The organism is Mesorhizobium sp. CA10, assembly GCF_020165285.1.
GTDB lineage: Bacteria > Pseudomonadota > Alphaproteobacteria > Rhizobiales > Rhizobiaceae > Mesorhizobium.
Window position 1 is genome coordinate 54,680 of record NZ_JAIUHV010000013.1, and the last position, 96,061, is coordinate 150,740.

Annotated in this window: 98 protein-coding genes and 1 tRNA gene (1 of these 99 only partly in view); 49 read left to right on the forward strand and 50 right to left on the reverse strand. The window is 64.6% G+C overall.

Translation table 11 applies throughout. The annotated features are described in order from the left end of the window. Positions 1–781, reverse strand: the 5' portion of a protein-coding gene (locus LB535_RS23960; protein WP_224633962.1) for an SMP-30/gluconolactonase/LRE family protein. It extends 140 nt beyond the left edge of the window; the window shows 781 of its 921 coding nt (coding positions 1–781); the start codon lies at positions 779–781; the stop codon falls past the left edge of the window. 273 nt (positions 782–1,054) lie between these two features. Here LB535_RS23960 and LB535_RS23965 point away from each other — a divergent pair, with 273 nt between their 5' ends. After that, positions 1,055–1,219 (forward strand): hypothetical protein, encoded by a 165-nt coding sequence (locus LB535_RS23965; protein WP_224633963.1) that lies wholly within the window; start codon positions 1,055–1,057, stop codon positions 1,217–1,219. A 157-nt stretch (positions 1,220–1,376) separates the two neighbouring features. Here the strand turns inward: LB535_RS23965 and LB535_RS23970 are convergent, their stop codons facing one another. The 4 genes from LB535_RS23970 to ccmA form a co-directional block, all read right to left on the reverse strand. Next, positions 1,377–1,946 carry a DsbE family thiol:disulfide interchange protein gene (locus tag LB535_RS23970; RefSeq protein WP_224633964.1) on the reverse strand — a complete coding sequence of 190 codons (570 nt, stop codon included), beginning with the start codon at positions 1,944–1,946 and terminating at the stop codon, positions 1,377–1,379. Continuing rightward, on the reverse strand, positions 1,943–2,110 hold the full coding sequence (gene ccmD, locus LB535_RS23975) for a heme exporter protein CcmD (protein ID WP_140700683.1): 168 nt from the start codon (positions 2,108–2,110) through the stop codon (positions 1,943–1,945). The genes LB535_RS23970 and ccmD overlap by 4 nt, the downstream gene beginning before the upstream one ends. A gap of 117 nt (positions 2,111–2,227) precedes the next feature. Continuing rightward, entirely contained in the window at positions 2,228–2,893 is a 666-nt protein-coding gene (ccmB, locus tag LB535_RS23980; protein ID WP_224532110.1) for a heme exporter protein CcmB, read from the reverse strand. A 193-nt stretch (positions 2,894–3,086) separates the two neighbouring features. Then, positions 3,087–3,689, reverse strand: a complete 603-nt coding sequence (ccmA, locus tag LB535_RS23985; RefSeq protein WP_224633965.1) for a heme ABC exporter ATP-binding protein CcmA — start codon at positions 3,687–3,689, stop codon at positions 3,087–3,089. 283 nt (positions 3,690–3,972) lie between these two features. Here ccmA and acnA point away from each other — a divergent pair, with 283 nt between their 5' ends. From acnA to LB535_RS24000, 3 genes are all read left to right on the forward strand, one after another. Continuing rightward, positions 3,973–6,663: an aconitate hydratase AcnA gene (acnA, locus tag LB535_RS23990; RefSeq protein ID WP_224633966.1), complete on the forward strand. Its 2,691-nt coding sequence runs from the start codon at positions 3,973–3,975 to the stop codon at positions 6,661–6,663. A gap of 458 nt (positions 6,664–7,121) precedes the next feature. Next, positions 7,122–7,910: a DUF1223 domain-containing protein gene (locus LB535_RS23995; RefSeq protein ID WP_224633967.1), complete on the forward strand. Its 789-nt coding sequence runs from the start codon at positions 7,122–7,124 to the stop codon at positions 7,908–7,910. A gap of 809 nt (positions 7,911–8,719) precedes the next feature. After that, on the forward strand, positions 8,720–9,106 hold the full coding sequence (locus tag LB535_RS24000) for a DUF2794 domain-containing protein (RefSeq protein WP_224633968.1): 387 nt from the start codon (positions 8,720–8,722) through the stop codon (positions 9,104–9,106). A gap of 143 nt (positions 9,107–9,249) precedes the next feature. On the opposite strand, the gene LB535_RS24005 is transcribed toward LB535_RS24000, so the two are convergent. The 4 genes from LB535_RS24005 to LB535_RS24020 form a co-directional block, all read right to left on the reverse strand. Further along, positions 9,250–9,840, reverse strand: a complete 591-nt coding sequence (locus LB535_RS24005; protein ID WP_224633969.1) for a GNAT family N-acetyltransferase — start codon at positions 9,838–9,840, stop codon at positions 9,250–9,252. 118 nt (positions 9,841–9,958) lie between these two features. Beyond that, the gene (locus LB535_RS24010) at positions 9,959–10,699 is read right to left on the reverse strand and encodes a Bax inhibitor-1/YccA family protein (protein ID WP_224633970.1); all 741 of its coding nucleotides are present in this window, start codon (positions 10,697–10,699) and stop codon (positions 9,959–9,961) included. A gap of 248 nt (positions 10,700–10,947) precedes the next feature. Next, the gene (locus LB535_RS24015; RefSeq protein ID WP_224633971.1) at positions 10,948–13,503 is read right to left on the reverse strand and encodes an ABC transporter permease; all 2,556 of its coding nucleotides are present in this window, start codon (positions 13,501–13,503) and stop codon (positions 10,948–10,950) included. A gap of 4 nt (positions 13,504–13,507) precedes the next feature. Further along, positions 13,508–14,203, reverse strand: a complete 696-nt coding sequence (locus tag LB535_RS24020; RefSeq protein ID WP_224633972.1) for an ABC transporter ATP-binding protein — start codon at positions 14,201–14,203, stop codon at positions 13,508–13,510. A gap of 81 nt (positions 14,204–14,284) precedes the next feature. Between LB535_RS24020 and LB535_RS24025 the strand changes: the two genes are divergently transcribed. Then, positions 14,285–14,929: an arylesterase gene (locus LB535_RS24025; protein ID WP_224633973.1), complete on the forward strand. Its 645-nt coding sequence runs from the start codon at positions 14,285–14,287 to the stop codon at positions 14,927–14,929. Positions 14,930–15,047: 118 nt separating this feature from the next. Continuing rightward, positions 15,048–15,641, forward strand: a complete 594-nt coding sequence (thpR, locus tag LB535_RS24030) for an RNA 2',3'-cyclic phosphodiesterase (protein WP_095769997.1) — start codon at positions 15,048–15,050, stop codon at positions 15,639–15,641. Here the strand turns inward: thpR and LB535_RS24035 are convergent. Beyond that, positions 15,548–16,063, reverse strand: coding sequence for a low molecular weight protein-tyrosine-phosphatase (locus LB535_RS24035; protein WP_224633974.1), 516 nt, complete (start codon positions 16,061–16,063; stop codon positions 15,548–15,550). The two genes, thpR and LB535_RS24035, sit on opposite strands and share 94 nt — an antisense overlap. A 49-nt stretch (positions 16,064–16,112) precedes the next feature. Between LB535_RS24035 and LB535_RS24040 the strand changes: the two genes are divergently transcribed. From LB535_RS24040 to LB535_RS24050, 3 genes are all read left to right on the forward strand, one after another. Continuing rightward, positions 16,113–16,406 carry a 4a-hydroxytetrahydrobiopterin dehydratase gene (locus LB535_RS24040; RefSeq protein WP_095769998.1) on the forward strand — a complete coding sequence of 98 codons (294 nt, stop codon included), beginning with the start codon at positions 16,113–16,115 and terminating at the stop codon, positions 16,404–16,406. Positions 16,407–17,016: 610 nt separating this feature from the next. Continuing rightward, positions 17,017–17,379 (forward strand): YkvA family protein, encoded by a 363-nt coding sequence (locus LB535_RS24045; RefSeq protein WP_224608587.1) that lies wholly within the window; start codon positions 17,017–17,019, stop codon positions 17,377–17,379. Between the two features lie 257 nt (positions 17,380–17,636). Beyond that, positions 17,637–18,140, forward strand: coding sequence for an invasion associated locus B family protein (locus LB535_RS24050; protein WP_095769999.1), 504 nt, complete (start codon positions 17,637–17,639; stop codon positions 18,138–18,140). A 66-nt stretch (positions 18,141–18,206) separates the two neighbouring features. On the opposite strand, the gene LB535_RS24055 is transcribed toward LB535_RS24050, so the two are convergent. Together LB535_RS24055 and LB535_RS24060 are read right to left on the reverse strand one after the other, a co-directional pair. Beyond that, a complete protein-coding gene (locus LB535_RS24055) occupies positions 18,207–19,556 on the reverse strand; it encodes a chloride channel protein (protein ID WP_224633975.1) in 1,350 nt (449 codons plus the stop codon). Between the two features lie 180 nt (positions 19,557–19,736). Continuing rightward, positions 19,737–20,036 carry a hypothetical protein gene (locus tag LB535_RS24060; RefSeq protein ID WP_140546497.1) on the reverse strand — a complete coding sequence of 100 codons (300 nt, stop codon included), beginning with the start codon at positions 20,034–20,036 and terminating at the stop codon, positions 19,737–19,739. A 365-nt stretch (positions 20,037–20,401) separates the two neighbouring features. Between LB535_RS24060 and rlmN the strand changes: the two genes are divergently transcribed. Genes rlmN through LB535_RS24075 form a run of 3 tightly spaced genes read left to right on the forward strand, consistent with a single transcriptional unit; the run spans position 20,402 to position 22,850 of the window. Continuing rightward, positions 20,402–21,634, forward strand: coding sequence for a 23S rRNA (adenine(2503)-C(2))-methyltransferase RlmN (gene rlmN / locus LB535_RS24065; RefSeq protein WP_224633976.1), 1,233 nt, complete (start codon positions 20,402–20,404; stop codon positions 21,632–21,634). Next, a complete protein-coding gene (locus tag LB535_RS24070) occupies positions 21,631–22,098 on the forward strand; it encodes a hypothetical protein (protein ID WP_224630607.1) in 468 nt (155 codons plus the stop codon). The genes rlmN and LB535_RS24070 overlap by 4 nt, the downstream gene beginning before the upstream one ends. A 47-nt stretch (positions 22,099–22,145) precedes the next feature. Next, the gene (locus LB535_RS24075; RefSeq protein ID WP_140845980.1) at positions 22,146–22,850 is read left to right on the forward strand and encodes a GNAT family N-acetyltransferase; all 705 of its coding nucleotides are present in this window, start codon (positions 22,146–22,148) and stop codon (positions 22,848–22,850) included. Here the strand turns inward: LB535_RS24075 and LB535_RS24080 are convergent. Next, positions 22,847–23,485: an outer membrane protein gene (locus LB535_RS24080; RefSeq protein ID WP_318012342.1), complete on the reverse strand. Its 639-nt coding sequence runs from the start codon at positions 23,483–23,485 to the stop codon at positions 22,847–22,849. The genes LB535_RS24075 and LB535_RS24080 overlap by 4 nt on opposite strands. Before the next feature lie 133 nt (positions 23,486–23,618). Then, positions 23,619–24,260: a LysE family translocator gene (locus tag LB535_RS24085; protein ID WP_224532687.1), complete on the reverse strand. Its 642-nt coding sequence runs from the start codon at positions 24,258–24,260 to the stop codon at positions 23,619–23,621. Positions 24,261–24,421: 161 nt separating this feature from the next. Between LB535_RS24085 and LB535_RS24090 the strand changes: the two genes are divergently transcribed. After that, positions 24,422–25,642, forward strand: a complete 1,221-nt coding sequence (locus LB535_RS24090) for an argininosuccinate synthase (protein ID WP_224633978.1) — start codon at positions 24,422–24,424, stop codon at positions 25,640–25,642. A gap of 163 nt (positions 25,643–25,805) precedes the next feature. On the opposite strand, the gene LB535_RS24095 is transcribed toward LB535_RS24090, so the two are convergent. Both LB535_RS24095 and LB535_RS24100 read right to left on the reverse strand, forming a co-directional pair. Beyond that, positions 25,806–26,093: a GIY-YIG nuclease family protein gene (locus LB535_RS24095; RefSeq protein ID WP_224633979.1), complete on the reverse strand. Its 288-nt coding sequence runs from the start codon at positions 26,091–26,093 to the stop codon at positions 25,806–25,808. 259 nt (positions 26,094–26,352) lie between these two features. Next, positions 26,353–27,156 carry a lytic transglycosylase domain-containing protein gene (locus LB535_RS24100; protein WP_224549599.1) on the reverse strand — a complete coding sequence of 268 codons (804 nt, stop codon included), beginning with the start codon at positions 27,154–27,156 and terminating at the stop codon, positions 26,353–26,355. Between the two features lie 363 nt (positions 27,157–27,519). Here LB535_RS24100 and LB535_RS24105 point away from each other — a divergent pair, with 363 nt between their 5' ends. The 5 genes from LB535_RS24105 to rpsP all read left to right on the forward strand — a co-directional run bounded on the left by LB535_RS24105 (position 27,520) and on the right by rpsP (position 32,267). Continuing rightward, positions 27,520–28,125 carry a DUF1236 domain-containing protein gene (locus tag LB535_RS24105; protein ID WP_224633980.1) on the forward strand — a complete coding sequence of 202 codons (606 nt, stop codon included), beginning with the start codon at positions 27,520–27,522 and terminating at the stop codon, positions 28,123–28,125. 484 nt (positions 28,126–28,609) lie between these two features. Then, complete coding sequence (locus LB535_RS24110) at positions 28,610–29,560, forward strand: CPBP family intramembrane glutamic endopeptidase (protein WP_224633981.1); 951 nt, start codon at positions 28,610–28,612, stop codon at positions 29,558–29,560. A 340-nt stretch (positions 29,561–29,900) separates the two neighbouring features. Then, complete coding sequence (gene ffh, locus LB535_RS24115; protein ID WP_140634947.1) at positions 29,901–31,481, forward strand: signal recognition particle protein; 1,581 nt, start codon at positions 29,901–29,903, stop codon at positions 31,479–31,481. A gap of 7 nt (positions 31,482–31,488) precedes the next feature. Continuing rightward, entirely contained in the window at positions 31,489–31,815 is a 327-nt protein-coding gene (locus LB535_RS24120) for a chorismate mutase (RefSeq protein WP_095770012.1), read from the forward strand. 50 nt (positions 31,816–31,865) lie between these two features. After that, positions 31,866–32,267: a 30S ribosomal protein S16 gene (gene rpsP, locus LB535_RS24125; protein WP_095770013.1), complete on the forward strand. Its 402-nt coding sequence runs from the start codon at positions 31,866–31,868 to the stop codon at positions 32,265–32,267. Positions 32,268–32,343: 76 nt separating this feature from the next. Here rpsP and LB535_RS24130 read toward each other — a convergent pair whose 3' ends face one another. From LB535_RS24130 to LB535_RS24140, 3 genes are all read right to left on the reverse strand, one after another. Then, entirely contained in the window at positions 32,344–32,607 is a 264-nt protein-coding gene (locus LB535_RS24130; protein WP_095770014.1) for a YMGG-like glycine zipper-containing protein, read from the reverse strand. 147 nt (positions 32,608–32,754) lie between these two features. Continuing rightward, on the reverse strand, positions 32,755–33,282 hold the full coding sequence (locus LB535_RS24135; protein ID WP_224633982.1) for an SRPBCC family protein: 528 nt from the start codon (positions 33,280–33,282) through the stop codon (positions 32,755–32,757). Positions 33,283–33,295: 13 nt separating this feature from the next. Beyond that, a complete protein-coding gene (locus tag LB535_RS24140; RefSeq protein ID WP_224633983.1) occupies positions 33,296–33,706 on the reverse strand; it encodes a DoxX family protein in 411 nt (136 codons plus the stop codon). A 137-nt stretch (positions 33,707–33,843) separates the two neighbouring features. On the opposite strand from LB535_RS24140, the gene LB535_RS24145 reads away from it, so the two are divergent. Next, positions 33,844–34,263 carry an ACT domain-containing protein gene (locus LB535_RS24145; RefSeq protein WP_224633984.1) on the forward strand — a complete coding sequence of 140 codons (420 nt, stop codon included), beginning with the start codon at positions 33,844–33,846 and terminating at the stop codon, positions 34,261–34,263. On the opposite strand, the gene LB535_RS24150 is transcribed toward LB535_RS24145, so the two are convergent. The 3 genes from LB535_RS24150 to LB535_RS24160 form a co-directional block, all read right to left on the reverse strand. Next, entirely contained in the window at positions 34,253–34,708 is a 456-nt protein-coding gene (locus LB535_RS24150) for a GNAT family N-acetyltransferase (protein WP_224633985.1), read from the reverse strand. The genes LB535_RS24145 and LB535_RS24150 overlap by 11 nt on opposite strands. A 495-nt stretch (positions 34,709–35,203) precedes the next feature. Next, positions 35,204–36,238 (reverse strand): aspartate-semialdehyde dehydrogenase, encoded by a 1,035-nt coding sequence (locus LB535_RS24155; RefSeq protein ID WP_095770019.1) that lies wholly within the window; start codon positions 36,236–36,238, stop codon positions 35,204–35,206. 108 nt (positions 36,239–36,346) lie between these two features. Next, positions 36,347–36,670, reverse strand: a complete 324-nt coding sequence (locus tag LB535_RS24160) for a hypothetical protein (RefSeq protein ID WP_224633986.1) — start codon at positions 36,668–36,670, stop codon at positions 36,347–36,349. Positions 36,671–36,825: 155 nt separating this feature from the next. On the opposite strand from LB535_RS24160, the gene LB535_RS24165 reads away from it, so the two are divergent. After that, a complete protein-coding gene (locus LB535_RS24165) occupies positions 36,826–38,712 on the forward strand; it encodes a DEAD/DEAH box helicase (RefSeq protein WP_224633987.1) in 1,887 nt (628 codons plus the stop codon). 343 nt (positions 38,713–39,055) lie between these two features. Here LB535_RS24165 and leuB read toward each other — a convergent pair whose 3' ends face one another. The 5 genes from leuB to leuD form a co-directional block, all read right to left on the reverse strand. Further along, positions 39,056–40,159 (reverse strand): 3-isopropylmalate dehydrogenase, encoded by a 1,104-nt coding sequence (gene leuB / locus LB535_RS24170; RefSeq protein ID WP_224633988.1) that lies wholly within the window; start codon positions 40,157–40,159, stop codon positions 39,056–39,058. A gap of 291 nt (positions 40,160–40,450) precedes the next feature. Next, positions 40,451–40,801, reverse strand: coding sequence for a VOC family protein (locus LB535_RS24175; protein WP_224633989.1), 351 nt, complete (start codon positions 40,799–40,801; stop codon positions 40,451–40,453). Positions 40,802–40,811: 10 nt separating this feature from the next. Beyond that, the gene (locus tag LB535_RS24180; protein ID WP_224532802.1) at positions 40,812–41,195 is read right to left on the reverse strand and encodes a RidA family protein; all 384 of its coding nucleotides are present in this window, start codon (positions 41,193–41,195) and stop codon (positions 40,812–40,814) included. Positions 41,196–41,525: 330 nt separating this feature from the next. Next, positions 41,526–42,464: a hypothetical protein gene (locus tag LB535_RS24185; RefSeq protein ID WP_224633990.1), complete on the reverse strand. Its 939-nt coding sequence runs from the start codon at positions 42,462–42,464 to the stop codon at positions 41,526–41,528. A 217-nt stretch (positions 42,465–42,681) separates the two neighbouring features. Continuing rightward, positions 42,682–43,287: a 3-isopropylmalate dehydratase small subunit gene (gene leuD, locus LB535_RS24190; protein ID WP_224633991.1), complete on the reverse strand. Its 606-nt coding sequence runs from the start codon at positions 43,285–43,287 to the stop codon at positions 42,682–42,684. 188 nt (positions 43,288–43,475) lie between these two features. Here leuD and LB535_RS24195 point away from each other — a divergent pair, with 188 nt between their 5' ends. The 4 genes from LB535_RS24195 (at position 43,476) to LB535_RS24210 (ending at position 45,536) form a co-directional block, all read left to right on the forward strand. Further along, positions 43,476–43,901 (forward strand): GNAT family N-acetyltransferase, encoded by a 426-nt coding sequence (locus LB535_RS24195; protein WP_224532491.1) that lies wholly within the window; start codon positions 43,476–43,478, stop codon positions 43,899–43,901. Between the two features lie 334 nt (positions 43,902–44,235). Further along, a complete protein-coding gene (locus LB535_RS24200; RefSeq protein ID WP_224633992.1) occupies positions 44,236–44,556 on the forward strand; it encodes an ArsR/SmtB family transcription factor in 321 nt (106 codons plus the stop codon). Then, entirely contained in the window at positions 44,553–45,002 is a 450-nt protein-coding gene (locus LB535_RS24205) for an SRPBCC family protein (RefSeq protein ID WP_140845959.1), read from the forward strand. Before LB535_RS24200 ends, LB535_RS24205 begins: the two co-directional genes overlap by 4 nt. 45 nt (positions 45,003–45,047) lie before the next feature. After that, the gene (locus LB535_RS24210) at positions 45,048–45,536 is read left to right on the forward strand and encodes an SRPBCC domain-containing protein (protein WP_224633993.1); all 489 of its coding nucleotides are present in this window, start codon (positions 45,048–45,050) and stop codon (positions 45,534–45,536) included. 157 nt (positions 45,537–45,693) lie between these two features. On the opposite strand, the gene LB535_RS24215 is transcribed toward LB535_RS24210, so the two are convergent. Genes LB535_RS24215 through LB535_RS24225 form a run of 3 tightly spaced genes read right to left on the reverse strand, consistent with a single transcriptional unit; the run spans position 45,694 to position 49,173 of the window. After that, the gene (locus tag LB535_RS24215) at positions 45,694–46,860 is read right to left on the reverse strand and encodes an NAD(P)/FAD-dependent oxidoreductase (RefSeq protein WP_224633994.1); all 1,167 of its coding nucleotides are present in this window, start codon (positions 46,858–46,860) and stop codon (positions 45,694–45,696) included. 52 nt (positions 46,861–46,912) lie between these two features. Next, positions 46,913–48,415: an ATP-binding protein gene (locus LB535_RS24220; protein ID WP_411969608.1), complete on the reverse strand. Its 1,503-nt coding sequence runs from the start codon at positions 48,413–48,415 to the stop codon at positions 46,913–46,915. A 59-nt stretch (positions 48,416–48,474) separates the two neighbouring features. Continuing rightward, on the reverse strand, positions 48,475–49,173 hold the full coding sequence (locus LB535_RS24225) for a response regulator transcription factor (protein WP_224611314.1): 699 nt from the start codon (positions 49,171–49,173) through the stop codon (positions 48,475–48,477). Between the two features lie 573 nt (positions 49,174–49,746). On the opposite strand from LB535_RS24225, the gene LB535_RS24230 reads away from it, so the two are divergent. Beyond that, positions 49,747–50,628: an HpcH/HpaI aldolase/citrate lyase family protein gene (locus LB535_RS24230; protein WP_224633996.1), complete on the forward strand. Its 882-nt coding sequence runs from the start codon at positions 49,747–49,749 to the stop codon at positions 50,626–50,628. 29 nt (positions 50,629–50,657) lie between these two features. Next, positions 50,658–50,864: a DUF1737 domain-containing protein gene (locus LB535_RS24235; RefSeq protein WP_140845953.1), complete on the forward strand. Its 207-nt coding sequence runs from the start codon at positions 50,658–50,660 to the stop codon at positions 50,862–50,864. A 247-nt stretch (positions 50,865–51,111) separates the two neighbouring features. Here the strand turns inward: LB535_RS24235 and LB535_RS24240 are convergent, their stop codons facing one another. Beyond that, positions 51,112–51,549: a metallopeptidase family protein gene (locus LB535_RS24240; protein ID WP_095769832.1), complete on the reverse strand. Its 438-nt coding sequence runs from the start codon at positions 51,547–51,549 to the stop codon at positions 51,112–51,114. 184 nt (positions 51,550–51,733) lie between these two features. On the opposite strand from LB535_RS24240, the gene LB535_RS24245 reads away from it, so the two are divergent. From LB535_RS24245 to LB535_RS24255, 3 genes are read left to right on the forward strand one after another with little or no spacing between them, the layout of a single operon-like run. Beyond that, positions 51,734–52,804: an ImuA family protein gene (locus LB535_RS24245; RefSeq protein WP_224634031.1), complete on the forward strand. Its 1,071-nt coding sequence runs from the start codon at positions 51,734–51,736 to the stop codon at positions 52,802–52,804. Then, positions 52,746–54,236 carry a DUF6504 family protein gene (locus tag LB535_RS24250; protein WP_224633997.1) on the forward strand — a complete coding sequence of 497 codons (1,491 nt, stop codon included), beginning with the start codon at positions 52,746–52,748 and terminating at the stop codon, positions 54,234–54,236. The genes LB535_RS24245 and LB535_RS24250 overlap by 59 nt, the downstream gene beginning before the upstream one ends. Continuing rightward, positions 54,233–57,565: an error-prone DNA polymerase gene (locus LB535_RS24255; RefSeq protein WP_224633998.1), complete on the forward strand. Its 3,333-nt coding sequence runs from the start codon at positions 54,233–54,235 to the stop codon at positions 57,563–57,565. Before LB535_RS24250 ends, LB535_RS24255 begins: the two co-directional genes overlap by 4 nt. A 270-nt stretch (positions 57,566–57,835) precedes the next feature. Here the strand turns inward: LB535_RS24255 and LB535_RS24260 are convergent, their stop codons facing one another. The 4 genes from LB535_RS24260 to LB535_RS24275 all read right to left on the reverse strand — a co-directional run bounded on the left by LB535_RS24260 (position 57,836) and on the right by LB535_RS24275 (position 60,672). Then, positions 57,836–58,081: a Trm112 family protein gene (locus LB535_RS24260; RefSeq protein ID WP_224633999.1), complete on the reverse strand. Its 246-nt coding sequence runs from the start codon at positions 58,079–58,081 to the stop codon at positions 57,836–57,838. 23 nt (positions 58,082–58,104) lie between these two features. After that, positions 58,105–58,776, reverse strand: a complete 672-nt coding sequence (locus LB535_RS24265; RefSeq protein ID WP_095769837.1) for an LON peptidase substrate-binding domain-containing protein — start codon at positions 58,774–58,776, stop codon at positions 58,105–58,107. A 271-nt stretch (positions 58,777–59,047) separates the two neighbouring features. After that, complete coding sequence (trxA, locus tag LB535_RS24270) at positions 59,048–60,040, reverse strand: thioredoxin (RefSeq protein WP_224634000.1); 993 nt, start codon at positions 60,038–60,040, stop codon at positions 59,048–59,050. Positions 60,041–60,177: 137 nt separating this feature from the next. Then, a complete protein-coding gene (locus tag LB535_RS24275) occupies positions 60,178–60,672 on the reverse strand; it encodes a prolyl-tRNA synthetase associated domain-containing protein (protein ID WP_224532505.1) in 495 nt (164 codons plus the stop codon). Positions 60,673–60,935: 263 nt separating this feature from the next. On the opposite strand from LB535_RS24275, the gene LB535_RS24280 reads away from it, so the two are divergent. The 4 genes from LB535_RS24280 to LB535_RS24295 all read left to right on the forward strand — a co-directional run bounded on the left by LB535_RS24280 (position 60,936) and on the right by LB535_RS24295 (position 62,560). After that, a tRNA-Gly gene (locus LB535_RS24280) sits at positions 60,936–61,010 on the forward strand. Positions 61,011–61,520: 510 nt separating this feature from the next. Continuing rightward, complete coding sequence (locus LB535_RS24285; protein ID WP_224634001.1) at positions 61,521–61,718, forward strand: hypothetical protein; 198 nt, start codon at positions 61,521–61,523, stop codon at positions 61,716–61,718. 24 nt (positions 61,719–61,742) lie between these two features. Continuing rightward, entirely contained in the window at positions 61,743–61,940 is a 198-nt protein-coding gene (locus LB535_RS24290) for a hypothetical protein (protein ID WP_224634002.1), read from the forward strand. A gap of 236 nt (positions 61,941–62,176) precedes the next feature. After that, positions 62,177–62,560, forward strand: a complete 384-nt coding sequence (locus LB535_RS24295) for a hypothetical protein (RefSeq protein WP_224634003.1) — start codon at positions 62,177–62,179, stop codon at positions 62,558–62,560. Between the two features lie 184 nt (positions 62,561–62,744). On the opposite strand, the gene LB535_RS24300 is transcribed toward LB535_RS24295, so the two are convergent. Further along, positions 62,745–63,185 carry an Lrp/AsnC family transcriptional regulator gene (locus LB535_RS24300; protein ID WP_095769871.1) on the reverse strand — a complete coding sequence of 147 codons (441 nt, stop codon included), beginning with the start codon at positions 63,183–63,185 and terminating at the stop codon, positions 62,745–62,747. A 127-nt stretch (positions 63,186–63,312) separates the two neighbouring features. On the opposite strand from LB535_RS24300, the gene rocF reads away from it, so the two are divergent. Beyond that, the gene (gene rocF, locus LB535_RS24305) at positions 63,313–64,245 is read left to right on the forward strand and encodes an arginase (RefSeq protein WP_224634004.1); all 933 of its coding nucleotides are present in this window, start codon (positions 63,313–63,315) and stop codon (positions 64,243–64,245) included. Between the two features lie 2 nt (positions 64,246–64,247). Next, the gene (locus tag LB535_RS24310; protein ID WP_224634005.1) at positions 64,248–65,306 is read left to right on the forward strand and encodes an ornithine cyclodeaminase; all 1,059 of its coding nucleotides are present in this window, start codon (positions 64,248–64,250) and stop codon (positions 65,304–65,306) included. 350 nt (positions 65,307–65,656) lie between these two features. On the opposite strand, the gene LB535_RS24315 is transcribed toward LB535_RS24310, so the two are convergent. The 5 genes from LB535_RS24315 to LB535_RS24335 form a co-directional block, all read right to left on the reverse strand. Continuing rightward, complete coding sequence (locus LB535_RS24315) at positions 65,657–66,655, reverse strand: LacI family DNA-binding transcriptional regulator (protein WP_224634006.1); 999 nt, start codon at positions 66,653–66,655, stop codon at positions 65,657–65,659. A gap of 12 nt (positions 66,656–66,667) precedes the next feature. After that, a complete protein-coding gene (locus LB535_RS24320) occupies positions 66,668–67,684 on the reverse strand; it encodes an ABC transporter permease (protein ID WP_224634007.1) in 1,017 nt (338 codons plus the stop codon). Next, positions 67,681–69,180 carry a sugar ABC transporter ATP-binding protein gene (locus LB535_RS24325; RefSeq protein WP_224634008.1) on the reverse strand — a complete coding sequence of 500 codons (1,500 nt, stop codon included), beginning with the start codon at positions 69,178–69,180 and terminating at the stop codon, positions 67,681–67,683. The genes LB535_RS24320 and LB535_RS24325 overlap by 4 nt, the downstream gene beginning before the upstream one ends. A 137-nt stretch (positions 69,181–69,317) precedes the next feature. After that, positions 69,318–70,283, reverse strand: coding sequence for a sugar ABC transporter substrate-binding protein (locus LB535_RS24330; RefSeq protein ID WP_224634009.1), 966 nt, complete (start codon positions 70,281–70,283; stop codon positions 69,318–69,320). Positions 70,284–70,489: 206 nt separating this feature from the next. Next, positions 70,490–71,509: an LLM class flavin-dependent oxidoreductase gene (locus tag LB535_RS24335; RefSeq protein ID WP_224634010.1), complete on the reverse strand. Its 1,020-nt coding sequence runs from the start codon at positions 71,507–71,509 to the stop codon at positions 70,490–70,492. Positions 71,510–71,769: 260 nt separating this feature from the next. On the opposite strand from LB535_RS24335, the gene LB535_RS24340 reads away from it, so the two are divergent. Further along, a complete protein-coding gene (locus LB535_RS24340) occupies positions 71,770–72,519 on the forward strand; it encodes a COG4280 domain-containing protein (RefSeq protein WP_224634011.1) in 750 nt (249 codons plus the stop codon). Further along, positions 72,516–72,725 carry a hypothetical protein gene (locus tag LB535_RS24345; RefSeq protein WP_224634012.1) on the forward strand — a complete coding sequence of 70 codons (210 nt, stop codon included), beginning with the start codon at positions 72,516–72,518 and terminating at the stop codon, positions 72,723–72,725. The genes LB535_RS24340 and LB535_RS24345 overlap by 4 nt, the downstream gene beginning before the upstream one ends. Positions 72,726–72,980: 255 nt before the next feature. Here LB535_RS24345 and LB535_RS24350 read toward each other — a convergent pair whose 3' ends face one another. After that, positions 72,981–73,607, reverse strand: coding sequence for a methyltransferase family protein (locus tag LB535_RS24350; protein WP_224634013.1), 627 nt, complete (start codon positions 73,605–73,607; stop codon positions 72,981–72,983). A 203-nt stretch (positions 73,608–73,810) separates the two neighbouring features. Here LB535_RS24350 and LB535_RS24355 point away from each other — a divergent pair, with 203 nt between their 5' ends. The 5 genes from LB535_RS24355 (at position 73,811) to LB535_RS24375 (ending at position 77,821) form a co-directional block, all read left to right on the forward strand. After that, positions 73,811–74,590: a hypothetical protein gene (locus LB535_RS24355; RefSeq protein WP_224634014.1), complete on the forward strand. Its 780-nt coding sequence runs from the start codon at positions 73,811–73,813 to the stop codon at positions 74,588–74,590. Between the two features lie 122 nt (positions 74,591–74,712). After that, positions 74,713–75,072 (forward strand): ArsR/SmtB family transcription factor, encoded by a 360-nt coding sequence (locus tag LB535_RS24360; protein ID WP_224634015.1) that lies wholly within the window; start codon positions 74,713–74,715, stop codon positions 75,070–75,072. Further along, positions 75,056–75,559, forward strand: a complete 504-nt coding sequence (locus LB535_RS24365; RefSeq protein WP_224634016.1) for an SRPBCC domain-containing protein — start codon at positions 75,056–75,058, stop codon at positions 75,557–75,559. The genes LB535_RS24360 and LB535_RS24365 overlap by 17 nt, the downstream gene beginning before the upstream one ends. A 150-nt stretch (positions 75,560–75,709) precedes the next feature. Continuing rightward, complete coding sequence (locus LB535_RS24370; protein WP_140683150.1) at positions 75,710–76,387, forward strand: winged helix-turn-helix domain-containing protein; 678 nt, start codon at positions 75,710–75,712, stop codon at positions 76,385–76,387. A gap of 45 nt (positions 76,388–76,432) precedes the next feature. Next, entirely contained in the window at positions 76,433–77,821 is a 1,389-nt protein-coding gene (locus tag LB535_RS24375) for a sensor histidine kinase (RefSeq protein ID WP_224634017.1), read from the forward strand. Between the two features lie 214 nt (positions 77,822–78,035). On the opposite strand, the gene LB535_RS24380 is transcribed toward LB535_RS24375, so the two are convergent. Then, entirely contained in the window at positions 78,036–78,905 is an 870-nt protein-coding gene (locus tag LB535_RS24380; protein ID WP_224634018.1) for a helix-turn-helix domain-containing protein, read from the reverse strand. A 106-nt stretch (positions 78,906–79,011) separates the two neighbouring features. Here LB535_RS24380 and LB535_RS24385 point away from each other — a divergent pair, with 106 nt between their 5' ends. From LB535_RS24385 to LB535_RS24405, 5 genes are all read left to right on the forward strand, one after another. Beyond that, positions 79,012–80,280, forward strand: a complete 1,269-nt coding sequence (locus LB535_RS24385; RefSeq protein ID WP_224532413.1) for an ABC transporter substrate-binding protein — start codon at positions 79,012–79,014, stop codon at positions 80,278–80,280. Positions 80,281–80,541: 261 nt separating this feature from the next. Beyond that, positions 80,542–81,402 carry a carbohydrate ABC transporter permease gene (locus tag LB535_RS24390; protein ID WP_095769856.1) on the forward strand — a complete coding sequence of 287 codons (861 nt, stop codon included), beginning with the start codon at positions 80,542–80,544 and terminating at the stop codon, positions 81,400–81,402. Beyond that, a complete protein-coding gene (locus LB535_RS24395; RefSeq protein ID WP_224634019.1) occupies positions 81,399–82,235 on the forward strand; it encodes a carbohydrate ABC transporter permease in 837 nt (278 codons plus the stop codon). The genes LB535_RS24390 and LB535_RS24395 overlap by 4 nt, the downstream gene beginning before the upstream one ends. 66 nt (positions 82,236–82,301) lie before the next feature. Continuing rightward, positions 82,302–83,387, forward strand: coding sequence for an ABC transporter ATP-binding protein (locus LB535_RS24400; RefSeq protein ID WP_224634020.1), 1,086 nt, complete (start codon positions 82,302–82,304; stop codon positions 83,385–83,387). A gap of 57 nt (positions 83,388–83,444) precedes the next feature. Beyond that, a complete protein-coding gene (locus tag LB535_RS24405; protein ID WP_224634021.1) occupies positions 83,445–85,475 on the forward strand; it encodes an aldo/keto reductase in 2,031 nt (676 codons plus the stop codon). A gap of 219 nt (positions 85,476–85,694) precedes the next feature. Here LB535_RS24405 and LB535_RS24410 read toward each other — a convergent pair whose 3' ends face one another. Then, positions 85,695–86,123 (reverse strand): Lrp/AsnC family transcriptional regulator, encoded by a 429-nt coding sequence (locus LB535_RS24410; RefSeq protein ID WP_224634022.1) that lies wholly within the window; start codon positions 86,121–86,123, stop codon positions 85,695–85,697. Positions 86,124–86,251: 128 nt separating this feature from the next. Between LB535_RS24410 and LB535_RS24415 the strand changes: the two genes are divergently transcribed. After that, complete coding sequence (locus LB535_RS24415; RefSeq protein ID WP_224634023.1) at positions 86,252–87,355, forward strand: saccharopine dehydrogenase family protein; 1,104 nt, start codon at positions 86,252–86,254, stop codon at positions 87,353–87,355. Positions 87,356–87,513: 158 nt separating this feature from the next. Here the strand turns inward: LB535_RS24415 and lpdA are convergent, their stop codons facing one another. The 4 genes from lpdA to LB535_RS24435 form a co-directional block, all read right to left on the reverse strand. Beyond that, the gene (lpdA, locus tag LB535_RS24420) at positions 87,514–88,911 is read right to left on the reverse strand and encodes a dihydrolipoyl dehydrogenase (RefSeq protein ID WP_224634024.1); all 1,398 of its coding nucleotides are present in this window, start codon (positions 88,909–88,911) and stop codon (positions 87,514–87,516) included. A gap of 235 nt (positions 88,912–89,146) precedes the next feature. Continuing rightward, the gene (locus LB535_RS24425) at positions 89,147–90,523 is read right to left on the reverse strand and encodes a dihydrolipoamide acetyltransferase family protein (protein WP_224634025.1); all 1,377 of its coding nucleotides are present in this window, start codon (positions 90,521–90,523) and stop codon (positions 89,147–89,149) included. Between the two features lie 17 nt (positions 90,524–90,540). Continuing rightward, complete coding sequence (locus LB535_RS24430; protein WP_140845359.1) at positions 90,541–91,554, reverse strand: alpha-ketoacid dehydrogenase subunit beta; 1,014 nt, start codon at positions 91,552–91,554, stop codon at positions 90,541–90,543. Between the two features lie 2 nt (positions 91,555–91,556). Continuing rightward, positions 91,557–92,789: a 3-methyl-2-oxobutanoate dehydrogenase (2-methylpropanoyl-transferring) subunit alpha gene (locus LB535_RS24435; RefSeq protein WP_224634026.1), complete on the reverse strand. Its 1,233-nt coding sequence runs from the start codon at positions 92,787–92,789 to the stop codon at positions 91,557–91,559. A gap of 467 nt (positions 92,790–93,256) precedes the next feature. Here LB535_RS24435 and holA point away from each other — a divergent pair, with 467 nt between their 5' ends. Beyond that, a complete protein-coding gene (gene holA, locus LB535_RS24440) occupies positions 93,257–94,300 on the forward strand; it encodes a DNA polymerase III subunit delta (RefSeq protein WP_224634027.1) in 1,044 nt (347 codons plus the stop codon). A gap of 14 nt (positions 94,301–94,314) precedes the next feature. Here holA and LB535_RS24445 read toward each other — a convergent pair whose 3' ends face one another. Both LB535_RS24445 and LB535_RS24450 read right to left on the reverse strand, forming a co-directional pair. Beyond that, entirely contained in the window at positions 94,315–95,100 is a 786-nt protein-coding gene (locus LB535_RS24445) for a DUF2182 domain-containing protein (RefSeq protein ID WP_224634028.1), read from the reverse strand. Between the two features lie 31 nt (positions 95,101–95,131). Continuing rightward, positions 95,132–95,758, reverse strand: a complete 627-nt coding sequence (locus LB535_RS24450; RefSeq protein ID WP_224634029.1) for a DUF1326 domain-containing protein — start codon at positions 95,756–95,758, stop codon at positions 95,132–95,134. Positions 95,759–96,061: the final 303 nt, after the last annotated feature.

Here is a 96,061-nt window from a genome sequence, read left to right on the forward strand (position 1 = left end):
TGCCGTCCGGGTCGTAGCAATGGATGCCGTCGGCAGCACTTGTCCAGATGCGGCCGTCCGCATCGAGCCGGAAGCCGTCGAACAGGCCGGCGGTGCAGTCGGCGAACACCTTGCCGCCGGAAACCTTCTTGCCGTGCTTGCCGACATTGAAGACGCGCATATGCGCCGGATTCTTCTCGCCATGCGTGCGGCCGGTGTCGACGACATAGAGCAGGCTTTCGTCGAGCGAGAAGGCGAGCCCGTTCGGCCGCACCATGTCGGTGATGGCCGCCTCGACATCGCCGGTCTCGGGATCGACGCGATAGACATTGCAGGCGCCGATCTCGCTTTCGGCCTTGTCGCCCTCATAGTCGGTGTCGATGCCGTAGCTCGGATCGGTGAACCAGATCGAGCCGTCGGAGCGCACCACCACGTCGTTGGGCGAGTTCAGCCGCTTGCCCTTCCATTTGTCGGCTATGGTGGTGACCGAGCCGTCGAATTCCGTCCGGCTGACGCGGCGGCCGGAATGCTCGCAGGTTACCAGCCGGCCCTGCCGGTCGACCGTGTTGCCGTTGGAATTGCCGGACGGCTGGCGGAACACGCTGACGCTCCCGTCGGTCTCGTCATAGCGCAGCATGCGGTTGTTTGGAATATCCGACCAGACGACATAGCGGCCGGCGGCGAACCAGGCCGGTCCTTCTGCCCAGCGGCATCCGGTGAACAGCTTCTCCACCTGCGCGCTGCCGTTGAACAGGCGCGCAAAGCGCGGATCGAGAATTTCATAATAGTCTGCGGCCGCCATGCTTTTCCTCCCGGCATTCACGTGACGGGCGATCAAGCCAGCCCGAAGGCGATCTGGCAAGGCGGCAGTCTGCAATTTGTATGACAAAACGGATGAGAACTGCGTGAAGCGGACGGTCTCGTATGCCACGCCGGACGCATGGCCCGTTAGCTTGCGGTTAACCGGCTATGCGCTGGCTGCAATGGTGCATTGCAACATCTTTCTTTTGCAATGCATCATTCCTATGTCATGCTGGCAATCGTCAGGGAGGAATAACGAAGAAGGAACCCTGTCATGTTCGACAATCTTGTCTCCCGCGCCCGCGCCACCATGGCCAAGCGCCGCCACTACAACCGCCTTGTCGCCGAAATCGAGAACCTGTCCAGCCGCGATCTCGCCGATCTGCGCACCGACCGTTCCGAGATGCTCTACCAGATCCACAAGCAGATCTACGGCTGATCCTTTTCGACCCCGGCACGACTTTGCGGCGCGTTGAGATTCAGGTCAGGCCGAGTCGAAAGTGGTGGCTGCCGAGAACCGGAGCGGAGCGTACTTTCAGTACGTGAGCACCGGAAGCGCAGGAAGCCGGCACTTGCAGGCCGGCCTCACCTGAATATCAACGTGCCGACAGCGCTTTCTCGATCTGCGGCAACAGCAACGCTCTCACGGAGTCGGGCGTCAGTGGCCCGACATGCTTGTAGGCGATCTTGCCGTCCTTGCCGATAACGAAGGTTTCCGGCACGCCGTAGACGCCCCAGTCGATCGCCGCGCGCCCGGCCGGATCGGCGCCGATCGCCTGATACGGATTGCCGAGCTCGCCAAGGAAGCGGCGGGCGTTTTCCGGCTGGTCCTTGTAGTTCAGCGCGGCGAGCGTGAAGCGCTTGTCCAGCGACAGGCCGAGCAGCACCGGATGCTCCTCGCGGCACGGCGCGCACCAGGACGCGAACACGTTGACCAGCGTCACCTTGCCGGTAAAGTCTTTTGACGCGAGCCCCGGCAGGCTCGTCCCTTCGAGCGGCGGCAAGTCGGTCTGTGGCGCCGGCAGGCCGATCAGCGCCGAGGGGATTTCCGAGGTGTCGCGGCCCGAGAGCAGTTGCGACAGGAACAGCCCCGCCAACCCCAGGAACACCAAGAGCGGCAGAAGCACGAACAGGCGGCGGCGCGGCGCTTCGGTTTCGAGGCTCATGGCTTGACGGCCTTGTCGGAACGACGCCGCACCCCGGCCGCTTCAAGTGCCGCAAGCTCACGCCTGCGCGCCCGCTGGTCGAGCAGGATCCAGCCGATCAGTCCGGCCAGCACAACGGCGGTGATGGCATAGGCGGCAGTGACGAACAGGGCGTGCGCGCTCATAGCGACCGCTCCCTGCTCGTAGCCATGTCAACCGTTCCGATCATGTCTTTCCATAACCCCGCGTCGGCCGGTCCGCAATTTGCCGCGGTGCCGCAGTGAGGCAACGTCTTCGTCGCCTCAATCCGTCCCGTGCCGCAACGCCAGCGCTGCCGCCAGTGGACCGAGCACCGCAAGAAACAGCGTCAGCGCGGCAAGAATGAGGAAAGGCTGCAGGAACGGCGCCGGATCGGCCACCGCGCCATAGCTTGCCGAAACGCCGAAGATCAGCACCGGAATGGTCAAAGGCAGCACCAGCACCGAAATAAGCAATCCGCCGCGCGGCAGCGCCACCGCCACCGCGGCGCCCGCCGCGCCGATGAAGGTGATGGCCGGCGTACCGACGAGAAGCGTGAGCGCCGTGGCGCCGATGCCCAGCGGCGCCATATTCATGAACAGGCCGAGCAGAGGTGCCGCGACCACCAGCGGCAGCACGCTGCCCGTCCAGTGCGCCAGGCATTTCGTCAGCACCGTCAGCGCCAGCATGTGGCGGTCGTTGTTCAGCACCAGGAGATCCAGCGAGCCGTCCTCGCGATCGGCCTGGAACAGCCGGTCGAGCCCGAGCAGGCAGGCAAGCAGCGCAGCGATCCACAGTATGGCCGGGCCGATGCGCGACAGGAGGTTGAGATCGGGACCGACGCCGAACGGGATGGTGACGATCACGGCGAGGAAAAAAATCACGCCGATCAGCGCCCCGCCGCCGACGCGGATGGAAAGGCGCATGTCGCGGAGGAAGAGGGCTAGCATGATTTGAGATGCCCGCGCCCAGGCCCCCCTCTCTGGCCTGCCGGCCATCTCCCCCTCAAGGGGGGAGATTGGATGTCGCCTCGGCTTTCGCCAATCTCCAGCGTAGCAAGGCAAATGGGGCGCCTGAGCTGCTGATCTCCCCCCTTGAGGGGGAGATGCCCGGGAGGGCAGAGGGGGGTGCCTCGCGCCGACATCAATCGCCCATCCTCAACACCTTCGCCCCTTCCAACTCCAATGGCAGATGCGTTGCCGCCACCACGATCCCTCCATCCGCCAGATGCCCCCGCATCAGCCCCGCGAACCTTTCCTCCGAGGCCTTGTCCAACCCCGCCGTGGGCTCATCGAGCAGCCAGACCGGCCGACGGCTCACCAAAAGCTTGGCGATCGACACCCGTCGCCTCTGGCCCGTCGACAGATAGCCAAAGGGCAGATGTCCGAGATCGCCGAGCGCCACCGTCTCCAGCGCCTTTTCGACGTCCAGCCCCGGCTCGCCCTGGAAGGCGCGCCAGAAGCCGAGATTCTCCTCGATGCTGAGCGCCGTCTTCATTGCGTTGAGATGGCCGAGATAATGCGAAGCCAAGGCGACCGTCGGGAAAGCCTCGCCGCCGCCCTCGACAAGCACCTTGCCTTCGGCCGCCGGCAGCAGCCCGGCGACGATTCTCAGCAGCGTCGATTTGCCCGCGCCGTTCGGCCCGGTGACGATGAGCGCCTCGCCCTTTTCCAGCGCGAAGCTGATGTTGGAGAAAACCGTCTCGCCGCCGCGCTCGCCGCCCAGATTTTCGGCGATCAGCCGCATTCTTGCCCGTCCCGAAAGCACCGTTTCGCGGCGCTCGCCGCCTCACGCAAATTCGTCTTTCGACTGTCTAGAACTATTCCGGGAAATTCTCTATATGCGGTTCATCCGTGCCAGCGGTCGGCGCGGGATCAGAATTAGCGCCGAACCAGCGCACGCGCCGCCTTGAACGGCTCGGGTTGCTTGGGAGCGGACAGCGGAAATGGCCGTACCCGCACCTTTGCGCGTGATTGCATGCCAACGGCGTCCGTTCCCTTTCAGGCTGAACAGACAAGGACGGATCGCCGTGACGAAATCCCTCGACAGTTTCAATTGCCGCCGCACCCTGACCGCAGGTGGCGCGGACTACGTTTATTTCGACCTCGTTGAGGCCGAGAAGAACGGCCTCACCGGCATCGCCCGGCTGCCCTATTCGATGAAGGTGCTGCTGGAGAACCTGCTGCGCAACGAGGATGGCCGCTCGGTCACGAGGGAATCGATCCAGGCGGTCGCCGCCTGGCTGACCGACAAGGGCACCGCCGGCGTCGAGATCGCCTATCGCCCGGCCCGCGTGCTGATGCAGGATTTCACCGGCGTTCCGGCGGTCGTCGACCTCGCCGCCATGCGCGACGGGATCAAGGCGCTCGGCGGCGACCCGGAAAAGATCAATCCGCTGGTGCCGGTCGATCTCGTCATCGACCACTCCGTCATCGTCGACGAGTTCGGCACGCCGATGGCCTTCGCCCGCAATGTCGAGCTCGAATATGAGCGCAACGAAGAGCGCTACAAGTTCCTCAAATGGGGCCAGCAGGCCTTCCGCAACTTCCGCGTCGTGCCGCCCGGCACCGGCATCTGTCACCAGGTCAACCTTGAATATCTCGGACAAGTGGTGTGGACCAATTCGGAGAACGGCGAAACCGTCGCCTATCCCGACACCTGCGTCGGCACCGATTCGCACACCACCATGATCAACGGCCTCGGCGTTTTGGGCTGGGGCGTCGGCGGCATCGAGGCCGAGGCCGCGATGCTCGGCCAGCCGGTGTCCATGCTTTTGCCCGAGGTCATCGGCTTCCGCCTCACCGGCAGGCTCAAGGAAGGCGTCACCGCCACCGACCTGGTGCTCACCGTCACCCAGATGCTGCGCAAGAAGGGTGTCGTCGGCAAGTTCGTCGAGTTCTTCGGCCCCGGCCTCTCCAACATGACGCTGGCAGACCGGGCCACCATCGGCAACATGGCGCCGGAATATGGCGCCACCTGCGGCTTCTTCCCGGTGGACTCCGAAACCATTCGCTACCTGACCATGTCCGGCCGCGAGGAAAACCGCATCGCGCTGGTCGAGGCCTATTCGAAAGCGCAAGGCATGTGGCGCGACGCCGGCTCGGCCGACCCGGTGTTCACCGATCTGCTCGAGCTCGACCTCGGCGATGTGGTGCCGTCGATGGCCGGCCCGAAGCGTCCCGAGGGCCGCGTCGCCCTGCAGGACATCCCTGCCGGCTTCGCCAAAGCGATGGAGACCGAATACAAGAAGGCCGCCGAGATTTCGAAGCGCTACGCCGTCGAGGGCACCGATCACGATCTCGGCCATGGCGACGTAGTCATCGCCGCCATCACATCCTGCACCAACACCTCTAACCCGAGCGTGCTGATCGGCGCCGGCCTCTTGGCCCGCAACGCCAACCGGCGCGGCCTGAAGCAGAAGCCGTGGGTGAAAACCTCGCTCGCCCCGGGCAGCCAGGTGGTGGCGGAATATCTCGAAAAGTCCGGCCTGCAGAAGGAGCTCGACCAGATCGGCTTCAATCTGGTCGGCTTCGGCTGCACCACCTGCATCGGCAATTCCGGCCCGCTGCCGGCGCCGATCTCGAAGACCATCAACGACAAGGGCCTGATCGCCGCCGCGGTCTTGTCCGGCAACCGCAACTTCGAAGGCCGCGTCTCGCCGGACGTGCAGGCGAACTACCTCGCCTCGCCGCCGCTGGTCGTGGCGCATGCGCTGGCCGGCACGGTGACCAGGGATCTGACGACCGAGCCGCTCGGCGAGGGCAGCGACGGCAGGCCGGTCTATCTCAAGGACATCTGGCCGACATCGTCCGAGATCCAGGAGTTCATCGAGAAGAACGTCACCCGCGAGCTGTTCGCCCGCAAATATGCCGACGTCTTCAAGGGCGACGCCTATTGGCAGAAGGTCAAGGTACCGGAAGGCCAGACTTACGCCTGGGACGACCACTCGACCTATGTGCAGAACCCGCCCTATTTCGCCGGCATGGGCCGCGCCTTCGGCAAGATCGGCGACATCAAGGGCGCGCGGGTGCTCGGTCTCTTCGGTGACAAGATCACCACCGACCACATCTCGCCGGCCGGTTCGATCAAGGCCGCTTCGCCGGCCGGCAAGTATCTCACCGAGCATGGCGTCGGCGTCGCCGACTTCAACCAGTACGGCACGCGGCGCGGCAATCATGAGGTGATGATGCGCGGCACCTTCGCCAACATCCGCATCCGCAACCACATGCTGGGCGAGAACGGCCGCGAAGGCGGCTACACGATCCACTATCCTTCGAAGGAGGAGATGTCGATCTACGACGCCGCCATGAAATACAAGCAGGAAGGCGTGCCGCTGGTGATCTTCGCCGGCGTCGAATACGGCAACGGCTCCTCGCGCGACTGGGCGGCCAAGGGAACGAATCTCCTTGGTGTCCGCGCCGTCATCGCCCAGTCCTTCGAGCGCATCCACCGCTCCAATCTGGTCGGCATGGGCGTTATCCCCTTTGTCTTCGAGGACGGCACCTCATGGGCCTCGCTCAATTTGAAGGGCGACGAGCTGGTCGAGATCGACGGCCTGGACACGATCAAACCGCGCCAGAAGATGGTCGCCAAGGTGACCTTCGGCGACGGCACGGTGAAGAACGTGCCGATCGTCTGCCGCATCGATACGCTGGACGAGCTCGACTACTTCAAGAATGGCGGCATCTTGCAGTACGTGCTGCGGGATCTCGCTGCTTAACAGCAGCAAGGGAGTAGGGCTTAGGCAGTGGGCAGTAGGGAAACAGGACACCTACTGCCTACTGCCTACTGCCTACTGCCTACTGCCTACTGCCTACAGCCTACTGCCTACTGCCTACTGCCTACTGCCTTCGCCTTCCCAACCTCGCCGTCGCCGCCAGCAGTCCCGCGGCAATGAAAGTCAGGTTGGTCGAAGCATTGGCCGGCTCCGCCCAAAGTCCAGGTCCCGTCCGCTCGCAATAGAGATCGACTGGGGTCTGGAGAGTTTGCCCCCTGGCGAGGACGCTGCTCCCGAATCGAACCGCGCCGTGAAATGCAATTACCCCGCCTATTGCGCCCTTACCTGCTGCCGCAACATCAAAAATTTCACCGCAACGTGACTTCCCGTTGACTGGCGCTTCTGCCACATATTTTGGCAATCAGAACAAGGCCGGCGTCACCGGCGGGAATTGGAAAGTCATGGCAATTCAAGGACGATTGCGGCTTGCGGCACTGGCGCTGGCCCTCACCGCGTTGGGCGGCGCGGCCCTTGCAGCCGAGCCCGCCAAGACCGTGACCAGCAAGCCTCAGACCGACAAGCCCTTGGGCGTGATCGAATTGTTCACCAGCCAGGGCTGCAGTTCCTGTCCGCCGGCCGACGAGTTCTTTGCTGAGCTCGCCGGCAAGGACGACATCATCGCGCTCGCCTACCACGTCAATTACTGGGACTATCTCGGCTGGCAGGACACGCTGAGCACCAAGGAAAACACCGAGCGCCAATATGACTATATGCGCGCCTTCGGCAGCCGCTCGGTCTACACGCCGCAAGCCGTCATCAACGGCCGCAGCCACGTCAACGGCGCCAGCCGCAAGGATGTCGACGGCGCCTTGGCCCGAATGGACCGGACCGGCGAGGGTATGCGGGTCGGCATCAAGGTGAGCCGCACCAGCGACCGCGTCATGATCGACGCGGGCGACGCCGGCAATGGCCCGAGCGACGCCCATGTTGTGATCGTCTATTTCGATCCGCCGCAGACGGTGAAGATCGGCCAGGGCGAGAACAGCGGCCGCAGCCTGACCTACTGGAACGCCGTTTCCGACATCCAGACCGCCGGCATGTGGCACGGCAAGGCGCAGCGTTACGAACTGCCGATGACCGAGATCGCCAAGAAGGGCGGCTGCGCGGTGCTGCTGCAGTCGGTCGGCAAGGACGGCATGCCGGGGCCGATCCTCGGCGCCGCCTTCATCCGCAAGCCGGACCGGCTTTAGCTCCCGTTCTAGCAATTGGCTTTTCGTCCGCTAGCGCGGACCGCTTCTCACCACAAGGCAGGCAATCTCTGGGAGTTCGGATAGCCGGGATGCCTTGATCGGCGTGATTGATCGGCTGAAGGCTTGATTGCCAGGTGGTTCCCCCAATCCGTCGCTGCTTCGCAGCGCCACCTTTCCCCCCTTCGGAGGGAAAGGAAGGGAGCCTTGCGGACGAGCGTCGACGGCAAAAAGCTTGGCGCCTTTCCTCTCCCCCGTCGATCGGGGGAGAGGTGGCTCGGCGAAGCCGAGACGGAGTGGGGGGTCGACCAGCGCTATATTGGATTAGGCAATGCATGCGCCAAGCTGCAATGCACACTATCGCCAAAGACCAGCCCGCTTGGAAATGTGTGCATGCGGTAGACAAGGAGAGCTGGAAAATAAAAAACCGGCGTCAGCTTGCTTCTGACGCCGGTCATTCAGGTTTTGGGATCGTCGCACCTGATTTTTCCAAGGAAAAACCGAGGTTGGTTCGATCCGACGCTGACCCGTGGGCGGGGGGCTTGGGGTTTACGAGCCGGTGCCGGACCGAACCGTCTCAGGCAACGACCGTAAATTCGTCGGACATTGGGGCATGAGCGCGGATTATTTGTGGCGAGAATGTGGCGGAGCATCACCAATTCCAACATGTGTTTCGCAAACGTGACTGGACGTTTGGGAAACCGCGCGACCCGCGCGTGTTCGGACGGCCCCGCATTTCCATCGTGCCCTTGCAATTCCCTTATGAAAGCGCGAACCTTGGCCGGCGCATGATTCAATCGAAGGATCGAGGCATGACCGATCACAGCGGCGGGACGGAGGATGGGGAAGCATCCGGAATATTGATCCCGTTGCACGAGGCGCGCAACGCACGCCTCGACCAGCCGGTGCGATTCGACCGGCGCGAGCTCGACCAGATCCTGAGGCTTTACGGACGTATGGTTGCGGCCAATGAATGGCGCGACTACGCGATCGACCATCTCACTGATCGCGCTGTCTTTTCCGTCTTCCGCCGGGCCAGCGAAGTGCCGCTGTTCCAGATCGTCAAGGACCCCAGGCTGGCGCGCCGGCAAGGCGCTTTCGCCGTCATCGCCGCCGGCGGCCGCATCCTCAAGCGCGGCCAGGAGCTCAGCCGCGTGCTTGGTGTCTTCGATGCCAAGCTGAAGCTCGTCGAGGCGTGAGAAGAGGAATCGAAGAACTGAAGAATTGAGGAACTGAGGAAAAAGGCCGCGTCTCCAGCGGACCTTGAGCGCCTCTTCTTCAGTTCTTCAGTTCTTCAGTTCTTCAGTTCTTCAGTTCTTCAGTTCTTCAGTTCCTCAGTTCTTCAGTTCCTCAGTTCCTCTATTTCCCTTGAGCTCCGGAACCTTCGCTCCGGCAGCGAATCCGGATCCGGCGGCAATTCCGCGCCGCCATTCAGCGAAAGCTGCATGAACACCGTGTCCAGCCAGCGTCCGTGCTTGTAGCCGGAGCCCTCGAGGCGCCCGGAATGGCGGAAGCCGAGTTTCTCGTGCAGCCGCACCGAGGCGCTGTCTGCGTGGCCGTCGCCGATCACCGCAATGATCTGGCGGAAGCCCGCCGCGCGCGCTGCCTCGATCAGCGCCCGCATTAGCAGCAAGCCCACGCCCTGCCCCTTGGCCTCCGGCGCGACATAGACCGAATCCTCGATGACGAATCGGTAGGCGGGGCGCGGCCGGAACGGCCCGGCATAGGCATAGCCGAGCACGACACCGTCCTTCTCCGCCACGAGATAAGGAAAGCCGCCCGCCGCTAGGGCGTCGAATCGGTTGCCCATTTCCGCGCGGCTCGGCGGTTCCAGCTCGTAGCTTGCCGTGCCGTGCGCGACCGCATCGGCATAGATTTCGGTGATTCGGTCGAGGTCGGCCGCCGTAGCGGCCCTGATCGCAGTATTGCTCATAATTTGTGCAGCTATCTTTCCTGCCTCGATAACAGCAGATGACTGCATTAAAAGGAAGGGCGGCCGTTGGGCCGCCCTTCGCAAAATCTATGGTCCACTGAGACCGGGGTAACCGCCCTTAGCGGCGGTCGCCCATGAACTGCAGCAGGAACATGAACAGGTTGATGAAGTCGAGATAGAGGCGCAGCGCGCCCATGATCGCCTTGCGGCCGGCGACGTCGGCGACGTCACCTTCGAAATACATCTCCTTGATCTTCTGCGTGTCGTAGGCGGTCAGGCCGGCGAACACCAGCACGCCGATCGCCGAGATGGCGAAAGCGAGCGCCGACGACTGCAGGAAGATGTTGATCAGCATCGCAATCAGCAGGCCGATCACGCCCATGATCAGGAACGAGCCGAACGCCGCCAGGTCGCGCCTGGTCGTGTAGCCGTAGAGCGACAGGCCGCCAAAGGCCGCGGCCGTGGCGAAGAAGGTCTGGGTGATGCTGGTGCCGGTGTAGACGAGAAAGATCGTCGACAGCGACAGGCCGACAAGGCCGGCATAGACCCAGAACGTGGCCTGAGCCGCGCCCACGCTCATCGACTGGATGCGGAACGACAGGAACATCACGGCGGCGAGCGGCGCCAGGATGACGACCCAGCGGAACGCGCTTGCATAGATCAGCTGGCCGAAAGCGGTCAGCTGGCCGTCGCCGGTGATGGCGAGCTGGAAGGCGCCCCAGGCGGCAAGGCCGGTAATGAGCAGGCCAAGCCCCATGAGGTTGTAGACTTTGATCATGTAGGCGCGCAGGCCCTGATCGATATCGACGCGCACGCCGGGGGCGGCGGACGTCTGGTAGTTGCGAATGGGATCAGCCATTGGAAATCCTCTGTTGCTTCTGCCCCGTCCGGTGACAGGTCATTCGAGACCAGGCGCCGCTGGCGGGGCTCCAGCATGCCTGCGCAAAATATGAGCGTTCTCGACGTCAAGAACAAGACGGTAACGAGGCGCAACGCTTCGTGAGAAAGCAAAAGGCCGGTTTTCGGGTCTTCCGGGCGTCTTTCTTACAAAAATTTAACCGGGCTTACACAGGTTTAAACGGGCGGGCGGCTCTCGGCCCCCCGCCGTCAGAGGTTGCGCAGCACCGGCGCCGCCTTGTGGCCGAGCACCCGCCATGTGCCGGCAAGGCCGATGCCGACGGTGACCGCCAGCGAAACCAGGATCGTCGCCACCGCGACCTGTGGCATAAAATGCGACGGCAGCGTCATGATATGCGCGACCACGAACCAGGCGGCGATGCCGCCGGCGGCAAGCGCGAACAGCGCGGTCGCAAGGCCGATCAGCACATATTCCAGCGAGAAGGCGGTAATCAGCGTTCGTCGCGTCGCGCCGAGCGTCTTCAGCACCACAGCGTCGTGGATGCGCGCCCGGTTGCCGGCGGCCAAAGCGCCGGAGAGCACCAGCACCGAGGCAATCAGCGCCACGCCGGCGGCGGCGCGGATCGCGGCGCCCAATTGCGCGACCAGCCGGTTGACGATGTCGAGCGCGTCCTTGACGCGCACAGTCGTCACAGCCGGAAAGGCGCGGGTGACGGCGTTGAGCAGCCTTGCGTCGTCAGCCGTAGTGGCTTGCTTGTCGGTCAGTGTCGCCAGCCAGCCATGCGGCGCCCCGGCGAAGGTGTTGGGCGAAAACACCATGACGAAGTTGATGCCCATCGTCTCCCACTCGACCTGGCGGAAATTGGCGATCCTCGCGGTGACGTTGCGTCCAAGCACATTGACGGTGACGGTGTCGCCGAGCTTCAGCCCGATCGCCTTGCCCTCCTCGGCCGAGAACGACACCAGCGGCTCGCCGGAATAGTCCTGCGGCCACCACGCGCCTTCGGTCAGCGTCGCGTTTTCCGGCTGCTTGGCGTCATAGGTCAGGCCGCGGTCGCCGCGCAGCACCCAGGCGCCGTCGGCCGGGATCTTCACCTTGTCGACGTCGACGCCGTTGAGCGCCATGATGCGGCCGCGCAGCATCGGCACCTTGACCAGCGTCCCCCGCGGCGACTCCTTGCCGACAAGGCCGGCGAAGGCGTCGACATCGCTGCTCTGGATGTCAACGAAGAAGAAGTTCGGCGCCCGCTCCGGCAGGCTGCCGGAGATCTGCCGCCTGAGATTCCCATCGATCAGCGCCAGGGTGACGAGAAGCGTCAGCCCGAGGCCGAGCGACAGCACCACCGAGGGCGTCAGCGCGCCGGGACGGTGGATGTTGCCGAGCGCCAGCCTAAGCGACACGAAACGGACGCGCGGACTTTTCCTAGCCGCCCACTGCACCAGCGCCGCCACCAGCCGCAGCACCAGGAAGGCAAAGACCGTGGCGCCGACGAAGATCGAGGCGATGCGGTAGTCGTTGGCCGAAAGGATCGCCAACGCCGCCAGCGCCAGCACGATCGCGAGCGCCGCGCCCGTATAGGGCAGGCGCGGCAGGCCCCGGCTTTCAAAGCCCATTTCGCGGAACAGCGCGGTTGCCGGCACGTCGCGGGCGCGGCCGAGCGGCAAAAGCGCGAAAGCCAGCGTCACCAGCAGGCCGAACAGCGCGGCAAGAGCAAGCGCGCCGGGATAGAAGCCGCCTTGCGCCGGCACCGGGATGACCGACTGCAGAAGCGCGCCCGCCACGAACGGCATCGCGGCGCCGACGATAAGCCCGAGCACGATGCCAAGGCCTGCAATCAACAGGATCTGCACCAGATAGACGGTGAAGACGAAGCCGCCCGAGGCGCCGAGGCTCTTGAAGGTGGCGATGACGCCGCGCTTGCCGTCGAGATAGGCGCGCACGGCGTTCGCCACGCCGACGCCGCCGACCACCAGCGCCGTCAGCCCGACCAGCGTCAGGAATTGCGAGAAGCGCTCGATATTGGCGGAGAGCGCGGGGGCGGCGTTGCTGCGCGTGCGGATCGACCAGCCGGCTTGCGGGAAATCCTTCGCGGCTTGAGCCTGGATATCCTTGATCCGCGCCTCGGACGTGCCGTCGGGCAGGCGCACCTTATAGGCGTTCTCGACCAGGCTGCCCGGCTGCACCAGGCCGGATGCGGCGAGGCCCTGGCGCGAAATCATCAGCCGCGGCGCGAAACCGAAACCGTCCGACACCGCATCCGGCTCGCTGACCAGCCTCGCCCGCAGTTCGAAAATGGCGCCACCGAGCTTCAGCCTGTCGCCGATGTGAAGATTGAGCCGGTCGAACAACAGGTCGGGCGCGGCGGCGCCGAACACGCCGGACCGTTCGCCGAACAATTGGTCCGTCGGCAGCGCCGGATCGGTTTCCAGAGCGCCGAAGAGCGGATAGGCGTCGTCGACGGCCTTTGCCTCGACCAGCGCCTGGTCCGAGCCGTCCTCCAGCCGCGCCATCGAGCGCATGCCGGAATTGAGCGAGACAGTGCCGAGGCCCTTGATGAAGCCGAGCTCCGCATCGGAAGCGCTGCGCTGGTTGACCTGGAAGCGCAAATCGCCGCCAAGCAGCGTCTGGCCCTGATTGGCGACGCCGGCCGAGATCGCCTGCGCCACCGAATTGACGCCGCCGATCGCCGCGACGCCCAGCGCGATGCAGCCGAGGAAGATCATGAAGCCGGACAGTCCGCCGCGCATCTCGCGCAGCGAGAAGCGGATGGCAAGCCTCAGGGTTCGAAGCCGGGCGGCCGCCATGCCTCTATGCCGTCACTTTGAGCAAAGGCGCATCCTCGATCCGCCCCGAACGCATCGAGACCTGGCGCGCACAACGCCCGGCCAGCGCCGGATCATGCGTCACCAGCACCAGCGTCATGCCGCGCTCCGCCGCCTTGGCGAACAGGAGATCGGCGATCTGCTTTCCCGTCACCTGGTCGAGGTTGCCGGTCGGCTCGTCGGCGATGAGGATGCGCGGCGACGGCGCCAGCGCCCGCGCGATCGCCACGCGCTGCTGCTCGCCGCCGGAAAGCTCTCCCGGATAATGCGTCACGCGGTCGCTCAGGCCGACCGCCGCGAGCTCCCGCGCGGCCACCCCGAACGGATCGGCATGGCCGGCGAGCTCCAGCGGCACGGCGACATTTTCCAGCGCCGTCATGTTGGGGATCAGATGGAAGGACTGGAACACGATGCCGATGTTTCGCCCCCGAAACGAAGCAATCTGATCCTCGCTTTTGTCATTGATCAGCTCGCCGGCGATCCGGACTGTGCCCGAATCGACTCTTTCCAGCCCGGCAAGGACCATCAGCAGCGTGGACTTGCCGGAGCCCGACGGACCGACAATGCCGGTGGCTTCGCCGGCCGCCACGTCGAGGCTCACATCTTTCAGCACATGGACGGAGGACGCGCCCTCGCCGAGCGTCAGCGATATGTCCCTCAGCGCGATGACGGCTTCTGTCACAATGAAAGCGCCCTATATGTGAAAAAGGAGACGACCGCTGTCTCCTCCCTTGGATTGTTCCGGTCATATGGGGCTCGCCGCATGGCTTTCAAACACCGTTTTGCCGCAGCCCTCATCCTTTTCCTCGGCCTTTGCGCCGCCATCTCGCCGGCGCGCGCCGCAACCTTCACCATAGTCGGCTTCGGCGACAGCCTGATGGCTGGCTACAGCCTTGGACCGGGCCAGGGTTTCACCGACAGGCTGCAAGCGGCTCTGAAGGCGAAGGGCCTCGATGTCGCCGTCGCCAATGCCGGCGTGTCGGGCGACACATCGAGCGGCGGGCTGGCGCGGCTCGACTGGTCGGTGCCGGACGGCACAAGGCTGGTGATCCTCGAGCTTGGTGCCAACGACATGCTGCGCGGCCTTTCGCCCAAGATCGCCGAGAAGAACCTCGACGCGATGCTGGGCAAGCTGAAGCAACGCAACATTCCGGTGCTTCTGGCCGGCATGCGCGCCGCGCCCAATCTCGGCGCCGACTACCAGAAGGGCTTCGATGCCATCTATCCGCGGCTTGCCGAAAGATACCGCGTTCCGCTCTATCCGTTCTTCCTCGACGGCGTCGCCGGCCACCCCGAGCTGCAGCTGGGAGACGGCCTGCATCCCAATCCCCGGGGTGTCGACGTCATGGTCGAGCGCATCCTGCCCGTGGTCGAGAAGGCGATCGCCGACAATGGAGGGCCATCATGAGTCCGTAATGCCACGCTTTCCGCTGGGGAAACTTTGTGGACAACAAACCGCTTGCCCCGCGCCAATATCGATGATTCGCTAGGAACGAGAGTTTCGATTCGAGGACAGGAGGCTTCACATGCCACGTCTTTTCACCGCCCTCGAAATTCCGCGTGATGCTGCTCTCTCTTTGTCCCTGCTCCGGGGCGGGCTGCCCGGAGCGCGCTGGATCGACGTCGAAAACTACCACCTGACGCTGCGTTTCATCGGTGATGTCGAGGGCCATGTCGCCGACGAAATCGCCAACGCCCTCGACAGGGTCGACCGCCCCTCTTTCCAGATGACGCTCTCTGGGGTCGGCGCCTTCGGCGGCAAGAAGCCGCATGCGGTGTGGGCCGGCGTGTCGGCCTCGCCCGACCTGACGGCGCTGCAGGGCGAGATCGACCGCATCTGCCAGCGGCTCGGTCTGCCGGCCGACCCACGCAAGTTTTCGCCGCATGTGACGCTGGCGCGCCTGCGCAATGGGAGCCCGCTCGATGTCGCGCAATATCTTTCGGCGCGCGGCAATTTCGCGGCATTGCCCTTCCGCGTCGGCCGCTTCGTCCTGATGTCGTCGCGCGATTCGGTCGGCGGCGGCCCCTACATCGTCGAAGAGGCGTGGCCGCTGGTCGGCGAAGCGCTGGCCCCGAGCCGCTTCGCCAGCGCATCCGACGCCTCGCGGATCATGCGGTAGACCGAGGCGAAGGCCTCGGCGCCGTCGTAATAGGGGTCGGGAACGTCCACGGTCTTTCCCGTAGCAAAATCCAGATAAAGATGGATGCGGTCGTGCGCGGCCTGCGGCGCCAGCGCCTTGAGGTCGCGCACATTTGCATTGTCCATGCCGAGCATCAGGTCGAAACGCGAAAAATCCTCCTGCAGCACCTTGCGCGCCCGCTGCCCTGAAATGTCGACGCCGTGCCTTGCCGCCACCGCGATCGAGCGCCGGTCCGGCTCCTGGCCGGCATGCCAGCCGCCCGTCCCGGCCGAATCGATCACCAGACCCTGGTCTTTGCCTTGCTCGGTCAGGACGGCGCGGAACACGCCCTCGGCCAGCGGCGAGCGGCAGATGTTGCCAAGGCAGACGAACAGAATGGATTTTATGGGCTTTGCGCTCATCGATCCGGCGCTATGGTTGGATCATCTGCGAATAGCACAGGGACCGGACATGAACAGGGAAAAACTCAACAAGGAAGCGATCGTCGCCGCGCTTGCGGAACTTGACGGCTGGTCGCTCGCCGCCGACGGCGCCTCCATCAAGCGCAGCTTCGTCTTCAAGAATTTCTCCGAGGCCTTCGCCTTCATGACGCGCGTGGCGCTGGCGGCCGAAAAGATGGACCATCACCCGGACTGGTCGAATGTCTACAAGACCGTCGACGTGACGCTGAACACGCATGACGCAGGCGGCGTCACGGCGCTCGATATCGAGCTCGCCAAGCGGATGAACGTATATTTCGGCTGAGAGCGAGCGGACTTCGTCATTCCAGGGCGGAGCAAGGAGCGAAGCGACGCGCGCAGACCCTGGAATCCATTCCGTGACCTACGAGCGTCGCGGCGGTGCAGATCGTGGCGAACGTTCGCGATTGGCCAAAGCCTCTCAACCTCGTCATCCACGGGCGTAGCGACGCGAAGCGGCGCGCAGACCCGAGATCCATTCCGTGATCCTGGCCATTCCGTGATCTTGGCCGAGGAATGCAGCGAAGCAGGATTCTGCACCGTAGCAGCCTGGCTTCGTCATTCCAGGGCGGAGCAAGGAGCGAAGCGACATTCCGTGACCTTTGCCGAGAATTGCAGCGGAGCAGAATTCTGCACCGTGAGCGGCGCTCGTATGTCACGGAATGGATCCTCGGGTCTGCGCGCGTCGCTTCGCTCCTTGCTCCGCCCGTGGATGACGATCGGAGGGATGCCTTGGCCAACCACCACACTGAGGCGATTGCCACGCTGGTTATTGTTGCGAGTTCGATTTTCAGGTCGGCGCGCCTCCTAAACTCTTGTAGCCGCCTTCCGCTTTCACCACATTTTGCCGCGGCGAGCCGCCCGCAACGATGCACGCGGCCGCCAAGGAGCGATTGATGGCGCAAGGTACCGGTTTCGATTTCTTCGGCTTCGGCGACAAGCTCGCCGGCGAGGGCGAGGTGCGCGAAAAATTTTGGCGCACCGCCAAGAAGGCGGCGCGGCAGATTCCGTTCATGGACGAGGTTGTCGCCGCCTATTATTGCGCCATGGACAGGGACACGCCGTTGCGCGCCAAGGCCACCCTGCTCGGCGCGCTCGGCTATTTCGTCCTGCCGTTCGATTTCATTCCCGATTTCGTCGTCGGCCTCGGCTTCACCGACGACCTTGCCGTGCTGACCGCGGCGATCACCGCCGTCAGCGCGCATATCACGCCTGCCCACAGGCAGGCCGCCAAAGACGCACTGGCGGACAAGAGCTGATCCCGGCTCGCTTCAGGCCCGCAAATCGGCGCGGACGAAAAGACAAACTCTTGCCGTTTTCGTGGCATCCAACTCCGCGCCGGGACGTCGCGCCGGCATCAATCCACAGTGGCGGCGCGGATGGTGGCGGTTTCCTGGGGTGGGTTCCTTTTCTTCAAGGACAATTCACCGTTTGGTAACCCTGATTAAATCAAAATGAAGCGACGGCAGGACGCCACGCGGCCCGCCTCCGCACCATTTGGAATACGGGAAGAACGATGCGCGGATTGATTGCTATAGTTTCCAGCCTGGTCCTGGCGGCCTCGGCGGCGCCGGCGTTGGCGCAGCAGGCGACCAAGATCGGCCAGCACAATGCCTGGGGCACCTACAGCTATCAGTCGGCCGCCGGCAAGGTCTGCTATGTGCTGACCGTGCCCACCGACAAGCAGCCGCCGTCGCTCGACCATGGCGACATGTTCTTCTTCGTCAGCCAGCGTCCCGGACAGCAGGTCTCCTACGAGCCGCAGTTCATCGCGGGCTACAACTTCCAGGAAGGCTCGAAGGCCACCGTCACCATCGACAAGAAGAGCTTCTCGATGTTCACCCGCGGCAAGTCGGCCTGGGTCGAGAACGCGGCGGAAGAGCCGGTGCTGATCGCCGCCATGAAGACCGGCTCCGACATGAAGGTGCAGGCTAAGTCCGGCCGCGGCAATCCCACCTCCTACGTCTTCTCGCTGAAAGGCATCTCGGCCGCGCTGGCCTCGATCGCCAAGTGCAAATAGGCGGGAACCGCATTCGAACCTGACGCAAGGCCGGACATCATGCCCGGCCTTTGTTTGGAATGGCGCTCAGCCCTGCGCCGGCTCTGGCTGCGCCCTGCGCCGCCGGATCGCCTCGGCGATGAAGACGCGCGACAGCGCGTGGTAGAGAGGTTCGTTGGAGATCAGCCTCGCCGTGCCGTAGCCCAGCATCGACGCGCACATCAGCGCGATCACATTGTCGTGGTTGCCGGTCATCTCGAGAATGATGACGAAGGCCGTCATCGGCGCCTGCACGACGCCGGCGAAATAGCCGGCCATGCCGAGCAGCGCCGCCGTGCCGGTGGCTGTGCCGAAGACCAGGCCGAGCGTGCTGCCCAGCCCCGCGCCCACCGCCAGCGACGGCGCGAAGAGGCCGCCGGGAATGCCCGACACCATCGACAAGAGGCCGGCTGCGAACTTCTCGACGAAGAAGAAGGCCGGCAGCGGCGTGCCTTCGATCGCGCCGCGCGCCTGCACATAACCGGTGCCGAAGGTCGATCCTCCGGAGGCGATGCCGATCGCGGCGACGGCCAGGCCGCAGACAGCCGCCACGACCAGCGTGCGCGGCAGCGGCTGCAGCGCGTTCCAGCGCCGGATGCGGCGCATGACTTTCAGCGCCGAGAGCGAGAACAGCGCGCCGACACCGCCGCCAATGATGCCGCAGGCGAGCACCAGCGGCCAGTCCGTGGCGAAGGCGACCGTCTCCCTGGCGACGCCGAAATAGGTGTAGTTGCCGAGCAGCCCGAGCGAGGCGAGGCCGGCCAGGATCACCGCCGTCAGCACCAGCCCGTTGGTGCGCGCCTCGTAGGCCCGGCCCATTTCCTCGATGGCGAAGACGATGCCGGCAAGCGGCGTGTTGAAGGCGGCGGCGATGCCGGCGGCGGAGCCCGCCAGGATCAGGCCGCGCGCCTGCGCCATGCCGCCCCAGCGCGCCGCCTGCAGCATCAGCGAAGCGCCGACCTGCACTGTCGGGCCTTCGCGCCCGATCGAGGCGCCGCAGGCGAGGCCGACGATGGTCAGCGCGATCTTGCCCACCACCAGCCTCAGCGACAGGATCCGGCTGCGGTCTTCCTCGTCGCGCAGATGCCGCGCCGCGATCGCCTGCGGAATGCCGCTGCCTTGCGAGCCCGGAAAGAAGGAATGCGCGAGCCAGGCGCAAAGGACGAAACCGAGCGGCGTCACGACGAGCGGCAGATAAAAGCGCCAGCCGCCGTCATTGCCCGTCACGGCATGGAACCGAGCCTGCGCGCGGTCGGCGAGCAGGGCGAACAGGACGCTGATCAGGCCGATCGATATGGCGCCGGCCCAGAAGACGAGACGCGGCTGCCAGACGCGCCGCGACATCCACATGGCGTGGGAACGCCGCAGCATGCGGTATTTTCGGGATATGCCGGCCATGACCGTCCTCGTGATGGTTACCCGCCCTAGCACACTCGCCGGGTCGATCAACCCGGGAGGGCGAGCCCGACGCTATGTCAGTCAGGTCTAGGACCGGTGCTCAAGGGGACGTTTAGCGGATGGCGGATAACCCGCCGGCGCACCGGCCGGCGGGGAGGTCGGCAGGCAGGACCGGCGAGGTCACATCGCCATTTTTTCACATTCGGCCTGGGCCTTCTTGGTCGACGTGTCGACCATGTAGGCTTTGCCCTTGGCGTCGGTGATCATCATCATGCAATGCTTGATCGGCTTGGCCATCTTCATCATCTCGGCGCTCATCTTGGCGTCCGGCATCATGGTGCCCATGTGGCCGTCCGGCATGATAGCGGTGACCTGGCCGCCCTTCATCATCGTCATGGCGCCCATCGTGTCCTCGGCAAGGGCCTGCGAGGCGCAAAGACCGGCGAGGCCGGCAATGAGTGCGAACTTGATCGAGTGCATTTGAACAACTCCCATTGTTGAGGGGCATGGTCGCCCCTTTCAGGTTCGCGGATGCGTTTCGATTGGTTACGCCAACACGAATATGTGATCTGTTTTCAAGGGCCATCGCCAGTCGCGGCCTTCTCCCCCTGTGGGAGAAGGTGGATCGGCGCGCAGCGCCGAGACGGATGAGGGGTGTTCCAGTGAACACCAACGCCTCACTCCGCTGGAGCACCCCTCATCCGACCGAGCTTCGCTCGGCCACCTTCTCCCGCAAGGGGGAAGGAAAGCGGGGCGCATGACTCCGGCGCCGAGCTGTGCTATGCGCCGCGCTTCCTGGCGGCCGATGCTGAAATCGGCCGCAAATCGCTTATATTGGCGCCACCATGACCATTTCGCCTGATCTTACCGCCGAAGGCGCACGTGATGCCTTGCGCCGCGCAGCACCGGCCGAGAAGCCGTCGCTGATCGGCCTGACCCGTGCCGAGCTCGGCGAGGCGCTTGTCGGCGCCGGCATCGTGCCCGAGCGCCAAGCAAAAATGCGCGCCCAGCAGCTCTGGCACTGGATGTATGTGCGCGGCGTTTCCGACTTCGCGCATATGTTCAACATCTCCAAGGACCTGCGCGCCGAGCTCGACAAGCATTTCACCGTCGCCCGGCCCGAGATCGTCGAGGAGCAGATCTCTGCCGACGGCACGCGCAAATGGCTGTTCCGCTTTCCGCCGCGCGGCGCCGGCCGGCCCGTTGAGATCGAGACCGTCTACATTCCCGAGGAAGGCCGCGGCACGCTCTGCATCTCCTCCCAGGTCGGCTGCACCCTGACCTGCTCCTTCTGCCACACCGGCACGCAGAAGCTGGTGCGCAACCTCACAGCCGAGGAGATCCTTGCCCAGCTGCTCACCGCGCGCGACCGCCTCGGCGACTTCCCCGACCGCGACACGCCGGACGGCGCCATCGTGCCGGCCGAGGGCCGCAAGGTATCCAACATCGTCATGATGGGCATGGGCGAGCCGCTCTATAATTTCGAGGCGGTGAAGAAGGCGCTGCTGATCGCCTCCGACGGCGACGGGCTTTCCTTGTCAAAAAGACGCATCACGCTTTCGACCTCCGGCGTGGTGCCGGAAATCTTCCGCACCGGCGAGGAGATCGGCGTGATGCTGGCGATCTCGCTGCACGCCACCAATGACGACCTGCGCGACCTGCTGGTGCCGATCAACAAGAAGTTTCCGCTGAAGGAGCTGATTGCCGCCTGCAAGGCCTATCCCGGCCTCTCCAATGCCAAGCGCATCACCTTCGAATATGTGATGCTGAAGGACGTCAACGATTCCCTCGACGACGCCAAGGCGCTGGTCAAGCTGCTCAAGGGCATTCCGGCCAAGATCAACCTGATCCCGTTCAACCCGTGGCCGGGCACCAACTACCAGTGCTCGGACTGGGAAACGATCGAAAAGTTTGCCGACTATATAAACAATGCCGGCTATGCTTCGCCGATCCGCACCCCGCGCGGCCGCGATATCCTCGCCGCCTGCGGCCAGCTGAAGTCGGAGTCCGAGCGCATGCGCAAGGTCGACCGGCTGGCGCTCGAAGCCATGATGATCGCAGGGCACGGCGAGGCGTGAGGCGCATCATCGCCTATCTCGTCCGCTTCGCCGTCATTCTGGTCGGCTATATCGTCGGCTCGCTGGCGGCGAGCGCCTTTCTCAATATCCTGGTCCTCGCGCATCTGGGCTACACCCCGGCCGATCCGGAGCCGGCGGCGACCGCCTCGCTCTATTTCTCGGTGCCTTTCGTGGCGCTGTTCGTCGCCTATTTCGCCTTCATGCCTGCGGCGGTCGTCATTTTGACCGCCGAAGTGCTCGGCCGGCGCGACTGGCTGTTCTACGCGCTGGGCGGCGCCGTCATCGCACTCGTTTTCCTCGGCTTCGTGCATAATGTGGGCGACGCCAATTTCGATGTCACCGAAACCAATGCCCGGCTGGCCGTGATCGGCGCCGGCATGGCCGGCGGCATCTTCTATTGGCTCTCCGCCGGCCGCTGGGCCGGAAGCTGGCGGCGCGAGGCGCTGCTCGACCTGGAGCGGTAGGCTGCACCCGGATCAACTGAGCCAAACTCCGGCTTGACCCCGGTTCGATGCTCCCGCATCACTGGACCATGCCGAAGATGCCGCAACCGGGCGCCAAGCCCCTCGTCACGCCCCTTGCAGCACAGGGATTGAGACCCGTCTTTGTCGACCGCTGGAGCGACAAGATCCGAATCCGCACGCTCAGGCCGGCGGATGTGACACCCGAGATCGCAGCTTGGCTAGCCGATCCCGCCGTCATGGAAGGATTGAACGCGCCGCAAAAAGCGATGGGCCTCGATGCCTTCCGGGCCTATGTCGCCAGCTTCGATAATCTGAAGCGCAATCTCATGACGATCCTCGGTCTGCCAGACGGCCAGCCGCTCGGCCTGGCCGTCATGGAGGTCGATCTCCGGCACCGGCTCGGCTCGTTGCACTTGATTATCGGCGATCCGGAGAACCGGGGTAGGAATGTTGCCTTTGAGGCATCTGCCGTTCTGCTCAGGCATTTCTTTCGCGAGCGAAAGCTCGAGAAGGTGACCTTTCAGCCGCTGGCGCGTAACGCCGCGGCTATCGCCGTGTGCGAACGTTTCGGATTGCGGCTGGAAGGCACGTTGCGGGCTCATCGCATAGATGGCCGGACCGGCAAGCGCCTCGACCAGATGCTCTACGCGCTGACATTGGAAGAATATGACGAACGCGTTCGCGCCTTGGAGGCGGCCGGCATGGTTCGACCCTTCGCCGGCCCTGGTCTCCCGACCCAAAAACTGCCCTAAAAACGGTACGCTACCCCGAATTTTACTGTATCGAGGGACGGTCGGAAGCGCGCGCCAGCCGTGCCGCCCGGCCCAGGTTCGATCTTGTCGAATGCGTAGTGGAGGTATTCCCCTTTCAAGGACCAGTTCGGCGCGAGTGCATACTCCGCGCCCAAGCCGATCACGCCGCCCACCTTCACGCCTGAAAAATCCGCAGTCGACCCGACCGGCGCAAAAATGGAACGGTCATAGGAAGTTGCCTGGAAATGCCCGGCAGCCACGCCGCCGGTGACATAGGCAAGGAGTTGGTCGGTCGGCGTGTAACCGGCTCTCAGCCTCGCCGTCGCGACCCAGTCGACGTCGTAAGTATAGGCTTCGCCCTTGCCGAGAAGGTCTAGGTGGCCGAATTTTGTGTCGTGCATGCCGACGAAATCGAAATCGCCGGCGACGCCGTAAACGAAGTTCCCGCTCTGCCAATCGTGCCCGGCATAGATGCCGCCGAGATAACCATCCTTTTGATGGCTGCCGTCGAAGTTTGTCGTGTCGGCATCGAAATCGACGGAGGAGTGGGCATAGCCGCCCTCCACGCCGACATAAGATCCCGACCAGTTATAGGTCGCCTCCTGCGCGCTGGCCTCGCAGACCAGCCCGATCACGGCAACGGATGCCAAGAGTAAGCTCTTCATTAGTCCCCCAATATGCCCTAGCGAATCTTCTAGGTGGGCAGAATCCTGGGGGCAAGAGCAGCAATGCAACAGCGCCGGCGAATTTTACGCGATGGCTAACGCCCTACTTCGCCTGCGCCGTCAGGATCTTGAGCGCGAAGGCCGAGAACACGCCGCCGAACAGATAGTCGACAACGCGCGTCACCCGCGGGCTTGCCTTCATCGCCGCCGAAAATTTCTCCGCCGCCAGCACCATCGGCGCCGTCACCGGGATCGACAGCACGATGAACATCACGCCGAGGAAGAACAGCTTTCCGGACGCGTTCGGATCGTGCGCGGAGACGAATTGCGGCAGGAAGGTCATGAAGAACAGGATGATCTTGGGGTTGAGCAGGTTGACCCCGAGCCCGGCCGCCCAGCTGCGGAACAGCGAAACCTGCGGTCCCGTCCTCTTCTCCGGCGAAAAGGCCGAGCCTTTCGTCACCGCTTGAAAAGCCAGGAACACCAGATAGCCGGCGCCAAAAATCTTCAAGACGAAGAAGGCCATCGGCGAGGCGACGATCAGCGCCGAGATGCCGACGACCACCAGCGTGGTGTGGATCAGCGTGCCGCAGAGCGCGCCGGCCATGGAGGCAAAGCCGGTGGCGCGGCCCTGGCTCAGCGTGCGCGAGACGAACAGCGTCATGTCCGGCCCAGGCGTGATCGCCAGGATGACGGTGGCGATGGCGAACTGGATGAGCGTCGAAGTGTCGGGAATGAAGGACATGGAAGGCCCGGTGTCGTGATGGTTTGCGAGTTTATAACGCGGCTGCCCCAGTCGCGCCAGCCGCGGCGATGGGGTTCTCCTGCTCACCTTCGTCTCTTGCGCCGCCCGGAAAGGCCGTGATACCTCGCCCGCGAAGCTATTTTCCCGCGGAACCGCCAAAAATGTCCAAGACCAAGAACGTCAAGAAAGTCGTGCTCGCCTATTCCGGCGGCCTCGACACCTCCATCATCCTGAAATGGCTGCAGACCGAGCTCGGCGCCGAAGTCGTCACCTTCACCGCCGATCTCGGCCAGGGTGGTGAGCTCGAGCCGGCGCGCCGCAAGGCCGAGATGATGGGCATCAAGGACATCCGCATCGTCGACGTGCGCGAGGAATTCGTCGCCGACTTCGTCTTCCCGATGTTCCGCGCCAACGCCGTCTATGAAGGCACCTACCTGCTCGGCACCTCGATCGCCCGGCCGCTGATCTCCAAGCATCTGGTCGAGATCGCCAAGGAAACCGGCGCCGACGCCATTGCCCATGGCGCCACCGGCAAGGGCAACGACCAGGTCCGCTTCGAGCTTTCGGCCTATGCTCTGAACCCCGACATCAAGGTCATCGCGCCGTGGCGCGACTGGTCGTTCAAGTCGCGCACCGACCTTCTCAACTTCGCCGAGCAGCATCAAATCCCGGTGCCGAAGGACAAGCGCGGCGACGCGCCCTTCTCGGTCGACGCCAACCTCCTGCACTCCTCCTCCGAAGGCAAGGTGCTGGAGGATCCGTGGAGCGAGCCGCCGGAATTCGTCCATCAGCGCACCGTCTCGCCGATGGATGCGCCCGATGTCGTCACCGAGATCGAGATCGAGTTCCTCAAGGGCGATCCTATCTCGCTCAACGGCAAGAAACTGTCACCGGCCACCATGCTGGCGGCGCTCAACGACCTCGGCCGCGACAACGGCATCGGCCGGCTCGATCTGGTCGAGAACCGTTTTGTGGGCATGAAGTCGCGCGGCGTCTACGAGACGCCCGGCGGCACCATCCTGATCGCCGCCCACCGCGCGATCGAATCGATCACGCTCGACCGCGGCGCCGCGCACCTCAAGGACGAGTTCATGCCGCGCTACGCCGAGCTCATCTATAACGGCTTCTGGTTCTCGCCCGAGCGCGTGATGCTGCAGGCGATGATCGACAAGAGCCAGGAAGACGTCGAAGGCACGGTGCGGCTGAAGCTCTACAAGGGCAATGTCATCGTCATCGGCCGCAAGTCGAAGAAAACGCTCTACTCGGATGCGCTGGTCACCTTTGAGGACGACCGCGGCGCCTACGACCAGAAGGACGCCGAAGGGTTCATCCGGTTGAACGGATTGCGGCTCCGGACACTGGCGGCAAGGAACCGTCGCTGAAATTGCGGATCTCCGCTACGGGTGAGATGTCCTGTGGGGCAGAGGGGGTGCTGTCCCGCCGACCTGTCCTTCGTCATTCTAGGGCGGAGCAAGGAGCGAAGCGACGCGCGCAGACCCTAGAATCCATGCCGTGACGGTCGAGAGCCGCCACGGTGCAGAACGCTCACCAGCCAATTCCGCGAAACAGCTCGAACCATTCCGGATTGGTCTTCTCGATCAGTTCAATCTTCCATCGCCGTGGCCAGCGTTTCAGTGACGTCTCACGCTGGATGGCATCAGCGATGTCGAAATATTCCTCGTACCAGACGAGACGCTGCACACCGCAACGGCTGGCGAAGCTGGAACCTTGGCCATTCTTGTGCTCGGGCATCCGGCGAGCAAGGTCATTGGTGACACCGATATAGATCGTGCCCCCTTTTTGGCTAGCAGTCATGTAGACATAGCCGGTCATCTGGCGATCCTAGCTGGCGCAGCCATCGGCGCCTATTCTGGACCGCAGCATTCTACGGCCAATGCCATGGCATGGATTCTAGGGTCTGCGCGCGTCGCTCCGCTCCTTGCTCCGCCCTAGAATGACGAAGCACAGGTCGCTCCGCGAGGCCCCAAGGCGCCCCTAGGGAAGTGATCCCCACTTTCCCGGCTTTCGCCAATCTCCACAAACAAAAAAGCCCGGCGCTTGGCCGAGCTTTTCCGTGGAATGACGACCTCGATCAATCCGCGTCGATCGCCTCGGCGATACGGGCGATGGCCTGCTGGTAGACGCTGGCCGAGTTCCAGCCCGCGATCGCGCCCATATTGGCCTCGTAGCTCGCGCCGGCCTGCCAGCCATGCGCCTTGAGATAGTTGGCGGTGGAAGCCAGCGCCGTGTTGCGGTCGCGCAGGTTGCCGCTGCCGACGCCATATTTCAGCACGTTTCCGGGCAGGAACTGGGTGTGGCCGATCTCGCCATGCATGGCGCCGACCGAGGAGGCGCTCAGCGCGCCGCGATCGACCAGCTTCAGCGCCGCGATGGCGTGCGGGGTGAAATAGTCCGGGCGGCGGCAGTCATAGGCGAGCGTCAGGATGGCCGACACCGTGTTCTGGTTGCCCATCGAGGCGCCGAAGCCGGTTTCCATGCCCCAGATGGCGAGCAGCACGCCCGGCGGCACGCCATAGGTCCGCTCGATATCGGCGAACATCGCCGCGTTGGCCTTCTTCAGCGCGCGGCCTCTCGAGATGATCGCGGACGCCCCGCGGCGTTTCATGAAAGCCTCCACCGAGCCGCTGAAAGCCTTGTGGATGGCGCGATCGGCCGAAATCGTCCTTGTCGCGTAGGTCGCCCCCTCCAGCGCCGAAAGCCCCCTTTGGCCGACGCCGTTGGCCTTGGCCTCGGCGGCAAAGTCCTGCTTCCAGGCCTCGAATCCGGCGCCGTTCTTGCCGCAGCTGGCCGCGGCTTCGGCGCCTGTCGCCAGCCCCAGCATCGCCACCACCGCTGCGGCGGCCGCGAAAATTCTTCTTTTGGCAAAAAATGCCATGTCCTTCTCCTGGTTGCCTTGAATCACGTCCCGGCTGCGAATTTGCCAGCGAAACGCCCGGTTGTCACCGTCCTCGCGGCGGGACGTGACACCCGACACTGGCGAAAGAAGGGCAATAGCCTGCGATCGGCCATCAGGTGTGGCGGGCCTGCCTCATGAAAGACGTTGATGTCGCGATCGTTGGCGCCGGTCCGGCGGGACGTGCCGCGCTAAAAGCGCCTTGCGCCCGCTCACGCCCTTTTGACCGCAACCCAGAGAAATCATGGAACAATTCGTGAGCGGCCGAAAGGCGCTTTAGCCGGAACGCATAAGCCTTGGTTTCGTTTCCGACCGCGAGGGAGCGTGGAAAAACGGAGTGAAACCATGAAACGCGTACTGTTTCCGGCGCTTGCCGGCGCGCTGTTCGCCATGTCGGGCGCGGCCTTGGCCGACACCGCCGTCTCGGCGGTGGCCGATCTCAATGTGCGCGCCGGCCCCGGCCCGCAATATCCCGTGATTGGCGTGCTGGCCGCCGGCCAGTCGGCAACGCTCACCGGCTGTATCGCGAACAGCAAATGGTGCACGATCGCCGAAGCGGGCGGCAATGGCTGGGTCTATTCCGACTATGTGACGGGCGATTTCGGCGGCAGCCGCGTCGTGCTGACACGCCGGCCGGCCAATGCCGGCATCGCCGTCGTGTCGCCGCCGACCGATAACATCTACACCACGGACAGCTACACCGGCGCCATCGTTCCCGGCGACGATGCCATCGAGTCGATCGGCAGACCGCCGGCCGAGGTCGGCACCTATGTCACCACGCACCGGGTCGATCCGGTCTATCTCGAGGGCGAGGTGGTGACCGGAGCCACGCTGCCCGACACGGTCGAGCTGCGCGAGATCCCCGATTACCGGTATCGCTATGTCTATGTGAACAACCAGCCGGCGCTGGTCGACCCCGGCACGCGGCGCATCGTCTATGTGATGCGCTGATCGGGCTTGATCGTCGTCAGACGAGCGGCCGCCGGCGATGGCGGCCGTTTCTTTCCGTGCTGACGGCTCAGGCTTGCCTGCGTTCAATGCACACGTTTGGGATTGGCCGAAGCGTCCGAACTTCGTCATCCACGGGCGGAGCGGAAGCGAAGCGGACGCGTAGACCCGAGGATCCATTCCGTGACCCCGGCCGAAGAGCGCAGCGGGGCAGAATTCTGCACTGTGGCAACGCTCGGAAGTAACGGAATGGATCCTCGGGTCTGCGCCGCGTCGCTTCGCTCCTTGCTCCGCCCGTGGATGACGACGAGATGGGCGTTCCAGCTAATCTCCTACCTTCGTGATCGCGCGTTAGTGTTCCGTGGTACGAATTCGATGTTCGTGCCCTCAACGCGATCCAGTCGGTCCCGGCTCAAAGCAAGGTAATCGCGCGGTAACCACCGACCTCCTACACAATACAGCCGAAAGCCTTCGGCAGGGGAGCCGCGTGACGATCGAAAATGCCGCCTTCGAGCGCTATCGCCGCTCGCCGAACGAAAAGACCAATTTGCTGCGGCTCTTCTTCGGCACGGCAATCGTTATTGCCTTCTGGATGGCGGCGACGGCCGTCGTGCTGTTTGCCGGCACCTATGTCTACATCGTCTGGCGCCTGCCCGGCCCCTCGACCGGGCAGTACATGCAGGACTTCCTGGCATCGCCCGTCGGCATCCTCAGCGCGCTGAGCTCCTTTGCCGGCATCTGGATCGGCCTGTGGGTGGCGATGCGATTGGTGCATGGCGAGCCGCTGTCGGCTCTCTTTGGCGTTACCCGCCGCATCGCTGGCGGCGATTTTCTCAAGGGCCTGGTCGCGGTGCTGATCACCTCGCTGTTCTCCGAGGTGCTGCTCTATTGGCTGCAGCCGGAGATCGCGCGCGGACCGATCTCCCTGTCGTCCTGGCTGCTCTTCCTGGCGCCGATCGCGCTGCTCGCCTTCCTGCAGACCTCGTCGGAGGAAATGCTGTTTCGCGGCTATCTGCTGCGCGCCCTCGCTCATCGCTTCAGGAGCCCTCTGGTCTGGGCGGCGCTGCCGGGCCTGCTGTTCACGTCGCTGCACTGGAATACGGCCTCGACGCTGGCCATCAATGCCAGTGTCTTCATCTCGATCGGCACATTCGCCCTGCTGCTCACGCTCCTGGTCTATGTCACCGGCAATCTCGGCGCCGGCTTCGGCGCCCATCTCGGCAACAACCTGACCGGCTTCCTGCTGATCTCGCACCAGGAAGGCTACAATTCCTTCGCGCTGCTCAATGCCAAGCCCCTCGAAGGCCCCGGCTGGACCAATCTGGACGCCGTTCTCATCGCCGCGATCGGCGTCGTCAGCACACTTCTGACGATGCTGCTGCTTTTGCACCGGCGCTCGCCGCTGAGGGTCGGGGCGACCCGGCAAAGTCCGCTATGAGACGCCCAAATGGCGGCGTTTTGGCCGGGATTCCTGCATAGTTTCTTGACGCATGTCGTTGCCGCAAAACCGCTGCGCACTTTTGCGCGACATGCGTTGGCCTTGACTCCGCGGCCGATTTCCTGTCTAGAGCCGCTGAATTCCGCGACGAGTTTTCTTTCGCGAAAGCCGACCAGGACGCCGAAGCCGCTTTGAGGCGGGTGCTGTAAAGAGATCCTGGAGGCCAACACCCGGCAGCGCGATGCGCCCCCGGGTGCTTTTTGGCTTTGCGCTTTTGCTTGGCGACCCGGCGCGAACGCACTACCTCTCGGTCGGACCCCACCGAGATCAAGGACCGCAGATGTTTGAATCCCTCCAGGAGCGTCTTGGCTCCATCCTGAACGGCCTGACTGGTCGCGGCGCGCTCTCCGAGGCGGATGTCTCGGCGGCTTTGCGCGAGGTGCGCCGTGCGCTGCTCGAGGCCGATGTCGCGTTGGAAGTGGTTCGCTCCTTCACCGACAAGGTGCGCGAGAAGGCGGTCGGCGCCGCGGTGCTGAAGTCGATCAAGCCCGGACAGATGGTCGTCAAGATCGTCCATGACGAGCTGGTCGAGATGCTCGGCGCCGAGGGCGTAGCCGTCGACCTCAACGCGCCGGCGCCCGTGGTCGTCATGATGGTCGGCCTGCAGGGTTCCGGCAAGACGACCACCTCGGCCAAGATCGCCAAGCGGCTGACCGAGCGGCAGAACAAGAAGGTCCTGATGGCTTCGCTCGACACGCGGCGGCCCGCCGCGCAGGAGCAGCTGCGCCAACTCGGCGAGCAGACCAAGGTCGCGACGCTGCCGATCATCGCCGGCCAGAGCCCGGTCGATATCGCCAAGCGCGCCGTGCAGGCCGCCAGGCTCGGCGGCCATGACGTCGTCATCCTCGACACCGCCGGCCGCACCCATATCGACGAGCCGCTGATGGTCGAGATGGCCGACATCAAGAAGGTGTCGAGCCCGCACGAGATTCTGCTTGTCGCCGACTCGCTCACCGGCCAGGACGCCGTCAATCTGGCGAAAAGCTTCGACGAACGCGTCGGCATCACCGGCCTGGTGCTGACCCGCATGGACGGCGACGGCCGCGGCGGCGCGGCGCTGTCGATGCGCGCCGTCACAGGCAAGCCGATCAAGCTCATCGGCACCGGCGAAAAGATGGACGGGCTGGAGGAATTCCACCCCAAGCGCATCGCCGACCGCATCCTCGGCATGGGCGACATCGTCTCGCTCGTCGAGAAAGCCGCCGAAACCATCGACGCTGAGCAGGCGGCGGCGATGGCCAAAAAGATGCAGTCGGGCAAGTTCGACCTGAACGATCTCGCCCAGCAGCTTCAGCAGATGTCGAAGATGGGCGGCATGGGCGGCATCATGGGCATGATGCCCGGCATGGGCAAGATGAAGGACCAGCTGGCCGCCGCCGGCCTCGACGACAAGATGTTCGGCCGCCAGCTCGCCATCATCTCCTCAATGACCAAGGCCGAGCGCGCCAATCCCGATATCCTCAAGCACTCGCGCAAGAAGCGCATCGCCGCTGGCTCCGGCACCGACGCGGCCGAGATCAACAAGCTCTTGAAGATGCATCGCGGCATGGCCGACATGATGAAGGCGATGGGCGGCAAGGGCAAAGGCGGCGGCCTCATGCGCGGCATGATGGGCGGCCTCGCCTCGAAAATGGGCCTAGGCGGCATGATGCCCGGCGGCGGCATGCCCGATCTTTCCAAGATGGATCCCAAGCAGCTCGAAGCCCTGCAGAAGCAGGCGCAGGCCGCCGGCCTCGGCAAGGGCCTGCCGGGCGGGCTTCCCGGTGGCGGCGGACTGCCGGGCCTGCCCGGCGGCATGAAGCTTCCGGGTCTCCCGGGCCTCGGTGGCGGCGGGCTGCCAGGTTTAGGCAAGAAGAAGTGAAGGGGCGATGAACGAGGAAAAAGACATGGCCGATGCACGCGCCATCCTGGCCGGCTACCGCGCTTCGATCGACAATATCGACGCCGCCCTTATCCATATGCTGGCCGAACGCTTCCGCTGCACCAAGGCGGTCGGCGTTCTGAAGGCCGAGCATGGCCTGCCGCCCGCCGACCCCGCGCGCGAGCAGCAGCAGATCGCCCGCCTTCGCCAGCTGGCGAAGGATGCGCATCTCGACCCGGATTTCGCGGAGAAATTCCTCAACTTCGTCGTCCGCGAGGTGATCCGGCACCATGAACAGATCGCCGCTGCCAACGGCGTGACGAAAACCGGCTGAAACCAGCCGAAAACTCATCAACGAAATCAGAGCTTTTAGGAGACAAAGAAATGGCACTGAAGATCAGACTGGCCCGTGCGGGCTCGAAGAAGCGTCCTTACTACCACGTCGTCGTCGCCGACGCCCGTTCGCCGCGCGACGGCCGTTTCATCGAGTCGCTCGGCTCGTGGAACCCGCTGCTGCCGAAGGACGGCGAGCGCGTCAAGGTCGACGCCGACCGCGTCAAGCACTGGCTGTCGCATGGCGCCCAGCCGACCGACCGCGTGCTGCGCTTCCTCGACGAGGCCGGTATTGCCAAGCGCGAGGCCCGCTCGAACCCGAACAAGGCCCTGCCCGGCAAGAAGGCGCAGGAACGCGCTGCCCTGTTGAAGAAGGCCCAGGAAGACGCCGCGGCGGCGGCGGCCGCGGCGAGCGCCGCACCGGCCGAGGTTGAAGCGGCCAGCGCCGAGTAATCACGGTTCTTCGTCGCCTATGAAAACGGCGGGCATCGGCCCGCCGTTTTTCTTTGTTCGATTTCGGTCCGATACCTCAATAGCCGGACGGGCAGCGCGCCACATAGACACGCCCGTAACGGTCGCGATAGCGGCACTGGCCGGCTTCGCTGGCATGGCCGATCAGCGCGCCGGCCACTGCGCCGACCGCGCCGCCGACCACCGCGCCCTGCACAGGATCGCCCGCCACCGCGGCACCGACCGCCGCACCGCCCAAGCCGCCGATCGCAGCACCCTTTTCCGTTTGCGAGCAGGCGCCAAGGGCCACCGTCAGCACCAGGATGGTAATTGCTTTCTTCATTGCTGTTCCTCTCTCAAGCGCCGTCCTCGCCGCCATGCCCTAAACTCACAAACAGCTAAATTGATCCCGGCAATGATGAAGATTGGCCGGCTAGGCGCCGGCCGGATTTGCAGCACTGAACGCCAACTTATTGAAACTTCATGGTTTTCAGCGCTCCGCGAGGCGCTTCAGATTGCCGAGCCCGGCCTCGAAATCCTTGCCGATCAGCGTGTCGAAATTCATGAACAGGCCCATCAGCTTGGCGATGAAGGGCCTTGCCCCGCGCATCGCCCAGGTGACGGTCGTGCCCTCGCCGGACGGCGAAAGCGTGAAGTCGACACTGTTGTTGGCCCTGAACGGCTTTTCGAAGTCGAGCTTGAGCGACACCAGCGATGACGGCACCGAATTCGTGATCTCCATGCGGCCCTTGCCGGCCTTGGAGTTGCCTTCCCAGGCGTAGGCCGCGCCTTTGCCGCTTTCGGCGCCCGACAGCGTGCGCTTCATGCCGGGGTCGAGTTTTTCGAAGGGCGACCATTCGGGCCAGCGCCGGAAATCGTTGATCAGCGGGAAGATCGTCTCGGCCGGCGCCTTGATGCTGGCCGAACGCGTGACGACGAAATCGTTCGGCCGGGTCGCGGCATAGATCAGCACTGCGGCGACGATGACGACCAGGATGATGAGGATGGTGGCAAACATTTCTTTTGCTCCTCTATCGCGAGAACGGGATCAGCGCACGCACCCTTTGGTCGCGCAGGTAGAGCCCGCCCCACAGGATTATGCCGAGATAGACGCCGAACAAGGTATGCGAGAACAGCGGGTTGCCGATCCGCACATGCGTCGAAATCGCGCCGCCCATATAGGCGGTGAGCAGGATGGCGCCGAGCACCGATGTACGTGGCCATGCGTAGAGCGCGGTCGAGACCAGACCGATAACCCCGATCAGGCGCGCGACATTGGCGTCGGCCGGCCAGCCAAGCTGCACCATCGTTTGCGTGACGATGTCGAGCGGCGGCAGCTTGATGACGCCATCGAAAATCATGAACAGGACGACGACGGCGCTAAGCACGCGCCCGGTCCACAAGGCGCCGTTCGAGACAGGCGCGGCTTCGGAAATGCTCACGGATGTTCCCTCCTGTTGATTCAAGGGCTGGCTTTCTGCCAGCTTCGAACCAAGGACGGAGAAACGCGCGGCGATCCTACGGGTCGGGTGCGCTTTTTTCAAAAGCGTGGTTCAGTGCACGGAACGGAGGAGGCAAGATGACCGGCGAGACCGACCTGCACAGGCTGTTGGCGTCGATGACGCCGCGACTGCTTGCCGGAACCTACGTCTTCGCTACGCTGGCGCCGGACGCGGCCATGCCGGATGGGCTCGATCCCGTCATGCAATTCCGCGAGCACGAAGGTTTGACCCTGATCGTCGCGGAAGACGCAGCGAAAGCAGCCGGCCTTGCCGGCACGTTCCGCAGCCGGATGATCACGCTCGACATCCACTCCTCGCTGGAAGCCGTCGGCTTCCTCGCCGCCATCACCACGCGGCTCGCGGCGGCAGGCATGGGCGTCAATCCGGTGTCGGCCTTCTATCACGACCATCTGTTCGTGCCGGCGGAGCGGGCGGAGGAAGCGCTGGCGATATTGCGCGGCCTGGCGGCCGAAAATGGGCCTGAGCTCAGCGCCTGAGGACATAAAGAATATCCGGCAAGCCTTCCTCATTGGCCGAGCCGTCGCCGAGGGCCTCGGCGCGAAAACCGTGGCGTTCGTAGAAGCGGCGCGCGCCGGTATTGGCCTGGAAGCAATGAAGCTTGACCACAGGTATGCCGGCGGTGGCTTGAGCAAGCAGCCGGCTGCCGATGCCTTGTCCAGTCCAGGCCGGATCAAGATAGAGCTGCTCGACCCATTCGCCCTTGGCGGCGATGAAGCCGACGATGCATTCGGCGGTCTCGGCGACCGTCACTTGCTGCTCGGGCAGCAGGATATCGCGGATGAAGAACAGGTCCTCCTCCGGCGTGTGCAACACCGGCATCCAGTCGAAGGCATTGACCGACGCGCGCATCAGCTTGGCGATGGCGGCCGCGTCGGAAGCGATGGCCGGACGCAGGAGGATATTGAAAGCCGGACCGATCATGAGCTCAGCTGACCCGAAAAGTGCGAGCGTTCCCTTCTCCCCCTGTGGGAGAAGGTGGATCGGCGCGACAGCGCCGAGACGGATGAGGGGTGTTCCAGTGGAGTGAGACGTCAGCGTTCCCTGGAACACCCCTCATCCGTCGCCTTCGGTGACACCTTCTCCCACAAGGGGAGAAGGAAGAACCGCCACGGCCGAAGGCCGAGCCTGCGACTGCGGGCCGCCAGTCGTCGGGCGCGCCCGAGGGCCAGCCGCGGCAGCGGCGGCGCGGCCCGTGAGCGAAAACCAAACGGCCGAAGGCCAAGCCTGCGACCGCAGGCCGCCGGTCGTCCGGCGCGCCCGCGCAGGGCCAGCCGCGACAGCGGCGGTGCGGCCCGTGAGCGAAAACAAACGCCCGAAGGCCGAGCCTGCGACTGCAGGCCGCCGGTCGTCCGGCGCGCCCGCGCAGGGCCAGCCGCGGCAGCGGCGATACGGCCCGTGAGCGAAAACAAACTGCCGTCAGGCCGCCTTCTTCTTCGGCTGGATCAGGCCGCGCTCGACCAGGAGCTCGGCGATCTGCACGGCGTTAAGCGCCGCGCCCTTGCGCAGGTTGTCGGAGACCACCCACATCGACAGGCCGTTGTCGACGGTCGAATCCTCGCGGATGCGCGAGATGAAGGTGGCGTCCTCGCCGGCCGATTCCAGCGGCGTGATGTAGCCGCCGTTCTCGCGCTTGTCGAGCACCTGGCATCCGGGCGCCTCGCGCAGGATCTCGCGCGCCTCATCCGCCGTGATCGGCTTTTCGAACTCGATGTTGACGGCTTCCGAATGGCCGATGAACACCGGCACGCGCACGCAGGTCGCCGTCAGCTTGATCTTGGGGTCGAGCATCTTCTTGGTCTCGGCCACCATCTTCCACTCTTCCTTGGTGAAGCCGTCGTCGAGGAAGACGTCGATATGCGGGATGACGTTGAAGGCGATGCGCTTGGTGAACTTCTTGACGTCGACCTGGTCGGCGACGAACACGGCGCGGGTCTGCGTGAAGAGCTCGTCCATGCCTTCCTTGCCGGCGCCGGACACCGACTGGTAGGTGGCGACGACGACGCGCTTGATGGTGGCGACGTCATGCAGCGGCTTCAGCGCCACGACCAGCTGCGCCGTAGAGCAGTTCGGATTGGCGATGATGTTCTTGCGCGTGAACAGCGAAATCGCGTCCGGGTTCACCTCCGGCACGATCAGCGGCACGTCCTGATCGTAGCGGAAGGCCGACGAATTATCGATGACGACGCAGCCCTGCTTGCCGATCTTCGGCGACCATTCCTTCGACACATTGCCGCCGGCCGACATGACGCAGATGTCGGTGTCGGAAAAATCGTACTGATCAAGCGCCTTGACCTTCAGCGTGCGGTCGCCGAAGGACACTTCGGTACCCTGGCTGCGTCGCGACGCCAGCGCCACCACTTCGCTCACCGGGAAGCCGCGCTCGTCCAGAATGTTGAGCATTTCGCGGCCCACATTGCCCGTGGCGCCGACTACCGCAACCTTGAAACTCATCTGATATCTCCTGTCCCTCTCCGCTTGGTTGTTGGAGAAAACCCGCCGGCCTCATGCGGGTTTCGTCCCCCGGGCCGGACCCGGGAGAGGGTGGTTAGGCCAAGGGAATCACACCGTTTTGGTGGTGGTTTTGGCCGTAGTTTTGCTGGAACGAGGGGACGCGCCGACGCGCCCGGCCCAATGCTTGGCATTGAGGCTGGGGGCATCGAATGCAAGAAGAGCCATCGAGAGGCCGCGCATCGAAAAACGATCCCGTTCGACGCGGGCTTTTACGCGGTTTGGCAAAAGAGTCAATTGGCGTAGCGCCTCTCCTTCTCCCCTTGTGGGAGAAGGTGGATCGGCGCGCAGCGCCGAGACGGATGAGGGGTGTTCCAGCAGAGTGAGGCGTTGGCTTTCCCTGGAACAACCTTCATCCGGCCGCTTCGCGGCCACCTTCTCCCACAAGGGGAGAAGGGGAAGGCGGTGCCGTCTGCTCTGTACAATGGCGGCGGTAGCAAGTACGAACGGCCCAAATTTCGTTTGGCTGACGCAGTGCCGGCCTTGTGCTCCAATGGCGAGCGCAGAACCTCGAATTCCGAAAGAAGAAAATGTCCAGTTTCGAAACGATTGTTCCTGCGCTGGCTCAGGCGCTGGAAAAGCGCGGTTATTCGGCGCTGACGCCGGTGCAGAAGGCGGTGCTTGGGCCGGAGCTCGGCGAGGCCGACGCGCTGGTTTCGGCGCAGACCGGCTCCGGCAAGACCGTCGCCTTCGGCCTTGCCGTGGCGCCGACCCTGCTTGGGAAAGCTGAGCGGTTTGCCGAGGCCGGCGCGCCGTTCGGATTGGTCGTGGCGCCGACGCGCGAGCTGGCGCTGCAGGTGCGGCGCGAGCTGGAATGGCTTTACGAGCTGACCGGCGCCGAAATCGCCTCCTGCGTCGGCGGCATGGACATGCGCACCGAGCGGCGCGCGCTGGAGCGTGGCGCTCATATTGTCGTCGGCACGCCGGGTCGGCTGCGCGACCACATCACGCGCGGCGCGCTCGGCATGTCGGCGCTGAAAGCGGTGGTGCTCGACGAGGCCGACGAGATGCTCGACCTCGGCTTCCGCGAGGATCTCGAATTCATCCTCGATGCGGCGCCCGCCGGGCGCCGCACGCTGATGTTTTCCGCCACCGTGCCGCGCTCCATCGCCACGCTGGCGAAGAGTTACCAGCGCGACGCCGTGCGCATCTCGGCCGGCGGCGGGGAAAAGCAGCATCTCGATATCGAGTACCGGGCGCTTTCGGTCGCGCCCGCCGATCGCGAGAACGCCATCATCAACGTGCTGCGCTATTACGAGGCGGGCAATGCGATGGTGTTCTGCAACACCCGCGCCGCCGTCAACCATCTCACAGCGCGTTTCAACAACCGCAATTTTGCGGTGGTGGCGCTCTCCGGCGAGCTCAGCCAGAACGAGCGCAGCCACGCCCTGCAGGCAATGCGCGACGGCCGCGCCAAAGTCTGCATCGCCACTGACGTCGCCGCGCGCGGCATCGACCTGCCCAATCTCGATCTCGTCATCCACGCCGACCTGCCGAGCAATCCGGAGACGCTGCTGCATCGCAGCGGCCGCACCGGACGCGCCGGCCGTAAGGGCGTCAGCGCGCTGATCGTGCCGGGCAATGCGCGCCGGCGCACCGAGCGGCTGCTCGCCAATGCCGGCCTGACCGCGGCCTGGGCGAGCCCTCCCTCAGCCGACGAGGTGCTACGGCGCGACGACGAGCGCATCCTGGCCGATCCTTCCTTCGGCGAGCCGGTGAAGGACGAGGAGCGCGACTTCGCCGCGGCGCTCCTGGAACGGCACGGCGCCGAGCTGGTGGCCGCCGCCTTCGTGCGGCTTTGCCGTGCAAGCCGCTCGGCGCCTGAGGACCTGATCGATGTCGCGCCCTTCGCGCCATCAAAGGAGAAGTTCGCACGCCGGGAAGAGACATCCGGCCGCGGGGAAGAAACATCGGGCCGCCGCGACGATTTCGGCGATAGCGTCTGGTTCTCGCTCTCGGTTGGCCGCCGGCAGAATGCCGAGCCGCGTTGGCTGATCCCGATGCTGTGCCGCACCGCCGGCATGTCCAAGCGCGAGATCGGCGCCATCAAGATGCAGCCGGAGGAAACCTTCGTGCAGATCGCCGCAGACTGGGCCGACCGGTTCGTCGCCGCGATCGGCCCCGACCGCAAGCTGCAAGGCAGTATCGCGGTCAGGCGGATCGACGGCACGCCGGACCTGTCGCGCGCCGGCTACCAGCCACAGAGGCCGGAGAAAAAGCCGCATCGCGGCAAGCGGTCTTTCGACCAGGGCGCGCCCGGATTCGAGAAGCGGGCGCCGGGGGAACGACAGCGTGCTGCGGCGCTGGACACCTGGGCGAAGAAACCCGGCAAGGCGAAATTCGACAAGCCAAAGTTCGACGGGCCGAAATCCGACCAGCCGGCAAAGCGCAAGAAGCCGAAGAAGCGGCCAGCCTAGGGTCGCGACGAAAGTTAGAAGCCGACCCGCAGCGAGCTGCCGGCGTTCTCTTCGGTGGCAAATCGCAACCTTCACGATTAGCCGAAGCGTCCGAACTTCGTCATCCACAGGCGGAGCGGGAGCGAAGCGGACGCGTAGACCCGAGGATCCATTCCGTTACCTCGCACGAAGGGTAAAGGCGGTGCAGAACGAGAGTTTTCTGCACCGCTGCGACGCTTGGAGGTCACGGAATGGATTCTATGGTCTGCGCTGCGTCGCTTCGCTCCTTGCTCCGCCATAGAATGACGAAGGCGTGGGGCGCGCAATGTCGACCCTCGCCCAGCGAATGTCGACGGTCATACGATCATCCCAGGAACTTGGCGATTATGGCGTCGCCCATTTCAGTGGTGCCGACTTCCTTCATGCCCGGGGAAAGAATGTCCTTGGTGCGCAAGCCGTCGTCGAGCACGGCGGCGATCGACGCTTCCAGCCTGTCGGCCTCTGCGACCATGCCGAAGGAATAGCGCAGGCACATGGCGAAGGACGCGATCATGGCGATCGGGTTGGCGATGCCTTTGCCGGCAATGTCGGGCGCCGAGCCGTGCACCGGCTCGTAGAGCGCCTTGCGCTTCTTGGTCTTGGCATCCGGCGCGCCGAGCGAGGCCGAAGGCAGCATGCCGATCGAGCCGGTGAGCATGGCGGCGATGTCGGAGAGCATATCGCCGAACAGATTGTCGGTAACGATCACGTCGAACTGCTTCGGCCAGCGCACCAGCTGCATGCCGCCGGCGTCCGCCAGCATGTGGTCGAGCTTCACATCGGAGTACCGCGCCTTGTGCGTCTGGCTGACCACCTCGTTCCACAAAACGCCCGACTTCATGACGTTGCGCTTTTCCATGGATGTCACATGGTTGCGACGGGTCCGCGCGAGCTCGAAGGCGACGCCGGAGATGCGCTCGATCTCGAACGTATCGTAGACCTGGGTATCGATGCCGCGCTTCTGGCCATTGCCGAGATCAATGATCTGCTTCGGCTCGCCGAAATAGACGCCCCCGGTCAGCTCGCGCACGATAAGGATATCCAGGCCCTCGACCACCTCCTGCTTGAGCGAGGAGGAGGCGGCCAAAGCCGGGTAGCAGATCGCGGGCCTGAGATTGGCGAACAGCTCCATGTCCTTGCGCAGCCGCAGCAGGCCAGCCTCGGGGCGTACCTCGTAAGGCACGGCATCCCATTTCGGCCCGCCGACGGCGCCGAACAGCACGGCGTCCGCCGCCATCGCCTTGGCCATGTCGGCATCCGAGATCGCCGCGCCATGCACATCGTAGGCGCAGCCGCCCACCAGCCCCTCGTCAGTGGCAAAGCCGCTGCCCAACCTGTCGTTCATCGCCGTGATCAGCTTCTTCACCTCGGCCATCGCCTCGGGGCCGATGCCGTCGCCGGCTAGCAGGAAGAGATTTTTCGAAGCCATGGAGAACCGTCCGGAAAGAATGAGTTTCTGTTTGCACAGCATCCTTGCGCGCCGAAGAGGCGCGCGGCGCTGTGCGGCCGGCGTCTTGCTAAACGCCAAGCGCTTGCGGCGCAAGGGGACGGAGAAATACTGCGGCGCTCGGCAGGTGTGGCTCCGGTTCCTCGCCCCCGCCAGAGGCCGGGGAGAGGTGTCCGCGAAGCGGACGGAGAGGGGGCCTTCGTAGGGCGCTCCCCTCTCCGTCTCAGCTTCGCCGAGCCACCTCTCCCCACTTCGTGGGGCGAGGAACCCCAGCTACCGATGCGACAGAATATTCACCAGCCGCCCGAACGGATCGCGCACATAGAAGCGCCGCACGCCCCAGGGCTCGTCGGCCGGGCCGTATTCGACGGCGAAGCCGGCGGCCTTCATTGCGTCGAGCGCCGCGTCCACATCGTCGACCTCGATCGACAGGTCCGGCACCGGCGTGCCGGATCCGCCTTGCGCCATGAAGCTCACCTGCACCTGCATCCGTTCCTCGGACCCGTAGGTGGCGATCCAACCCATATCCATGAGCAGATCGAGGCCGAGCACGTCATGGTAGAAGCGCTTCGCCGCGACGATATCCTGTGTGGCGATGTTGGTTACAATGCGCCGAACCGCCATCCCTCGGCTCCTATGCCGTGCGCCTCAGCGCCGTCACCTCGATCTCGATCTTCATCTCCGGCTTGTTGAGCTGGCACACGATCATCGTCGCCGCCGGGCGGATGTCGCCGAATGCCTCGCCGAGGATCGGGAAGACCACGTCAACATAGGCCTGATCGGTGATGTAGTAATGCGCGCGCACCACGTCAGCCATGTCGAACCCGCCTTCGGCGAGCGCCTTGGCGATGGTGGCAAGGCAATTGCGCGTCTGCGCCTCGACCGTGTCGGGCATGGTCATGGTGGCATAGTCATAGCCCGTCGTGCCCGAGACGAAGCACCAGTCGCCCTGCACCACCGCGCGCGAATAGCCGGCGGTTTTCTCGAAGGGCGAACCGGTGGAGATGAGCTTGCGCATGGGAGCCTCGCGTTGGTTTAGGTCGGCCTGCATCTAGCAAAACAGGCTCGGCTGGTCGTGGGCCAAGCAATGCGGAGTATTGTCACGACGTGAGCGCAATCCTTGGAGATTAGCCTGAGCCTTCCTCAGGCCGTCATTCCAGGGCGGAGCAAGGAGCGAAGCGACGCGCGCAGACCCTGGAATCCATGCCGTTACGCCGAAGCGCTGCCAACCGTGCAGAATTCTGGACCCTCGCGCTCTCCGGCAGCGGTCACGGCATGGATCCTCGGGTCTGCGCTCCGCTTCGCGTCGCTCCGCCCGTGGATGACGAAGCCGCGCTGAACCGAATCCCTAGTTCCCTTGCGCGTCGTCATAGGCCTTCTTGATGTCGTCCGGCCAGTCCTTCATCGGCGGCCAGGCCTGCCGCTCGCCATTGTCGCCGCGGCGGGCGAAATAGACTTTCTGTTTGGCGGGGTCGACTGCCATGAAGCCGTTATTGCCGCCGCAGTCATGCGGCACGCAGCCGGTGGCGTAAAAGGCGCCCGAGGCCGTCTTTTCGGTGCCGCCGCCGACCAGAAGGCTGGTCGCCATGTCGGGCATGTCCTTGCCCAGCAACGCCTGTCCGGCCTTGTAGACGGCCTCGTTGTGGAAGGCGTCGATGATGTTGTCCAATTTCGACGGGTCGACGTCCTTCCAGCCGGTGCCGGGTTCGGGCGTGTAGGTCAGGGTGCCGGAGGTCGTCAGCCCTTCCGTGGGCGACCATTGCAGCGCCGGCTTGGAATCGCCCGGCAGAAGATAGGGCACGAAATAAATGGCGCTGTCGGAGACTGCTGCCGGCGGCGCGCCGCATTCGTCCTGCTCGACCGTGGCGGTCTGGATCTCGCCGTCCTTCGGCTTCCAGACGATGACCTTGGCCGGCCCGCACTGGTTGCCGCCGTCGCCGACATCGACCAGCGCCACGTTGACGTCGCCGATGTTGACGATCTTGTCGAAGAAGACGTCGTAATTGCTGGCCAACTGCTTGCCGTCATAGGCAAGCACCCTTTCGCTGTCCTGCTCCGGCTGCGTGATGGTGAGCTGCCCGCCCTCGAACGGGATCGGCGCCTGCTTGTCGTCATCCGACGCGGCCTGGTCGTTGCCCTGGTCGGCCGCGCCTCGATCGGTCGCCGGCTGGTCGGACGTGGCGGGCGCCGGCTGCGTGGCCGGCGCGGTGGTCTGCGCATTGGCGCCGACCGTGACGAGAAGGATTGCCGCCGATGCGCCAGCGGCGGCCAGAAGCAAGCGTGTCATGACTGTCCCTCCATTCAGCCGCCACGACCCGGCCTGCGAAGGCCGGAGCCTATTGATTTAAAGCCATGCCGCCCAGAGACTGTTTCGAAATTCGCTCTGACGAGTCATATGGTGGTGGTTTCGAGAACCGTAGCGCAGCGGACATTTGGTCCGTGAGCAACGGAAGCGCAGAAACCGCCATCAGATGGCCGCCGGAGTAGAATTTCCAAACGGTCTCTCAGGCCCAGGGGCGCTGCTCGGCATTCTTCTTCTCGAAGGACGCGATGGCGCCGGCCTTCTCCATGGTCAGCCCGATATCGTCGAGGCCGTTCAAGAGGCAGTGGCGCTTGAAATCGTCGAGGTCGAATTTGACCACGCCGCCATCCGGCCCGCGGATTTCCTTCGCCTCGAGGTCGATCGACAGCGTCGCGTTGGAGCCGCGCGAAGCGTCGTCCATCAGCTTGTCGAGGTCTTCCGGGCTGACCGTGATCGGCAGGATGCCGTTCTTGAAACAGTTGTTGTAGAAGATGTCGGCGAACGAGGTCGAGATCACGCAACGGATGCCGAAATCGAGCAGCGCCCAGGGCGCATGCTCGCGGCTCGAGCCGCAGCCGAAATTGTCGCCGGCGACCAGGATCTGCGCCTTGCGGTAGGCCGACTTGTTGAGCACGAAATCCGGGTTCTCCGAGCCGTCCTCATTGTAGCGCATCTCGGCGAAAAGCCCGGTGCCGAGCCCGGTGCGCTTGATCGTCTTGAGATAATCCTTGGGAATGATCATGTCGGTGTCGACATTGACGATCGGCATGGGCGCGGCGACGCCGGTGAGCTTGGTGAATTTATCCATGGTCCTTGCCCGTCTTCTTCGTGGCTTGCGGGGAATTTTGCCGGACGGTTTACACAAAGCCGGCGGCAAATGAAAGGCAACTGTTCGTGCGCAGGCCTTGGCCAATGTCGAGCATGGCATGCGCGCCGGAGCTGGAATAACTAAAAAAACGACTTCGAAATTATGGGAGGCTAGTGCAATCTGCGGCCATGGCCGATCCTTCAAAAGTCCTTTACGCCAGCGAGCCTGCCCTCGACGTCGCCGAATTCCGCCGCGTGCTGGTCGAATCCGGTCTCGGTGAAACACGGCCCGTCGACGATGAAGCGCGCCTGAAGACAATGCTCGGCAATGCCAATCTGGTGCTGACAGCGCGGCTCGACATCGAGGGCAAGCCGCTGATCGGCGTCGCGCGCGGCATCACCGATTTCTCCTGGGTCTGCTACATCTCCGAACTCGCCGTATCCGCCTCGGCGCAAGGGCTCGGCGTCGGCAAGGGCCTGATGGACGAAGCACAGCGCCACCTTGGCCCTTCGGTCGCCATCAGCCTGATCTCGATGCCCAATGCCGTCGGCTTCTACGAGCGCATCGGCATGACGCGCATGACCGACGCGTTCTGGTTCTCCCGCAAGCGCTGACCTGAACCGCCGCCGATATCGGAGCCGATTTCTGCTTGGAATCGGCGAGCCAGATCGACCCCCACTCCGTCGAGCTTCGCTCGACACCTCTCCCCCGATCGACGGGGGAGAGGAACGGTGCGAGTTCGCCGACCCTGGCTCCCTTCCTCTCCCTCCGGAGGGGGGAGAGGTGGCGCTGCGAAGCAGCGACGGAGTGGGGGAAGGCGCTGCTCAAAAGCGAAGCCGCCTCAAGACAAGTACAATCCGGCAAGAAAACTCAAGCAGTCAGCAATCAGGCGGCAGAATAATTTTCGCCAGCACTTGACATGCAACCAAATGGTTGCATATTAAAGTCATGAGCATGGATGCCGTCTTTCGCGCTTTGGCCGACCCGACCCGCCGGCAATTGCTGGACAGCCTCCATGCCCGGAACGGGCAGACGCTGAACGCGCTCTGCGAGCACATGGAGATGACGCGCCAGGCGGTGACCAAGCACCTGGCGATCCTCGAGGAGGCGAACCTCGTCACCACCATGCGCCGAGGCCGCGAGAAGGAGCACTACCTCAATCCCGTTCCGATCAGCGAGATCGCCGAGCGCTGGATCGGCAAGTTCGAGCGGGGGCGGCTTGCTGCCCTCAGCGACCTGAAGCAACGCCTTGAAAGGGAAGAGCCGTGAGCGAGAACAGTTTTGTCTATGTCACCTACATCCGCACCACGCCTGAAAAACTCTGGCAGGCGCTGACTGACCCGGAATTCAACCGGCGGTTCTTCCTCAGCTCCTACCAGGAGAGCGACTGGAAGGTCGGCTCGAGCTGGAAGCTGGTCTTCCCCGACGGCCGCATCGCCGATTCCGGCGAGATCCTCGAGATCGACCCGCCGCGGCGTCTGGTGATCAAATGGCGCAACGAATGGATGCCCGAGGTGAAGGAGGACGGCTACACGCGCTGCACTTTCACCATCGAGCCCGACGGCGAATTGATGAAGCTCGCCGTCACCCACGAGGCCGACGGCCCGCACAGGCTGATCCAGAACGTCGCCAAGGGCTGGCCGCTGGTGCTGGCGAGCCTCAAGAGCCTGCTCGAGACCGGCAAGGGTTTTGAGCGCCCGCCGTCGAAAGAGTAAAGGTTCGTTTCGGATACGATACAATTGTCGGCAGAGGTGGATTCGATGCTTCAATTATCCTTGCCGCAAGCCATGGCGAATGCGGACACGGTCATGGCCTCGGCCGAGCTTCCCGCCTCGCCGGACGAGGTTGGCGCGGCGCTGATAACCAGCGAGGTCGAGCGCTGGTGGGGTTCGCCCGAAACTTACCGCATGACCGGCTGGAACGCCGATCTGCGCGTCGGCGGAAGCTGGCGTGTCACGGTGCGAACCGCCGACGGCAGGCGCCTGCCCACCGGCGGAGAGTTTCTCGAGATCGAAATGCCGCGGCGGATCGTGCAGACGCGGCGCTACGACTGGGACCATCCGGCGCTCGGCCGGCGCGAAACGACCCTCGCCTATCTGCTGGAGCCGATCGCCGGCGGCACGCGGCTCACCATCTGCCATGGCGGCTTCGCAGGTTTCCCGGACGCCGCAGCGGAACATGCCGAAGGCTGGGCGCGGGTGCTTGGGTGGCTGCAAACATATTTTAGTGACGGACGGCAGGCGGCTTAGCGCCACCTTCTCCCCTTGTGGGAGAAGGTGGATCGGCGCGCAGCGCCGAGACGGATGAGGGGTGTTCCAGCGGAGTGAGACGTTGGCTTTCCCTGGAACACCCCTCATCCGTCGCCTTCGGCGACACCTTCCCCCACAAGGGGGGAAGGGGGAGCCCTCAAATCACGTTCAGCTCCCGGAACGCCCGTCCTTCTGCCACACGCTCATATCCAAATGCCGTACAGTCGATCGTGCGGTAGCCGCCATGCACGATGAGCTCGGCGATCGACTTCCCCACCGCCGGCGCCTGCTGCAGGCCGTGGCCGGAGAAGCCGTTGGCGAACAGGAAATTTTCGACCTCCGGATGCGGGCCGACAACCGCGTTCTGGTCGAGCGTGTTGTAGTCGTAATGCCCGACCCAGGCGCGCGTCGGCTTGATCGCCTCGAAGGCCGGGATGCGGGTGGCTAGGACCGGCCAGATCACCTCTTCGAACAGCGGCCAGTTAACCTCGAAATCCGTTGGATCGGGCGCCTGATCGCCTTCCTCCGGCTCGGCGCCGCCGGTGATGTAGACCGAGCCCTCGGGCCGGACATAGATGCCGGAGGGATCGACCAGCAGCGGCATGTCGGCGAATTTGTCGCGCGCTTCGAAGACGAAGACATTGCGCTTGCGCGGCTCGACCGGCAGCGCCAGCCCAGCCAAGGCGGCGACCTTGCCGGCATTCGGCCCGGCCGCGTTGACGACAATGCCGGCTTCGAGCATCTCGCCATTGTCGAGGCTTACACTGGTGACGCGGTTGCCGTCGCGCGCGATGCCGGTCACGGAGGCGGTGATGAGATCGATCTTCTTGTCGCGCAGCGCCTTGCGGAACAGCATCAGCATCGCATGCGCGTCGAACCAGCCTTCGCCGCTGCGGCCATAGGCGCCGGCGGAAATGCCTTCGGCCGACAGCCAGGAGAAACGCTGCGTCAGCTGGCCGGCATCCTCCAGCACAATGTCGGCGCCCTCGGCGACCTGCGTCTCGTGATTGGCCTTGAGGATCGGCAGCCCGGCCTCGCCGGCGAGGATGAGATAGCCGCCCTCGCGAAAGCCGATATCGGCCTCGGCGCCGAAGGTTTCCTTCAGCCGCCGGAACAGTTTCAGCGTGAACTGCGACAGGCGGATGTTTTCAGGGATCGAGAATTGCTGGCGGATCGAGGCGCAGGACAAGGTCGTCGCCGCATGCGAGAATTGCGGATCGCGCTCGATCAGCGCGATCGAGCCGGTAAAGCCCTCCTCGCGCAAATAATAAGCGACCGAGGACCCGACGATGGCCCCGCCGATGATGACGATGTCGTAGCGCACGCTTTTGGTTCTCCGACTCCAGAGCATGATCCCGACGCTCGGGTTCGCACGCTCAAATCAATGCAGGAAGATCGATCTCGAAGCGCGTGCCGCGCTCGGAGTCAACCAGCCTGATCGTGCCATCATGCGCTTTCAGGAGGGCCAGCACGATGCCGAGCCCCATGCCGGTGCCGCCGGTCTCGCGCCGCGTGGTGAAGAACGGCTCGAAGATCCTGGCGCGGTTGGCGGCCGAGATGCCGTCGCCGTCGTCGCCGATCTGGACCGACGCGCGCTCGCCATCGGCTGAAGCATGGATCGCCACCTCTCGGGCGCCATGCCGTGCCGAATTGTCGATGAGATTGGCGAGCACGATGCCGAGATTCTCGGCCGAGATGCCGAGCCTGATATCGCCGCCGCCTTCAAGCCGCGCTTCCAGCCTTGTGTCGACCGGCAAGGATGCCAACGCCGCATGAAGCGTCGTGCTTTCGCCGCTCGGTTCCAGATTTTCAGCGCGCGCCAGGTCAAGCAGTCGGCGCACCAGGAGATTGAGCCGCCCGGCATCGGTGACGATGTTGTTGGAGAAACGCTTGCGCTCGGCCTCGTCCATCGCGCCGCCGGAATCGCGAAGCAGCTCCGCCGCGCCCTGGATCGCCGTCAGCGGCGATTTCAGCTCATGCGAGACATGGGTGGCGAAGGTCTGGATGCTGTCGGAGCGCGCCTGCAGTTTTTGCGCCATGTCGAGGAACGCCGCCGACAGCGCGGCCATCTCGCGCGTGCCGTGATGGGCGAGCGGCCTGATTGCTTCGCGGTCGCCGGCGGCGATGCGTTTTGTACGGTCGATCAGCGCGTAGATCGGCCGGCTGACGGTGCGGATGAACACCAGCGCGATCAGCAGCGTGCCGCCCAGGATGGCGATCGCCGCCAACGTCACCTTGCCGCGCTCGCCATAGAGGTGCTTGACGATGTTGTTCGGCGTCCGCGACAGATAGACCACGCCCGCGACCCGGCCGTCGAGCTCGACCGGCAGGGCGACGAAGACGCGCACCCTGGTGCCGCGGCTCACCGAGTAGAGCGGCGGCGGCGGCTGGTCGGGAATGCGCAGCCTGAGCGCGCTGGCATAGGCGCCTGAAAGCGCGGTCCGCACCTCTTCGATTTCGCCGAGCGACCGGCCGACCTCGTCGCCGCCGGCGATCACCACGCCGCGCGGATCGAGCAGCCGGAAGCCGGCAAGCGTCGTTTTCTGCGTCTCGTCGAGGATGCCGTCGAGCCGCGCGCCTATTGCCGCGAAGGCCGGATCGGCGGTGGCGGGAAGCGCCGCCGGGCGCGTCGGCATGACATCGTCCGAGGCAAGGTCGAGGCGCGGCTCGATCGGATCATAGGGATAGTTGTTGTCCCTTGCCGGATCGGCCGAGATCGGCGACCCGAGTTTTTCCTGGGGAATGCCGGCAGCGCGCACCTCCTGGGCATAGACGGCGGCGGCGACCGCGCCTTGCGCGATGAGCTCGCCTTCGGTCTGGCGGATGAGCTGGTTCTCGTAGAGCCGGAAGAAGAACAGTCCGACCAGCGGCAGCGCCATCACCAGGATGAGGATGACGACGACGACGGTGGCAAGCCTGGGCCGCCACTTCTCCTTGCTCAACCACCGCATCGGCCGAGCCGGAAGCCAACGCCATGCACCGTGGCGATCGCATCGAGACAGCCGACCGCCGCCAGCTTGGCCCGCACATTGCGGATATGGCTGTCGACCGTGCGCTCCGAGACATGGATGTTGGAGGCATAGGCATTGGCCATCACCGCGTCGCGGCCAAGCACATGCTGCGGGCGGGCGAGGAAGCCCTTCAGGATCGCGAACTCGATCGCCGTCAAGATGAGCGGCTTGCCGTCGAAGCTGGCTTCATGGCTTGCCGGGACGAGCATGAGCTTGCCATGCGCGAATTGACGCTCGTCGGCTTCTTCTTCGACCGGCGCCGGACGCGCGCGCCGCAGGATGACGTTGACACGGGCGACCAGCTCGCGCGGGCTGAACGGTTTCGTCACATAATCATCGCCGCCCATCTCCAGCCCGAGCACCCGGTCGATCTCCTCGTCGCGCGCGGACAAAAACAGCACCGGCACGTCGTACTTTTGCCGCAACCTGCGGCAGACCTCCAGCCCGTCCATCTCCGGCATGCCGATATCGAGCACGATGAGATCGGGCGCGCGGCGCTCGACCGCTTGCAGCGCCGCTGCGCCGTCGGCGACGGCGGCCGTCTTCATGCCGGCCTTTTCCAGCGCGAAGCAGATGATCTCGCGGATATGCGGGTCGTCGTCAGCGACGAGAATGTTGTGCGGCATGAAATCAGCGGCCCGGCGCGTAAGGTTGGATGACGGCAGGATTAGAGCAATTCCAGGGAAAAGTGCGAAATTGTTTTCGGTCGGGAGTGGAGCGGCCTCGGGGCGAAAAGCAGGATACCCGCCCCATGGCATGGTCTTTGCGGCTCGACGAGCCACCAGCCGTCATTGCGGAGCCGGCGCGGCAGCGACCAGCGGGATGTGTGACGTGTTCGCATGACGCCGGTTTCGCCGGCCGGTGCGGTAAGTGCGCGGCGGAATCCTGGAGCTTTTCAGCAGGGATTTGCAGATTTAGTGCAGGCAGGTCGCCTTTTCGGCGGGATAGTCGCGTAGGGCGCTCCCCCTCTCCGTCTCGGCTTCGCCGAGCCACCTCTCCCCCGCCTCTGGCGGGGGCGAGGAACCCAGGCCTGCGAAGGTCGCGCGCCCTCGGCGATTAGCGTTTCCTCGCCCCCATAAAGTGGGGGAGAGGTGGCTCGGCGCGCAGCGTCGAGACGGAGCGGGGGCTGGCGCCGCCATATGCGATTGTCCTGTCCCCTCCGCCTTGCCTCATCCGCCATCACCCGGCATAGATCGGCGATGGCTCAAGAACCCTACCGCCCGCGCCGCTCTGTGCTTTACATTCCCGCCTCCAACGACAAGGCGTTTGCCAAGCTTGGCTCCCTGGCCTGCGACGCCGTCATCATCGATCTCGAGGATGCCGTCCTGCCCGCCGGCAAAAAAGTGGCGCGCGACAAGATTGCCGGCATCCTGGCTGCGCGCCCCGAACGGCGCTGCGAGATGGTAGTGCGCATCAATCCTTTGGCCAGCGAATGGGGCACCCACGACCTCCTGGCAGTGGCCAAGGCCGAACCCGAAGGCATTCTTCTGCCCAAGATCGCCACGCCGCGCGACATCCTCGAGGCCGGCGACCTGCTCGACGACAATTTCGCGCCGGACAGCGTGAAACTATGGGCGATGGTCGAGACGCCCAAGGCGCTGCTCAACATCGGCGCCATCGCCGAACTCGGCCGCGATCCGGCTTCGAGGCTGGCTTGTTTCGTGACCGGAACGAATGACCTGGTGAAGGCGACCGGCATTCTGGCGACGCCCGACCGGCGCTATCTGATGCCGTGGCTGATGCAGCTGGTGCTTGCGGCGCGGGCCGGCGGTCTCGATGTCATCGACGGCGTCGCCAATGATTTTCGCGATCTCGACGCTTTTGCCCGCGAATGCGCCGACGGTGCGGCCATGGGTTTCGACGGCAAGTCGCTGATCCATCCCGCCCAGATCGAGCCGGCGAACCGCGCCTTTTCACCGTCGCCCGAGAGGCTGGCTGCGGCCCGTGCGATCAAGGATGCGTTCGCGCGGCCCGAGAATGCCGGCAAGGGCGTGATTGCGATGGACGGGCGCATGGTCGAACGGCTGCATCTGGCGGAAGCCGAGAAACTTCTGGCGAAGGCCGCGATCATCGGCGCATGATGCGCCGGTCTTCAAGATAGGCTCGATAAATGAAACTCTACCGCTTTCTGTCCGGTCCGGACGATTCAACTTTCTGCCACAAGGTGACGGCAGCCCTGAACAAGGGCTGGCACCTGTTCGGCTCGCCGACCTATGCCTTTGACCAGCAGACGAAGTCGATGCGCTGCGGCCAGGCCGTAGTGAAGGATGTCGAAGGCCAGGACTACACAGCCGACACCAAGCTCAGCGACTGGTAGGAGGGCAGCAGGCTCTCTCATTCGTCATCCTAGGGCGTAGCGACGCGAAGCGGAGCGCAGACCCTAGGATCCATTCCGTTCCCTCTGCCGAAGGGCGCGGCGGGCCAGAATATAGGGAAATTGCGGTGTCGGGCGGCAGGCGTTCCGTTCTGCACCGCGGGCTTGGTGCTGATGGAATGGCATGGATCCTAGGGTCTACGCGCGTCGCTTCGCTCCTTGCTTCGCCCTAGGATGACGAAGTGCGTGCTCACCCAGCCGCCGCCTGCTCCGCCGCCTCCTCGATCCGCTCCATATCGTCGTCCGACAGGCCAAAATGGTGGCCGATCTCATGGATCAGCACATGGGTGACGATGTCGCCCATCGTCTCTTCATTCTCGGCCCAGTAGTCGAGGATGGCGCGGCGATAGAGCGTGATGCGGTTTGGACCTTCGCCGGTCTGCGGGTTCCAGCGCTCGGCGATGCCGCGCCCCTCGAACAGGCCGAGCAGGTCGAAGGGCGTCTCCAGCGACAGATCGTCCATGATCTCGTCGGTCGGGAACTCGGCGATCTGGATGATGATCTCGCCGGTGAGCTTGCGGAACTCGTCCGGCAGATGGGCATAGGCCTCCAGCGCCAGAAGCTCCATCTCGTCCATCGACGGCGAGAGCTGGTCGTGCCAGGTGCGGGTCTTGTAGATGCGGGCCATGAAATGTCCTTTAATCCCGGCATATAGGCTTTCACGCCGATTGAGGCAAATGGACCGGCTGGGGTGTTCGCTTTCAAGGTAAAAGACGAAGGAATAAATTCCTTGCGAGTCTGCTTGACTCTTCCGGGCGCCTCTGGAATCTATAGGAACATAACAGGAACAATTGCTGCTGGAAGTGAACGTCATGGCGATGAGCGCCGTGGCGCGGGACACTATTTTTGCCCTGCGCCGCCAGATCGCGAAGATCGAGGGAACGCTGCCCGAGCGCCTGCAGGCGCCCTCGGGGTGCGCGCCCGAAGCAATTCCAGGAAAAGTGCGAAGCAGTTTTCCCTCCGGAATGGCGCAAAACCAAACATCCAACGATGCCGCCGGGCCGGACATGACGATTGTCCGGCGCGGCCTTGCCGTGGCTTCGGCGGATGCCTTCCTGCACACCGGCATCGATAGGCTCGATGCAGCGCTTGGCGGCGGCCTACCCAAGGCGGCGCTCAGCGAAATCCATGGCCTGGAGACCCGCGATGCCGGCGCCGTTGCCGGCTTTGCGCTGTCGCTCGTAAGCCTGGTCCTCAGGGAGAAGCAGGGTCTGCCGATCCTCTGGGTCGGCACGGCGGAAATCTTCCACGAGGCCGGCATGCCCTATGCCAGGGGCCTTCATGCCCTGTTCGGCATCGAGCCTGGGCAATTGCTGTTTTCCGAGGCGCCGAAGCTGCTCGACGCGCTGTGGATTGCCGAGGAGGCCGCCCGCATGACGGCCTTTGCCGCGGTCATCCTCGAGATCCGCGGCAGTCCGCGGCTTCTCGACCTCACCGCCACGCGCCGGCTGCATGCGCGGGCCCGGAGCGCCGGCCGGCCGCTGCTGTTGCTGCGCCAGGCCGGCGAGGCCGATCCCACCGCCGCTCCGGTGCGCCTCATCGTTTCGGCGGCGCCCGCGGCAAGCCGCGAGACCCTCGCCGGGCCGCTCGCCGGCTCGATCGGCCGCCCCGCCTTCAAAGTCGATATCGGCAAGAGCCGCACGGCCCTGCCTGGACAGTTCACACTGGAGTGGAACCCCGATGAGCACGCTTTTGCAGAAAGAACAGAGAATTCTGTCGCTGTGGTTCCCGCATCTGGCCGCGGAGCGGATCCTGCGCCAGCGTCTGGGGCGGTCCTGGCGTTCCCGGCCCTCGCATCGCCTGCCGTCGCTTCAGCCGCCGCTGGTGATCAGCCATCGCGACAACAACACCCAGCGCATCGCAGCCCTCGACGAGCGGGCTGAGGCGCTCAGATTGAAGCGCGGCATGGGCATCGCCGATGCGCGCGCCATGCATCCCTCGATCGATGTGGTCGAGGCAGATCCGGAAGCCGACCGCCGCCTGCTCGAAGGCCTTGCCGACTGGTGCGACCGCTACACGCCACTGGTGGCGATCGACGGCGAGGACGGGCTGTTCCTCGACGTTACCGGCTGCACGCATCTGTTCGGCGGCGAGCGCGCCATGCAGGACGAGATCCTCGCCCGCTTCTTCCAGCAGGGCTTCGATGTCCGCGCCGGGTTGGCCTCGACGCCGGGCGCCGCCTGGGCGGCGGCGCGCTTCCATGGCGATCGCATCGTAGCCGGCGGCGAGGAGGAGGCGCTGCTTTCGCCGCTGCCCTTGTCGGCGCTGCGCATCGCGCCGGAGACCCGCGCCAGCCTGGAAAGTGTGGGCCTGCGCACCGCCGGCGCGGTGATGGCAGCACCCCGCGCGCCGCTCGCCCGCCGTTTCGGCGCCACCTTGCTTCTGCGCCTCGACCAGGCGCTCGGCCGCCTCGACGAGGCCGTGTCGCCGCGCCTTCCCGTGGCGCCGCTCTCGGTCGAGCGCCATCTTGCCGAGCCGGTCGTGCTCACCGACGACATCGAGCGGCTGGTGAGCCGGCTGGCGATCGCCTTGAAGACCGACCTCGAACGCCGCGGCGAGGGCGCAAGGACGCTGGCGCTGCTTCTCTTCCGCGTCGATGGCGCCGTCAACCGCATCGCCGTCGGCACCTCCCGCCCGATGCGCGAGCCGCGGCTGATCCAAAGACTGTTCCATGAGCGGCTCACCGCGCTGGAGCAGAGCATCGACGCCGGCTTCGGCTTCGATCTCGTGCGGCTGTCCGTGCTGTCGGTCGCGGCCTTCGACTTGGCTCAGGGCGACCTCACCGGCGAGACCGACGACGATGACGCCGACATCGCGCTCTTTGCCGACCGCGTCCGCGCCCGTCTCGGCGAAGCCGCCGTGCTGAAGCCGGTGGTCGTCGAAAGCCATCTGCCGGAACGCGCCGTCAAAACCGTATCTTTCGCCGAAGCGCCGCAAGGACGCGCCCCGGCGGCCGGACGGACGCCGCCGCCCCGAACAGCGCCACCGATGACCGTTTACCCGCCGGAGCGGCCGGTGCGCCTGTTCCGCTCGCCTGAGCCGATCGAGGTGCCGGCGACCGAGATCCCGGAGGGACCGCCGATGAATTTCCGCTGGCGGCGCGCGCTCTATCGTGTCGCCCGCGCCGAAGGGCCGGAGCGCATCGCCGCCGAATGGTGGCGCCAGCTGCCCGGCGAGGAAGAGGCGCCGACCCGCGACTATTACCGCATCGAGGACAGCGAGGGGCGCCGCTACTGGCTCTACCGTCAGGGCCTCTACAGCAGCGCGCCGCAGGCCGCGCCGCCGCGCTGGTTCATGCATGGGGTGTTCGCATGAATGCGCTGACCGTCATCCCCTATGCCGAGTTCGGCATAAGCTCGAATTTCTCCTTCCTGCGCGGCGCTTCCAAGCCCGAGGAGCTGGTGGTCACGGCGAAATTCTACGGTTTTGCCTCGATCGGCCTTGCCGACCGCAACACGGTCGCCGGCGTCGTGCGCGCCTGGCAACAGGCCAGGGTGGAAAAGCTCGCCTATCATCCCGGCTGCCGCCTGGTGTTTGGCGACGGCACGCCGGATATCCTCGCCTATCCCCGCGACCGCCAGGGCTGGGGGCATCTCTGCCGCATGCTCACGCAAGCCAATCTGCGCGACGAGAACGAGAAGGGCGCGACGCTGCTCCAGTTGAGCGACCTGCTCGAATGGGGCGATCGGATGTCGCTGGCGATCCTGCCCGATTTGTCGGCAGGCGCGCAAGACAACCTGGCATTCATTAGCCGGTTTAAGGATCGCTTCGGCGCGGCGCTCCGGCTGGCGGTGGCGCCGGATTATGCCGGCAACGACCGTTTCCGCATCGAGCAGGCTTCCGCGATGGCCGAGCATGCCCGCGTCCCGCTGATGGCGACCAACGACGTGCTCTACCATGCCGCCGATCGCCGTCCGCTGCAGGACGTGCTGACCGCGATCCGCCTCAACACGCCGGTTTCCGAGGTCGGACTGGAGCTGATGGCCAATGCCGAGCGCCACCTGAAACCGCCGCTGGAGATGGCGCGACTTTTCCGCCGCCACCCGCAGGCGTTGGCCGAGACGCTGCGCTTCGCCGACGAGCTCACCTTCTCGCTCAGCGACCTCGAATACAATTATCCGGACGAGCCGACCGAATCCGGGCTTGGACCGCAGGCCGAGCTCGAACGGTTGGCGCGGGAAGGCGCGGCCGTTCGCTATCCGGCCGGCGTTCCCGAGGATGTGCTGAAACGCATCGACAGCGAGCTCGTTTTGATCGAGCGCCTGAACTATGCCCGCTATTTCCTCACCGTCCATGATATCGTCAAATTCGCCCGCAGCCAGGGCATTCTTTGCCAGGGCCGCGGTTCGGCCGCCAATTCGATCATCTGCTTCTGCATCGGCATCACCGAGGTCGGCCCCGATCGCATCGACACCTTGTTCGAGCGCTTCATCTCGGAGGAACGCAACGAGCCGCCCGACATCGACGTCGACTTCGAGCATGAGCGGCGCGAAGAGGTCATTCAGTACATCTATACGAAATACAGCGCCAAGCGCACCGCCTTGGCCGCCGCCGTCATCAGCTATCGCGGCCGCTCGGCCCTGCGCGAGGTGGCCAAGGCCATGGGCTTGTCGGAGGATGTCCGCAGCGCGCTCTCCAGCACCATCTGGGGCTGGTCGACCTCCGAGCTCGGCGAAAGGGAAGCCAATGCCGGCGGCCTCGACCGCACCGATCCGCTGTCGCGGCAGGTGCTGGAGCGCGCCAACGAGATCATGGGCTTTCCCCGCCATCTTTCCCAGCATGTCGGCGGCTTCGTCATCACCCGCGACCGGCTCGACGAGGTCGTGCCCATCGTCAAGACGGCGATGGAGGAGCGCAAGATGGTCGAGTGGGACAAGGACGATCTCGACGCGGTGAAGATCCTCAAGGTGGACGTGCTGGCGCTCGGCATGCTGACCTGCCTGAAGCGCGCCTTTACCTTGCTCACCGATCATTATCCGCGGGCGCGGGATCCATTTGGACAGCCTTATGTGCTCGCGACCCTTCCCGAAGAGGACAGGCGCGTTTACGCCATGATCCAAAGAGCCGACACGCTCGGCGTCTTCCAGATCGAGTCGCGCGCGCAGATGTCGATGCTGCCGCGCCTCAAGCCGGCAAATTTCTACGACCTCGTCATCGAGGTGGCGATCGTGCGCCCCGGCCCGATCCAGGGCGACATGGTGCATCCCTATCTGCGCCGGCGGCAGGGCAAGGAGAAGGCCGAATACCCCAAGCCTGAGTTGGAAGAGATTCTCGGCAAGACCCTTGGAGTGCCTTTGTTCCAGGAGCAGGCGATGAAGATCGCCATCGTCGCCGGCGGCTTCAAGCCGGGTGAGGCAGACGAGTTGCGCCGCGCCATGGCGACCTTCAAACGCACCGGCACGATCGGAAACTATGAAACGCGAATGGTCGAGGGGATGGTCAAGAAGGGCTATCCCAGAGAGTTCGCCGAGCGCTGCTTCAAGCAGATCGAAGGTTTTGGCGAATATGGCTTTCCCGAAAGCCACGCCGCCTCCTTCGCGCTGCTTGTCTACGCCTCCTGCTGGTTCAAGACCTTTTATCCGGACGTGTTCTGCGCCGCGATCCTGAATTCCCAGCCGATGGGTTTTTACCAGCCGGCCCAGCTCGTGCGCGATGCGCGCGACCATGGCGTCGAGGTGCGCGAGGTCGACATCAACCATTCCGTCTGGGACTGCACGCTGGAGGAAACCGCCTTCGATCCGTCCCGCATTCTCGAGCGCCACGCCTCGATGCGCGGCGTCATCGAGACGGCTCACGCCGTCCGCCTCGGCTTCCGCCAGATCAAGGGCCTGTCCGAAGAGCGCATGGATATAGTCGTTGCCCGCCGCGGCGACGGCTATCGCTCGGTCAGGGACGTCTGGCTGCGTTCGGGCCTCGATGTCGGCGAGATCGAAAGATTGGCGCAAGCGGACGCCTTCCGCTCGATCGGCCTCGACCGCCGTGCCGCGCTCTGGGAAGTCCGCGCCCTTGACGGCAAGAGCGCCGCCGAGAAACTGCCGTTGTTCGACCAGCCCTCGCTTCGCCTGCGCGAGCTGGAGCCGGAAACGAAACTGCCGAAAATGCCGCTCGGCGAGCATGTCGTGCACGACTACCGCTCGCTCGGCCTGTCGCTGAAGGAGCATCCCGTCGCCTTCCTGCGCGAACGGCTGGATCGCGCCGGCGTCACCCCCAACGCCCGTTTGCCGTCTGTGCGCGACGGCCACCGCGTTTCCGTCGCCGGGCTGGTGCTGGTGCGCCAGCGTCCGGGCAAGGGCAATGCCATTTTCCTCACGCTGGAAGACGAAAAATCGATCGCCAACGTCATCATCTGGCCACGCGTCTTCGACCGCTTCCGCCCGGTGGTCATGGGCGCGCGCTTCATCCGCGTCACCGGCAAGCTGCAGCATGAATCGGACGTCATCCACATCGTCGCCGACCGGATCGAGGATTTGACGTCCTGGCTGGGCGCGCTGCTGGAGTCCGCCAATCGACCGGTCATCGAGCATAATCCCGCCGAACGGCCGGTTGGAGCCGCCGCAAGCCGAGGCCTGCCGGTCCGCCAGGAGACCGAAGCCCTGTCGGGTGCCGCGCAACAAGTCATGCCGAAAGGGCGGAATTTTCAGTAGAACGATACGGGAAGCAGACGCCCGACTGCGTGTGCCGTCACGATGCACAACTTTGATGTCGGCGGGACAGCGCCCCCCTCTGTCCTACCGGACATCTCTCCCTCAAGGGGGGAGATCAGACGTCACGCCGGCTTTTCGCTAATCTCCTACACTGCAGAATGGACGGGAGGCCCAAGCTACCAATCTCCCCCCTAGGGGGGAGATGGCCGGCAGGCCAGAGGGGGGCGCGAAGGATCGCCTACCTACGTCACTGTACCAAGCACAGCCCACTCACGAAGCCCCGCCGAGCCGAGGCGGCGGTGGGGTCAGCATGTCCTCGGCCGAGATCGTGCGCGCCTCCGACGGCAGCATGATCGGGATGCCGTCGCGCACCGGATAGGCGAGCTTCGCCACGCGCGAGACCAGCTCGTTGCGCTCAGGGTCCCAGGTTAGCGGTCCTTTGGTCAGCGGGCAGGCGAGCAGCTCCAGCAGCTTCGGGTCGACCGTGGCTTTTCGTCCGTCCCGTCCGTCCGCCATGAACTCATCCCCGTGCCGGCAAGCTATTGTAGACTCGAGCCAAACTCATCATCCTCGCGCGCCAGCGTCATTTCGGTGATGGCGATCAGCGTTTCGGCGCGCGTCTTCAGGTCCGGCGCTTCCAGCAGCGCCTGCTTCTCGGCCGGCCCGTAGGGCGCCATCATCGACAGCGCGTTGACCAGCATGCCGTTTTCGGCGCGGCTGACGCTTTCCCAGTCGGCCTCGAGGTCGTTGGCCTGCAGATAGGAACGAAAAGCCTTGAGCAGCGCCGGCCGGTCGACGTCGGCGCCGGCCGGGTCTTCCTCGAGGTCGGCGAGAAACGGCGCGATCTTGCACTGCCGGAACGGCGCCTTTGCCGTAAGCTCCTGCACAATGCGAAACCGGCACACGCCCTGCAGCGAGATCAAATAGCGCCCGTCGCCCGTCTCGGCGAGCGAGATGATGCGCCCGGCGCAGCCGACGCTGCACAGTTCAGGCTCGCCGTCGTCGCGCAATGCGCCGTCAAGGCTGGGCTGGATCATGCCGATCAGCCGCGAGCCGGCCATCGCCAGATCGATCATCTGCAGATAGCGCGGCTCGAAAACGTTGAGCGGCATGCGGCCGCCCGGCAGAAGCAGCGCGCCGGCGAGCGGGAAAACCGGGATTGCCGCCGGCAGATCCTTGGCAAGCCTGTAAAGTGCGTTACCGACGCGCACCGCAACCCTCCCAAAGCAACGCCGGCAAGCGTATCAAGCTGCAATCTCCTCTCGCACCGGCGAATTCGTCACGATCGGCATCCGGCCCCGCCCTTATCTGGCGCTGATGTCCCACTGCGCAAGCCTGCCGGCCGCGACAGCCGGCAAAAAATTCACGGCAATTCCGGGAAAGTATCAGTTGGGGTCGGCAAATTCGCCGCAGCTTTCCGTCTGGAATTGCGCAAACCGAACTTAAAGCGGTTCGGCGGCTCTGTGAATCGCCGAGACCGTCCTACGAGAACAGCAGCGACGAGAGCTTGCGGCGTGCCGCGAGCGTCGCCTCGTCGGTCATTCCCCAGGCTTCGAACAGCTTCAACAGCTGCGCCCTGGCGCCGTCGTCGTTCCAGGTCCGGTCGGCCTTGACGATCGCCAGCAGATTGTCGGCGGCCGCGTCGCGCTCGCCGCGCGCGTTCTGGATCATCGCCAGATCGAAGCGCGCCTGATGGTCGGCGGGGTTGGCGGCGAGCCGGCGCTCGAGCTCGGCCGGATTGCCGAGCGCGGCCGCTTCCGCGGCAAGCGTCATCTTGGCGCGCAGCGCAGCCAGCGCGGGCGCGTCCTTCTTGTCCTCGGGCGCTCGCGCCAGCACGGCCTCGGCGCCTTCCACGTCCCCGGCATCGTACAGGATCTCGCCCAGGCCTGCGACCGCCTCGATCGTCTCCGGCGCCTGCTCGAGGACCGCGTCGTAAATGCCGGCCGCGGTCTGGACGTCGCCGGCCGTGCGCGCCTCGGCCGCCGCCGCAAGCGCGTCGGCGATCTGCGGCGCGCCGCCGCCCTTGCCGCCGACCTTCTCGATGAATTGGGCGACCTGGCTTTCCGGAACCGCGCCCATGAAACCGTCGACGGGCTGGCCGTCCTTGAAGGCGATGACCGCGGGAATCGACTGGATGCCGAGCTGGCCGGCGATCGAGGGATGATCGTCGATGTTCATCTTGACCAGCTTGACCTTGCCGCCGGCGTTCTTCACCGCCTTTTCGAGCTGCGGCGTCAGCTGCTTGCAAGGCCCGCACCATGGCGCCCAGAAGTCGACCAGCACCGGCTGGCGGCGCGATTCCTGGATGACGTCGGCGGCGAAAGTCGCGGTTGTGGTGTCCTTGATCAGGTCGGCCGCCGCCGGCCCGTCGCCGAGCGAAACCTTGGCGCGGTCGCCGCCGCCATATTGCACCGTCTGGGCATACTGGCCGCCATTGCCGCCAAACGCGCCGCTATACGGATTGTTGTCGCTCATCTTGTCGCCCTTTCGGTCACGCTCTCAGGCGTCGGCGCCCGGCGCGTCATTGTCGGATTTCGCAACCGCCTTCCATGTGGCGATCAGCCCCCGAGTTTCAAGGCAATAAGGCCTTCAAGGCAAGGGCACTTTCAAGGTCATGAGACTTTCAGGATAACAGGATCATGGCCGGTTGCCTCGACGAATCTGATCAGGTCGGCGGCGGCGATCGAGGTCGTCGCCTCATTGGTCAGCGGATGGCCGTTGATGACGTCGTGGCTCATCAACGCCTCGTCGAGCACGACCTTGACCTTGCCTTCCGTGTCGTTGATCAGGCCGAAAACGGTGACCGCGCCGGGGATGACGCCGAGCAGTTCCATCAGCATTTCCGGCTTGCCGAACGACACCCGGCCGGCGGCGCCGATCAGGTGGTGGATCTGCTTCAGGTCGACCACGGCGTCCTCGCCGACGGTGACAAGGAAATAATTGTCCTTCTTGTCCTTGAGGAACAGGTTCTTGGTGTGGCCGCCGGGAATCTCGCCGCGCAGGCCTTGCGAATCGGCGACCGTGAACAGCGGCGGGTGCCTGACCGTCGAGACGGAAATGCCGAGATCGGCAAGAAATTCGTTGAGCTCGGCTTCGGTCTTCGGCATCGGTCCTCGCGCGGTCAAAAAAGGGCTCATGCCGTTTACGGCCAACGGTGCCATCGGGGCAAGGCCGCCGGAGCCATTGCGGGCAAAGCGGGCGGCGGCTTGCCTGCGGATTTGCGAGCAGTCCGGTTTCGCCGCCGCTTCGATGCTTTTCAAGCGAACGTCGCCGCGGGAAGAATTCACGCCAAAAAAGACCGTCATTTCCCTGTTGCAATCGCCGCGCTCTTCGGCCATATAGGCGCGGCTTGCGGCCCAAGGCCGCGCGAGCGGGTGTAGCTCAGGGGTAGAGCACAACCTTGCCAAGGTTGGGGTCGGGCGTTCGAATCGCCTCACCCGCTCCAGTTTCCTCACCGAGGATCAAGCAGACGAAAAGCCGCGGTCTCCGCGGCTTTTTCGCGTTTGCGGCTAGCGGGAAACCCACCCGCGGCACAGCGCCGGAGTTACGTCTGGACCGTCGGCAACGCGCATTGCCGCATCTCCACGATCTCCCGCAAAATATCCAGCAGATGGTTCACGCGATATTTTCCTTCAAACAGCCACGTCCGCCATCCGGAAAGTATCCGCTGCCCATCAGACTTGAGTCGCATGCCGAAGGGACTGTAGAGCCTCTTTTGCCGGGCGTCCGACAACTATATGTTGTGTGAAAGTGCTGGAATTAATCCGGCCGGGCAGTCTCGCGGGAGGCATTCCCGCAAGTCGTTACGTTGGGGCATAGCTGGAGCAATTCCAGGAAAGTGTGAGCGGTTATGTTCGGCGACTTCGCCGTAGTCTTCCGTTCGGAGTTGCGTCAAAGCAAAGATAGAACGTCGGCCATGAGGTTCACAGCCTTACAGCATCCGTGCGGCCAATGCATGGTGTTCGATCTGCGGTCGGGTTTCCCGGTGCGAATGCCGGACATGTTGCTGCTTGGCCCGATTCGCGAGGCGGCGGAGCAGCTCGCGGGGCAGGCAGATGAATTCCTCTCGGTGCCGCGCTCGGCCGTGCCTCTTTCTCGATATTTGAATTTGATCGCCCCGCAATGGAACGATTGGGCATCATCGGAACTTTAGCTTGCGCTAAAACAAGGAGCGCCTATGAGGTTCGCAGCAATACAGGATCCTTGCGACGACTGGCTTGTCTGCGATCTGGTTTCCGATCTCCCGGCGGAGATAGCAGGCCGGCTGCTGATCGGGCTGACGCAAGGCGAAGCCGAGCAACTTGCCGACCAGGCCAATGCCGGGCCAATCGGGCAGGCCATCGATTGGCCGATCCCGCTCGCCAGCGTCGCCTGAAGACGGCCGGCCTTGGGAACCCGCCTCGCCGACGGCGCATCGGCGATTCAACCCCAGATCACATCGGATAACGTTTGCGTGCTGCTCCATTTCAACGCCGCGGCGGTTTCTATATCTCCTCCCTGGGCCGAGATCCGCCGGCGGCGAATGGCCAGCACCGCGACACGACGCGACCGGACGGCCCGTTTTCGGAAAAAGCGGTCTTGCCGCTTCCTCCATCACGAGGAGATGTCATCATGCGTTCTTTCACCCCAAAACTCATCGCGGCCGCCTCGATCTTCGCGGCCATACCGCTTTCGAGCGCCTATGCCGTGCACCGCCACCATAGGGCGCAGGTCGACACAATGACCACGGCGTCAGTGCCGGCGGAGCCCGAAGCGAGAGCCGCGACGCAGCAGCTGCTTGGCGTGAAGCAAGGCATCCGTGCGGCCAGGCAGGCCGGCAAGATCACGCAGGAACAGGCTCGCGACCTGATGCGGCAGGCCGATAGCATCCAGCCCGCCGGCGGCCGTTCTGCGATTGGGCGGATCAATGAGCTGGATCAGCGGCTCCGAAACGCTACCGGCCAGGGAATCTATATGGGCGACGGCTCGGACGGCGGCTATTATCCGAACGGCTGACCCCCTGAACTAGCTGAGCGGTGCGATGCGGCAGTCCTGGAGCAATTCCGGGAAAGCCGGATCGCGCTCCGGCCCGGCGCCGTCGCTTTCGGCCCGCGCACGAAATAAGAACCTGAAGCGGCCCGGCGTTTCGCAAGATCGCCGAACCGCTTCACGCCTGGCGCTGCCGTCACCGATTCTGCCGCTACGCCAGCCGCGCCCGTGTCGTCCTCGGCGTCGCCAGCAGCAGGCTTGTCTCGCTCCCCGTAATGCCGGGGATCAGCCGGATGCGCCGCAGCACCGCGTCGAAGTCCGTCAGCGTGGCGGTGCCGAGCTCGACCACCAGGTCCCAGCGGCCGTTGGTGGTGTGGATGGTCGAGACCTCGGCGAGGCCGCCGAGCGCCTTGACGACGCGGTCGGCGGCATGGCCTTCGATCTCGATCGTCATCACGCCGCGTATCTTCTGATCGACCGCGTCGGCGCGCAGCACCACAGTGTAGCCGATGATCTCGCCGGACTTTTCCAGCCGTTCCATGCGCGACCTGACCGTGGCGCGCGACACGCCGAGATCGATGGCGAGGTCGGATACACTGCGCCGCGCATCGTGCCTCAGCAGCGTCACCAGTTTCTCGTCCAGCGCGTCCATGGCTTCCATTTCGATCAAATCGTCTGACCATCATGATAGATTAGTCTTCTCGAAATGCCAATTTTCACTGTTCAAGCCGCCAGCAGCTGATGGTTCACTCCTTCGATCAATCGCAAGGTGAGAAAAGATGCGCTGCAGGATCGTCGGCGCGCCGGTGCAGGACGGCGCGGGCAGGATGGGATGCGAGATGGGGCCGAGCGCGCTGCGCACGGCAGGGCTGGTCTCGGTGCTGGCCGAGCTCGGCCACGAGGTCGAGGACTGGGGCGCGGTCGAGAAAGCCGCGGCGCGGCCCGTGGCGCACGGCAATCTTGCGCTGAAGGCGCTGCCGGAGATCTCCGCCTGGACGGCGGCGATCGCCGAGACCGCCTACGCGGCTTCGCGGGACGCCATGCCGATCTTCCTCGGCGGCGACCATTCGATCTCCGCCGGCACTGTGTCGGGCGTGGCGCGCCGCGCGGCCGAGCGCGGACGGCCGCTCTTCGTGCTGTGGCTCGACGCGCATCCCGATTTCCACACGCTCGACACCACCACCAGCGGCAATCTGCACGGCGTGCCGCTCGCCTATGCCAGCGGCCAGGCCGGTTTTCAGGGCTATTTCCCGGATCTGCCGCAAGCCGTCGACCCGGCCCGCATCTGCGCCATCGGCCTGCGCAGCGTCGATCCGGCCGAGCGCCGCGCGCTTACTGAAGCCGGCGTCACCGTGCACGACATGCGCGCCATCGACGAGCACGGCATCGCCCCGCTGCTGCGCGCCTTCCTGGCCCGCGTCGAGGAGGAGAACGGGCTCTTGCATGTCAGCCTCGACGTCGATTTCCTCGACCCTTCGATCGCGCCGGCCGTCGGCACCACCGTGCCCGGCGGCGCCACCTTCCGCGAGGCGCATCTGGTGATGGAGATGCTGTCCGACTCAGGCCTCGTCTCAAGCCTCGACCTGGTCGAACTGAACCCCTTCCTCGACGAGCGCGGCCGTACCGCCACCCTGATGGTCGACCTCACCGCCAGCCTAATGGGCCGCCGCATCATGGATCGCCCGACCCGCAGCCATTCCGGAAACCTCTGATCATGACCCAGCCTTCGCGCCTTGCCATAGTTCCCTTTGTCAGCGTCGATCGCATGATGAAGCTGGTGCTCGCCATCGGCGTCGAGCGCTTCCTCACCGAGCTCGCCGCCTATATCGAGGAGGATTTCCGCCGCTGGGAGCTGTTCGACAAGACGCCGCGCATCGCCTCGCACAGCCATGACGGCGTCATCGAGCTGATGCCGACCAGCGACGGCAAGATGTACGGCTTCAAATATGTCAACGGCCATCCGAAGAACATGCGCGAAGGACGCCAGACCGTCACCGCTTTCGGCGTGCTCGCCGATGTCGGCTCCGGCTATCCGATGCTGTTGACCGAAATGACCATCCTGACGGCGCTGCGCACGGCGGCCACCTCGGCGGTTGCGGCAAAATACCTGGCGCCGAAGAACTCCCGCGCCATGGCCATCATCGGCAATGGCGCCCAGTCCGAATTCCAAGCCATCGCCTTCAAGGCGCTCGTCGGCATCGACCGGCTGCGGCTCTACGACATCGACCGCTCGGCCTCGGAAAAATGCGCCCGCAACCTCGCCGGCAAGGGGTTTGATATCACCATCTGCTCGACCGGGCAGGATGCCGTGGAAGGCGTCGACATCATCACCACGGTGACCGCCGACAAGCAGTATGCCACGATCCTCACCGACAACATGGTCGGCGCCGGCGTCCACATCAACGCGGTCGGCGGCGACTGCCCCGGCAAGACCGAGCTGCACCGCGACATCCTCTTGCGCTCCGACATCTTCGTCGAGTTCCCGCCGCAGACCCGCATCGAGGGCGAGATCCAGCAGCTCGACGCCGATCATCCGGTGACCGAGCTGTGGCAGGTGATGACCGGGAAGGCCGAGGGCCGCAAGTCGGCCGAGCAGATCACGCTGTTCGATTCCGTCGGCTTCGCCACGGAAGATTTTTCCGCGCTGCGCTACGTCCGCGACCAGCTCCAGGCCACCGGCCTCTATGAGGAGCTCGACCTGCTCGCCGACCCCGACGAGCCGCGCGACCTGTTCGGCATGCTGCTGAGAGCCGCCATGCAACCGGCGGCCTGAGGCGGTTCGCTGAGGCGATTTCATACGGCGGGATAATCGCATAGAGCGCTCCCCAATCCGTCGCTGCTTCGCAGCGCCACCTTTCCCCCCTCCGGAGGGAAAGGAAGGGAGCTGGACGGGCGCTGACGGCAAAAGGCTTGGCGCCTTTCCTCTACCCCGTCGATCGGGGGAGAGGTGGCTCGGCGAAGCCGAGACGGAGTGGGGGTCGACCAGCGCGCTGCCATGCACGCTATCGCCAAAGGCCGGCCGCTTTGAAAGGTGTGCATGCCATGGATGAAATGGCGGAGAGGTGGATCGGCGCGCAGCGCCGAGACGGAGCGGGGGCGGTGCCTACGTCGTCGATTGCCAGACTACCCCCGCGCCGCGCAGCTTTCCCTCTCCACCAGAACCGGCGCCAGCACCTCGCGCTTTGACGGCGCTTCCGGCTCGCCCAGCCTCTCGAGCAGCAGGCTCACCGCCAGCGTGCCGATCTTTTCCACCGGCTGCGCGATTGTCGTCAGCGGCGGCCAGGTGGTGACGGCGTAGGGAATGTCGTCGAAGCCGATCATCGACATGTCGTCGGGAACGTGCATGCCCCGCGAGCGCAGCGCCGTGACCGCGCCCATGGCCATCAGGTCGTTGCAGGCGAACACCGCGGTGATGCCGGCCGCCTGTACCATAAGCTGCTCCATCGCTAGGCGGCCGCCGGCGAAATGATAGTCGGAATCGACGATTGACGACGCCGGCAGCTCAACGCCTGCTTCGCCAAGCGCGCGGACAAAACCGCGCAGGCGGGCCGGGCTGGAGCTCGAATCGCGCGGACCGCCGATGACGCCGATCTTCCTGTGGCCGAGCCCGGCCAGGTATTTGCCGGCGAGATAGCCGCCATGGTCGTGGTCGACCAGCACCGAATCGACATTGACCGACTGGATCTCGCGGTCGAGCAGCACCGCCGGCACACTGGGCAAGAGGCGGGCGAACACCCGCGCGTGGTCGGACGAGCCGGCGAAGATCAGCCCGTCGATCTGCTTGGCCATCAGCACCGAGAGATAGCGCTCCTCCTTCTCGGCGTTGCCGTCGGAGTTGCACAGGATCACCGTGTAGCCGGAAACGAAGCCGGCATCCTCGATCTGCCGCGCCACGCTGGCGAAGAAGGGATTGGAATTGTCGGGGAGCAAAAGGCCGATGGTTTTGGTTTCGCCGCGCCTGAGACTCCGCGCCACCGAGTTCGGGCTGTAGCGCAGCGCCGCGATCGCGGCGCGCACGCGCTCGGCCGTTTCCGGCTCGACATGACGCGTATGGTTCATCACATGCGAGACGGTGGCGACGGACACCCCCGCACGGCGCGCGACATCGGCAATCGTCGTCATAGCCCGTTCCCCTCAGCGGATTTTCCGCAACAGCCTCTCCCGGTACGCGTCTAGGATGACCGCGAGCACGATGACAAGGCCAATCACGATCGGTTTGAAATTGTCGCCGACGCCGAGCAGCTGCAATCCGGTGGAAAGCACCTGCAGGATGCAGGCGCCGACCAGCGTGCCGATGATCGAGCCCTTGCCGCCGCTGAGGCTGGTGCCGCCGATGATGACGGCGGCAATCGCGTTGAGCTCGTAGCCCACGCCGGCGATCGGGCTACCGATGTTGAGGCGCAACAGATAGACCATGGCCGCGATGCCGGCGGTGAGCCCGCTGATGGTGAAGGCGGCGACCTTGTAGAAATCCGGATTGTGGCCAGACAGCCGCACCGCCTCGTCATTGGTGCCGACGGCGAAGATCATGCGGCCGAAGACGGTGAAGCGCAGCACGAACCAGCCGGCCGCGATCACCAGCGCCGCGACCAGGAAGATCGACGGCAGGAAGCCGCCGATGATCAGATTGCCGAAATCGACAAAACTCTGCGGCAGGCCGGTGATGGTCGAATTGTCGCTGACCACGCGCGCGGCGCCCGCCGCCATGTTGAGCATACCCAGCGTTACGATGAAGGACGGGATCTTCCAGCGCGTCGAGATCCAGCCATTGAGGAAGCCGCACACCGCACCCGTCGCCATGCAGGCAAGCAGCGCCAGCGTGATCGCGACGGCCGGCGACAGGCTCTCGTTTATCATGACGGTGGCGCCGACCACGGTGCACAGCGCCAGCACCGAGCCGACCGAAAGGTCGATGCCGCCGGTGAGGATGACGAAGGTCATGCCGGCCGCCAGCACCGTGTTGATGGCGATCTGCACGAAGATTTTCAGCGCGTTGCCGGAGGTGGCGAAATAAGGGGCGGTGGCCGAGAAGAACAGCGTGATCAGCACCAGCGCCAGGAGCACGCCGGCATCGCGCACCAGGAAGCGCAGGAACTTCGCCCGGCCCGGAGAAACAGGCGCCGCCACGGCTATCTCGGACGTCTCGCTCATGGTCGCACATACTCCTGATAGGCGAGCGACAGGATGCGCTCCTGGTCGAATTCGGATCGCGGCACTTCGCCGACGATCTTGTTTTTCGAAAAGACGATGATGCGGTGGCACATGCCCATCAATTCAGGCAGGTCGGACGACACCATGATGATGCCCTTCTGCCGCGCCGCCAGCATCCACAGCAGCTGGTAGATCTCGCGCCGCGCGCCGATGTCGACGCCGCGCGTCGGCTCGTCGAGGATCAGCGTCGAGGTGCCGCGGAACAGCCATTTGGCCAGCACCACCTTCTGCTGGTTGCCGCCCGAGAGGTTGCGCACCGCCTGCTCGATCGAGCTCGCCTTGACGCGCAGCTGGCCGACGAGATCGTTGGCGGCCGCAGCCTCCGTCCTTCGGTTGAGCAGCCCGTTGCGCGAGATTTTGCTGAGATCGGTGATGGTGATGTTCTTGTCGACGGCCATGTCGAGCAGAAGGCCTTGGCCCTTGCGGTCTTCGGTAAGCAGGCTCAAGCCGTGCCGCACCGCATCCTTGGGCGCAGCGATCGCCACGGGCTTGCCGTCGATCTCGACGACACCGTCGAGTTTTGCGTCGGCGCCGAACAGAGCGCGCATAGCTTCGGTGCGGCCGCTGCCGACCAGGCCGGCAACGCCGAGGATCTCGCCATGGCGCACGGCGAAGGAGATCTCCGGGGTGGAGGCGTCACGCTTCAGATTGGCGACGCTGAGCGCCACCTTGCCCGGCACGACCCTGGCATCGAAACCGAATTCGTCGGCGATGTCGCGGCCGATCATCATGCGCACGATATCCGGCACGGAAAGGCCGTGAAGGTCGCGCGTCGCGACCAGCCTACCGTTCCGCAAGACGGTCACGCGGTCGCCGATCTCGAACACCTCGTGCAGCCGGTGCGAGATGTAGATGGTGGTGACGCCTTTGGCCTTCAGCCGCTTGATGATGGAAAACAGCCGCTCGATCTCCGGCGGCGTCAGCGTCGCCGTCGGCTCGTCGAGCACCAGAAGCTTCGAGTCGTAGCTCAGCGCCTTGGCGATCTCGACCAGCTGCATCTGCGCGACGCCGAGCGCCTCGACGCGTATCCGCGGATCGATGTCGAGCCCGACTTCCTTGAGCAGCGCCGCCGCGCGGCTGTTGAGCGCCTTGCGGTCGACGATGCCGAAGGCGCGACGCGGCAGGCTTTCCAGCATCAGATTCTCGGCGATGCTGAGATAGGGCAACAGGTTCAGCTCCTGGTGCACGACGCGGATGCCGCTCTGCTGCGCATCATGCGGCGTCTTCGGCTGATAGGGCTGGCCGTTGAAGGCGATCGTGCCGGAGTCCGGCTGGTAGATGCCGGCCAAGAGCTTGATCAGCGTCGACTTGCCGGCGCCGTTCTCGCCCAGGATAATATGGGTCTCGCCGCGCGCGATCGACAGCGACACCTCGCTCAGCGCGACGGCGCCGGGAAAGATCTTTCCGACCCTTTCAAGAGAGAGAATCGCATCCATGGGCGCCAGAATCCTAAACCGTGCCCGTCGGCGACGACAGCGGCGGGCGCTCCGTCACCGCCGCCGAAACTGGCGGCGGCGGTGACGAGAGAGACGAAGCCTGGCGCCGGAAGGGAGCGCCGGCGCCCCGGCTCGCCTCATGCGGTGACCAGCTTGACGTCGGTCTTGACCCAGCCGGAGAATTTCTCGCCGGCCAGCTCGCGCAGGCCGTAGTCGATGCCCATCGCCGCCATTTTCGCGCCATACTGCTCGACGGTGGCGAGCATCTTGCCTTCCTTCAGCAGCGGACCGACGGCCGGGATGTTGTCGAAGCCGACGACCTTGATCTGGCCGGACTTGCCGGCAGCGTCGATCGCCTTGACGACGCCGAGCGCCATGGAGTCGTTGGCCGCCATCACGCCCTGGATGTCGGGGTGCTGGGTGAGGAAGTTGGTCATCAGCGTGTTGGCTTCCTCGGTCTCCCAATGCGCGGTCTTGGAGTCGAGCAGGTCGAGGCCGTATTCCTTCACCGAATCGTCGAAGCCGAGCTTGCGCTGCTTGGCGTTGTCGGCCTCGGGATTGCCCTCGAGGATGACGACCTTGCCGCCCTTGCCCAGCGCCTTGCCGAGCGCGTCGCCGGCCAGCTTGGCGCCGGCGCGGTTGTCCGGGCCGAAGAAGGCGAGGTCGATGCCGGCCTTCTTCTTGGCCTCGGTGTCGAGCGCAACGTCGATGTTGATGACCTTGATGCCGGCCTTCAGCGCCTTGGCGATCGGCGTGACCATGGCTTTCGAATCGGCCGGGGCGACGACGATGATGTTGTAGTTCTGGGTGATGAAGTTCTCGATCGCGTCGACCTGTGCGGCGAAGTCGCGCTCGTCCTTCATGCCGACGGCGGCGAAATCGAACTTGTCCTTGTTCTTGGCCGCATACTCCTCCGCGCCAGCCTGCATCTGCTTGAAGAACTCGTTGGCCAGGGACTTCATGACCAGGCCGACCTTCGGCTTGTCGGCGGCGAGAACCGGGCCGAGCGGCAGCGCCAGCGCGCCGGCAGCCAAGGCGCTGGTCTTCAGGAACTGGCGGCGCGAGAACGGGCCAAGCCCATGCGTGTTCGAAAACTTGTTCATTAGTCTCCTCCACTTGATTGAGCCGTAATCGGTTACGTAACCGATTACGCGCCAAAGTAGATTGCTATTTTACCAGATGTCAACGTCGAAGGAAGGACGAGAGGGAAGGCGGTGCCAAGGCTGACGTTGGTGATTGGCGAAAGCCGGCGTGAAGTCTGATCTCCCCCCTTGCGGGGGAGATTCCGCGTTTTGCGGTTTTCGCCACATCACCGCCAGCCGAGCGCCGGCGCGACGTGCTTCAGGATCGACTCGATGACATGGGCGTTGTAGTCGACGCCGAGCTGGTTGGGCACGGTGAGCAGCAGCGTGTCGGCCTCGGCGATCGCCTGATCCTCCTTCAACTGCTCGATAAGCACATCGGGCTCGGCGGCATAGGTGCGGCCGAACACGGCGCGCTTTTCCGGCTCGATATAGCCAAAATGGTCCTCGCCCTCGCTGCCGCCGAAATAGGCGCGGTCCATGTCGTTGACGAGAGCGAAGATGCTGCGGCTGACCGAGACGCGCGGCTCCCTGGCATGACCTGCTTCCTTCCAGGCGGCGCGGTAGGCCCTTATCTGCTTGGCTTGCTGGACATGCAGCGGCTCGCCGGTCTCATCGAATTTCAGCGTCGAGCTTTGCAGATTCATGCCGAGCTTGGCCGCCCACACAGCGGTGGCGTCGGTGGCCGCGCCCCACCAGATGCGCTCGCGCAGGCCGGCCGAGAAGGGTTCGAGCCGCAGCAGGCCGGGCGGGTTGGGGAACATCGGCCGCGGATTGGGCTGGGCAAAGCCCTCGCCGCGCAACAGGTCGAGGAAGATCTCGGAGTGCCGGCGTGCCATGTCGGCGTCGCTCTTGCCCTCTTCCGGCACATAGCCGAAATAGCGCCAGCCATCGATCACCTGCTCGGGCGAGCCGCGGCTGATGCCCAACTGCAGACGCCCGCCGGCGATCAGGTCGGCAGCACCCGCGTCCTCGGCCATATAGAGCGGGTTCTCGTAGCGCATATCGATGACGGCGGTGCCGAGCTCTATACGCTTGGTCCTGGCGCCGGCCGCGGCAAGCAGCGGAAACGGCGAGGCGAGCTGGCGGGCAAAATGGTGGACGCGGTAATAGGCGCCGTCGGCGCCGAGCTCTTCGGCCGCGACCGCGAGGTCGATCGACTGCAGCAGCGCGTCGGCGCCCGAGCGCGTGCCCGATTGCGGCGAGGGCGACCAATGCCCGAACGACAGAAATCCGATCTTCTTCATGGCTCCATTCCTGCTGGAGCGGCCCATCGACCGCTTAAAACTTCTTGTTGCTCCAGCAGATAGCCAGGGCAGCGCCGCGATACAACGGACACCGAACGGATACAGACCGTCAATGAGTTCTGCGAATGTCCGGCCTCGCGTCAGGGCGTGATTGGGGCCGGAGGCGGCGCCGATCGCCTCATCTCTGGCATTCTCTGCGCCGTCGAAGCGCTGTATCGTTCACGCTACCCGATGATTCCCGAGCATTGGACGAAGCCTTGATGCATGGCCTGACATTTTCCACCATGACGGCCTCTTTCCTGGCCTCCTTCGTCGAAGTGGTCGAAGCCTTCACCATCGTACTCGCCGTCGGCGTGACGCGCAGCTGGCGACCGGCGCTGACGGGTGCGGCGCTGGCGCTCGCCCTGCTGGCGGCGCTGGTGCTCGTTTTCGGGCCGCTTCTGGCGCTTGTCCCCATCACCGTCCTGCAATTCGTGGTCGGCGTGCTTTTGATCCTGTTCGGCATGCGCTGGCTGAGAAAGGCGATCCTGCGCAGCGTCGGCGCGATCGCGCTGCATGACGAGGAGCAGGCCTTTTCCAGGGAGACGGCCGCCTTGCAGCGGCAGGCCGCCGACCGCCGCGCCGACTATCTGGCGGCCGTCGCGTCGTTCAAGGCGGTGCTGCTCGAAGGCATCGAAGTGGTATTCATCGTCATCGCCGTTGGCGCCGCGCACGGGCAGACGCTCTATGCCGGCCTCGGTGCGCTGGCGGCCTTCGTGCTGGTGATGCTGATCGGCCTTGCCGTGCATCGTCCTTTAGCCCGCGTGCCCGAGAATGCACTGAAATTCGTCGTCGGCCTGATGCTGACCAGCTTCGGCGTGTTCTGGACCGGTGAAGGCCTCGGCGCCGAATGGCCGGGCGCCGACCTCGCTCTGCTTGCCATCTTCGCCGTCATTGCCGCGGCATCCTTCGCCATCGTGCGCTGGCTGCGCGGCGCCTACCCGGCACCCGCCGAAGGAGTTGCCCGATGATCCGTCTTGTCTTCAAGGAACTCGTCGGCATGTTCGTCGACGACGGCAATCTCGCCCTGCTCGCGCTGATCCTGATCGCGCTGATCACCGCCGTGGTGAAGTTCTTGGGGCTGCCGCCGCTCATCGGCGGCCTCCTGCTTCTCGTCGGCTGCCTGGCAATTCTCCTGCAAAGCACACGCCGCGCCGCGCGCGGCAAGGCGCGCTGACCGGGGTTTATTTTCCGCGAAATCAGCGCAAACGCTGGAGATTGGCGGAGCCGCCCCAGCCTCGTCATTCCAGGGCGGAGCAGCCGCAAAGCGGCGTCGCGGAGACCCTGGAATCCATTCCGTGACCTTGGCCAAGGAACGCAGCGGAGCAGAATTCTGCACCGCGGCAGCGCTTGGAAGTCACGGAATGGATTCTAGGGTCTGCGCGCGTCGCTCCGCTCCTTGCTCCGCCCTAGAATGACGATCGCGATGGAACTAGTAAACGGTAAAGAGCGTCGGCAGGTCGCCGCTGAGGCGCAAATATTCGACCGCCTCGATCACCGGAAACAAAGCCAGGAAATAGAGCCCGTCGCGGAACGTGTTCCGCAGCGCGATCGTCGAGAACAGCCACTGCGCCTCGTCGCGGTAAAGCAGCGGATTCGGCCAGAAGGACGGCGTGCGTTCGGCATAGGCCGCATAAGCCGCACCGAACTTGCCGGCGAGATACTCGGCCTCCCTGCGCGCGGTGAAGCGGAAGACGAGGAAGCTCGCCAGGCCGAGCAAGGCTGCCGCGAGCAGGGAACCGAACATCAGCCCGATGCCTGCCGTGCCGACCGTCGAGAAGAAATAGAGCGGGTTCCGGGTCATCGAGAACGGGCCGGACACGATCAGCTCGTCATTTTTCCTGCCGCCGACGAACAGGATGCTCCACAGCCGTCCAAGAAAGCAGATCAGCACCATCGCGAAGCCGATCGTCTCCACGACTTCATGACCGTCCGATCCCTCGGCCAACGCCGGCTTGCTGAACAGGAGCAGGATGACGGCAAGCACGGCGGCCAGCTGCACGACGATCAGGCGCTTGTGCTGGTCGAACGCATTCGGCGTCGATTTGGGGGATGCCATTCTTCTCATCGCTCCGGCGCAGCCAGGGGGCGCCAAGGCTTGTCTATCTCTTCGCTGGCGGCATGACGAGGCTCGGCGGATGTTTTTGGCCAACCTTACGAATTTGTAAGAACGCGGACAGGCCGCGGTGAATTCGCCTGCTTAGTTTGGGCGTCGCCGCCATACGGAATTCGAGGCGGCTCGAACGAACAACGGATCGCGCCATGATCTCTCAAGCCGACAACCTCGCCCCCAACCGCGTCCCGGACGTCACCATCGATTTCTGGCTGGTCAAGATCATGGCGGTGACCATGGGCGAGACGGCGGCCGACTACCTCGCCGTGAAGCTCGGCCTCGGCCTTACTGTCACGTCCTTGATCATGGGCGGCATCCTCATCGTCGCGCTCGTCCTGCAATTCGCGCAGAAACGCTATGTACCTTGGGCCTATTGGCTCGCCGTCGTGCTGATCAGCGTCGTCGGCACCCTGGTCGCAGACAACCTCATCGACGATTTCGGCGTGCGGCTGGAGACGACGACCATCGTCTTCTCGGTCGCCCTCGCACTGACTTTCGCGGTCTGGTATGCCAGCGAAAGGACCCTCTCGATCCACACCATCTTCACCGCCAGGCGCGAGATCTTCTACTGGCTGGCGATCCTCTTCACCTTCTCGCTCGGCACGGCTGCCGGCGATCTGGTGGCCGAGCGCTTCGATATCGGCTATCTCGCTACCGGCCTCATCTTCGGCGGCGTGATCGCGGCGATCGCTTTTGCCTGGTTCTTCCTCGGCCTGAACAGCGTCCTCGCCTTCTGGCTTGCCTATATCCTGACCCGGCCGTTCGGCGCCTCCTTCGGCGACCTGCTCTCGCATCCGGTCGACTATGGCGGGCTGGGCTTCGGCGCCGCCTTCACCAGCCTGATTTTCCTCGGCTGCATCGTGGCCATCGTTCTCCATATGACGCTGAGAAAACTGATCGACGAAGACGAGCTGGCGCTCCTCGACTAGAGCATGTCGCGATTGACCGTAAGCTGCAGCAGCGAGACTGGCTCGGTCCGGGAGGGCCGGCAGCGCAGCCCGCCCGCTATCCCCTTGCGCGCCGCTCATCGATACGCTAGATACTGAACCAAATGGTTCAGTATTCGAAGTCCCGCCTCGATGTCTCGTTCGCCGCGCTCTCGGACGCCACCCGGCGCGGCGTTCTGGAGCAGCTAGGACGCGCGGAGGCCTCGATCACGGACCTGGCCGAGAAATTCCACATGACCCTCACGGGCATGAAGAAGCATATCGGCGTCTTGGAACAGGCGGGGCTCGTCACCACCCGGAAAGCCGGGCGGGTGCGGACCTGCAAGCTCGGCCTGCGCGGACTGGAGGAAGAGGCGGCCTGGATCGAGGGATACCGCCGGCTTTGGGACGCACGCTTCGAAGAGCTGGACAAGGTTGTCGAGGAACTGAAACGGAAGGAGGAAGTCGATGGAAGAACGGAGTGAGCCTGCTCGCACGACCGTGGAACGGAGGTCCGACCGTGAGCTGGTCGTTACGCGAACCTTCGATGCCCCGGCGCGCATCGTGTTCGAGGCGTGGACCAAGCCCGAACTGTTCAAGCGGTGGTGGGCGCCGAAGTCGATGGGCATGATCCTGCGTTCCTGCGAGATGGATGTTCGCGTCGGGGGCGGGTACCGTTTGGCGTTCGGCCATGACGCCTCTAACCCCGCCGAGTTCTTCGGCCGGTATATCGAAGTGGTGCCGTACTCGCGCCTCGCCTGGACCAATGACGAAGGCGGCGACGGTGGACCCGTCACCACGGTGACCTTCGAGGAAAAGGGTGGCAAGACGCTGCTGGTGATGCACGAGCTCTATCCCTCGAAAGAAGCTCTCGACGCTGCCGGCACCGGGGCGGCCGATGCGATGGGCGAGACGTTCGGGCAACTGGACGAGCTTCTTCTCACGCTCGGCGCGAGCGCGGGACGACCATGAGGTCGCACTCGCCGCCGGCCGCCCGGTTCTTCGCCGCTGCCGTCGGCGGTCGCGACGGATATCGGCTGTCCCTCGCAAAAATGTGTAGCGGCACTCGGTCTGAAAGCTCGTAAAAACAAATGGTTGAGGTGGCAAGGACGGCACCGGACAATGCGACTTCTGCTTGTTGAAGACGATCCGAGAACCGCGGATTATATCGTCAGGGGACTGACCGAGGCCGGCCATGTCTGCGATCTCTTGCGCGACGGTCATGACGGGCTCTTCGCCGCGACCCGCAACGCCTATGACGTGATCGTCGCCGACCGCATGGTGCCCGGCCTCGACGGCCTGTCGATGATCAAGGCGGTGCGTGCCGCCGGCATCCGCACGCCCGCGATTTTCCTGACCTCGATCGGCGGCGTCGACGACCGGGTCGAGGGCCTTGAGGCCGGCGGCGACGACTATCTCGTCAAGCCCTTCGCCTTTTCCGAGCTGCTTGCCCGCATCCATGCGCTCGGCCGCCGGCCGGCGGCGCAGGAGCAGAAGACGGCTTTGCGTGTCGCCGACCTCGAAATGGACCTTATCCAGCGCCGCGTCACCAGGCAGGGCCAGCCGATCGACCTGCAGCCGCGCGAGTTCAGCCTGCTCGAAGTGCTGATGCGCGGCGAGGGCCGCGTCATCACCCGCACCATGCTGCTCGAGCGCGTCTGGGATTTTCATTTCGACCCCAAGACCAGTGTCGTCGAGACGCATATCAGCCGGCTCAGGGCCAAGGTCGACAGGCCCTTCGACGTGCCGTTGATCCACACCGTGCGCAACACCGGCTACAGCCTGCATGTCCCGGCCTGATCTTGCCTCCGCAATCGCGGGGCGGCCAACCGCTTCCGCGATCGCATGAGCGGGACGCGCTCCAGCCTGCTGCGCAGCACGCCGTTCCGGCTGGCGCTGACCTTCGCCTTCCTGTTCCTGCTGGCCTTCATCCTGTCGGGCGCGATTGTCTATCAGCTGATGAGCGCCTCGCTCGCCAGGCAGCTCGATCAATCGATCAAGGAGACCTACTCGCTCATCGCCGCGACCCATGCCGAGGGCGACGAGGAAGATCTCGTTTCAACCGTCAGGGATCATGCCCAGTTCAGCCAGGACAAGGACGAAATCTTTTCCCTCACCGATCGGAATGGCAACCGCCTCGCCGGGGATTTCACCGCCTCCGGCCTGCCGGACGGCTTTTCCATCTTCGCCGCCGACTTGCCGGGCGTGCCGCCCGATACCCAATATCGCGCCTATTCGGGCACGGTCGGCGGCAACAAGCTGACGGTCGCCTTCTCGCTTTCGGAAACCGAGGATCTGGAAAGGATCGTGTTGATGAGCTTCGGCTGGGCCACGCTCTTCATCACCGTCCTGGCGATCGGCGGCGGCGCCGTGCTTGCCTCGCGCGTCCAGCGCCGCCTCGACGGCATCGCCGACACCATGGACGATGTCTCGCATGGGCGCCTAGACGCACGCATCCCGCTGACCGGCAATGGCGACGACATCGACGCCGTCTCCGCCCAGGTGAACGCGGCGCTCGAGCGCCTGTCGGCCCTGGTCGATGGCATGCGCGAAGTGAGCGCCAACATCGCCCACGATCTCAAGACGCCGCTCAACCGGCTGCAGATGATCCTGGAATCCGCCGCCGACAAGACGGTGTCGGGCGAGGATATCTCGACCGAGCTGAGCGACGCCCGCACCGAGAGCCAGCAGATCAACAGCACGTTCGACGCTTTGCTGCGCATCGCCCAGATCGAAGCCGGCGCCCGCAAGGCGCGCTTCGTCGATCTCGATGTCGGCCCGGTCGTCGAGACCATTGGCGAAGTCTATGCCGATGTCGCCGAGGACGACGGCAAGTCTCTGTCCACCGTGATCGTTCCGGATACAAAATGGTACGTGCACGGCGACCGCGATCTGCTCATGCAGATGCTGGCCAATCTGGTCGAGAACGCGCTCAGGCATTGCCCGCGGGGCACCGCGATCGAGCTCTCGGTGACCCGGGCAGGCAACCACGTCCTCATTCATGTCCGCGATAATGGCCCGGGCATTCCCGCCGAGGAGCGCGAAAAAGTGTTCCGCCGGCTCTATCGGCTCGATGCCAGCCGCACGACGCCCGGCAGCGGCCTGGGCCTCAGCTTGGTCAAGGCGGTGGCCGACCTGCATGGCGCCGCGATAACGCTCGAGGACCGCAATCCGGGTCTCGGCGTTACCGTCAGCTTTCCGGCTGTGGGAACTCCGGTGACGTCGTCATTCTAGGGCGGAGCAAGGAGCGGAGCGACGCGCGCAGACCCTAGAATCCATGCCATAACTTCTGCCGGGAAATGCAACGGTGCAGAAGATTCTGTAACCGCCGCAACGCCTTGACGTCACGGCATGGATTCTAGGGTCTACGCGGTACGCTTCGCTTCCCGCTCCGCCCTAGAATGACGATCGCGATGGGCGACGACGGGTGGGCGACCGTCGGCCATTTTTACCGCGCCCCGCCCGCCCGGCGGAAATCGGAGGGCGACATGCCGGCAAGCTTGCGGAACGATTTGTTGAAGGCGCTGAGCGAGCCGAAGCCCGAGTCCATGGCGACCCTCAGCACATTGGCGTCCTCATGCATCAGCAGCGCCTGGGCGTAGCTCAACCGCAGCAGGTTGACATATTCGTTGAGCGTCATGCCGGTCGATTTCTTGAACAGGCTCATTGCGTATTTCGGGTGGATATCGGCGGCAGCCGCGATGGTCACGCAGTCGACGTCGTAAAGGAAATTCTCGGCGATGAAATCGCACATGCGCCCGACATTGCGCGAGGACTGCTGGTCGAAGGCATTGCCGGCGCCTTGCCCGACCACCCTTTCCGGCACCAGCCGGTAAGGCTCGAAGCGCACCCGCTCGAGCCGCAGCAGCAGCTCGTTGACGGCATGTTCGGCCCTGGCCGGATCGCCCGAGCGCGCATATTCGTTCCAGCGCTTGAAATTGTCGTTGTCCGACTGGTCGGTCGCGTTGGTCACCAGCGTCGCGCCGGTCATCAACCGATGGCGTATGTCGGCCGGCAGATGCAGGCGAAAGAAATGCACCAGCGGCAGATGCGCGCCGGCATAGATGGCGTCGTCGGAAAGATCGTCCATCTGGTGCGGCAGGCCGCCCCAGAACAGGCACATCTCGCCGGCCGAGAGCGAAATCTCGTGCTCGGCCATGCGGTAATGAACGCGGCCCTGCACGATGAAATTCACCTCGACCTGGGCGTGCCAGTGCGGCTTCAACATCACCAACGGGTGGTTGTAAAACATCTGCAGCATGAGCGGCAGTCCTTCGACGCTGCTCGCGCCAGGCTGGTAGAACGGACGCTCCGGCATCTTACTTTCCGCCAACTTCTCATTCCCTTCGACGGGGACAAGCCTTCCGCGCCGCATAGTCTAGCCACGCTCACAGTGAGAGAGCAAATGAAATGGGAGGATTTCAATGCGCACTACACTGACCTGCGCCGCGCTTATGCTTGCTCTGGGTTCCGGCCCGGCCCTGGCGCAGTCCGGCGAGATCACCATCTGGAGCTGGAACATCGCCGCCTCATCGCTGAAGGCGACGGTCGAGGGCTTCAACAAGAAATACCCCGACATCAAGGTCACGGTTCAGGATCTCGGCAACCAGCCCACCTATGACAAATCGATCGCCGGCTGCGCCGCCGGCGGCGTCGGCCTGCCCGATATCGTCTCGATCGAGAACGGCGAGGCGGAGAATTACTGGAGCCAGTTCCCGGACTGCTTCGTCGACCTGCACACGCTGGGCTACACGGCGGAAGACCAGAAGAAATTCCCCGACTTCAAGCGCACCGAGCTCGAAGTCGGCGACAAGGCCTATGCGATGCCCTGGGATTCCGGCCCGGTGGCCGTCTTCTACCGCCGCGACTTCTACGAGAAGGCAGGCGTCGACCCGGCCTCGATCAAGACCTGGGACGATTTCATCGCCGCCGGCAAGAAGATCCAGGACGCCAATCCGGGCGTGTCGATGACCAATGCCGATTTCAACGGCGACACCGAATTCTTCCGCATGATCTCCAACGAGCAGGGCTGCGCCTATTTCGCCGAGGATGGCCAGTCGATCACCGTGGCCGAGCCGAAATGCGTCGACGCCATGACCAAGGTCAAGGAGATGAAGGACGCCGGCATCGTGTCGTCGGCCGACTGGTCGACCAAGATCACCAACAACACCGCCGGCACGGTCGCCAGCCAGGTCTATGGCGGCTGGTATGAAGGCACGATCCGCACCGAATCGCCGAAGGAGAGCGGCAAATGGGGCGTCTATCTGATGCCGAGCCTGACCGCCGACGGCCCGCGCGCCGCCAATCTCGGCGGCTCGTCCCTGGCCATCACCTCGGCCTCCAAGAACAAGGAAGCGGCTTACGCCTATCTGAAATACACGCTTGAGACCAATGACGGCCAGATCACCATGCTGAAGGATTTCGGCCTGGTGCCGTCGCTGATCTCGGCGCTCGATGATCCTTACGTCTCGCAGCCGCAGCCCTATTGGGGCGGCCAGGCGGTGTGGAAGGACATCCTGGCCACGCTGCCCAAGGTGGTGCCGAGCCGCGGCACGCAGTTCCAGAGCGATGCCGAGATCATCGTCCGCGCCGTGCAGACCAAATACCTGGCCAACGGCTATCCCGACGCCAAGGCCGCGCTCGACGACGCCGCCAAGCAGATCGCCGCCGCGACAGGTTTGCCGGTTAAATAGTGCGCTGCCTCCCCTTCTCCCCTTGTGGGAGAAGGTGGATTGGCGCGCAGCGCCAAGACGGATGAGGGGTGTTCCAGCGGAGTGAGACGTTGGCGTTCCCTGGAACACCCCTCATCCGGCCGCTTCGCGGCTACCTTCTCCCACAAGGGGAGAAGGCAAGACAGGGCAGCGCCTGCATCGACAATTGGCGCTGCTCCGGCATTCGAAGCATGATCAACACCGCGCCCGCCAAGAAGGCGTAACCGGGAAAGGAGGAAGCCAATGCGCACCCAGAACGCCACCGCGTACCGCTTCCTCACGCCCTATCTTTTGATCTTCGCCATCTTCTGGATCTGGCCGATCATCTCTTCCTTCATCATCTCCTTCCAGGCGACGCGCACCGTGCCGTGGCGCTTCGCGCCGACCTTCAACTGGGGCCGCCTGATCGGCGACCCCGCCTTCTACAATGCGCTGAAGAACACGCTGCTGATCCTGGTCATCCAGGTGCCGGTGATGATTGCGCTGGCGATCGTCATGGCGGTGCTTCTGAACTCGCCGCTGCTTAAAGCCCGCGGCCTCTACCGCTTCGCTTTCTTCGCGCCCGTGGTGGTCGGCGAGGTCGCCTATTCGGCCGTCTTCCGGCTGATGTTCAGCCTCGACTTCGGCATCGTCAACAAGCTCCTGGAGAGCGTCGGCATCTCAAAGATCGACTGGTTCTCCAACGTCACGCCGGCCATGGCGCTGATCATGATCGCGGTGACCTGGCGCTGGGCCGGCTACAACGCCATCATCATCCTGGCCGGCCTGCAGTCCATACCGGAGGATGTCTATGAGGCGGCGACGCTCGACCGCGTCAGCCGGGTGAAACAGTTCTTCTACATCACCTTGCCGCTGCTGAAGCCGGTCATCGTCTTTTGCGCCGTGCTGTCGATCATCGGCACCATGCAGCTCTTCACCGAGCCGTTCCTGATCACCGAGCGCGGCGGCCCGGGCGGCGGCACCGAGACACTCGGCCTGCTGCTCTACCGCCAAGGCTTCCGCTCGCTAAATTTCGGCTACGCCTCGGCCGTTGCCTATACCATGGCCGGGCTCGCCATCGCCATCACCCTGGTGCAGCTCTGGCTGATGAGGGAGCCGAAATGACCTCGCGCTCGCAAAGACGGCTCGGCCGCGTCATTGCGCTGCATCTTTTCCTGACGCCGCTGGCGCTGGTCTGGCTGTTCCCGCTGTGGATGATGGTGGTGTTCTCCACCATGCCCGATAACGGCATCTTCAGCCCCGGCATCGAGCTCCTGCCGCACGACAATTTCCTCGACAATGTCGCCAACCTGCAGCGCGACACCAATTTCATCGGCGCCATCGGCATCTCGGTCTCGGTGGCGGTGACCTACACGATCCTTTCGGTGCTGCTCACATCGATGGCCGGCTGGGCGCTGGCGCGCTACGAATTCCACGGCAAGGGCGCGGTCGTCGCCATCATTTTCGGCACCATCACGCTTCCCTATGCGGTGGTGCTCATCCCGCAATTCATCATGGTGGCGCGCGACTTCGCCTTGGCCAACACCTGGATCGCGCTGATCGTGCCGCCGCTGTTCAACTCGCTGGGCGTGCTTTTCATGCGCCAGGCCTTTTCGATGATGCCGGCCGAATTGTTCGACGCTGCGCGCGTCGAAGGCGTCAAGGAATGGCGCATCTTCGTGTTCGTGGCGATGCCGCTCGCCCGCCCAATGCTGGCGGCGCTTGCGATCATCCTCTTCCTCGCCTCGTGGAACAACTATCTCTGGCCGCTGCTGATCAACAGCCAGCCGGGCGCGATGACGGCGCCGGTGGCGCTCGGCACGCTGATCGGTCTGACCAAGGTTTCGTGGGGCGGCATCATGGCCGGCGCCGTGATGCTGACGGTGCCGATGCTGATCGTCTTCGTGCTCTTGCAGCGCCATTTCATCGCCGGCATCGCCGCCGGCGCGGTCAAATAGGAGAGCGCAAAATGCCTCGCCCACTGGGACACAGAATGATCCAACCTAGCTATATCTCGCTCTAACATGGCGGCCGTCACCCTCACCAATGTCGTCAAACGCTTCGGCATCTTCGAAGTCGTCCACGGCGCCAACATCGACATCGCCGACGGCGAGTTCGTCGTCTTCGTCGGTCCCTCCGGCTGCGGCAAGTCCACGCTGCTGAGGATGATCGCCGGGCTGGAGGACATCAGCGGCGGCGACATCGCCATCGGCGGCAAGGTGATGAATGATGTCGAGCCGGCCGACCGCGGCATCGCCATGGTGTTCCAGTCCTACGCGCTCTACCCGCATATGACGGTCGAGCAGAACCTCTCCTTCGGGCTGAGGATGAACGGCAATCCGAAGGCCGATACCGATCGCCGGGTGAAGCGAGCGGCGGAAATCCTGCGCATTGACGAATTGATGCAGCGGCGGCCGAAGCAATTGTCCGGCGGCCAGCGCCAGCGTGTCGCCATCGGCCGCGCCATCGTGCGCGAGCCGCAAGTCTTCCTGTTCGACGAGCCGCTGTCGAACCTCGACGCCGAGCTGAGAGTCCAGATGCGGGTCGAGATCTCGCGCCTGCACAAGGAGCTCGGCGTCACCATGATCTATGTGACGCACGACCAGACCGAGGCGATGACGCTGGCCGACCGCATCGTTGTGCTCAAAGCCGGCAATGTCGAGCAGATCGGCGCGCCGCTCGATCTCTATGACGACCCGGCCAACCGTTTCGTTGCCGGCTTCATCGGCTCGCCGAAGATGAATTTCCTCAGCGCCAAGGTTGTCGAGACGACGAACAGCGCCGCGATCATCGAGCTCGCCCATCACGGCGGCGCCAGATTGCGCAAGCCGCTTTGCGAGACTTTTCCCGCCGTCGGCGCCGAGGTCGTGCTCGGCGTCAGGCCGGAGCATTTCTTCGAGGCCGGCGAGGGCGATTGCGACATCCCGGTCAAGGCCGACGTCGCCGAGCATCTGGGCTCGGTGAGCTATGTCTACGCCAATGCCGGACCAGAGGAGCTGATCGTCGAGCGCGAGGCCTCGCGCCAGCGCGCCAGCGGCGACCATTTCACGGTCTCGATCAAGGCGGAACGGGCGCTGCTCTTCGACAAGGCAGGTTTGAGGATCCGCTGACCGGAAAATTTCTTTGCCGGCACGCCAGGCGTAGCGGCGAACCATGGAGAATTCGACATGACACCCTCACCCAAAATCCGCTGGGGCATTCTCGGACCCGGCAGCATCGCCAAATCCTTTGCCGGCGGCGTGGCGGGGTCGCGCAACGGCGAGCTGGTCGCGCTCGGCGCCCGCAATCCCGCCAAGCCGGGCTTGGCCCAGAGCTTTCCGGGCGCGCGCATCCTCGATGGCTATGAGGCGCTGCTCGCCGACAAGCAAGTTGACGCCGTTTACATTTCGATCCCGCATCCCGGCCATGCCGAATGGGCGATCAAGGCCGCCGAGGCCGGCAAGCATGTCTTGTGCGAAAAGCCGCTGGCGCTGACCGCCTTCGAGGCCGACGCCATGATGCATGCGGCGCGCAAGGCCGGCACCTTTCTCGGCGAGGCCTTCATGTACCGGCTGCACCCGCAGACCTTGAAGCTGGTCGAGGTGATCAAGTCGGGCGCCATCGGCGAGGTGCGCATGATCAAGTCAAGCTTCGGCTTCGCCATGCCGGGCTTCATGCCCGAGCACCGGCTCTATGCCAACGACATGGCCGGCGGCGGCATCCTCGATGTCGGCGGCTATCCGGTGTCGATGGCGCGGCTGATCGCGGGCGCCGCCGCCGGGCAGCATTTCCTCGAGCCGGACAAGGTTGTCGGCGCCGCCCATCTCGGCCAATCGGGCGTCGATGAGTGGGCCTCGGCGCTGCTGCACTTCCCGGGTGGCATCGTCGCCGAGATCTCCTGCAGCATCTCGCTCAACCAGGACAATGTGCTGCGCATCTTCGGCACCAAGGGGCAGATCGAGGTGCCCGATTTCTGGTTCGCCGGTGGCAACCGCGACGTCGGACCGGGCCGGATCGAGGTGATCCGGTCCGGGGCGGCTCGCGAGGTGATCAGCCTCGGCGAGACCCGCCACCTCTATTCCTTCGAGGTCGATGCCGCCGGCGAGGCGATCCTTGCCGGACGGCAGGAGTTCGCCTGGCCAGGCATGGGCTGGGCCGACAGCCTCGGCACGCTGCGTGTCCTCGATAAATGGCGCGCCGCGGTCGGGCTGGAATATGATATCGAAAAGCCGGCTAAGCGCGTCAACACCCTCTCCGGCCGCCCGCTGCGGACCGATGGCAAGGCAATCGGCAAGCGCGCCATTCCCGGCCTGCCGCGCGCAGTGTCGCTTCTGGCGCTCGGCTTCGAGGATTTCCGCACCTTCTCCTCCGGCTCGATCCTGCTCGACGCCTATTTCGAGGCCGGCGGCAATCTGTTCGACACCGGCTATGTCTATGGCGCCGGCTACACCGAGACGCTGCTTGGCCAATGGCTCAGGAATCGCGGCGTGCGCGAGCAGTCGGTGATCATCGCCAAAGGCGCGCATTCGCCGCTCTGTTACCCCGACGTCATCGGCAAGCAGCTGGCGCAGTCGCTCGACCGGCTGCAGACCGACCATGTCGACATCTATTTCATGCATCGCGACAATCCGGACGTGCCGGTCGGCGAATTCGTCGACGCGATGGATCGCGAGGCGAAAGCCGGCCGCATCCGCGGGCTGTTCGGCGGCTCCAACTGGACGATGGAACGCATGGACGCGGCCATTGCCTATGCCGAGAAGAACGGCAAGCAGAAGCCCGGCGCGCTCTCCAACAATTTCTCGCTGGCCGAGATGCTGGAGCCGATCTGGGCCGGCTGCGTCACCTCTTCCACGGATGACTGGAAGGCCTGGCTGACGGCAAGGCAGATGCCGAACTTCGCCTGGTCGAGCCAGGGCCGTGGCTTCTTCACCGACCGCGCCGGCCGCGACCGGACCGACAATGAAGAGCTGGTGCGGGTCTGGTATTCGGAAAAGAATTTCGGCCGCCGCGACCGCGCCATCGAGCTGGCGCGCAAGCTCGGCAAGAGCCCGATCCATGTCGCGCTCGCCTACGTGCTGGCGCAGCCCTTCCCCTCGGTCCCGCTGATCGGCCCGCGCACGCTGGACGAGCTGGAGGACAGTCTTAGGGCGCTGGATATCAAGCTGACGCCGGAGGATGTGGGGTGGCTGGATAAGGGGCCAGAGAGACGCAGGGCTTGATCGGAGCGAGGAAAAACAAACGCCTCATTCCTTCGCCCCCCTCTCTGCCCTGCCGGGCATCTCCCCCTCAAGGGGGGAGATCAGATGTCACGCCGGCTTTCGCCAATCACCAATGCTGCAGAAAAGGCGCCGGCGTCGAAGCTGCCAAATCTCCCCCCTTGAGGGGGAGATGTCCGGCAGGACAGAGAGGGGGGCCTCGCGCCAACATCTCAGGCCCGCCTACCGATCCACCCGTGTCGACAGAATAATCGACGACGACGTCCGCTCTACCCCCTCCATTGCCCCGATCCGGTCGAGCAGCGCGTCAAGGTCGCGGATCGACGGCGCGTCGACGACGACGATCATGTCGAAATTGCCGCTCACCGAATGCACCGTACGGACCGGCGGCATCGCCGCGAGGCTGCGCACCACCTTGTCGGCGAGTTTCGGCGTGACGGTGAGCAGCACATGCGCCTTGACCAGCCCTTGCTCATAATCGGGCGACAGCCTGACCCCATAGCCGGTGATGATGCCGCGCTGCTCCAGCCGCTCGATCCGGCTCTGCACTGTGGTACGCGACACGCCGAGCTGGCGCGCGAGCTCGGCGGTCGAGGCGCGGGCGTTGGCGCGCAACAGGGTAAGCAGCGCCTGTTCGGCTTCACTGATCATTTCGACGTAACCTCTCGGCAAATCGCACAAAGTTCAGCTTCATATTGCCAGATTTCACGCTTCCTTTCGACAGGCAAGCTGCGAAGATTCCCGCCAAATCGGAATCAGCATTGGCAGGGGAATTGATCATGAAGAACATCGTTGTCGTCGGCGCCGGCAAAATCGGCTCGACCATCGCCGAAATGCTGAACGCCACGGGCGACTACCGCGTCACGTTGGTCGACCGCTCGGCGGCTCAGCTTGCCGCCGCCGAACTGCCGGCCGGCGTCGCGACGCAGGAGCTCGACATCACTGCCTCGGGTGAGCTCGAAAAAGTGCTCGCCGGCAAATTCGCCGTGCTCAGCGCCGCGCCCTTCCACCTCACCACGCGCATTGCCGAGGCCGCCGCCGCCACCGGCGTGCATTATCTCGACCTCACCGAGGACGTCGTCTCGACCCGCCGCGTCAAGGAGCTGGCGCGTGATGCCAAAAGCGCATTCATCCCGCAATGCGGCCTGGCGCCGGGCTTCATCTCGATCGTCGCCAACGATCTCGCCAGCCGCTTCGACACGCTGGAAAGCGTGCGCATGCGCGTCGGCGCGCTGCCGCAATATCCATCGAATGCGCTCAACTACAACCTCACCTGGAGCACCGACGGCGTCATCAACGAATATTGCGAGCCCTGCGAGGCGATCGTCGAGGGCGAGCTGATCGAGGTGCCGCCGCTGGAGGAACGCGAGGAGTTCTCGCTCGACGGCGTCACCTATGAGGCCTTCAACACCTCCGGCGGCCTCGGCACTTTGGCCGAGACGCTGAAGGGCAAGGTGCGCACGCTGAACTACCGCACCATCCGCTATCCCGGTCACGCCGCGATCATGAAGGCGCTGCTCAACGACCTTGGGCTCCGCCACCGCCGCGATGTGCTGAAGGACATTTTCGAGAGCGCCCTGCCGGCGACGCTGCAGGACGTGGTCATCGTCTTCGTCACCGTTTCGGGGCGCCGCAACGGTCGCCTGCTGCAGGAGACCTACGCCAACAAGATCTATTCGCAGCGCGTCGGCAACATCGTGCGCAGCGCCATCCAGATCACCACCGCATCCGGCATCTGCGCCGTGCTCGACATGCTGGCCGACGGCAGCCTGCCGGCGAAGGGTTTCGTGCGCCAGGAAGACATCGCCCTCGACGCCTTCCTCGCCAACCGCTTCGGCCGCGCCTATGCGCAACACGAAATGGTGAGCCGGCTCGCGAGCTGAGGTCTCTTCCTTCTCCCCTTGTGGGAGAAGGTGGATCGGCGCGCAAGCGCCGAGACGGATGAGGGGTGTTCCAGCGGAGTGAGACGCTTGCTTTCCCTGGAGCACCCCTCATCCGTCGCCTTCGGCGACACCTTCTCCCACAAGGGGAGAAGGGGGAGCTAAACATGCAGCGCGTGGCCCAGCGCCTTCAGCGCCGCTTCCTGGAAACCTTCGCCTTGCGTCGGATGCGCATGGATGGTGCCGGCGATGTCCTCCAGCCGCGCGCCCATCTCCAGCGCCAGGCCGAAAGCCGCCGATAGTTCCGACACGCCATGCCCGACCGCCTGGATGCCCAGCACCAGATGGTTGTCGGCACGCGCCACGACCCGCACAAAACCGTCCTCGCCCTGTTTGGTCATGGCGCGGCCGTTGGCGGCGAAGGGGAACTGGCCGATCTTGATCTCGCCGGCGAGCGCCTTCGCTTCTTCGGGCGACAGCCCGGCGGTGACCAGCTCCGGATCGGTGAAGCAGATCGCCGGAATGGCGCGCTTGTCCCAGCTTCTTTTGTGGCCGGCGACGATCTCGGCCACCATCTCGCCCTGCGCCATGGCACGGTGCGCCAGCATCGGCTCACCGGTGACGTCGCCGATGGCAAAAATGCCGCGCATCGAGGTGCGGCACTGGTCGTCGATGCGGATGAATTTTCCTGCCATGTCGAGGTCGATCTGCTCCAAACCCCAGCCTTCGGTAAGCGGCTTGCGGCCGACCGTGACCAGGATCCTGTCGGCGGCGATCTTGGCGTTCTTGCCGTCTGCCGTCTCGACCAGCAGCGCGTCGCCCTTGGTCGACAATCCCTTGGCCTTGACGCCCAGCATCACCTCGACGCCGAGCTCGCCGAGCCGCTTAAGCACCGGTCGGGTGAGTTCCGCATCATACTGCGTGAGCACGCGCGGCAGGGCTTCGATCACGGTGATCTTGGCGCCCATCTTGGCGAAGGCCATGCCGAGCTCCAACCCGATATAGCCGCCGCCGACGACCGCGAGCTTCTCCGGCACTTCGCTCAGCGCCAGCGCCTCGGTGGACGAGATGACCGGACCGCCGAAAGGCAGGAAGGGCAATTCGACCGGCGCCGAGCCGGTGGCGATCACCACGGTCTCCGCGTGGATGAGCTGCGTGCCGGTCTCCGTCTCGACTTCGACGGTCTTGCCGTCCCGAAACGTCGCCCAGCCTTGTACGGTTTTCACCTTGGCCTTTTTCAAAAGTCCGACCACGCCGCTGTTGAGCCGGCTAACGATGCCGTCTTTCCATGCTATGGTCTTGGTCAGGTCGAGCGTCGGCGCACCGACCTTGATGCCCAGCGGATCCTTGCCGCGGGCCATATGCGCGATCTTCCCGAACTCTTCCGCGGCATGGATCAGCGCCTTCGACGGGACGCAGCCGACATTGAGGCAGGTGCCGCCCGGCTTGCCGAACTCGACGATGACCGTGTCGACGCCGAGCTGGCCGGCACGGATGGCGCAGACATAACCGCCCGGCCCGGCGCCGATGACGAGCAGCTTGCAGGAGATTTCTTTCATGACGGCTGCTTCCTTTCGGCGGAGGCGGCGACGCGCCTTTTTCTTCTCCCCTCGTGGGAGAAGGTGGATCGGCGCGACAGCGCCGAGACGGATGAGGGGTGTTCCAGAGAAAGCCAACGTCTCACTCCGCTGGAGCACCCCTCATCCGTCGCCTTCGGCGACACCTTCTCCCACAAGGGGAGAAGGGGGAGCGCGCATTTCGGAGCCGCGACGTTCGAGACCGACCCCATCTCCCTCAATCCACGAAGATCAGCGCCGGCGTCTCCAGCAGCGCCTTGATCCGCTGCACGAAAACCGCGGCATCCCAGCCGTCGATGACGCGATGGTCGAAGCTTGACGACAGGTTCATCATCTTGCGCGGGATGAACTGCGTGCCGTCCCACACCGGCCGCACCATCATCTTGTTGACGCCGACGATCGCCACTTCCGGGTAATTGATGACCGGGGTGGTCGCCACGCCGCCCATGGCGCCGAGCGAGGTGATGGTGATGGTCGAGCCGGAAAGCTCCTCGCGGCTCGCCGTGCCGGCCTTGGCCGCATCGGCCAGCCGGTTGACTTCCGCAGCACTATCCCACAGGTCGCGCGCCTCGGCATGTTTCACCACCGGCACCACCAGCCCGTTCGGCGTCTGCGCGGCGATGCCGATATGGACGCCTTCATGCCGGTGGATGATGCCGGCGTCGTCGTCGAACAGCGCGTTGAGGTTCGGCTGCTCGCCGATCGCCTTGACCATCGCCCGCATCAGGAAAGGCAGCAGCGTCAGCTTCGGGCGATCGGCGCGCTTCTCCCTGTTGAGGGTGGTGCGCAGCTCCTCCAGCGCGGTGACGTCGATCTCCTCGACATAGGTGATATGCGGGATGCGCGATTTCGCCAGCGCCATCTTTTCGGCGATCTTGCGCCGGAGCCCGACGACCTTGATGTCCTCGACGCCGTCTTTGCGGGCAAGCCCGGCGCGGGCGACTTGCGGGCCGCGCGCGATGAACGCGTCGATGTCCTCATGGCTGATGCGCCCGGCCGGACCGCTGCCCGCAACCTGGCGCAGATCGATGCCGGCTTCCTTGGCGCGCAGGCGGACGGCCGGTGAGGCAAGCGGCTTCTCGCCTTCCGCGCGCGGCGCGCCCGAAAGGCTGGGCAAGGCGCGATCCTTCTTAACGCCGTCATCCTCGGGCTTGTCCCGAGGATCTGCCGACCTGCGTGGATGCGACGCCAGTTCCGACGAACCAGCGGATCCTCGGGACAAGCCCGAGGATGACGGCGCTAAATTGGGCGATGTCGGCTCCAGGCCCGAGGACGGGCGAGCCGCTGCATCGTCAGGCCTACCCTCCGCTGTAACGTCCGCAAGCGGCGAGTCTGCATTCACATTGCCTTCGCCGGCCACCTTCAGCCGCACGATCGGCGAGCCGATCGCCACCGTGTCGCCGATCTCGGCGCCGAGCCACAGGATCTCGCCATCGACCGGCGAGGGGATTTCGACCGTCGCCTTGTCGGTCATGACGGCGGCGAGAACCGTGTCCTCGCGCACGAGGTCGCCGACCTTGACGTGCCATTCGACAAGCTCGGCCTCGGCGACGCCTTCGCCGACATCGGGCAGCTTGATGACATGCTCGCCCATCTCAGGCCTCCCCCACTCTAAGCTTCCAATGTTTCGATCAGCGCGCGCCCGACCCGCGCCGGACCGGGGAAATAGTCCCATTCCTGCGCATGCGGATAGGGCGTGTCCCAGCCGGCGACCCGCGCCACCGGCGCTTCCAGATGGTAGAAGCAGTTCTCCTGCACGAGCGCCACCAGCTCGGCGCCGAAGCCGGAGGTGAGCGTCGCCTCGTGCACGACGACGCAGCGGCCGGTCTTCTTCACCGATGCGACGATCGCCTCGAGGTCGAGCGGCAGCAGCGTCCGGAGGTCGATGACCTCGGCATCGATGCCGGTCTCCTCGGCCGCGGCTTGGGCAACATAGACCATCGTGCCGTAGGCAAGCACCGTCACCGCCGATCCCGGCCTGCGGATCGCCGCCTTGCCGAGCGGGATCGTGTAATGGCCGTCCGCGACCTCGCCCAGCTCATGCTTCGACCATGGCGTCACCGGCTTGTCGTGATGCCCGTCGAACGGGCCGTTATAGAGCCGCTTCGGCTCGAGGAAGATCACCGGGTCCGGATCCTCGATCGCCGCGATCAGCAACCCCTTGGCGTCATGCGGGTTGGAGGGCACGATCACCTTCAGGCCCGAGACATGGGTGAACAGCGCTTCCGGGCTCTGGCTGTGCGTCTGGCCGCCGAAGATGCCGCCGCCGGTCGGCATGCGCACCACGATCGGGCAGGTGAAATCGCCGTTGGAGCGATAGCGCAGCCGCGCCGCCTCTGACACGATCTGATCGTAAGCCGGATAAACATAATCGGCGAATTGCACCTCGACGCAGGGCTTCAGCCCATAGGCGGCCATGCCGATGGCCGAGCCGACGATGCCGGATTCGCTGATCGGTGCGTCGAAGCAGCGGCTCTTGCCGTATTTGGCCTGCAGGCCCTGCGTGGCGCGGAAGACGCCGCCAAAGAAGCCGACATCCTCGCCATAGACGATGACTTGGCTGTCGCGCCCCATCGACACGTCCATGGCGTCACGGATCGCCTCGATCATCGTGCGTCTCGGCATGGTCAGACCCCCGCCTGCTGGCGCTGGCGCCTGAGATGCGGCGGCATCTCGGCATAGACGCCCTCGAACATGTCGCGCGTCGACGGCTTGCCGCCGGCATGCAGCGTGCCATGGCTTTCGGCCTCCTTCTGCGCCGCGATCACCGTTTCGAGAATCTCGGCCTCCGCCTGGGTGTGGCGCTCCTCCGACCAGACTTGCTTGTGGATGAGGTGGTTCTTCAGCCGGATCACCGGATCGCCGAGCGGCCAGGCATCGGATTCCGCCTTCGGCCGGTAGGCAGACGGATCGTCGGAGGTCGAATGTGCGCCGGCGCGGTAGGTGACATATTCGACCAGCGTCGGCCCGAGATTGGCGCGCGCCCGCTCCGCCGCCCATTTGGCCACCGCATGCACGGCGAGATAGTCGTTGCCGTCGACGCGCAGCGAAGGAATCCCGAAGCCGAGCCCGCGCGCGGCGAACGTGCCGGAGCCGCCGCGCGCGATGCCCTGGAAAGTCGAGATCGCCCACTGGTTGTTGACGACATTGAGCACGACAGGCGCCTTGTAGGTCGAAGCAAACACCAGTGCCGCATGGAAGTCGGACTCCGCCGTCGAGCCGTCGCCGATCCAGGCGGCGGCAATCCGCGAATCATTGGAGATCGCCGAGGCCATCGCCCAGCCGACCGCCTGGATATACTGCGTCGCCAGATTGCCGGAGATCGAGAAGAAGCCGTGCTCCTTCGACGAATACATGATCGGCAGCTGCCGGCCCTTCAGCGGATCGGCCTCGTTGGAATAGATCTGGTTCATCATCGTGACCATCGGATAGCCGTCGGCGATCAGAAGGCCGGCTTGCCGGTAGGTCGGGAAATTCATGTCGCCGGGCTTCAGCGCCTTGCGGAAAGCGCAGCTCACCGCCTCTTCGCCCAGATGCTGCATGTAGAAGGAGGTCTTGCCCTGGCGCTGCGCCATCTGCATGCGCGCATCGAAGGTCCTGAGCGTCATCATATGGCGCAGGCCTTCGAGCAGCTCCTCGTCCGAAAGCAGCCCGGCCCATGGCCCGACGGCCTCGCCGGCGCGGTTCAGCACACGGATGATGGAGAAAGCCATGTCGCGGATGCTGCGCGGATCGACCTCGATCTCAGGACGCGGCACCGAGCCCGCCTTGGGAATGGTCACATTCGAGAAATCCGGCGTGCCGCCGGGCCGAACCTCTGGCTCGGGCACATGGAAGCGCAACAATCCAGCGTCGGCCATGAGCTCACATCCTCCAACGTTGCCGGTGCGATATTTGCACATCCGCGCCGCCAGACCAGTGCCAATTCGCCGGACCTCGCCACGGCCATCCTCCTCGGACGTCAGCTCGGTTGAGCAATGCGGTACGCAAGCGCCAAGATGCAGATATGGCGGCGAAATTTCTTGTCGATGTTTTTGCGCTGCGCGCAATTTGGCGGAAGTTTGCGGGGCGATTGCCGCCAGAAAATGCGATTGGGAGGTGGAGCCGGGCGCGGCCTTCCCCTTCTCCCCTTGTGGGAGAAGGTGTCGCCGAAGGCGACGGATGAGGGGTGTTCCAGATGCCACCAGCGTCTCACTCCGCTGGAACACCCCTCATCCGTCTCGGCGCTGTCGCGCCGATCCACCTTCTCCCACAAGGGGAGAAGGTAAGGACGCTGGCACCTCCTTCTCCGTTCACTCCGACCCCACGCCATGCTAATTCACCCCGCATGGCACAAAAGAAAGGATACGAGGTCGATTCGTGGCTGGCGAGGCCGGATCCGGCCATGGGAATCGTCCTGTTTTACGGTCCGGACCGCGGCCTTGTCGCCGAGCGGGCGAAAACCTTCGCCGCGAAAACCGGCCTGCCGCTCGACGATCCCTTCTCGGTGGTCAGGCTGGACGGCGCCGAAGTCGACCGCGATGAGGGGCGGCTGCTCGACGAAGCCCGCACGGTGCCGATGTTTTCCGACCGGCGGCTGCTTTGGGTGCGCAATGCCAGCGGCCAGAAGGCGCTGGCCGACGACATCAAGGCGCTGACCGCCGAGCCCGCGCGCGACGCGATCATCCTCATCGAAGCCGGCGACCTGAAGAAAGGCACCGGCCTCAGGGGTATCGTCGAGGCCGCCGGCAACGCCATTGCCTTGCCTTGCTATGCCGACGAGGCCCGCGATCTGGACTCAGTGATCGACGACGAATTGCGCAGGGCCGGCATGTCGATGACCTTGGACGCCAGGCAAGCGCTGCGCCGCAACCTCGGCGGCGATCGCCTCGCCTCGCGCGGCGAGATCGAGAAGCTGGTGCTCTACGCGCATGGCCAGAAGGAGATCGGCATCGACGACGTCAACGCGCTGTCGGGCGACGTCTCCGGTGCTTCCTTCGACGCCGCTGTCGACGCCATGCTGGACGGCAAGGTCGGCGATTTCGACATCGCCTTCAACCGCCACTGCCAATCGGGCGGCCATCCGTTCCTGGTGCTGTCATCGGCGATGCGCCAATTGCAGGCGATCCAGGCGATGCGCGGCCAGATGGAGACCGGCGGCCGCAACGCCGCTTCGGTCGTCGCCGGCGCCCGCCCCCCGGTCTTCTTCTCGCGCCGCAAGCTGGTGGAAAAGACGCTGGAGCGCTGGAACGTCGAGGCGCTCGCACGTGCGCTCGGCCGGCTGCAGACGGCGGTGCTGCAGACCCGCAAACGACCGGACCTGTCGGAAGCGCTGGCACGCCAGGCGCTGCTTGGCATTGCGATCGAGAGCGCGAGGCTGGGGCAAAGGTAGCTGCCTTCCGCTGCTCAATTCATCATCATATCCGTCGGCTGAAAGGTCGGCAGCGCCTGGGGAAAGACCAGCACCACCGCGCCGTAAAGGAGCAGGGCGATGCCAGACACCTTGGCTATGCCCTTTCCCGCCGGAAAGGTCTTTTCCGTAAAGATCAGCAGTGTGACCACGGCCATTGCGGCGACATTCATGATCCCGAGCGGGAAAAGTGCCAGAAACAGGAGCCAGCAACAGCCCAGACAAAAGGCGCCGTGCTCGAGGCCCATGCGGACCGCGCCCCAAGAACCATCGCGCCAGGAGGTCAGGATGAAACCGATTGGCGTGCGGCATTTGGCCAGGCACAGATCCTTCAGCGGCGAGAGCTGGTAGGCGCCGGCAATGATCAGCAGGGCACCGCCAATGCGCGCGGCCGTCGCCGTGGACAATCCCGCATGATCGGCAAGCGTCTCGGCGCCTGCGGCGCCGGCAAAAGCCAAAACGCCCACCGTGCCCCAAACCAGCATATAGCCTGCCACGAATACCCAGGTAGCGACAAAGGCCTCGCCGCGACCTCGTTTGCCGGCTTGGACCTGGTGGAAGGTCAGGATCATGGGCGCCGCCGTCGGAAACATCATGGCAATCATCATGATCATCCAGACGGCAAGAAACAGCGGCGCCGCCATGCCCATGGTGGGTGAGTACATCTCCATGCGCATATCTGCGTCCGCGCCGATCCGCTGCCGGATGAGCAAGACCCACGCCGCCGCGGCGACCGCGCCCAACAGGGCGAGAATGATGTTTCGCTGCAATGTCAGCGTCATGGGCGAGGCCGTTCCGACCATGCGTGCGGGACTATTGCTGGCCGGACCAATTGATCGGAGCGTAGTGTGCGTTCCGGCGGGAATTGTCCCAACTCATGCCATGGTCGCTGAAAGTATTGCCTTCCATTCCCATCGCCATACCGAGCCAGTCGGGATTGACGGGATGGCCGGAGGCCACCCACATCTCGCCGTCCTCGCGCATTGTCGGCAACGGTTCGACCGCCAACTGCATCACGCCGGCAATCTCCACCGACCGCTTCTTGCCGTCGACCTGGTATCTGATCGGCACCTTCTTGGCTCCGAGATTGGTGCTGATCATCGGCGCGAAGGCGGCCATCGGCCCACCCGCGGCGCCGGTGAAGATGGCGCCCAGCGCTTCGGTCTGCCTGTCATCCGCATGGTCGTCGATATAGGCGGCGGCCGTCCAATTGCCCTCCGCCATCGGGCCCGGCGTGTGAGCAACCATCGCGACATTGAGCCCGTCCAATCGAACGTCCCCGAAACTGCCCTTGTCGATATGAAAGACCAAGGCGACGTCGCAAACGCCTTTCGTCGGCTTCGATGTCAGCTGCGCCCGGGTCGACAACAGGCAAGGACATACGACATCGCAGCTGCAGTTTTCGAAGTAGCTTCCAGACAACCGCCAACTGACTGCCATTTACACCTCCCATTGTGTCAGGCGTGTCCGGCTTTGGCGAGGCGGTGCCGTTTCACGGAGAACGGCAGATAGCCCTCACCGCGACTGATCGGCACGCTGGGCAGTAATTTAAGGTCAAGCTAATAGAGCGTACGCCGTTGCCGTGGACTGTCAAGCGGAGGGCGCTGGGGAGGGGCGCTGTCTCGCCGACATATCCTTCGTCATTCTAGGGCGGAGCAAGGAGCGAAGCGACGCGCGCAGACCCTAGAATCCATGCCATGGCATTGGCCGTAGAATGCTGCGGTCCAGAATAGGCGCCGATGG

Coding starts and splice junctions, on each gene's coding strand:
- LB535_RS24335 (WP_224634010.1), bottom strand. CDS start 71,509: ATGAAGAAGATCGGATTTCTGTCGTTCGGGCATTGGTCGCCCTCGCCG.
- LB535_RS24200 (WP_224633992.1), top strand. CDS start 44,236: ATGAGCATGGATGCCGTCTTTCGCGCTTTGGCCGACCCGACCCGCCGG.
- LB535_RS24260 (WP_224633999.1), bottom strand. CDS start 58,081: ATGGCGGACGGACGGGACGGACGAAAAGCCACGGTCGACCCGAAGCTG.
- ccmD (WP_140700683.1), bottom strand. CDS start 2,110: ATGAGCGCGCACGCCCTGTTCGTCACTGCCGCCTATGCCATCACCGCC.
- LB535_RS24060 (WP_140546497.1), bottom strand. CDS start 20,036: ATGCACTCGATCAAGTTCGCACTCATTGCCGGCCTCGCCGGTCTTTGC.
- LB535_RS24240 (WP_095769832.1), bottom strand. CDS start 51,549: ATGGCCCGCATCTACAAGACCCGCACCTGGCACGACCAGCTCTCGCCG.
- LB535_RS23995 (WP_224633967.1), top strand. CDS start 7,122: ATGGCAATTCAAGGACGATTGCGGCTTGCGGCACTGGCGCTGGCCCTC.
- LB535_RS24415 (WP_224634023.1), top strand. CDS start 86,252: ATGAAGAACATCGTTGTCGTCGGCGCCGGCAAAATCGGCTCGACCATC.
- LB535_RS24040 (WP_095769998.1), top strand. CDS start 16,113: ATGAACAGGGAAAAACTCAACAAGGAAGCGATCGTCGCCGCGCTTGCG.
- LB535_RS24180 (WP_224532802.1), bottom strand. CDS start 41,195: ATGCGCAAGCTCATCTCCACCGGTTCGCCCTTCGAGAAAACCGCCGGC.
- LB535_RS24085 (WP_224532687.1), bottom strand. CDS start 24,260: ATGTCCTTCATTCCCGACACTTCGACGCTCATCCAGTTCGCCATCGCC.
- LB535_RS24195 (WP_224532491.1), top strand. CDS start 43,476: ATGGCCGATCCTTCAAAAGTCCTTTACGCCAGCGAGCCTGCCCTCGAC.
- LB535_RS24055 (WP_224633975.1), bottom strand. CDS start 19,556: ATGGCCGGCATATCCCGAAAATACCGCATGCTGCGGCGTTCCCACGCC.
- rpsP (WP_095770013.1), top strand. CDS start 31,866: ATGGCACTGAAGATCAGACTGGCCCGTGCGGGCTCGAAGAAGCGTCCT.
- LB535_RS24340 (WP_224634011.1), top strand. CDS start 71,770: ATGCATGGCCTGACATTTTCCACCATGACGGCCTCTTTCCTGGCCTCC.
- LB535_RS24220 (WP_411969608.1), bottom strand. CDS start 48,415: ATGGCGCTGCCGCTGGTCGGACTGTTCTTCTTCCGGCTCTACGAGAAC.
- LB535_RS24210 (WP_224633993.1), top strand. CDS start 45,048: ATGCTTCAATTATCCTTGCCGCAAGCCATGGCGAATGCGGACACGGTC.
- LB535_RS24155 (WP_095770019.1), bottom strand. CDS start 36,238: ATGAGTTTCAAGGTTGCGGTAGTCGGCGCCACGGGCAATGTGGGCCGC.
- ccmA (WP_224633965.1), bottom strand. CDS start 3,689: ATGCGGCTGATCGCCGAAAATCTGGGCGGCGAGCGCGGCGGCGAGACG.
- LB535_RS24230 (WP_224633996.1), top strand. CDS start 49,747: ATGGCTCAAGAACCCTACCGCCCGCGCCGCTCTGTGCTTTACATTCCC.
- LB535_RS24445 (WP_224634028.1), bottom strand. CDS start 95,100: ATGACGCTGACATTGCAGCGAAACATCATTCTCGCCCTGTTGGGCGCG.
- LB535_RS24165 (WP_224633987.1), top strand. CDS start 36,826: ATGTCCAGTTTCGAAACGATTGTTCCTGCGCTGGCTCAGGCGCTGGAA.
- LB535_RS24225 (WP_224611314.1), bottom strand. CDS start 49,173: ATGCCGCACAACATTCTCGTCGCTGACGACGACCCGCATATCCGCGAG.
- LB535_RS24285 (WP_224634001.1), top strand. CDS start 61,521: ATGGTGTTCGATCTGCGGTCGGGTTTCCCGGTGCGAATGCCGGACATG.
- LB535_RS24290 (WP_224634002.1), top strand. CDS start 61,743: ATGAGGTTCGCAGCAATACAGGATCCTTGCGACGACTGGCTTGTCTGC.
- rlmN (WP_224633976.1), top strand. CDS start 20,402: ATGACCATTTCGCCTGATCTTACCGCCGAAGGCGCACGTGATGCCTTG.
- LB535_RS24355 (WP_224634014.1), top strand. CDS start 73,811: ATGATCTCTCAAGCCGACAACCTCGCCCCCAACCGCGTCCCGGACGTC.
- LB535_RS24400 (WP_224634020.1), top strand. CDS start 82,302: ATGGCGGCCGTCACCCTCACCAATGTCGTCAAACGCTTCGGCATCTTC.
- LB535_RS24025 (WP_224633973.1), top strand. CDS start 14,285: ATGGCTTTCAAACACCGTTTTGCCGCAGCCCTCATCCTTTTCCTCGGC.
- LB535_RS24300 (WP_095769871.1), bottom strand. CDS start 63,185: ATGGACGCGCTGGACGAGAAACTGGTGACGCTGCTGAGGCACGATGCG.
- ccmB (WP_224532110.1), bottom strand. CDS start 2,893: ATGCTAGCCCTCTTCCTCCGCGACATGCGCCTTTCCATCCGCGTCGGC.
- LB535_RS24120 (WP_095770012.1), top strand. CDS start 31,489: ATGAACGAGGAAAAAGACATGGCCGATGCACGCGCCATCCTGGCCGGC.
- LB535_RS24100 (WP_224549599.1), bottom strand. CDS start 27,156: ATGGCATTTTTTGCCAAAAGAAGAATTTTCGCGGCCGCCGCAGCGGTG.
- trxA (WP_224634000.1), bottom strand. CDS start 60,040: ATGAGCGACAACAATCCGTATAGCGGCGCGTTTGGCGGCAATGGCGGC.
- LB535_RS24315 (WP_224634006.1), bottom strand. CDS start 66,655: ATGACGACGATTGCCGATGTCGCGCGCCGTGCGGGGGTGTCCGTCGCC.
- LB535_RS24375 (WP_224634017.1), top strand. CDS start 76,433: ATGAGCGGGACGCGCTCCAGCCTGCTGCGCAGCACGCCGTTCCGGCTG.
- LB535_RS24435 (WP_224634026.1), bottom strand. CDS start 92,789: ATGGCCGACGCTGGATTGTTGCGCTTCCATGTGCCCGAGCCAGAGGTT.
- leuD (WP_224633991.1), bottom strand. CDS start 43,287: ATGGATAAATTCACCAAGCTCACCGGCGTCGCCGCGCCCATGCCGATC.
- LB535_RS24385 (WP_224532413.1), top strand. CDS start 79,012: ATGCGCACTACACTGACCTGCGCCGCGCTTATGCTTGCTCTGGGTTCC.
- LB535_RS24310 (WP_224634005.1), top strand. CDS start 64,248: ATGACCCAGCCTTCGCGCCTTGCCATAGTTCCCTTTGTCAGCGTCGAT.
- LB535_RS24045 (WP_224608587.1), top strand. CDS start 17,017: ATGGCGCAAGGTACCGGTTTCGATTTCTTCGGCTTCGGCGACAAGCTC.
- LB535_RS24345 (WP_224634012.1), top strand. CDS start 72,516: ATGATCCGTCTTGTCTTCAAGGAACTCGTCGGCATGTTCGTCGACGAC.
- LB535_RS24105 (WP_224633980.1), top strand. CDS start 27,520: ATGAAACGCGTACTGTTTCCGGCGCTTGCCGGCGCGCTGTTCGCCATG.
- holA (WP_224634027.1), top strand. CDS start 93,257: ATGGCACAAAAGAAAGGATACGAGGTCGATTCGTGGCTGGCGAGGCCG.
- LB535_RS24090 (WP_224633978.1), top strand. CDS start 24,422: ATGTCCAAGACCAAGAACGTCAAGAAAGTCGTGCTCGCCTATTCCGGC.
- LB535_RS24410 (WP_224634022.1), bottom strand. CDS start 86,123: ATGATCAGTGAAGCCGAACAGGCGCTGCTTACCCTGTTGCGCGCCAAC.
- LB535_RS24175 (WP_224633989.1), bottom strand. CDS start 40,801: ATGGCGGTTCGGCGCATTGTAACCAACATCGCCACACAGGATATCGTC.
- ffh (WP_140634947.1), top strand. CDS start 29,901: ATGTTTGAATCCCTCCAGGAGCGTCTTGGCTCCATCCTGAACGGCCTG.
- LB535_RS24035 (WP_224633974.1), bottom strand. CDS start 16,063: ATGAGCGCAAAGCCCATAAAATCCATTCTGTTCGTCTGCCTTGGCAAC.
- LB535_RS24370 (WP_140683150.1), top strand. CDS start 75,710: ATGCGACTTCTGCTTGTTGAAGACGATCCGAGAACCGCGGATTATATC.
- LB535_RS24145 (WP_224633984.1), top strand. CDS start 33,844: ATGACCGGCGAGACCGACCTGCACAGGCTGTTGGCGTCGATGACGCCG.
- LB535_RS24320 (WP_224634007.1), bottom strand. CDS start 67,684: ATGAGCGAGACGTCCGAGATAGCCGTGGCGGCGCCTGTTTCTCCGGGC.
- LB535_RS24075 (WP_140845980.1), top strand. CDS start 22,146: ATGCTCCCGCATCACTGGACCATGCCGAAGATGCCGCAACCGGGCGCC.
- LB535_RS24395 (WP_224634019.1), top strand. CDS start 81,399: ATGACCTCGCGCTCGCAAAGACGGCTCGGCCGCGTCATTGCGCTGCAT.
- LB535_RS24405 (WP_224634021.1), top strand. CDS start 83,445: ATGACACCCTCACCCAAAATCCGCTGGGGCATTCTCGGACCCGGCAGC.
- LB535_RS24235 (WP_140845953.1), top strand. CDS start 50,658: ATGAAACTCTACCGCTTTCTGTCCGGTCCGGACGATTCAACTTTCTGC.
- LB535_RS24390 (WP_095769856.1), top strand. CDS start 80,542: ATGCGCACCCAGAACGCCACCGCGTACCGCTTCCTCACGCCCTATCTT.
- LB535_RS24130 (WP_095770014.1), bottom strand. CDS start 32,607: ATGAAGAAAGCAATTACCATCCTGGTGCTGACGGTGGCCCTTGGCGCC.
- LB535_RS24185 (WP_224633990.1), bottom strand. CDS start 42,464: ATGACACGCTTGCTTCTGGCCGCCGCTGGCGCATCGGCGGCAATCCTT.
- LB535_RS24295 (WP_224634003.1), top strand. CDS start 62,177: ATGCGTTCTTTCACCCCAAAACTCATCGCGGCCGCCTCGATCTTCGCG.
- LB535_RS24450 (WP_224634029.1), bottom strand. CDS start 95,758: ATGGCAGTCAGTTGGCGGTTGTCTGGAAGCTACTTCGAAAACTGCAGC.
- LB535_RS23965 (WP_224633963.1), top strand. CDS start 1,055: ATGTTCGACAATCTTGTCTCCCGCGCCCGCGCCACCATGGCCAAGCGC.
- leuB (WP_224633988.1), bottom strand. CDS start 40,159: ATGGCTTCGAAAAATCTCTTCCTGCTAGCCGGCGACGGCATCGGCCCC.
- LB535_RS24000 (WP_224633968.1), top strand. CDS start 8,720: ATGACCGATCACAGCGGCGGGACGGAGGATGGGGAAGCATCCGGAATA.
- LB535_RS24010 (WP_224633970.1), bottom strand. CDS start 10,699: ATGGCTGATCCCATTCGCAACTACCAGACGTCCGCCGCCCCCGGCGTG.
- LB535_RS24380 (WP_224634018.1), bottom strand. CDS start 78,905: ATGCCGGAGCGTCCGTTCTACCAGCCTGGCGCGAGCAGCGTCGAAGGA.
- LB535_RS24325 (WP_224634008.1), bottom strand. CDS start 69,180: ATGGATGCGATTCTCTCTCTTGAAAGGGTCGGAAAGATCTTTCCCGGC.
- LB535_RS24095 (WP_224633979.1), bottom strand. CDS start 26,093: ATGACCGGCTATGTCTACATGACTGCTAGCCAAAAAGGGGGCACGATC.
- lpdA (WP_224634024.1), bottom strand. CDS start 88,911: ATGAAAGAAATCTCCTGCAAGCTGCTCGTCATCGGCGCCGGGCCGGGC.
- LB535_RS24330 (WP_224634009.1), bottom strand. CDS start 70,283: ATGAACAAGTTTTCGAACACGCATGGGCTTGGCCCGTTCTCGCGCCGC.
- thpR (WP_095769997.1), top strand. CDS start 15,048: ATGCCACGTCTTTTCACCGCCCTCGAAATTCCGCGTGATGCTGCTCTC.
- LB535_RS24350 (WP_224634013.1), bottom strand. CDS start 73,607: ATGGCATCCCCCAAATCGACGCCGAATGCGTTCGACCAGCACAAGCGC.
- LB535_RS24005 (WP_224633969.1), bottom strand. CDS start 9,840: ATGAGCAATACTGCGATCAGGGCCGCTACGGCGGCCGACCTCGACCGA.
- LB535_RS24135 (WP_224633982.1), bottom strand. CDS start 33,282: ATGTTTGCCACCATCCTCATCATCCTGGTCGTCATCGTCGCCGCAGTG.
- LB535_RS24050 (WP_095769999.1), top strand. CDS start 17,637: ATGCGCGGATTGATTGCTATAGTTTCCAGCCTGGTCCTGGCGGCCTCG.
- rocF (WP_224634004.1), top strand. CDS start 63,313: ATGCGCTGCAGGATCGTCGGCGCGCCGGTGCAGGACGGCGCGGGCAGG.
- LB535_RS24255 (WP_224633998.1), top strand. CDS start 54,233: ATGAATGCGCTGACCGTCATCCCCTATGCCGAGTTCGGCATAAGCTCG.
- LB535_RS24275 (WP_224532505.1), bottom strand. CDS start 60,672: ATGCCGAAGACCGAAGCCGAGCTCAACGAATTTCTTGCCGATCTCGGC.
- LB535_RS24430 (WP_140845359.1), bottom strand. CDS start 91,554: ATGCCGAGACGCACGATGATCGAGGCGATCCGTGACGCCATGGACGTG.
- LB535_RS23970 (WP_224633964.1), bottom strand. CDS start 1,946: ATGAGCCTCGAAACCGAAGCGCCGCGCCGCCGCCTGTTCGTGCTTCTG.
- LB535_RS24425 (WP_224634025.1), bottom strand. CDS start 90,523: ATGGGCGAGCATGTCATCAAGCTGCCCGATGTCGGCGAAGGCGTCGCC.
- LB535_RS24015 (WP_224633971.1), bottom strand. CDS start 13,503: ATGGCGGCCGCCCGGCTTCGAACCCTGAGGCTTGCCATCCGCTTCTCG.
- LB535_RS24150 (WP_224633985.1), bottom strand. CDS start 34,708: ATGATCGGTCCGGCTTTCAATATCCTCCTGCGTCCGGCCATCGCTTCC.
- LB535_RS24365 (WP_224634016.1), top strand. CDS start 75,056: ATGGAAGAACGGAGTGAGCCTGCTCGCACGACCGTGGAACGGAGGTCC.
- LB535_RS24245 (WP_224634031.1), top strand. CDS start 51,734: ATGGCGATGAGCGCCGTGGCGCGGGACACTATTTTTGCCCTGCGCCGC.
- LB535_RS24360 (WP_224634015.1), top strand. CDS start 74,713: ATGGTTCAGTATTCGAAGTCCCGCCTCGATGTCTCGTTCGCCGCGCTC.